This is a genomic window from Bacillus sp. FSL L8-0193, assembly GCF_037976065.1.
GTDB lineage: Bacteria > Bacillota > Bacilli > Bacillales > Bacillaceae > Bacillus > Bacillus paralicheniformis.
On sequence record NZ_CP150261.1, the window covers coordinates 1618875 to 1734217 of the forward strand.

General features: G+C 47.0%; 116 protein-coding genes and 1 other annotated feature (1 of these 117 only partly in view). Of the genes, 95 read left to right on the forward strand and 21 right to left on the reverse strand.

Going from position 1 to position 115343, the window contains the following annotated elements; translation table 11 throughout:
* The first annotated feature begins 28 nt into the window (after positions 1–28).
* Together MHH76_RS08175 and MHH76_RS08180 are read left to right on the forward strand one after the other, a co-directional pair.
* Entirely contained in the window at positions 29–1648 is a 1620-nt protein-coding gene (locus tag MHH76_RS08175) for an ATP-binding cassette domain-containing protein (RefSeq protein WP_020451231.1), read from the forward strand.
* A gap of 56 nt (positions 1649–1704) precedes the next feature.
* Positions 1705–2079 carry a nuclear transport factor 2 family protein gene (locus tag MHH76_RS08180; RefSeq protein WP_020451232.1) on the forward strand — a complete coding sequence of 125 codons (375 nt, stop codon included), beginning with the start codon at positions 1705–1707 and terminating at the stop codon, positions 2077–2079.
* A gap of 124 nt (positions 2080–2203) precedes the next feature.
* Here the strand turns inward: MHH76_RS08180 and MHH76_RS08185 are convergent, their stop codons facing one another.
* The 3 genes from MHH76_RS08185 to mreBH all read right to left on the reverse strand — a co-directional run bounded on the left by MHH76_RS08185 (position 2204) and on the right by mreBH (position 4738).
* On the reverse strand, positions 2204–3436 hold the full coding sequence (locus tag MHH76_RS08185) for an aminopeptidase (RefSeq protein WP_020451233.1): 1233 nt from the start codon (positions 3434–3436) through the stop codon (positions 2204–2206).
* An 89-nt stretch (positions 3437–3525) separates the two neighbouring features.
* Complete coding sequence (locus MHH76_RS08190; RefSeq protein WP_003181378.1) at positions 3526–3657, reverse strand: protein YkpC; 132 nt, start codon at positions 3655–3657, stop codon at positions 3526–3528.
* A gap of 73 nt (positions 3658–3730) precedes the next feature.
* Complete coding sequence (gene mreBH, locus MHH76_RS08195) at positions 3731–4738, reverse strand: rod-share determining protein MreBH (RefSeq protein ID WP_020451234.1); 1008 nt, start codon at positions 4736–4738, stop codon at positions 3731–3733.
* 305 nt (positions 4739–5043) lie between these two features.
* Between mreBH and MHH76_RS08200 the strand changes: the two genes are divergently transcribed.
* The 4 genes from MHH76_RS08200 to ade all read left to right on the forward strand — a co-directional run bounded on the left by MHH76_RS08200 (position 5044) and on the right by ade (position 9411).
* Positions 5044–5331 (forward strand): AbrB/MazE/SpoVT family DNA-binding domain-containing protein, encoded by a 288-nt coding sequence (locus MHH76_RS08200; RefSeq protein WP_020451235.1) that lies wholly within the window; start codon positions 5044–5046, stop codon positions 5329–5331.
* 167 nt (positions 5332–5498) lie between these two features.
* A complete protein-coding gene (locus tag MHH76_RS08205) occupies positions 5499–6836 on the forward strand; it encodes an ATP-binding protein (protein ID WP_020451236.1) in 1338 nt (445 codons plus the stop codon).
* 63 nt (positions 6837–6899) lie between these two features.
* Positions 6900–7562: a TrkA family potassium uptake protein gene (locus tag MHH76_RS08210; RefSeq protein ID WP_020451237.1), complete on the forward strand. Its 663-nt coding sequence runs from the start codon at positions 6900–6902 to the stop codon at positions 7560–7562.
* Positions 7563–7689: 127 nt separating this feature from the next.
* Positions 7690–9411: an adenine deaminase gene (ade, locus tag MHH76_RS08215; RefSeq protein ID WP_020451238.1), complete on the forward strand. Its 1722-nt coding sequence runs from the start codon at positions 7690–7692 to the stop codon at positions 9409–9411.
* 46 nt (positions 9412–9457) lie between these two features.
* On the opposite strand, the gene rnjA is transcribed toward ade, so the two are convergent.
* Both rnjA and MHH76_RS08225 read right to left on the reverse strand, forming a co-directional pair.
* Entirely contained in the window at positions 9458–11125 is a 1668-nt protein-coding gene (rnjA, locus tag MHH76_RS08220) for a ribonuclease J1 (protein WP_020451239.1), read from the reverse strand.
* 4 nt (positions 11126–11129) lie between these two features.
* Positions 11130–11339, reverse strand: a complete 210-nt coding sequence (locus tag MHH76_RS08225; protein WP_020451240.1) for a DNA-dependent RNA polymerase subunit epsilon — start codon at positions 11337–11339, stop codon at positions 11130–11132.
* 397 nt (positions 11340–11736) lie between these two features.
* On the opposite strand from MHH76_RS08225, the gene MHH76_RS08230 reads away from it, so the two are divergent.
* Positions 11737–12513, forward strand: a complete 777-nt coding sequence (locus MHH76_RS08230; RefSeq protein ID WP_020451241.1) for a Cof-type HAD-IIB family hydrolase — start codon at positions 11737–11739, stop codon at positions 12511–12513.
* 37 nt (positions 12514–12550) lie between these two features.
* On the opposite strand, the gene def is transcribed toward MHH76_RS08230, so the two are convergent.
* Both def and MHH76_RS08240 read right to left on the reverse strand, forming a co-directional pair.
* Positions 12551–13105 carry a peptide deformylase gene (gene def / locus MHH76_RS08235; protein WP_025811364.1) on the reverse strand — a complete coding sequence of 185 codons (555 nt, stop codon included), beginning with the start codon at positions 13103–13105 and terminating at the stop codon, positions 12551–12553.
* Positions 13106–13225: 120 nt separating this feature from the next.
* Entirely contained in the window at positions 13226–13357 is a 132-nt protein-coding gene (locus MHH76_RS08240; protein WP_003181399.1) for a YjcZ family sporulation protein, read from the reverse strand.
* Between the two features lie 257 nt (positions 13358–13614).
* On the opposite strand from MHH76_RS08240, the gene MHH76_RS08245 reads away from it, so the two are divergent.
* The 5 genes from MHH76_RS08245 (at position 13615) to lpdA (ending at position 19646) form a co-directional block, all read left to right on the forward strand.
* Positions 13615–14283 carry a YkyA family protein gene (locus MHH76_RS08245; protein WP_020451243.1) on the forward strand — a complete coding sequence of 223 codons (669 nt, stop codon included), beginning with the start codon at positions 13615–13617 and terminating at the stop codon, positions 14281–14283.
* A 397-nt stretch (positions 14284–14680) separates the two neighbouring features.
* Positions 14681–15796, forward strand: coding sequence for a pyruvate dehydrogenase (acetyl-transferring) E1 component subunit alpha (gene pdhA, locus MHH76_RS08250; RefSeq protein WP_020451244.1), 1116 nt, complete (start codon positions 14681–14683; stop codon positions 15794–15796).
* A 3-nt stretch (positions 15797–15799) separates the two neighbouring features.
* A complete protein-coding gene (gene pdhB / locus MHH76_RS08255) occupies positions 15800–16777 on the forward strand; it encodes a pyruvate dehydrogenase complex E1 component subunit beta (RefSeq protein ID WP_020451245.1) in 978 nt (325 codons plus the stop codon).
* 159 nt (positions 16778–16936) lie between these two features.
* The gene (locus MHH76_RS08260) at positions 16937–18229 is read left to right on the forward strand and encodes a dihydrolipoamide acetyltransferase family protein (RefSeq protein ID WP_020451246.1); all 1293 of its coding nucleotides are present in this window, start codon (positions 16937–16939) and stop codon (positions 18227–18229) included.
* A 4-nt stretch (positions 18230–18233) separates the two neighbouring features.
* The gene (lpdA, locus tag MHH76_RS08265) at positions 18234–19646 is read left to right on the forward strand and encodes a dihydrolipoyl dehydrogenase (protein WP_020451247.1); all 1413 of its coding nucleotides are present in this window, start codon (positions 18234–18236) and stop codon (positions 19644–19646) included.
* A 90-nt stretch (positions 19647–19736) separates the two neighbouring features.
* On the opposite strand, the gene MHH76_RS08270 is transcribed toward lpdA, so the two are convergent.
* On the reverse strand, positions 19737–20117 hold the full coding sequence (locus tag MHH76_RS08270) for a hypothetical protein (RefSeq protein WP_020451248.1): 381 nt from the start codon (positions 20115–20117) through the stop codon (positions 19737–19739).
* Between the two features lie 377 nt (positions 20118–20494).
* Here MHH76_RS08270 and MHH76_RS08275 point away from each other — a divergent pair, with 377 nt between their 5' ends.
* Complete coding sequence (locus tag MHH76_RS08275) at positions 20495–20614, forward strand: GapA-binding peptide SR1P (protein WP_020451249.1); 120 nt, start codon at positions 20495–20497, stop codon at positions 20612–20614.
* Positions 20615–20660: 46 nt separating this feature from the next.
* Here the strand turns inward: MHH76_RS08275 and MHH76_RS08280 are convergent, their stop codons facing one another.
* A complete protein-coding gene (locus tag MHH76_RS08280; RefSeq protein ID WP_026579773.1) occupies positions 20661–22133 on the reverse strand; it encodes an aminotransferase class I/II-fold pyridoxal phosphate-dependent enzyme in 1473 nt (490 codons plus the stop codon).
* On the opposite strand from MHH76_RS08280, the gene MHH76_RS08285 reads away from it, so the two are divergent.
* Complete coding sequence (locus tag MHH76_RS08285; protein WP_023857271.1) at positions 22122–22376, forward strand: hypothetical protein; 255 nt, start codon at positions 22122–22124, stop codon at positions 22374–22376. The two genes, MHH76_RS08280 and MHH76_RS08285, sit on opposite strands and share 12 nt — an antisense overlap.
* A 5-nt stretch (positions 22377–22381) precedes the next feature.
* Entirely contained in the window at positions 22382–22657 is a 276-nt protein-coding gene (locus MHH76_RS08290) for a UPF0223 family protein (protein WP_020451251.1), read from the forward strand.
* A gap of 52 nt (positions 22658–22709) precedes the next feature.
* Here the strand turns inward: MHH76_RS08290 and MHH76_RS08295 are convergent, their stop codons facing one another.
* Positions 22710–23345: a DUF1054 domain-containing protein gene (locus tag MHH76_RS08295; protein ID WP_020451252.1), complete on the reverse strand. Its 636-nt coding sequence runs from the start codon at positions 23343–23345 to the stop codon at positions 22710–22712.
* Between the two features lie 243 nt (positions 23346–23588).
* Between MHH76_RS08295 and MHH76_RS08300 the strand changes: the two genes are divergently transcribed.
* From MHH76_RS08300 to MHH76_RS08330, 7 genes are all read left to right on the forward strand, one after another.
* Positions 23589–23777, forward strand: coding sequence for a hypothetical protein (locus MHH76_RS08300; RefSeq protein WP_020451253.1), 189 nt, complete (start codon positions 23589–23591; stop codon positions 23775–23777).
* Between the two features lie 141 nt (positions 23778–23918).
* Positions 23919–24713 (forward strand): inositol monophosphatase family protein, encoded by a 795-nt coding sequence (locus MHH76_RS08305; RefSeq protein WP_020451254.1) that lies wholly within the window; start codon positions 23919–23921, stop codon positions 24711–24713.
* Positions 24706–25161 (forward strand): GNAT family N-acetyltransferase, encoded by a 456-nt coding sequence (locus MHH76_RS08310; protein WP_020451255.1) that lies wholly within the window; start codon positions 24706–24708, stop codon positions 25159–25161. The genes MHH76_RS08305 and MHH76_RS08310 overlap by 8 nt, the downstream gene beginning before the upstream one ends.
* Positions 25162–25283: 122 nt before the next feature.
* Positions 25284–27206: a hypothetical protein gene (locus MHH76_RS08315; protein WP_020451256.1), complete on the forward strand. Its 1923-nt coding sequence runs from the start codon at positions 25284–25286 to the stop codon at positions 27204–27206.
* Positions 27196–27468 (forward strand): hypothetical protein, encoded by a 273-nt coding sequence (locus MHH76_RS08320; RefSeq protein ID WP_020451257.1) that lies wholly within the window; start codon positions 27196–27198, stop codon positions 27466–27468. The genes MHH76_RS08315 and MHH76_RS08320 overlap by 11 nt, the downstream gene beginning before the upstream one ends.
* Complete coding sequence (locus MHH76_RS08325; RefSeq protein ID WP_020451258.1) at positions 27469–27984, forward strand: sigma-70 family RNA polymerase sigma factor; 516 nt, start codon at positions 27469–27471, stop codon at positions 27982–27984.
* 4 nt (positions 27985–27988) lie between these two features.
* The gene (locus MHH76_RS08330) at positions 27989–28285 is read left to right on the forward strand and encodes a zf-HC2 domain-containing protein (protein ID WP_020451259.1); all 297 of its coding nucleotides are present in this window, start codon (positions 27989–27991) and stop codon (positions 28283–28285) included.
* A gap of 77 nt (positions 28286–28362) precedes the next feature.
* Here the strand turns inward: MHH76_RS08330 and MHH76_RS08335 are convergent, their stop codons facing one another.
* On the reverse strand, positions 28363–28551 hold the full coding sequence (locus tag MHH76_RS08335) for a YlaF family protein (RefSeq protein ID WP_020451261.1): 189 nt from the start codon (positions 28549–28551) through the stop codon (positions 28363–28365).
* Between the two features lie 160 nt (positions 28552–28711).
* On the opposite strand from MHH76_RS08335, the gene typA reads away from it, so the two are divergent.
* Together typA and MHH76_RS08345 are read left to right on the forward strand one after the other, a co-directional pair.
* On the forward strand, positions 28712–30550 hold the full coding sequence (gene typA, locus MHH76_RS08340; RefSeq protein ID WP_020451262.1) for a translational GTPase TypA: 1839 nt from the start codon (positions 28712–28714) through the stop codon (positions 30548–30550).
* A 57-nt stretch (positions 30551–30607) separates the two neighbouring features.
* Positions 30608–30928, forward strand: a complete 321-nt coding sequence (locus MHH76_RS08345; RefSeq protein WP_003181448.1) for a YlaH-like family protein — start codon at positions 30608–30610, stop codon at positions 30926–30928.
* A 21-nt stretch (positions 30929–30949) separates the two neighbouring features.
* On the opposite strand, the gene MHH76_RS08350 is transcribed toward MHH76_RS08345, so the two are convergent.
* The 4 genes from MHH76_RS08350 to MHH76_RS08365 all read right to left on the reverse strand — a co-directional run bounded on the left by MHH76_RS08350 (position 30950) and on the right by MHH76_RS08365 (position 34104).
* Positions 30950–31456 (reverse strand): MarR family transcriptional regulator, encoded by a 507-nt coding sequence (locus MHH76_RS08350; RefSeq protein WP_020451263.1) that lies wholly within the window; start codon positions 31454–31456, stop codon positions 30950–30952.
* A 72-nt stretch (positions 31457–31528) separates the two neighbouring features.
* Positions 31529–33025 (reverse strand): monooxygenase, encoded by a 1497-nt coding sequence (locus tag MHH76_RS08355; protein WP_020451264.1) that lies wholly within the window; start codon positions 33023–33025, stop codon positions 31529–31531.
* Positions 33026–33163: 138 nt separating this feature from the next.
* On the reverse strand, positions 33164–33370 hold the full coding sequence (locus MHH76_RS08360) for a YlaI family protein (RefSeq protein WP_003181456.1): 207 nt from the start codon (positions 33368–33370) through the stop codon (positions 33164–33166).
* Positions 33371–33489: 119 nt separating this feature from the next.
* The gene (locus MHH76_RS08365) at positions 33490–34104 is read right to left on the reverse strand and encodes a YhcN/YlaJ family sporulation lipoprotein (protein ID WP_020451265.1); all 615 of its coding nucleotides are present in this window, start codon (positions 34102–34104) and stop codon (positions 33490–33492) included.
* A 155-nt stretch (positions 34105–34259) separates the two neighbouring features.
* Between MHH76_RS08365 and MHH76_RS08370 the strand changes: the two genes are divergently transcribed.
* On the forward strand, positions 34260–35588 hold the full coding sequence (locus MHH76_RS08370; protein ID WP_020451266.1) for a PhoH family protein: 1329 nt from the start codon (positions 34260–34262) through the stop codon (positions 35586–35588).
* Positions 35589–35730: 142 nt separating this feature from the next.
* Here MHH76_RS08370 and MHH76_RS08375 read toward each other — a convergent pair whose 3' ends face one another.
* A complete protein-coding gene (locus MHH76_RS08375) occupies positions 35731–36213 on the reverse strand; it encodes a hypothetical protein (protein ID WP_020451267.1) in 483 nt (160 codons plus the stop codon).
* Between the two features lie 117 nt (positions 36214–36330).
* Here MHH76_RS08375 and glsA point away from each other — a divergent pair, with 117 nt between their 5' ends.
* The 4 genes from glsA to pyc all read left to right on the forward strand — a co-directional run bounded on the left by glsA (position 36331) and on the right by pyc (position 42741).
* Positions 36331–37260: a glutaminase A gene (gene glsA, locus MHH76_RS08380; protein WP_020451268.1), complete on the forward strand. Its 930-nt coding sequence runs from the start codon at positions 36331–36333 to the stop codon at positions 37258–37260.
* A gap of 132 nt (positions 37261–37392) precedes the next feature.
* Positions 37393–37674, forward strand: a complete 282-nt coding sequence (locus MHH76_RS08385; protein WP_003181465.1) for a YlaN family protein — start codon at positions 37393–37395, stop codon at positions 37672–37674.
* Between the two features lie 333 nt (positions 37675–38007).
* Positions 38008–39219, forward strand: coding sequence for an FtsW/RodA/SpoVE family cell cycle protein (locus MHH76_RS08390; RefSeq protein WP_020451269.1), 1212 nt, complete (start codon positions 38008–38010; stop codon positions 39217–39219).
* Positions 39220–39297: 78 nt separating this feature from the next.
* Complete coding sequence (gene pyc / locus MHH76_RS08395; RefSeq protein ID WP_020451270.1) at positions 39298–42741, forward strand: pyruvate carboxylase; 3444 nt, start codon at positions 39298–39300, stop codon at positions 42739–42741.
* A gap of 81 nt (positions 42742–42822) precedes the next feature.
* On the opposite strand, the gene MHH76_RS08400 is transcribed toward pyc, so the two are convergent.
* Positions 42823–43731, reverse strand: coding sequence for a heme A synthase (locus tag MHH76_RS08400; protein WP_020451271.1), 909 nt, complete (start codon positions 43729–43731; stop codon positions 42823–42825).
* Positions 43732–44133: 402 nt separating this feature from the next.
* On the opposite strand from MHH76_RS08400, the gene cyoE reads away from it, so the two are divergent.
* The 6 genes from cyoE to ctaG all read left to right on the forward strand — a co-directional run bounded on the left by cyoE (position 44134) and on the right by ctaG (position 50196).
* A complete protein-coding gene (gene cyoE, locus MHH76_RS08405; RefSeq protein ID WP_020451272.1) occupies positions 44134–45060 on the forward strand; it encodes a heme o synthase in 927 nt (308 codons plus the stop codon).
* A gap of 278 nt (positions 45061–45338) precedes the next feature.
* Positions 45339–46406 carry a cytochrome c oxidase subunit II gene (coxB, locus tag MHH76_RS08410; protein WP_020451273.1) on the forward strand — a complete coding sequence of 356 codons (1068 nt, stop codon included), beginning with the start codon at positions 45339–45341 and terminating at the stop codon, positions 46404–46406.
* A gap of 29 nt (positions 46407–46435) precedes the next feature.
* Positions 46436–48307 (forward strand): cytochrome c oxidase subunit I, encoded by a 1872-nt coding sequence (gene ctaD / locus MHH76_RS08415; RefSeq protein ID WP_025811367.1) that lies wholly within the window; start codon positions 46436–46438, stop codon positions 48305–48307.
* Positions 48307–48930 (forward strand): cytochrome c oxidase subunit III, encoded by a 624-nt coding sequence (gene ctaE / locus MHH76_RS08420; protein WP_020451275.1) that lies wholly within the window; start codon positions 48307–48309, stop codon positions 48928–48930. The genes ctaD and ctaE overlap by 1 nt, the downstream gene beginning before the upstream one ends.
* A gap of 2 nt (positions 48931–48932) precedes the next feature.
* Positions 48933–49262: a cytochrome c oxidase subunit IVB gene (gene ctaF, locus MHH76_RS08425; protein WP_020451276.1), complete on the forward strand. Its 330-nt coding sequence runs from the start codon at positions 48933–48935 to the stop codon at positions 49260–49262.
* A gap of 34 nt (positions 49263–49296) precedes the next feature.
* Positions 49297–50196 (forward strand): cytochrome c oxidase assembly factor CtaG, encoded by a 900-nt coding sequence (gene ctaG, locus MHH76_RS08430; RefSeq protein WP_025811368.1) that lies wholly within the window; start codon positions 49297–49299, stop codon positions 50194–50196.
* 56 nt (positions 50197–50252) lie between these two features.
* Here the strand turns inward: ctaG and MHH76_RS08435 are convergent, their stop codons facing one another.
* Positions 50253–50612, reverse strand: coding sequence for a YugN family protein (locus MHH76_RS08435; RefSeq protein ID WP_020451278.1), 360 nt, complete (start codon positions 50610–50612; stop codon positions 50253–50255).
* A 168-nt stretch (positions 50613–50780) separates the two neighbouring features.
* Here MHH76_RS08435 and MHH76_RS08440 point away from each other — a divergent pair, with 168 nt between their 5' ends.
* The 10 genes from MHH76_RS08440 (at position 50781) to coaD (ending at position 55660) form a co-directional block, all read left to right on the forward strand.
* The gene (locus tag MHH76_RS08440; protein ID WP_023857262.1) at positions 50781–51227 is read left to right on the forward strand and encodes a CBS domain-containing protein; all 447 of its coding nucleotides are present in this window, start codon (positions 50781–50783) and stop codon (positions 51225–51227) included.
* 141 nt (positions 51228–51368) lie between these two features.
* Positions 51369–52412 (forward strand): CAP domain-containing protein, encoded by a 1044-nt coding sequence (locus MHH76_RS08445; RefSeq protein ID WP_020451280.1) that lies wholly within the window; start codon positions 51369–51371, stop codon positions 52410–52412.
* A gap of 178 nt (positions 52413–52590) precedes the next feature.
* Entirely contained in the window at positions 52591–52989 is a 399-nt protein-coding gene (locus tag MHH76_RS08450; RefSeq protein WP_020451281.1) for a YlbD family protein, read from the forward strand.
* A gap of 14 nt (positions 52990–53003) precedes the next feature.
* A complete protein-coding gene (locus MHH76_RS08455; RefSeq protein WP_020451282.1) occupies positions 53004–53243 on the forward strand; it encodes a YlbE-like family protein in 240 nt (79 codons plus the stop codon).
* A gap of 78 nt (positions 53244–53321) precedes the next feature.
* Positions 53322–53450, forward strand: a complete 129-nt coding sequence (locus MHH76_RS08460; RefSeq protein ID WP_256163750.1) for a hypothetical protein — start codon at positions 53322–53324, stop codon at positions 53448–53450.
* Between the two features lie 72 nt (positions 53451–53522).
* Positions 53523–53972, forward strand: a complete 450-nt coding sequence (locus MHH76_RS08465; RefSeq protein WP_020451283.1) for a YlbF family regulator — start codon at positions 53523–53525, stop codon at positions 53970–53972.
* A 70-nt stretch (positions 53973–54042) separates the two neighbouring features.
* Positions 54043–54315, forward strand: coding sequence for a YlbG family protein (locus MHH76_RS08470; RefSeq protein ID WP_009328559.1), 273 nt, complete (start codon positions 54043–54045; stop codon positions 54313–54315).
* Positions 54316–54423: 108 nt separating this feature from the next.
* A complete protein-coding gene (locus tag MHH76_RS08475; RefSeq protein ID WP_256163752.1) occupies positions 54424–54558 on the forward strand; it encodes a hypothetical protein in 135 nt (44 codons plus the stop codon).
* 48 nt (positions 54559–54606) lie between these two features.
* A complete protein-coding gene (rsmD, locus tag MHH76_RS08480; protein ID WP_020451284.1) occupies positions 54607–55173 on the forward strand; it encodes a 16S rRNA (guanine(966)-N(2))-methyltransferase RsmD in 567 nt (188 codons plus the stop codon).
* On the forward strand, positions 55166–55660 hold the full coding sequence (gene coaD / locus MHH76_RS08485) for a pantetheine-phosphate adenylyltransferase (RefSeq protein WP_020451285.1): 495 nt from the start codon (positions 55166–55168) through the stop codon (positions 55658–55660). Before rsmD ends, coaD begins: the two co-directional genes overlap by 8 nt.
* Before the next feature lie 8 nt (positions 55661–55668).
* Here coaD and ylbJ read toward each other — a convergent pair whose 3' ends face one another.
* Positions 55669–56889: a sporulation integral membrane protein YlbJ gene (gene ylbJ / locus MHH76_RS08490; protein ID WP_020451286.1), complete on the reverse strand. Its 1221-nt coding sequence runs from the start codon at positions 56887–56889 to the stop codon at positions 55669–55671.
* A gap of 322 nt (positions 56890–57211) precedes the next feature.
* Here ylbJ and MHH76_RS08495 point away from each other — a divergent pair, with 322 nt between their 5' ends.
* A complete protein-coding gene (locus tag MHH76_RS08495) occupies positions 57212–58234 on the forward strand; it encodes a SepM family pheromone-processing serine protease (RefSeq protein ID WP_020451287.1) in 1023 nt (340 codons plus the stop codon).
* 19 nt (positions 58235–58253) lie between these two features.
* On the opposite strand, the gene MHH76_RS08500 is transcribed toward MHH76_RS08495, so the two are convergent.
* Positions 58254–59504: a nucleotidyltransferase gene (locus tag MHH76_RS08500; RefSeq protein WP_020451288.1), complete on the reverse strand. Its 1251-nt coding sequence runs from the start codon at positions 59502–59504 to the stop codon at positions 58254–58256.
* 217 nt (positions 59505–59721) lie between these two features.
* On the opposite strand from MHH76_RS08500, the gene MHH76_RS08505 reads away from it, so the two are divergent.
* The 3 genes from MHH76_RS08505 (at position 59722) to gerR (ending at position 61188) form a co-directional block, all read left to right on the forward strand.
* A complete protein-coding gene (locus tag MHH76_RS08505; RefSeq protein WP_020451289.1) occupies positions 59722–60237 on the forward strand; it encodes a DUF177 domain-containing protein in 516 nt (171 codons plus the stop codon).
* A gap of 23 nt (positions 60238–60260) precedes the next feature.
* Positions 60261–60434 carry a 50S ribosomal protein L32 gene (gene rpmF, locus MHH76_RS08510; protein ID WP_003181522.1) on the forward strand — a complete coding sequence of 58 codons (174 nt, stop codon included), beginning with the start codon at positions 60261–60263 and terminating at the stop codon, positions 60432–60434.
* Positions 60435–60582: 148 nt separating this feature from the next.
* On the forward strand, positions 60583–61188 hold the full coding sequence (gerR, locus tag MHH76_RS08515) for a sporulation-specific transcriptional regulator GerR (RefSeq protein ID WP_020451290.1): 606 nt from the start codon (positions 60583–60585) through the stop codon (positions 61186–61188).
* A 36-nt stretch (positions 61189–61224) separates the two neighbouring features.
* Here gerR and MHH76_RS08520 read toward each other — a convergent pair whose 3' ends face one another.
* Positions 61225–61704 (reverse strand): N-acetyltransferase, encoded by a 480-nt coding sequence (locus tag MHH76_RS08520; protein ID WP_020451291.1) that lies wholly within the window; start codon positions 61702–61704, stop codon positions 61225–61227.
* A gap of 182 nt (positions 61705–61886) precedes the next feature.
* Here MHH76_RS08520 and MHH76_RS08525 point away from each other — a divergent pair, with 182 nt between their 5' ends.
* The 46 genes from MHH76_RS08525 to pyrF form a co-directional block, all read left to right on the forward strand.
* Positions 61887–62774 (forward strand): 2-dehydropantoate 2-reductase, encoded by an 888-nt coding sequence (locus MHH76_RS08525; RefSeq protein ID WP_026579764.1) that lies wholly within the window; start codon positions 61887–61889, stop codon positions 62772–62774.
* A 78-nt stretch (positions 62775–62852) separates the two neighbouring features.
* Entirely contained in the window at positions 62853–64469 is a 1617-nt protein-coding gene (bshC, locus tag MHH76_RS08530) for a bacillithiol biosynthesis cysteine-adding enzyme BshC (protein ID WP_020451293.1), read from the forward strand.
* 125 nt (positions 64470–64594) lie between these two features.
* A complete protein-coding gene (gene mraZ, locus MHH76_RS08535; protein WP_009328555.1) occupies positions 64595–65026 on the forward strand; it encodes a division/cell wall cluster transcriptional repressor MraZ in 432 nt (143 codons plus the stop codon).
* A 66-nt stretch (positions 65027–65092) separates the two neighbouring features.
* Positions 65093–66031 (forward strand): 16S rRNA (cytosine(1402)-N(4))-methyltransferase RsmH, encoded by a 939-nt coding sequence (gene rsmH / locus MHH76_RS08540; protein ID WP_020451294.1) that lies wholly within the window; start codon positions 65093–65095, stop codon positions 66029–66031.
* Positions 66032–66062: 31 nt separating this feature from the next.
* Complete coding sequence (gene ftsL / locus MHH76_RS08545; RefSeq protein WP_020451295.1) at positions 66063–66416, forward strand: cell division protein FtsL; 354 nt, start codon at positions 66063–66065, stop codon at positions 66414–66416.
* Between the two features lie 6 nt (positions 66417–66422).
* Positions 66423–68558: a penicillin-binding protein gene (locus MHH76_RS08550; RefSeq protein ID WP_020451296.1), complete on the forward strand. Its 2136-nt coding sequence runs from the start codon at positions 66423–66425 to the stop codon at positions 68556–68558.
* Between the two features lie 145 nt (positions 68559–68703).
* Positions 68704–70638: a stage V sporulation protein D gene (locus MHH76_RS08555; protein ID WP_020451297.1), complete on the forward strand. Its 1935-nt coding sequence runs from the start codon at positions 68704–68706 to the stop codon at positions 70636–70638.
* A 207-nt stretch (positions 70639–70845) separates the two neighbouring features.
* On the forward strand, positions 70846–72312 hold the full coding sequence (locus MHH76_RS08560; protein WP_020451298.1) for a UDP-N-acetylmuramoyl-L-alanyl-D-glutamate--2,6-diaminopimelate ligase: 1467 nt from the start codon (positions 70846–70848) through the stop codon (positions 72310–72312).
* 127 nt (positions 72313–72439) lie between these two features.
* Positions 72440–73414: a phospho-N-acetylmuramoyl-pentapeptide-transferase gene (mraY, locus tag MHH76_RS08565; RefSeq protein ID WP_020451299.1), complete on the forward strand. Its 975-nt coding sequence runs from the start codon at positions 72440–72442 to the stop codon at positions 73412–73414.
* The gene (gene murD, locus MHH76_RS08570; RefSeq protein WP_020451300.1) at positions 73415–74770 is read left to right on the forward strand and encodes a UDP-N-acetylmuramoyl-L-alanine--D-glutamate ligase; all 1356 of its coding nucleotides are present in this window, start codon (positions 73415–73417) and stop codon (positions 74768–74770) included.
* A 52-nt stretch (positions 74771–74822) separates the two neighbouring features.
* Positions 74823–75923, forward strand: a complete 1101-nt coding sequence (spoVE, locus tag MHH76_RS08575; RefSeq protein WP_020451301.1) for a stage V sporulation protein E — start codon at positions 74823–74825, stop codon at positions 75921–75923.
* Between the two features lie 71 nt (positions 75924–75994).
* Complete coding sequence (gene murG / locus MHH76_RS08580; RefSeq protein ID WP_020451302.1) at positions 75995–77095, forward strand: undecaprenyldiphospho-muramoylpentapeptide beta-N-acetylglucosaminyltransferase; 1101 nt, start codon at positions 75995–75997, stop codon at positions 77093–77095.
* A 28-nt stretch (positions 77096–77123) separates the two neighbouring features.
* Positions 77124–78035, forward strand: a complete 912-nt coding sequence (gene murB, locus MHH76_RS08585) for a UDP-N-acetylmuramate dehydrogenase (protein WP_020451303.1) — start codon at positions 77124–77126, stop codon at positions 78033–78035.
* Between the two features lie 205 nt (positions 78036–78240).
* Positions 78241–79029, forward strand: coding sequence for a cell division protein FtsQ/DivIB (locus tag MHH76_RS08590; protein ID WP_020451304.1), 789 nt, complete (start codon positions 78241–78243; stop codon positions 79027–79029).
* Complete coding sequence (locus tag MHH76_RS08595) at positions 79026–79718, forward strand: DUF881 domain-containing protein (RefSeq protein ID WP_020451305.1); 693 nt, start codon at positions 79026–79028, stop codon at positions 79716–79718. The genes MHH76_RS08590 and MHH76_RS08595 overlap by 4 nt, the downstream gene beginning before the upstream one ends.
* Before the next feature lie 64 nt (positions 79719–79782).
* Positions 79783–80469, forward strand: coding sequence for a DUF881 domain-containing protein (locus tag MHH76_RS08600; protein ID WP_223254806.1), 687 nt, complete (start codon positions 79783–79785; stop codon positions 80467–80469).
* A complete protein-coding gene (locus MHH76_RS08605; RefSeq protein WP_003181559.1) occupies positions 80469–80822 on the forward strand; it encodes a small basic family protein in 354 nt (117 codons plus the stop codon). Before MHH76_RS08600 ends, MHH76_RS08605 begins: the two co-directional genes overlap by 1 nt.
* Positions 80823–81005: 183 nt before the next feature.
* A complete protein-coding gene (gene ftsA, locus MHH76_RS08610) occupies positions 81006–82304 on the forward strand; it encodes a cell division protein FtsA (RefSeq protein WP_020451307.1) in 1299 nt (432 codons plus the stop codon).
* 34 nt (positions 82305–82338) lie between these two features.
* The gene (gene ftsZ / locus MHH76_RS08615; protein ID WP_020451308.1) at positions 82339–83472 is read left to right on the forward strand and encodes a cell division protein FtsZ; all 1134 of its coding nucleotides are present in this window, start codon (positions 82339–82341) and stop codon (positions 83470–83472) included.
* A 370-nt stretch (positions 83473–83842) separates the two neighbouring features.
* The gene (locus MHH76_RS08620; protein WP_050820750.1) at positions 83843–85351 is read left to right on the forward strand and encodes a S8 family serine peptidase; all 1509 of its coding nucleotides are present in this window, start codon (positions 83843–83845) and stop codon (positions 85349–85351) included.
* Positions 85352–85542: 191 nt separating this feature from the next.
* On the forward strand, positions 85543–89841 hold the full coding sequence (locus MHH76_RS08625) for a S8 family peptidase (RefSeq protein ID WP_025811369.1): 4299 nt from the start codon (positions 85543–85545) through the stop codon (positions 89839–89841).
* A gap of 184 nt (positions 89842–90025) precedes the next feature.
* Positions 90026–90955: a sigma-E processing peptidase SpoIIGA gene (spoIIGA, locus tag MHH76_RS08630; protein WP_020451312.1), complete on the forward strand. Its 930-nt coding sequence runs from the start codon at positions 90026–90028 to the stop codon at positions 90953–90955.
* Between the two features lie 59 nt (positions 90956–91014).
* On the forward strand, positions 91015–91734 hold the full coding sequence (gene sigE, locus MHH76_RS08635; protein ID WP_003181573.1) for an RNA polymerase sporulation sigma factor SigE: 720 nt from the start codon (positions 91015–91017) through the stop codon (positions 91732–91734).
* Positions 91735–91873: 139 nt separating this feature from the next.
* A complete protein-coding gene (gene sigG / locus MHH76_RS08640; protein ID WP_003181576.1) occupies positions 91874–92653 on the forward strand; it encodes an RNA polymerase sporulation sigma factor SigG in 780 nt (259 codons plus the stop codon).
* Between the two features lie 133 nt (positions 92654–92786).
* Positions 92787–93584, forward strand: a complete 798-nt coding sequence (locus MHH76_RS08645) for an ABC transporter ATP-binding protein (RefSeq protein ID WP_020451313.1) — start codon at positions 92787–92789, stop codon at positions 93582–93584.
* Between the two features lie 264 nt (positions 93585–93848).
* Positions 93849–94736 carry a putative RNA methyltransferase gene (locus tag MHH76_RS08650; RefSeq protein WP_079289138.1) on the forward strand — a complete coding sequence of 296 codons (888 nt, stop codon included), beginning with the start codon at positions 93849–93851 and terminating at the stop codon, positions 94734–94736.
* 83 nt (positions 94737–94819) lie between these two features.
* Positions 94820–95053, forward strand: coding sequence for a YlmC/YmxH family sporulation protein (locus tag MHH76_RS08655; protein WP_011197962.1), 234 nt, complete (start codon positions 94820–94822; stop codon positions 95051–95053).
* Positions 95054–95275: 222 nt separating this feature from the next.
* Positions 95276–96115 carry a peptidoglycan editing factor PgeF gene (gene pgeF / locus MHH76_RS08660; protein WP_023857246.1) on the forward strand — a complete coding sequence of 280 codons (840 nt, stop codon included), beginning with the start codon at positions 95276–95278 and terminating at the stop codon, positions 96113–96115.
* A gap of 7 nt (positions 96116–96122) precedes the next feature.
* Entirely contained in the window at positions 96123–96818 is a 696-nt protein-coding gene (locus MHH76_RS08665) for a YggS family pyridoxal phosphate-dependent enzyme (protein ID WP_020451316.1), read from the forward strand.
* Positions 96815–97267, forward strand: coding sequence for a cell division protein SepF (gene sepF / locus MHH76_RS08670; protein ID WP_003181594.1), 453 nt, complete (start codon positions 96815–96817; stop codon positions 97265–97267). The genes MHH76_RS08665 and sepF overlap by 4 nt, the downstream gene beginning before the upstream one ends.
* A gap of 10 nt (positions 97268–97277) precedes the next feature.
* On the forward strand, positions 97278–97544 hold the full coding sequence (locus MHH76_RS08675) for a YggT family protein (RefSeq protein WP_025811370.1): 267 nt from the start codon (positions 97278–97280) through the stop codon (positions 97542–97544).
* A gap of 134 nt (positions 97545–97678) precedes the next feature.
* Positions 97679–98455: an RNA-binding protein gene (locus MHH76_RS08680; RefSeq protein WP_023857245.1), complete on the forward strand. Its 777-nt coding sequence runs from the start codon at positions 97679–97681 to the stop codon at positions 98453–98455.
* 96 nt (positions 98456–98551) lie between these two features.
* Positions 98552–99046, forward strand: coding sequence for a DivIVA domain-containing protein (locus tag MHH76_RS08685; RefSeq protein WP_020451319.1), 495 nt, complete (start codon positions 98552–98554; stop codon positions 99044–99046).
* Between the two features lie 62 nt (positions 99047–99108).
* Positions 99109–99338: a binding site (T-box leader), on the forward strand.
* Positions 99339–99389: 51 nt separating this feature from the next.
* Positions 99390–102158: an isoleucine--tRNA ligase gene (ileS, locus tag MHH76_RS08690; protein ID WP_020451320.1), complete on the forward strand. Its 2769-nt coding sequence runs from the start codon at positions 99390–99392 to the stop codon at positions 102156–102158.
* 223 nt (positions 102159–102381) lie between these two features.
* The gene (locus tag MHH76_RS08695) at positions 102382–102747 is read left to right on the forward strand and encodes a hypothetical protein (RefSeq protein WP_023857244.1); all 366 of its coding nucleotides are present in this window, start codon (positions 102382–102384) and stop codon (positions 102745–102747) included.
* A 44-nt stretch (positions 102748–102791) separates the two neighbouring features.
* On the forward strand, positions 102792–103331 hold the full coding sequence (lspA, locus tag MHH76_RS08700) for a signal peptidase II (protein ID WP_223254792.1): 540 nt from the start codon (positions 102792–102794) through the stop codon (positions 103329–103331).
* Between the two features lies 1 nt (position 103332).
* Positions 103333–104247 (forward strand): RluA family pseudouridine synthase, encoded by a 915-nt coding sequence (locus tag MHH76_RS08705; protein ID WP_025811371.1) that lies wholly within the window; start codon positions 103333–103335, stop codon positions 104245–104247.
* Between the two features lie 176 nt (positions 104248–104423).
* Positions 104424–104972: a bifunctional pyr operon transcriptional regulator/uracil phosphoribosyltransferase PyrR gene (pyrR, locus tag MHH76_RS08710; RefSeq protein ID WP_020451324.1), complete on the forward strand. Its 549-nt coding sequence runs from the start codon at positions 104424–104426 to the stop codon at positions 104970–104972.
* A 193-nt stretch (positions 104973–105165) separates the two neighbouring features.
* Complete coding sequence (pyrP, locus tag MHH76_RS08715) at positions 105166–106470, forward strand: uracil permease PyrP (RefSeq protein ID WP_023857240.1); 1305 nt, start codon at positions 105166–105168, stop codon at positions 106468–106470.
* Between the two features lie 144 nt (positions 106471–106614).
* A complete protein-coding gene (locus MHH76_RS08720; protein WP_020451326.1) occupies positions 106615–107535 on the forward strand; it encodes an aspartate carbamoyltransferase catalytic subunit in 921 nt (306 codons plus the stop codon).
* Entirely contained in the window at positions 107519–108805 is a 1287-nt protein-coding gene (locus MHH76_RS08725; protein ID WP_020451327.1) for a dihydroorotase, read from the forward strand. Before MHH76_RS08720 ends, MHH76_RS08725 begins: the two co-directional genes overlap by 17 nt.
* A complete protein-coding gene (locus MHH76_RS08730; protein WP_043054306.1) occupies positions 108802–109896 on the forward strand; it encodes a carbamoyl phosphate synthase small subunit in 1095 nt (364 codons plus the stop codon). The genes MHH76_RS08725 and MHH76_RS08730 overlap by 4 nt, the downstream gene beginning before the upstream one ends.
* A complete protein-coding gene (carB, locus tag MHH76_RS08735) occupies positions 109881–113093 on the forward strand; it encodes a carbamoyl-phosphate synthase large subunit (RefSeq protein WP_020451329.1) in 3213 nt (1070 codons plus the stop codon). The genes MHH76_RS08730 and carB overlap by 16 nt, the downstream gene beginning before the upstream one ends.
* Positions 113090–113860, forward strand: a complete 771-nt coding sequence (locus MHH76_RS08740; RefSeq protein WP_023857236.1) for a dihydroorotate dehydrogenase electron transfer subunit — start codon at positions 113090–113092, stop codon at positions 113858–113860. Before carB ends, MHH76_RS08740 begins: the two co-directional genes overlap by 4 nt.
* The gene (locus MHH76_RS08745; protein WP_023857235.1) at positions 113860–114795 is read left to right on the forward strand and encodes a dihydroorotate dehydrogenase; all 936 of its coding nucleotides are present in this window, start codon (positions 113860–113862) and stop codon (positions 114793–114795) included. Before MHH76_RS08740 ends, MHH76_RS08745 begins: the two co-directional genes overlap by 1 nt.
* A protein-coding gene (pyrF, locus tag MHH76_RS08750; protein WP_023857234.1) for an orotidine-5'-phosphate decarboxylase crosses the window boundary here: on the forward strand, positions 114764–115343 show its 5' portion. It continues 140 nt past the right edge of the window; only the first 580 of its 720 coding nucleotides appear in the window; its start codon is at positions 114764–114766; its stop codon lies beyond the right edge, outside the window. Before MHH76_RS08745 ends, pyrF begins: the two co-directional genes overlap by 32 nt.

Sequence of the window (115343 nt, forward strand, 5' to 3'; positions counted from 1 at the left end):
TTAATGAAGTATAGATGGAGGATTTTAAATGATAGCTGTTCAAAATGTCAGCTTGCGGTTTGCGGACCGGAAGCTGTTTGAAGATGTAAATATTAAGTTTACGCCGGGTAACTGCTACGGATTGATCGGAGCAAACGGCGCCGGAAAGTCCACTTTTTTGAAAATATTATCAGGTGAAATCGAGCCTCAGACGGGCGAGGTTCATATGAGCCCGGGCGAACGCCTTGCCGTCCTGAAGCAGAACCACTTTGAGTATGAAGAGCATGAAGTGCTGAAAGTCGTGATCATGGGGCATAAACGCCTTTATGAAGTCATGCAGGAAAAAGACGCGATTTACATGAAACCCGATTTTTCAGATGAAGACGGAATCCGCGCCGCAGAGCTTGAGGGCGAATTCGCCGAGCTGAACGGCTGGGAAGCCGAAGGGGAAGCTGCGATTTTGTTAAAAGGCCTCGGCATTGCTGAAGAACTGCATACGAAGAAAATGGCGGATTTGGGCGGTTCCGAAAAGGTGAAGGTCCTCCTTGCACAGGCCCTGTTCGGAAAGCCTGACGTCCTTCTTCTCGATGAGCCGACCAACCACTTGGATATTCAGGCGATCCAGTGGCTTGAAGAGTTTTTAATCAATTTTGAGAATACGGTTATCGTCGTATCGCATGACCGCCACTTTTTGAATAAAGTATGTACGCATATCGCCGACCTGGATTTTAACAAAATTCAAATTTATGTCGGAAACTATGATTTCTGGTATGAATCAAGCCAGCTTGCGCTTAAAATGAATCAGGAAGCCAATAAGAAAAAAGAAGAGCAGATCAAACAGCTCCAGGAGTTCGTTGCCAGATTCAGCGCCAACGCCTCAAAATCGAAGCAGGCGACATCAAGAAAAAAACTGCTTGAAAAAATTACGCTTGACGATATTAAGCCGTCATCGCGCAAGTATCCGTACGTACATTTCACACCTGAACGCGAAATTGGAAACGATGTGCTTGTTGTCACAGACCTGTCGAAAACGATTGACGGTGTCAAGGTGCTTGACTCGGTCAGCTTTATGATGAATAAAGAAGATAAAATCGCCTTTACAGGCCGGAATGAGCTTGCCGCTACTGTGCTCTTTAAAATCCTTGCCGGGGAAATGGAGCCTGACAGCGGATCGTTTAAATGGGGCGTCACAACATCCCAGGCGTTTTTCCCGAAAGACAACAGCGAGTATTTTGAAAACAGCGATTTAAACCTTGTCGACTGGCTCCGCCAATTTTCGCCGCATGACCAAAGCGAAAGCTTCCTGCGCGGATTTTTGGGCCGGATGCTGTTCTCCGGGGAAGAAGTGCTGAAAAAAGCAAGCGTTTTGTCAGGGGGAGAGAAAGTCCGCTGCATGCTGTCCAAAATGATGCTGTCCGGCGCCAATGTGCTGATGCTTGATGAGCCGACCAACCATTTGGATCTCGAATCCATTACAGCGCTGAATAACGGTTTAATCAGCTTTAAAGGCGCTATGCTGTTTACATCTCATGACCATCAGTTTGTCCAAACAATTGCCAACCGGATCATCGAAATCACGCCAAACGGAATCGTCGATAAACAGATGAGCTATGATGAATTTTTGGAAGACAAAGCGGTTCAGGACAAGCTTGCTGAACTTTACGCGTAATGATAGAAAACCCGCCTTAAAAAGCGGGTTTTTTTATAAAAAGGGAGATGGTTGCCGTGTCATGCCGCAAGGCTCTTGAGCAATATATTCAAGCAACAAACACACATGAGTTTGAGAATGTCAAAAAGCTCCTTCATCCCGACGCTGTGTACTGGTTCTCGGATGAAACGTGCTCGGGCGTTAAGGAAATTCAGCGTTATTTTGAAAACGCCTGGAAGCAAATCGAAAACGAAGTATACAGCGCCAGTCATATCAGTTGGATCACGGAAACGGACGAACAGGCCGTCTGTCTTTATACATACGAATGGAAAGGGTTTTTTAGGGGTGAACCGGTTCAAGGGGCAGGCCGTGCGACAAACGTATTTGTAAAGGACGAGTCAGGAAGCTGGAAGCTGAAGCATGAACATTTAAGCAGTTTGCCCAAATCATGAGGAGGCAGGGCATTGGACGGCTTTATAGCTCCATCTATGTACGGAAGTTAGAAAGGCTGGCAGCATGCGGAAATGATATAAAAGGACCTCAGAAAACTTCTGAGGTCCTTTTGTGCGGAAGGCTTTAGATCGCCCAGTTGCCGTTTCTGAAAATCGGCTCTCTTTTTCCGTCTGCTGTGATTCCGTCTATATTCATTTCTCCTGAACCGATCATGAAGTCAACATGTGTAATGCTTTCGTTTAATCCTTCTTTCGCCAGCTCTTCGCGCGACATCTGCTTTCCGCCTTCGATGTTGAATGCGTACGCACTGCCGATTGCGAGGTGGTTTGAGGCGTTTTCGTCAAACAGCGTGTTGTAAAACAGAATATTGGACTTGGAAATCGGCGAATCGTGGGCAACGAGCGCAATTTCGCCTAAGTAGTGTGAACCCTCATCCGTTTCGATCAGCTCTTTTAAAATCTCTTCACCTTGTTCAGCTTTGACATCGGTGATCCGTCCGTTTTCAAATGTCAGCTGAAAGCCGTCGATCAGATTGCCGCCGTAGCTTAACGGCTTTGTGCTTGAAACAGTGCCGTTCACTCCGTCTTTTTTCGGAGCGGTGAATACTTCTTCTGTCGGCATATTGGCCATGAACTCGATGCCGTTTTCGTTAGTGCTTCCGGCGCCGACCCACAGGTGCTTCTCAGGAAGCTCGATCGTCAAATCTGTTCCTTTTGCTTGGTAATGAAGGGCTTGGTAATGCTTGTCGTTTAAGACGCTTACTTTATCGCGCAAAGTTTGATCGTGGTCTTTCCACGCCTGGACAGGATCTTCACGGTCGACGCGGGTCGTTTTGAAGATCTCATTCCACAGCTTTTGCATCGCTGTCTTTTCATCTGCGTCAGGGAATACTTTTTTGGCCCAGGCCGGTGAAGGTGCTGCGACGACAGTCCAGCTGACTTTATCCGATTGAATCATTTGCCTGTATGTATGCATCGCCTTTCCGGCGGCTTTTTGCTGGGCCGCGATTTTTTTGGAATCGATGCCTTTCAAAAGATCAGGGCTTGAAGAGACAATGGAAATAAAAGCGGCGCCTTCCTTAGCGAGCGTCTCCAGACCTTTCGCTTCCCACTCAGGGAATTCTTCAAAGGCTTCCGCTGGGGCCAGCTCATATTTCAGCCTTGTCACCTCATCATCCTGCCAGCGGACCGTTACGTTTTTTGCCCCTCTTTGATAGGCGCTTTTGACGAGGAGCCGTGCAAAATCGCGTACTTCTGTTGACGCGTTGATAACGACTTTCTGTCCTTTTTGAACGTTTACACCGACTTCGGCTACAAGCTTCGCATATTTGCTCAGTTTATCAGTAAACGAATTCATTGGCAAAACCTCCTTTATTGTCCATAACATCATATCAAATATTTGATTGAAAAGAAAAAAAGACGCAGCCCGGTAAGGCTGCATCTTTTTTAACGGTTGATTTTGGCCGTTTGGCCGGGGGGCGAGCTTGGCATGTTTGCAAGGGAGATGCTCATCCCCCCGAGAATAATACCGCTTAAAATAACGGTGATGGCCAGGCGTCTTCCCATATCTCTAAGCATGTTCTTCCTCCTTATCGTTTCTCCATTCCTCACGATATGAAAGAAGCAGGGAAAAAAGACGCGAAAACAAAAATTATTTAGCCGCTTTTTGCAATTTATCGATCACTTCAAGAGAGCGGCCCGTTCCGATGGCGACAGACTCGAGCGGATTTGCAGCAACATGCACGGGCACAACGATTTCCTGTGATAGCCATTCTTTGATGCCGTTCAATAGCGCGCCTCCTCCGGTTAAAATCACGCCCCGGTCGACAATGTCTCCGCTCAGCTCGGGAGGACAGTCTTCAAGCGTCGCTCTGATGGCTTCGATAATATGAAGGAGCGATTCGCGCATCGCCTTCTGAATCTCTATTGATTCCAGGGTAATCGTTTTCGGCAGGCCTGTGACAAGGTCGCGCCCTCTGACTTCCATCGTTTTCGTCTCATGGTCAATCAATGCGTAGCCGATCTCAATCTTGACTTCTTCGGCCGTCCGTTCACCGATCAGCAGGTTGTATTTTTTTCTGACGAATGACACGATGTCTTCATCAAGCTGGTCGCCGCCGATCCGGATCGAGTGGCATGAGACTACGCCTCCGAATGAAATGATCGCCACTTCTGTCGTGCCGCCGCCGATATCGACGACAACGTTTGCGACAGGTTCATCGACAGGCAGGTCTGCGCCGATGGCGGCAGCGACAGGCTCCTCAATCAAATGGACTTGCTTGGCTCCGCAGTTTTTGACAGCATCGCTGATCGCACGCCGTTCAACCGCGGTTGAACCGGATGGCGTGCAGACGACGACGCTCGGCTTTCTGAAAGTAAAGCCGATGTTCTTTCCGGCTTTTTTCATAATCTGCTTCAAGAGGTCTGTCGTCATGTCATAATCGGCGATGACTCCGTCTTTCATCGGTCTGACCGCGACGATTTTTCCCGGTGTCTTTCCGATCATGTTTTTGGCTTCTGTTCCGACCGCCAATACGCTCTTTGTTTCCGTATCCACGGCGACAACGGAAGGCTCATTTAAAATGATTCCTTTGTTTTTGCTGTAAACCAATATGTTAGCTGTGCCTAGATCAATTCCGATCTCGGTTGTTTGAAACATGTTTTCACCCAATCTCTATTTAAAATTTTTCCGAAAAACGAAATTTTCTTCGTGCTGAAAAAATGAATTTCATTTAAATTTTCTCAAATGATCGGCGATTTTTGGGGGTTTGTGACGAGTTTGAAACCAATCTGTAAAATGCTGTCCTCATATTGACATGATGAGAAAAATATTCATTTTTATGACCGAATTTTTGTCAAAGAAACGTTCAATAAGGGAAACCTTTTTCAGTCTTCGTTCGTCTATCGTTATGCTAAGACAATATCTTAGAAAAATAGAAACAAAAGAGGAAGTAGGCGAAAGTTTTGAAAGCAATTGGAGTTGTGAGAAAAGTAGACGAACTCGGCCGGATCGTGATGCCGATTGAATTGAGAAGAGCTTTGGATATTTCGATCAAGGACAGCATCGAATTCTTTGTCGACCAAGATAAAATTGTCCTGAAAAAATATAAACCGCACGGTGTGTGCCTAATGACCGGTGAAATCACTTCTGAAAACCGCGAGTACGGAAACGGGAAAATTACGCTGAGTCCTGAGGGGGCCGAATTGCTTTTGGAAGAAATAAAAGCTGCCTTAAACGAAGTGAAAGCATAAGATTTGAAGCCCTTCATCAGAAGGGCTTTTTCTTGCGTCGGCAGAAGATAAAACCGCCGTCACTGAAAAATTCAGCCATAGAGACGATAAATACTTCGAACAATCCTCTCAAATGTGGTGTAAAGAATGTTACAATTGACTGAGAAATACAAGTGGCAGGTGGGGGTATGAAAAGATATCAAGGACGAATCATTGCAACCGTGCTGGCAATGACTTTTATCATGTTTTGGAATTTTTTATTCTATGGGGTGTTGGGAAATAAAATCAATTGGACGGTTGATCTGCTGTTTACACTGGTGACATTAATCAGCGTTTGGTGGCTCACGCTTTATATCGATGAGTCCAATCAGCTTGTCTATAAACTGAAGGAAAGCGAAAAGAAATATAAAGAGCTTTCTTCAGAAACCAACCGCATCATGGATAACCTTCAGGAAATCGTCTTTCAGACGGACCGGATAGGATACATTACATTTTTGAATCAGGCGTGGACAACGTTGACCGGATACAGTGTTGAAGAGAGTCTTGGAACGATGTACAACGATTACTTTGACCATGAAGAACGGATCTCGAATCACCTGATCGCCCAGCTGAAGAACAAGGAGCCTGAAGGCAGGATCGAGGTGCTCTACCATCGCAAAGACGGAAGCAAGTTCTGGGGCGAAGTTCACTATAAACTTTATTATAAAAACGGTCAATTTACGAGCAGCTTGGGGACGCTGACTGATGTGACGGAACGGAAAAAAGCGGAGATGGAATTGTTCAAGTCGAATCAGCGGCTGGCTATGCAGTCTCAGAAGCTGGCGATGGCCGGGCAGCTCGCCGCGGGAATCGCTCACGAAGTCAGGAACCCGCTGACATCGGTAAACGGATTTTTGCAGCTGATGAAAGCGGAATATCCCGACCGGAAAGATTACTTTGACATTATTTTCTCAGAGATTAAACGAATCGATTCCGTGCTCGGCGAACTGCTTGTACTGGCCAAACCGCACCAGGTTCAATTTAAAAAGATCAACATCAATTCGGTTCTTCAGCAGGTGGCAACGCTTCTTGAGACCAACGCCGTGCTTTCCCACATTAAGATCGAAAAAGCGTTTCAGCACGGGGAGGAGTGGGAAATAAACGGCGATGAAAATCAAATCAAACAGGTATTCATCAATTTAATAAAAAACGGGATAGAAGCGATGCCTGACGGTGGAAAAATCACGATCTCCTCGGAGGTTGAAGGTGACTATGTGAAAATCAGCATCAAAGACGAAGGGGGCGGCATTTCCCAAGCCGATTTGGCAAAGCTCGGGGAGCCTTTCTTCTCAACGAAAGAAGAAGGGACGGGTCTTGGGCTGACGATTTGCCTGAATATTATCGGCGCTCACAACGGAGAAATGAAAATCGACAGCGAATTGGGCGAGGGAAGCACATTCCACATCCTGCTTCCGATCGACAAAGGGGCGGCATCTGAAGAAAACGATATTCAGCAAGGATGCTGCAGCCGCGCAACGATAAAATAAAAGAGGAAAAATTCCACTTCATATGATAGAATTTGTTCAGATTGACCCATGGAGGAATTACCGATGAAAAAAGAATTTGCAGTAATTGGACTCGGCCGGTTCGGCGGCAGCATTTGTAAAGCATTGAGTGAAGAAGGGCTTGAGGTAATGGCGATCGACAGAGATGAAGATCGCGTAAACGAATACGCCAAAATTGCCTCACATGCTGTGATAGGAGACACTACAGACGAATCAGTGCTGAAAAACCTTGGACTGCGCAATTTTGACCACGTCATTGTAGCGATCGGGGAGAACATTCAAGCGAGCATTTTGACAACGCTGATTTTGAAAGAGCTTGGTGTGAAAATGATTACCGTCAAAGCTCAAAACGATTATCACGAAAAAGTATTATCCAAAATCGGAGCGGACCGGATCGTTCATCCGGAGCGTGAAATGGGAAAAAGAATCGCCCACAACATCGTCTCCAACAATGTGCTTGATTATCTTGAACTTTCTGATGAACACAGCCTTGTCGAAATCGCAGCGAACGGCAAACTGGCCGGAAATACGCTGCTTGATCTTGATATCCGGGCCAGATACGGAATTAATATTGTCGCGATCAAGCGGGGGAAAGAAGTCATCGTATCTCCGCTTGCCACCGAAGAGATTCAAAAAGACGATATTTTAATCGTCATCGGCTCAAATCCTGACATTGAGAGATTTGAAAAAAAAGTTTTTCAACATTAAAATGCCATCGATCAGCCGCGGGAACCCCACTGCCCGCGGTTTTTTTGATCTTTTCATTGACTGTTTCAAACGATTCGGCTACGATATTGAACCATATCCATATAAAAATGAGAGGGGACATATATCTTTGGACAATGAGATGTTCATTCACCGGCTTGGCGCCGCCAGTCATCGCAAAAAAGCGGATACTGTAATTAAAAACGGAAAGATCATGGATGTTTTTAATCAGGAATGGTTGAAGACAGACATAGCTATCACAGACGGGGCCATCGTCGGTTTGGGCGATTATGAGGGGGAGAATACCATTGACGCAGAAGGACAAATGATCGTTCCAGGCTTTATCGACGGTCATGTCCACATTGAGTCTTCAATGGTGACGCCGCCCGAATTTGCCAAAGCGGTGATTCCCCACGGTGTAACAACCGTTGTCACCGATCCCCATGAAATCGCGAATGTCTCAGGAGTGAGGGGTCTTGAGTTCATGTTGGAGCAGGCTAAGATGACAAGGCTGAACATTCGTTTTATGCTCCCTTCTTGTGTGCCTGCGGCACCATTTGAAAAATCGGGTGCGGTTTTGAACGCTGCGGATTTACATCCTTTTTACAGCCGCGAAGAGGTGCTCGGGCTTGCGGAAGTGATGGACTATGTGGCCGTTGAAGCGGGAGAGCCGGATATGGTGCAAAAACTCATGGATGCCCATAAAGCGGACAAGCGGATCGACGGACATCTGGCCGGCTTGTCAGCTGGGTTCGTCAATGTCTACAGAGCGGCGGGCGTGCTGACAGACCATGAGGTCACGACACCTGAAGAGGCGCTTGAACGGGTCAGAAGAGGAATGTACGTCATGCTGAGAGAAGGCTCTGCGGCAAAGAATACACGTCATGTTTTGCCTGCGGTTAATGAGAAAAATGCGAGACGCTTCTTTTTCTGTACGGATGATAAGCATTTGGATGAACTGGTCGATGAAGGAAGCATTAACCATCAGGTCAAGCTTGCCATTCAAGAGGGACTTGACCCGTTTCTCGCATATCAAATGGGCAGCCTCAATGCAGCGGAATGCTTCGGGTTAAAGACGAAGGGAGCGGTTGCCCCGGGTTATGACGCAGACCTCCTTTTCATCAGCGATTTTGAGAACGTCAGCATTTCAAAGACGATGATCAACGGCGTGATCTGGAGCGGGGCAGAACAAAGCGAATGGACGGACGGCAAAGCGGCACCTGCTCTGCTCAAATCTGTCCATCTCCCTGATTTACATGAGGATGATCTGGAAATTCCGATCGTTCAAGGGAGTGAAATCAGGGTCATTGACATTATCCCCAATCAGCTTGAAACAAAGCTGTCCCTGACCAAGCCGAAAAGCGGCGCTTTTTTTCAGCCGGATCTGGAAAGCGATCTGTTGAAAATTGCAGTGATTGAGCGCCATCGCGGCGTTAAAGGAATCGGACTCGGCGTTGTCAGGGGCTTCGGTTTAAAAGAAGGCGCCATCGCGACAACGATTTCTCATGATTCCCACAATTTAATCGCTGTCGGTACAAATGATCAAGACATCTTAAAAGCGGTTGAACGTCTCGGAGAAATCGGGGGAGGCCTCACCATTGCAAAAGGAGGGAAGGAGCTTCAATCCGTCGCTCTGCCGATTGCCGGCCTCTTGTCGGACAAACCGCTTGAGACGGTAAACGAAAGCTTAAAATCTCTTCATGTAGCATTAACGGAGACAGGATTTTCAGGAGCGTTTAATCCTTTTCTGACGCTTTCTTTTTTAGCGCTTCCTGTTATCCCCGACATTAAAATGACGACAGAAGGCTTGTTTGATGTTAAAGCGTTTAGGCATATCCCGATTCAACCATAAAAAAACGGATGCACACCGGTGCATCCGTTTTTTGTTCAAGCCGCGATTAGACTTCCATAATAATCGGAAGGATCATCGGGCGGCGTTTTGTTTTTTCGTAGAGGAACGGAGCGAGCGTGTCTGTGATCTCGTTCTTAATTTCAGACCACTGCGTCGTTTTGCGTTCCATCACTTTTTTAAGGTGTCCTGCAATCAGGTCCTGGGCATCGTTGATTAAATCACCGGATTCTCTCATGTAGACAAATCCTCTGGAAATTAAGTCAGGTCCTGCGGACACTTTGAACTCTTTCATGTTGATGCTGACAACGACAATGACAAGCCCTTCTTCAGAAAGAATCCGGCGGTCGCGAAGCACGATGTTCCCGATGTCGCCGATGCCGCTTCCGTCAATATAGACATTGCCTGACGGGATTTTACCTGCGACTGAGGCTTCTTCGCTTGTCAAAGCAAGCACTTCGCCGTTGTCCATAATAAAGCAGTTTTCCTCAGGAATTCCGCAGTCTGTCGCAAGTTTGACGTGCATTTTCTGCATTCTGTATTCACCGTGAATCGGCATGAAAAACTTTGGCTTGATGAGGCGGAGCATCAGCTTTTGCTCTTCCTGTCCGCCATGTCCTGATGTATGAATGTTAGTCACAGCTCCGTGGATGACATCGGCGCCCGCCCGGTAAAGCTGGTTAATTGTGCGACTAACGCTGATTGTATTGCCCGGGATCGGAGATGATGAAAATACGACCGTATCCCCGGGAATGATGGAAATTTGCCGGTGTGTGCCGTTAGCAATTCGGGATAGCGCAGCCATCGGTTCACCTTGGCTTCCGGTACAAAGAATCGTCACTTTGCCGGCAGGAAGCCTGTTGATTTCATTCGCTTCAACAAACGTATTTTTCGGACACTTAATATACCCGAGCGTTTGGCCGATTTCAATCGCCGACTCCATGCTTCGTCCAAATACGGCAACCTTCCGTCCGTTTGCAACAGCTGCTTCGATCACCTGCTGCAGGCGGTGGATGTTTGACGCGAAGGTTGCGAAGATGATCCGCCCTTCAACTTTTCGGAAAATATCATCAATGCTTTCTCCGACTTTGCGCTCTGACATCGTGAAATCAGGGATTTCACTGTTGGTGCTGTCAGAAAGCAGGCAAAGCACGCCTTCTTTTCCGATTTCGGCCATCTTGGTCAAGTTGGCAGGTTCGCCTACCGGTGTAAAATCGAATTTAAAGTCACCGGTATGTACGATGTTTCCTTGCGGTGTTTTTACGACAATCCCGTATGAGTCCGGAATGCTGTGGGTCGTCCTGAAAAAAGAAACCGACGTTTTTCTGAATTTGACGATATCGTCTTCTTCAATGATATGAAGCTTTGTTTGACGCAGCAGACCGTGCTCTTCAAGCTTCTTTCTGAGAAGGCCGATGGCGAGCTGTCCGCCGTAAACGGGAATGTTCACCTGTTTGAGCAGGTACGGAATTCCGCCGATATGGTCTTCGTGGCCGTGCGTAATAAAAAGACCTTTGATTTTTTCTTCGTTTTTGACTAAATAAGTGTAGTCGGGGATGACATAGTCGATTCCGAGGAGCTCGTCTTCCGGAAACTTAATCCCCGCATCGATGAGCACGATCTCGTCCTGAAACTGGACCCCGTACGTGTTTTTGCCGATTTCCCCAAGTCCTCCAAGGGCAAATACAGCCGTTTGATCATTTTTTACAAATTTCATTCATTCATAACTCCAATACTTTAAAATTTTCGCTTTGCTTTTCATATTCTAAAAAAGCGTCTTCAACTTGCTGTATAAACTCAATATTGTAGTTGTATTGTTTTAATTTAGATCTGACTTCACGTTCAGATTGAGCTTCCACAAAAATTGAATCTGTTTTTTCACGAACAGGTACTTCGTCATTGCTTGCTTGATAAAATACCTTATAGATCATCCAAATCTCTCCTTAACTGCCGATTGTTAGACTCATCTTTCTATTATATTCGAAATTGCCTCATAAGAAAAGCGCTTGAGAAAAAAAGGACTCTTCCACATGAGTGAAGGTCCTTTTAGGCAATCGACTTTCTGCGCATCATGCCATTCAGCTGTTTTTTTAATTTTTTCCGCAGTCGGCGTAGCATACGGATTCCTCCTTTCTCTGACTTGTCCGGTCACTACCGTATCTCTTTAGTTCTATTATATGATGAATCCGTCTATTGTTACATGGATATTATTGGCATGTTGATTTTGTTTTGATTTTGGAGTGAAAAGGTTTTCTCGCGTACGCAGTTTTTGTATGATGTACAGGAGAACCATCAATCATACTAGCTAAGGGAGAAGGATTCACTGCCATGGATAAAAAGCTGATTTTCTTTGATATCGACGGAACGATTTATGATCATGATAAACGGATTCCCGACACCGCGAAACAGGCTGTCTCCGATTTAAAAGCGCAAGGCCATCATGTTTTCATCGCATCAGGCCGGGCGCCGTTTATGGTCAGGCCTGTGCTTGAAGAATTGGGCATCGATTCTTTTGTCTCTTATAACGGACAATATGTCGTTTTTGAAGGAGAGGTCATTTATAAAAACCCCATTGCCGAACAGTCACTGGAAGCGCTGCTTGCGCATTCGGACAGCTGCGGCCATCCCCTCGTCTTCATGGGAGAAGAGGGGATGCGCACTACATCTGCCGGCCATCCGTTCGTCCACGAAGGAATCGGCAGCTTAAAAGTCAATCCGCCGGAAGAGGACCGCGCCTATTTTAAAGGTAGGGACATTTTTCAGGTCCTCTTGTTCTGTACGCAAGACGAGGAAGAGCGGTACAGCCGGTTTCAGGAGTTTGATCTCGTCCGCTGGCACGAGCGCTCCACAGATGTGCTGCCTTCTGGCGGTTCGAAAGCGGAAGGAATCAAAAAAGTCATTGAAAAGCTTCCGTTCGACAGAGAGGATACTTACGCGTTTGGAGACGGTCTGAACGACCTGCAGATGATCGAGTTTGCGGGAACCGGAGTGGCGATGGGCAACGCTGTGCCCGAGCTGAAAAAAATAGCCGACTTTGTCACAAAGCCCGTCGATGAAGACGGCATTCAATACGCGGTAGAAGCCCTCGGGCTTTTGAAACCATAAAAAAACGGATCATGTCTGATCCGTTTTTTTATGTGCATTATCTGCCGACAGGCGTTGCGTTTTCGGGTTGTTTCAGAGGGTTTTCTTTGTCGATATGGTCGTAAAACATAATGCCGTTTAAATGATCGATTTCATGCTGGAATACGATTGCCGGAAATCCTTTTAAGCGGATGTCGACGTTTTCGCCATCAAGTGTCGTTCCTTTGACCCGGATCCGTTCATAGCGCGGAACATATCCGGGAATCGGTTCGTCGACAGACAGGCAGCCCTCGCCGCTTGTCAAATAGCATTTTTGAACAGAGTGGCTGACGATCTTCGGATTGAAAAGCGCATAGCTGTAAAGTGTCCCGTCTTCATTTTCGGCATGAACTGCGATCATTCGTTTATTGATATTAATTTGCGGAGCGGCTAGGCCGACACCAGGACGAAGGTTGTACTTTTGAGCGATTTCAGGGTCCTGGCTGTTTTTGACAAACTCGATCATGTTGCTCAGCTGTTTGATTTCTTCTTCGCTAGCTGGCAATTGAACTTCTTCGGCGACGGTTCTTAAAGCGGGGTGCCCGTCGCGGACAATGTTTTCCATTGTGATCAACATCTTCACTCCCAACGATTCATTATGTAAAGTATAGCGGATCTTGCTCTTTTCGCGCAATCTCTGTGCATGATAAAATGACCAGCCGAAGGAGGCTGGTCATGACGGATTCATCAGGGGCTAGCAGCCTAAATAAGCGGCCCCTACAATAATCAGCAAAATAAAGAGAACGACGATCAAAGCGAATGTGCGGCCGTAGCCGTATCCATAACCGCCGCCGTACCCGTATCCAGGGCAGCAATAACCGTACATATGAAGACCTCCTCCGTTATTTTACGCCAGCCTTTTCTTTTTGGTAGGCATGGCGTCTAATATAAATTATGTAAAAGTCCAACGGTTGTATAGTCGAATGCCCAACTTCAAGGAATTTTCCCTAAATGTTTTGGTCTAAAAGCGAAGGCGGCGGCATACCGATCTGATATCGGCTTGTCCATACGCTTTAGACTTCTGTTGTCAAACAAACGAATTCATTTTATAGTGGAATTTGTCGAGATTGGGGGAAGTTCGAAGTGAAATTTTCAAACATGCGGGTGCCAGCAGGCATCGTTGTTCTTTTCACGGCAGCATTTGTACTATCAGGCTGTCTCTGGAAAGATCCTGTCGAGTCTTTTCACGGCTCGCTGGAGAAGATCGTGGAATTGGAAGAGCCTTTTAAACAAGAGCAGGGTTCCCTTAAAAGTCTGGAAAAGGCCGAATCTAAGCTTTACGAGGAAATGATCAGGCTCAATATGGATGATTTTGACCGAATCGCTGCGCTCTCCGACAAAGCGCTCAAGAAAGCCGGAAACCGCGAGAAGCACTTGAATTCTGAGAAAGAAAGCATAGACGAAGCAAAGCAGGAGTTTGAAGCGAATAAAGCGTCGGCGGAAAAAATCGAAGATCAGAAGGTCAGGAAAAAAGCTGAGAACGCTGCTTCTTTTATGGAAAAGCGCTACAAAGCCTACGACTCGCTTTATGACGCCTATCAGAACGCAATCGGCCTTGACAAAGAGCTGTACAAGCTGCTCAAAAACAAAGGTCTTAAACTGGATGACCTTGAGGCACAGCTGAAAAAAATCAATCAATCGTATGACAAAGTGCTGAAAGAAAGCAAACATTTCAATGAGTATACAAAGGATTACAACAAAGCCAGAAAGGATTTTTACAAGGCTGCGGGATTTGAGATGAAAGAGGGCTGAATATTCAGCCCTCTTTTTTCGACAAAATCTGTATTGCTATTGTAATACAGAATGCTGTCTATACTAGAACAGTTTGAAACAGTCTGAACAGCGCTGAAACAGAAATTCAGTAAAGCGAATACATTTATTGAATTTCAGGAATGAAATCGATTGACGAGCATGATCGACTGGTGTAAACTTAGCCTTGGTGGAACTTGTTGTATTAGTTTGTCATAAACTATAAATGATACAGTTTTAGAACGCGTTGTGCTGTCCTTACATAAAAGTTTCGACAACCATCAAAGCGGCTAATAAGAAATAAATATGAGTTGCGCCCGTCAATTTAGGACACCCTAATTCTGTATGTATAAGGGATACACGTCTATGACTGTCAAAAGAAAGGAAGAGGTGACTTTATATGGCTGCAAAAACGAAAAAAGCAATCGTTGATAGCAAAAAGCAATTCGATGCCATTAAAAAGCAGTTCGAAACGTTTCAAATTTTGAATGAAGAAGGCGAAGTCGTTAATGAAGCGGCAATGCCTGATCTATCTGATGATCAATTAAAAGAATTAATGCGCCGCATGGTGTATACACGCATTTTGGATCAGCGTTCTATTTCTTTGAACAGACAAGGCCGCCTTGGCTTCTACGCGCCGACTGCCGGTCAGGAAGCGTCTCAAATTGCTACGCATTTCGCGCTTGAAAAAGAAGACTTTGTTCTTCCGGGCTACCGTGATGTTCCGCAGCTGATCTGGCACGGACTTCCGCTTTATCAAGCATTCTTGTTCTCTCGTGGACATTTCCGCGGCAACCAAATGCCGGATGATGTCAATGCGCTGTCGCCGCAAATTATTATCGGTGCGCAATACATCCAGACGGCTGGTGTTGCACTCGGCTTGAAAAAACGCGGCAAACAGGCTGTGGCGATCACTTATACTGGAGACGGCGGTGCTTCCCAAGGTGACTTCTACGAAGGCATCAACTTTGCCGGTGCGTATAAAGCTCCAGCTATTTTCGTTGTTCAAAACAACCGCTATGCGATTTCTACACCTGTTGAGAAGCAATCAGCAGCTCAAACAATCGCACAAAAAGCTGCGGCTGCAGGTATCGTCGGCGTTCAAGTAGACGGCATGGATGCCCTTGCTGTATACGCTGCGACACGCGAAGCACGCGAGCGCGCTGTAAACGGCGAAGGCCCTACCCTGATCGAAACGCTTTGCTTCCGTTACGGTCCTCATACTATGGCCGGTGACGACCCGACGAAATACCGTACGAAAGAAATCGAGAATGAGTGGGAGCAGAAAGATCCGCTTGTCCGTTTCCGCAAATTCTTGGAAAACAAAGGCCTTTGGTCTGAAGAAGAAGAAAGCAAGGTAATTGAAGAAGCGAAAGAAGAAATCAAGCAGGCGATCAAAAAAGCTGACGAAGAGCCGAAGCAAAAAGTGACCGACCTGATCGACATCATGTATGAAGAGCTTCCTTACAACCTTGCAGAACAAAAGGAAATTTATAAAGAGAAGGAGTCGAAGTAAGCCATGGCGCAAATGACAATGATTCAAGCAATCACTGATGCGTTACGCACAGAACTGAAAAATGACGAAAATGTCTTAGTTTTCGGAGAAGACGTCGGTGTTAACGGCGGCGTGTTCCGTGCGACTGAAGGATTGCAAAAAGAGTTTGGTGAGGATCGCGTATTTGACACTCCTCTTGCTGAATCTGGTATCGGCGGCCTTGCACTCGGCTTAGGCTTACAAGGCTTCCGTCCTGTAATGGAAATTCAATTTTTCGGCTTTGTGTACGAAGTGATGGACTCAGTTTCCGGACAAATGGCACGGATGCGCTACCGTTCCGGCGGCCGCTGGACTTCACCAGTGACAATCCGCTCTCCGTTCGGCGGCGGTGTTCATACGCCTGAACTTCACGCGGACAGCTTGGAAGGACTCGTTGCACAGCAGCCTGGACTTAAAGTCGTCATTCCTTCAACTCCGTACGATGCTAAAGGACTTTTAATCTCCGCGATCCGCGATAACGATCCGGTTGTCTTCCTTGAGCATATGAAACTTTATCGTTCATTCCGTCAGGAAGTTCCTGAAGAGGAATACACAATTGAAATCGGCAAAGCCGATGTGAAACGCGAAGGAACAGACCTTTCCATCATCACATACGGAGCGATGGTTCACGAGTCATTAAAAGCTGCGGAAGAGCTTGAAAAAGAAGGCGTATCTGCTGAGGTTGTCGACCTTCGCACAGTCAGCCCGCTTGACATCGACACGATCATCGCATCTGTGGAAAAAACAGGCCGCGCGATCGTCGTTCAAGAGGCGCAAAAACAGGCTGGAGTGGCTGCAAACGTTGTTGCCGAAATCAACGACCGCGCGATTTTGAGCCTCGAAGCTCCGGTGCTTCGCGTCACTGCTCCTGATACGGTATTCGCATTCTCTCAAGCTGAAAGCGTATGGCTTCCAAACCATAAAGACGTGCTTGAAACTGCGAAAAAAGTATTGGAATTCTAATAAGATCTGAACAATAAGGGAAAAGCTGATACCAGCCTTTTTCCCTTCATGCATTTCCACAGTCAGTCGGAGAAACTGTAGCCGTCTACTGACAGTCAGCCTAAATAAGCAGGCTGACCATTATATCAACTACGTAATAATCTTAGGAGGTCGAAAACTGTGGCATTTGAATTTAAACTTCCGGATATCGGGGAAGGAATCCACGAAGGCGAAATCGTAAAATGGTTCGTCAAGCCAAACGACGAGGTAAACGAAGATGACGTTTTGGCAGAGGTCCAAAACGATAAAGCAGTTGTAGAAATTCCTTCACCTGTTAAAGGAAAAGTATTAGAATTAAAAGTTGAAGAGGGAACAGTCGCAACCGTTGGGCAGACAATCATCACATTTGATGCACCAGGTTACGAAGATCTTCAATTCAAAGGCGACGAATCAGGCGAAGCGAAAGCGGAAGAAGCTGACAAACAAGAAACTGATGCACCAGCAGAAGCAGCGGAAGCAAACGAGCAAGCGGATGCAGATCCGAATAAGCGCGTCATTGCAATGCCATCTGTACGCAAGTATGCCCGTGAAAAAGGCGTTGATATCGTGAATGTTTCAGGTTCGGGCAAAAATGGCCGCGTTCTGAAAGAAGATATCGACAGCTTCTTAAACGCAGGAACTGCCGGAAACGCTCAGGCTGCTCAAGCTGAAGAAAAAGCAGAGCCTGCTGCACAAAAACCTGCAGCGGCGGTTCAAGTGCCTGAAGGCGAATTCCCTGAAACACGCGAGAAAATGAGCGGAATCCGCAAAGCCATCGCAAAAGCTATGGTCAACTCAAAACATACCGCTCCACACGTTACACTAATGGACGAAGTCGATGTGACAAATCTTGTCGCTCACCGCAAGCAGTTTAAACAAGTTGCGGCTGATCAAGGAATTAAGCTGACTTACCTGCCTTACGTGGTAAAAGCTTTAACATCAGCTCTGAAAAAATATCCAGTCCTGAATACATCAATTGACGACAATACAGATGAAGTGATTCAGAAGCACTACTACAACATCGGTATTGCGGCAGACACTGACAAAGGCCTGCTTGTGCCGGTCGTTAAAAATGCGGACCGCAAAGCTGTTTTTGAGATTTCAAATGAAATCAACGAACTTGCGACAAAAGCACGCGACGGCAAACTTGCTCCTGCTGAAATGAAAGGCGCTTCTTGCACAATTACGAATATCGGCTCTGCCGGCGGGCAATGGTTCACACCGGTTATCAACCATCCGGAAGTTGCGATCCTTGGAATCGGCCGCATTGCTGAGAAAGCTGTCGTTCGTGACGGCGAAATCGTCGCTGCACCTGTTCTGGCTCTTTCTCTAAGCTTCGACCACCGTATGATCGACGGCGCAACTGCACAAAACGCATTAAATCACATCAAGCGTTTGCTGAACGATCCACAATTAATTTTAATGGAGGCGTAATGTAATGGTAGTAGGAGATTTCCCTATTGAAACAGATACTCTTGTCATTGGTGCGGGACCTGGCGGCTATGTAGCTGCCATCCGCGCTGCTCAGCTTGGACAAAAAGTAACAATCGTTGAAAAAGGCAATCTTGGAGGCGTATGTCTGAATGTCGGATGTATCCCTTCAAAAGCGCTGATCAATGCAGGCCACCGCTATGAGAATGCAAAGCATTCTGAAGAGATGGGGATCACTGCTGAAAACGTAAAAGTTGACTTTACAAAAGTTCAAGAATGGAAAGCCTCTGTCGTTAATAAGCTTACTGGCGGTGTTGAAGGCCTTCTGAAAGGCAACAAAGTCGACATCGTAAAAGGCGAAGCGTACTTTGTAGACAGCAATTCTGTACGCGTGATGGATGAGAATTCAGCTCAGACATACACGTTCAAAAATGCGATCATTGCAACGGGTTCTCGCCCTATCGAATTGCCAAACTTCAAATATAGCGACCGCGTACTGAATTCAACAGGCGCGCTTGCACTGAAAGAAATTCCTAAGAAGCTCGTTGTCATCGGCGGCGGCTACATCGGAACTGAGCTCGGTACTGCATATGCAAACTTCGGCACTGAAGTTGTCATTCTTGAAGGCGGAGAAGAAATCCTTCCAGGCTTTGAGAAGCAAATGAGCTCTCTTGTTAAACGCAACCTGAAGAAAAAAGGCAACGTTGAAATCCATACAAAAGCTATGGCTAAAGGCGTAGAAGAAAAAGCTGACGGCGTAACCGTTACGTTCGAAGTGAAAGGCGAAGAGCAAACAATCGATGCGGACTACGTACTTGTCACTGTCGGCCGCGTTGCAAACACGGACGAGCTTGGACTTGAACAAGTAGGCGTTGAAATGACGGACCGCGGCATCATCAAAACGGACAAACAATGCCGTACAAACATTCCGAACATCTATGCGATCGGTGACATCATCGAAGGTCCTCCGCTTGCACATAAAGCTTCTTATGAAGGTAAAATCGCTGCTGAAGCGATTGCCGGAGAAGCAGCGGAAATCGACTATCTCGGAATTCCTGCGGTCGTCTTCTCTGAGCCTGAACTTGCATCTGTGGGTTACACTGAAGCACAGGCTAAAGAAGAAGGTCTTGCAGTGACTGCAGCCAAATTCCCGTTTGCTGCAAACGGACGTGCGCTGTCATTAAACGAAACTGACGGTTTCCTTAAACTTGTAACACGCAAAGAAGACGGTTTAGTCATCGGTGCACAAATTGCCGGAGCAAGTGCTTCTGACATGATTTCTGAGCTGAGCTTGGCAATCGAAGCAGGCATGACTGCTGAAGATATCGCCATGACAATCCATGCTCACCCTACATTGGGAGAAATTACAATGGAAGCTGCAGAAGTTGCCATTGGCATGCCGATTCACGTTGTAAAATAATTAAATGAAAAACCCCCAGCAGGGGGTTTTTTTATGTATTTTAGCAATTGCTCAAGATAGAAAATCCCCTTGCACATACACAGGGGATTTTTAATGCTTCAATTCTTTTTGAAGAAGCTTTACAATTTTATCTTTATCTTTTATTTTTCCTTCAATTTTAACCAGTACTTTTTTATCATGAACAAGCAGCAAGCTTGGAAAGATTTTAACCTCTTTTTTCCACTGGCCTTTTTCATGTGAAATTTCCATATTTGAAACCTGTTCGGGAAATTCTTTTTTTAAATCCAAAAGCGCATCATAGTAAGCCACTTCCTGCCCCATATGCTCGTCATCGGAAAAAAAGATGAGCTTGAGGTGGCGTTGGTTGGCGCTTTGCTGCTGCTCATGGTCAGGCATGATGTGAGATAAAGAACATCCACTCGTCAAAAAAAGGAAACAAATTGCGGCGGTGAATATCGCTCGAAACCACATGACGTCTCCTCACCTCTCTATATAATGCAAGCCGATTTTCCTGTTCGATTAGTAAACAATTCCTATTTTATCATGATAACTGAAATAATCTTTCGTTGTTACCCATTTGTTACACAATTGATAACTGCTGTTTTATTTATGAGACGTTGCAGATTGAACGGATTTGATGGGTACATAGTCGGAATCAGCAGGGAAGCGTTCTGCATAAGCTTTAAGCAGGAATACATATATAACATGAATGGCCTTTTTTTCGAAAAAAGAGCAAAAATGATTTAAATGTGTTATACAATTAACCGTTGACAATATTAATGTGACATAATATTATAAAGGTAACAAATTTAAACGCTTCCATTTTGAAAAGAAAAGGGGAATGAAAGATGGGCACGATCGTTTGTCAAGACTGCAATGAAACCATTCAGCATTTTGAAGATGAGAAAGTGACGATTCTTTACGGAACGTGCGGACAGTGCAACTGCCATCTTAGAGAGGAAGAATAGAAAAAAGCATGCGGCCATTTACAGTGCCGCATGCTTTTCTGTTTTTTTACAGGATTGCTTGCTGTTCTTTAATGACGCGGATCATATGGAGGGTGTCATCTTCCGGTCCCTGAACAGGCAGCCCTGCTTCGAGGTTCTTTTCGATGTAGTTGATATTATCCTCGGTAATGATCTCGCCTGGAATGAAGATCGGTATCCCTGGCGGATAAACCATCACAAATTCGGCAATGATTCTGCCGGCGGCTTTTTTAAACGGAATGATTTCCGTATTTGCATAAAAAGCGTCACGCGGTGTCATTGCAAGCGCTGGAATGTTTGGCAGAAGCACTTCAGGCTTGCGTCTGTTTTCCGCAGCAGAGGCGGCCTGCTGAGCGATGTCGGCTAAGCCTTTGATCAGCGCATCCGCATCCTCTTTCCGGTCTCCCGGTGTAAAAATGCACAGGATGTTGTATAAGTCAGAAAGCTCCACTTCGATTTGACATGACTCGCGCAGCCATTTTTCCACATCATGCCCGGTCAGCCCGAGGTCTTTCACAGATATGATCAATTTGGTCGGATCATAGTTAAAAGCCGCTTTGGAGCCGAGGATTTCCCTCCCGACGCATGAAATACCGTTGATTTCATTGATGCGATCCCTTGTTTCATCAGCGAGCTTAATCGTTTGTTCGATCAGTTCGTGTCCCTCTGTGGCTAAGCGTTTTCTTGCGACATCAAGTGAAGCGAGCAATAAATAGGAGGTCGATGTCGTCGTCAGCATGCTTAAAATCGATTGAACTCTTTCTTTTGAAACAAGACCTTCTTTCATATTGAGAATCGAGCTCTGTGTAAGGGATCCTCCGAGCTTATGAACGCTCGTCGCCGCCATATCCGCTCCGGCCTGCATGGCAGAAAGAGGCAGATTTTCGTGGAAATGGATGTGAACGCCGTGTGCTTCGTCAACAAGCACAGGGATATGAAATGAATGAGCCAGCTCCACAATGCTTCTTAAGTCTGCAGCTATGCCGAAATAAGTCGGGTTGATGACTAGAAGCCCCTTTGCGTCAGGATGCTCAAGCAGCGCTTTTTTCGCTGATTCAGGGGTGATTCCGTGTGAAATTCCCAACTCATCGTCAATTTCCGGATGGATGAAGATCGGTACTGCGCCTGAGAAGACGATCGCTGACATGACCGATTTATGAACATTTCTTGGCACGATGATTTTGTCTCCGGGTCCGCATACGGCCATGACCATCGTCATGATAGCGCCGCTCGTTCCCTGAACGGAAAAAAACGTGTAGTCGGCTCCGAATGCTTCAGCCGCCAGATCCTGCGCCTGTTTGATGATTCCTTTCGGTGCGTGCAGATCGTCGAGAGGCTCGATATTGATTAAATCTATGCTTAATGCGTTTTCTCCGATAAACGCCCTGAATTCAGGGTCCATCCCGGAGCCTTTTTTGTGCCCGGGTATATGGAACTGGATCGGGTTTTTGCCGGCGTGTTTTTTTAATCCGGTATATAGGGGTGTTTCGTGCTGCAACAATTGTTTTCCCACCTTCATGATAAACCTGCTATTTCCTTAAAGACTATTCTTTATCAAAAATCGTTGAGTTATTTTGCGTTTTTGCTTGATGGCATAAAACAAATGAATTATATTATGTTCTTGAAAGAATGTAAAGAACATTTTATCATCTTTAAGGCTTCTCTGTCCCTTTGGATAGTCGCAAAAAAGAAAACCAATACTAAAGCCAAACAAGCCGTCAGGCCAAACTGCACAAGGAGATGAACCAAATGGAAGAAGGATACCAATATCCGATGAATGAAGACTGGAGCACAGAGGAAGCGATAGACGTCATATCGTTTTTTCAGACGGTTGAGCTCGCTTATGAAAAAGGCGTAGAGCGCGATGTACTAATGAGTGCTTACCGCCGCTTTAAAGAAATCGTTCCGGGAAAAGCGGAGGAAAAAAAGCTCTGCAGTCAGTTTGAAGAAGCGAGCGATTACTCTCCGTATCAGGCAGTTAAAAAAGCAAAGGAACAAACGGAAAATACGAAAATTAAAATGTAATGAGAAAATCCAAAACAAAAAGGGATGGGCACAACAGGCCATCCCTTTTTGTTTAAACCGATACTTTCTGCGTCAGGCGGTAAAGGAAGGCGAGCTTTTCAAAAGCCGCTTCGATTTCAGATAGAAACGCCTCTTCGCTCATTTGCAGGACTTCGTCTTTTGCAAGCTGAATACCGCAAAGCGCTTCTGCTTTCTTCACGTTGACGAGCCGTTCAAACAGGTTCTCCAGCTCTTTATCGTCCATCTCAGACTGTCTTATGACGTCCGGTTTCGTATGATCGGCCGACCAGACAAAACGGCTTGGAATGTTGCTTTCAATGTCCGGCAGATGCTTTTTAAACAGCTGGCCGTATTCCTGCTTGAGAGGAGACTCATAGATCAATGCAAACCATACGAACACGTGGGTTTCCCATAAACCAATTTGGAAATGAGGCAGCTTTTTATAGCCGCGCTTATTGTTTGCAAAAGCAACCCAGCTGTCGTCCGGCGGATTGACCGAGCGGCGCGCGTGCTTTGCGACGTGGACAAACATTTCATCTCCTGTCAATCCGGACAGTACAGGCGCAAAATGACCGCCGAGCCCTTCAAGTTTCGGGCGCACGGTTTCTTTCAGAACGCTCATCCGCGCATCTAAACCTTCTATTGTAAATGTACGAAAATCCTCTTCAGTAAAACGCAGACTGCTCATTGTGTTCCTCCTTGTCCAATCAGTAAAGATATTGTATCACAGTCGGCTTTTCAAACAAAAAATTACGTTTCGATTCGCGGATTTTGGGGAATCGTTAGGTAAACACACAATTTTTAGAATAACGTTGCGAATGTTTGAGCACTTCATACGATATGAATAAGAAATTAATATAAATCACGCTTAGGACTAAAACCAGAAGGATTCTCTTTGACATCAATTTTCTCTGGAGGGGGCGTAGGGCACATGAAACCAATTGTGAAACAAGGATTGAAAGAGGAAAAAGACAATCGGGCCGCTGTTTGGAGGCTTGAGGTCGATTATGAACTTGCAACGCTTTTTGAAGCCATGGAAAAAAAGGATGAAACCCAAATCGAGTTGAGCAAGCGCAAACTGGAACGACTCAGAAAAGAATGGATTAGATTATATGGTTGAAACCATAATAAAAACGAACCGTTTGAGAGGTTCGTTTTTATCTGGGCCGCCTGATCATTTGTCATTTTTCTTGATTTTTCCCGGCTAATATCAGTATGCTATGAATAAATCAACAGGTATACATAGAAAAGAGGTAGTGTGATGACAAACTGGAAGGAAATCGACCGCCTGGCGAAAAGCTGGGTCAAAGAAGCTGGTCAGAGAATTCAGCAGTCAATGAAAGAAAAGATGACAATCGAAACGAAATCGAATCCAAATGACCTTGTCACAAACATTGACAAGGAAACAGAGCGTTTTTTCATTGAAAAAATCCAATCGGTTTTTCCGGATCATCATATTCTTGGCGAAGAAGGCCAGGGGGACAAGCTTACATCTTTGGATGGCATCGTTTGGATCATCGATCCGATCGATGGCACGATGAACTTTATTCATCAAAAACGCAATTTTGCGATTTCAATCGGCATTTTTGAAAACGGAAAAGGCAAAATCGGTTTGATTTATGATGTGACTCACGACGAGCTTTATCATGCTTTTCAAGGCGAAGGTGCTTACATGAATGATACAAAGCTCGGCAAGATGAAGGAAGTGCCGCTTGAAGAATCGATTCTGGCCATCAATGCGACATGGATCACCGAGAACAGACGGATCGATCCAAGCGTATTATCTCCGCTTGTCAAGCGCGTCAGAGGGACCCGGTCATACGGTTCAGCGGCTTTGGAACTTGCTTATGTTGCAGCCGGCAGAATGGATGTGTATGTGACGATGAGACTTGCCCCTTGGGATTACGCCGCCGGCTGCATCCTGCTTGATGAAGTCGGCGGAACATATACGACAATTGACGGGAAGCCGCTCAATTTTCTTGAAAACCACAGCATCGTAGCCGGCAATCCGGCAGCTCACCGGGCGATTTTCAACGAATATTTGCCGCATGAATAGCAGGTCTTTCTCTTCTTCCGATTTCGCCTTTTTTGAGGAGCTGGCCGAAGCAAGCCCCGGGTGGGCGAAGGAAGAGCTTGACGGAAACAGCCTGGAACGCTATATGAGTGCTTATGCGATGTATAACGGTGAATGGCTCGTGTGGGAAGACAGGGGCCTGCCGGCGGCTCTGAGCTTTCATCTCGAATGGGCGCCTTCTAACGGCAAGCCTTGGCTCGGAACGCTTCTTGTCCATCCCGATTTCCGCCAAAAAGGCCGGGCAAAAGAAGTGATTGAAACGATCGGCAAACGTTTGAAAGAAAAGGGACATAAAGCGTTGTTTGCGGCGGTGCCATATGAAAAGGACGCGTGGCTGAACATGCTCGCCCGTTCGGGATTTGAACAGCTGAAAACGGAAAAAGATAAAGAGGGAAAACGATATTTGATTATGGTGTTGCCCCTTGCTTGATGCTTCAATGAGACTTGTTTGACAACAGGTCTCATTTTTTTATGATTTTTTGAAACATAATGCTACTTCGTTTGTCTATGATGATGAGGCCTTAATTTGATGTAAAGGAATTGTGGTGGAAATTGATTGAACTATTTAGTGATTATGTGCTCCATTTTGAACGTTATTTTATTTTAAGCAGGCAGAGCATGCTTGTCATTCAGTGGTGTTTGACAGGCCTTGCCCTTCTGTATGTCGTGTCATTTCATCCGAAAGTGAGCAGGCGACGCCTCTTTTTTTACGCAGGCATCGCGCTCAGGCTGATTTTGGTAGGCGCCCTTTCGTTTGAATTGGCTCACCAAATGAAAGCCGCTGAGTTTTCAAACCTGTACATAGAAGAACAAGATGCGCTCCTGCCTTTTATGCAGTTTTTGCTGTTCGGCTATATTTTGCTTGTCTCATTTCATTATATGATGACACTCGCAGAAAAAGGGGGCAAGGGGCTGTTTTTTGCATTTGACATTGCGGTGATGACGATGCCGTTTTTCCAATCGCTGTTCGGCTCTGCTGTCTATTTAAAGGAAAACGGGGCTGATCTCGAACAATTGCTGCTTGTATTGGTGCTGCTCATCGGGGTTCCGGGGCTGATGATCTGCTTGTTTTTTCAACTTTATTGGAAAAGAAACCGTTACGTTCTCCTTTCGATTTTTTACATTGTGACGATCGGCGGTTTCTTCATCAAAAAGCTCGGCTACGAATTTTTTCCGCTGAACGTATTTCTGACCATGCTCGGTTTTCTTATGACATATCACTTGCTGAATGGCTCGAGAAAGCCTTTTTTGATGGTGAAGCGTGTTTTAGCCGCGGGCACCGCCGTATTTTTCACACTACTTCTTAACCCTTTTTACAATTTGGCAGATGCCGCTTTTACAATCTCACACCCTGAGGTTTCAGACGTGGTTGATGCCAATTTTCAACCTGTTTCGGTTAAAGAAGCGAAGCAGACTGTCAGCTCGTTTTTTCCGACGGACAGCTTGATCTATTTGTCAGCTACCAACCAGGATTTTCACAACGTTTATCATTTTAAAACGAAGGATTACGAGGCGTACGTTGACGGCTGGACGGGGGTGATCACCAATTATTACAATCAAAAAGAGCCTAGCGGGAATATCCTGTCCGATCAGGCGTATATCAAGCGGTCGAAGCAATTTCTGCGGGAACACGGCCGCGAACTTGACAAACAAATCAAGGCAAAAGTAAGCCGTGATGACGACGAAGTTTCTGTCGAATTTTACCGAGAGGGACAGGACCCTGAGTTAGGAACAATGAGATTTACATGGCGGAAGGAGACTCTGATGACATTCCATGAGAACGTGTCTGTTTACAACTTAGAAAAAGTGAAACAAGCCCGCTTTTCTGGTCAGGATATCGAGAGGGATGTTGAAACGGTCTACCGAAAATTGGATATGCCAGTTCAACCTTATCAGCTAGCAGACTTCAATTTATCATTATTATTCAACCTCAACTCGGCATCCATCAACGTGAAGACAAGCGACGGAACGGAGATGGCGTTCCATCCTGTAACAGGTGCATTAACGGCTATTACGTTCAAATCTGAAAGCGCCTTGCCTTATCGCGGACAAGAGCTCGAAAAACGCTTGCTTTCATTATTTGATCAAGACCTTTCTCAGCTGAAAAGGGTGGAGTTAGAAAAGGATCTGATAGAATTTCAGAAAAAAGAAAGCGATGCTGTATTAAATACGAGCTGGACCATGACGAAACATGAAGAGGGAGCTTATCTGACGGTGAGAAAGGAAATTCGCAAAGCGGATGAAAAGCCCCCCTACACATATGCAGACGGGGAAAAGGCTTTTCGGAAAGTGTCTGAACACTATCAAAAAGGGTTGGTTTATTATAAACGGACGAAGCTTGTGATTGTTTCAGACGGGGATCAAAAGAGCCGGTATGCGTGGCTTGTCATCATCCAGCCGTTCGGCTCAAACGAACATGATGCATACTTGGTTGATGCCGTAACAAATGAGGTGAAACAATTTGATGACAAGTGAAGAAAAAAAAGCGGTGTTTCTTGATTTGTATGAGCTCTATCAAGAAGGTGAACTTGAAGAGGAAACCGTGATCTGGATGAAAGAGCATGAGCAGCTTTTTCAAGGCCAGGCTGAAGAGGCAGCAGTCGAGAATAGAACGCTTCCCGGCATACAAAAGGCAGATGATCGTCAGCAGCTCCGTCATATCATGGTTTTTGTTTACTCGTTGTATGGTGCTTTCCTGCTCCTTTCGATTTGGATGACGGTGTGGTTTTTTTTCTAAATGGCTTCCAATAAAAAACAGACGATTGAAGAACTGTACAGGGAATATTATCATGACATTATGTACTATTTGTACAGGCGAACCCATCAGCTTGAGACGGCGAAAGACCTGGCACAGGATACGTTTCTGAAAGCTTTTGCGGGCCTGGAGTCTTTCAGAGGCCATTCCTCGATCAAAACATGGCTGTATACGATCGCGCATCATACGTTTATCAACTGGTACAGAAAAGATAAAAAAATCCGGTTTTCCGATGTGACGGCCTGCGGCGACATGGAACAGCACACGTTTGAAATGCCTGAGCGCCATTTGGCAAACGCCATAAGGCAGGAGGAGCTGAAACATCACATTGACCGGCTGAAAGAACATTACCAGACCGTACTTATTTTAAGAGAGTTTCAGGAGCTTTCCTATGAGGAAATAGCGGAAGTGCTCGATTGGAAACTGTCAAAGGTAAAAACCAATCTTCACCGGGCCCGCCTTGAGCTGAAAAAAAGCTTGGAAGGCAGGGAGGTTTAACAATATGAAATGTCATCTTGTGAGAGATTTACTGCCTCTATACATAGAAGGCGATTGCAGCCGCAAAACGGAACATTTGGTTATGGCGCACATCAAAACGTGTGCAGATTGCCGGGAAATGTATGACATGATGAGGGAACCTGTCAATTTTCATGATGACGACAGATTGCCAACGGAAGCAGGAGAAGCGGAAGAACAAAAATTCAGGAAAGCATACTATCAAAGGCTGATTCTCAAAGGGGCAGCGCTTTTTGGCGGAGGCTACTTGCTGATGCTTTTGATTTATTTATTCTTTTTATAAGAACTGGCGGGCAACCTGCCGCCAGTTTTTTTGGAATTTAATAATCAAAAGCCCCTTCAGCCGGAAGGGGCTCTTTTTTATTCAAGCAGGCCTTTTTCGCGCATTCTTTTTTTGAGAGTAAAACCGCTCCCCATAATGACGATCAGAATTGCGACGGCAATTGCGACGCCGGCAGCGCTTTTTTCGGCGACTGCAACGCCGATCATCATGATGCTGATCACTGCAGCAAGTGCGAATAATAAGAATATCCATTTGATTTGTTTCACTGTTTTCCCATCCCCTTAGTATGAAGTCTACTCTTAGTTTACAGAAAATCGCGCTGAATAGAAAGAGTCAACCGAAGCTGGATATTTGAAAGAAATTGAAATAACTTCGTTCGTCAGTTATAATATGAAAGATTATCTAAATTTTTTAGGAGATGAAAATGTGAAACTTCGAGAAGATCTTCGCAATATCGCTATTATCGCCCACGTTGACCATGGAAAAACGACGCTTGTGGATCAGCTCCTCCATCAGGCTGGCACATTCCGTGCAAATGAAAACGTGGCGGAGCGCGCCATGGATTCCAATGACTTGGAAAGAGAGCGCGGCATTACGATTTTAGCGAAAAATACAGCGATTAACTATAAAGATACACGCATTAATATTTTGGATACTCCGGGACACGCAGATTTCGGCGGGGAAGTTGAGCGGATCATGAAAATGGTCGACGGCGTTCTGCTTGTTGTTGACGCTTATGAAGGCTGCATGCCGCAAACCCGCTTTGTGTTGAAAAAAGCACTTGAGCAAAACTTGACGCCAATCGTTGTTGTCAATAAGATCGACCGCGATTTTGCCCGGCCTGAAGAGGTCGTTGACGAAGTGCTCGATTTGTTTATCGAGCTTGATGCCAATGAAGAACAGCTTGAATTCCCGGTTGTTTACGCTTCTGCGATCAACGGCACCGCTTCAGCTGATCCGAAGCAGCAGGATGAAAATATGGAAGCTTTATTCGAAGCGATTGTCAACCATATTCCTTGTCCTGTCGATAACCATGAGGAGCCTTTGCAGTTCCAGGTCGCTCTGCTTGACTACAATGATTATGTCGGCCGTATCGGAATCGGACGCGTGTTCAGAGGAACGATGAAGGTCGGACAGCAAGTTGCTTTAATGAAGCTTGACGGTTCTATCAAGCCGTTCCGCGTAACGAAAATCTTCGGTTTCCAGGGCTTGAAAAGAGTCGAAATTGAAGAAGCGAAAGCCGGCGACCTTGTCGCGGTATCAGGAATGGAAGACATCAATGTCGGAGAGACCGTCTGCCCGATTGAGCATCAAGAGGCGCTTCCGGTTCTGCGCATTGACGAGCCGACGCTTCAAATGACGTTCGCGGTTAACAACAGTCCTTTTGCCGGTCGCGAAGGAAAATATGTCACGGCCAGGAAGATTGAAGAGCGCCTTGAACAGCAGCTTCAGACAGATGTCAGCCTTCGAGTCGATCCGACGCCATCTCCTGACGCCTGGGTCGTATCCGGTCGCGGTGAGCTGCATTTGTCGATTTTAATCGAAAACATGCGCCGTGAAGGCTTTGAACTGCAAGTATCGAAGCCGGAAGTCATCATTAAAGAAATCGACGGCGTTCGCTGTGAGCCTGTTGAACGCGTGCAAATCGATGTGCCTGAAGAGCATACCGGATCTGTAATGGAATCAATGGGCGCGCGCAAAGGTGAAATGATCGACATGATCAATAACGGAAACGGGCAGGTTCGCCTGATTTTCAACGTTCCTTCACGCGGATTAATCGGCTACTCAACCGAATTCCTTTCCCTTACACGCGGTTTCGGGATTTTAAACCATACGTTTGACAGCTATCAGCCTGTTGAGCCTGGGCAAGTCGGCGGACGCCGCCAAGGTGTGCTTGTTTCAATGGATACCGGGAAAGCTTCAGCTTACGGCATTCAAGGCGTTGAAGAACGCGGCGTGATTTTTGTCGAGCCGGGCACAGAAGTATATGAAGGCATGATCGTCGGCGAGCACAACCGTGAAAACGACCTTGTCGTCAACATCAATAAAATGAAGCAGCAGACAAACGTGCGCTCAGCGACGAAAGATCAGACGGTCAGCATGAAAAAACCGCGTATTATGTCGCTTGAAGAATCGCTTGAATACTTGAACGAGGATGAGTACTGCGAAGTCACGCCTGAATCCATCAGATTGAGAAAGAAAATTCTCGACAAAAACGAACGCGAAAAAGCAGCGAAAAAGAAAAAGCTGGCAGGATTGTCGTAACATTTGCAGAACCTAAAAAAAGAGCAACCCAACTAAGCAAAGGGGAGGGGAATCTTTTTGACTGATGTAAGTGAACGGCTGTCGTTTTTTGCCGCTCTTTATAAAGTGGACCAGAATCCTGAGGCGGGAATGTGGTGGCTTTATGCCACCATCTTCGTCCTGTCTGCGGTCGTCTTTAAACTGGGGTTCGCCAAACGGCTGCCGCTGTTGAAAACGGCGATCATTTACTTTTTTCTGGCGCTAGGCTGTACGTTTTTAACTTTTTTCGGCGTTTTTCTGCCGGTTGGAGAAGGGCTGATCGTAGCCGTTTTAATCCTTTCGATTTACAAAATCCGTCTGCACCGTTCGAAAAAAGAGCAGACGGGGGCGAATACGTAGAAAAGACATAGCCAAAGAAGGCTATGTCTTTTCTGTATCCGCCAGAAAATCCGCTGTTAATAAGTCCCGAAACAAAGCCCTGGCAAAAAGAATCTCATCTGCTGAATACCGGCTTAAAAATCGTTTAAACCTTTGTTCGATTTTTTCGTGCTCACGCTGGTGAAGGTGATGAATACTTCTCCCTTTATGGCTTAAGCGGAAGTAGATTTCTTTTTTATTGTCGCTGAGCTGTGTCTTGCTGACGAGGCCTTTTTCGGTCAGCTTTGCGGTGATCCTTGAGACCGTCGCTTTTGAAAATCCCATTTTCTCGGAAATCGAGGTGACGTTGATCGGTTCGTGGTCGCCAATGCAGCTGATCGTATGGATGTCAGACATGTTGAGTTTCAGTTCAGCTCCGAATTCGCGTTCCATCTTTTTCATTTCAGCGGAGATGCGCTCTTTCATGACGGTTTCTTGCTGCTCTTGCTGATGAATGAGCCTGATGTACAAATCGAATATTTCTTGTTTTGCGTGTGTTAAATGCTCCATGCAGAAAATCGGCTCCTTTAATCGATGTTTCTGCTTTGATTATATCATTTTGTTGCGCATGAAACAAAATGATTAAACAGACTGAATGTGAGAGTTCCCGCACCAGCGGTGGATACCATCGGCAATCAATTGCTCCGCGTTTTCCATGGATTCGTCGACAGCCCAGGCCACGTGGCCGTCGGGACGGATCAGCGCTGCTTTTACCCCATTCCATTCAGGCCTGCCGTCAATTGCTTTCACTTGTATACGGCGGACGTGAGGAATGGTGGAAAATTCCTTCGTTTCTATCCCGAATGCTGCTAATAAAAAGCGTCCATCACGGAGAAAAGTGTAGAGCCGTTTGACAGTACCATCTGAAAGGGTCAGATCGATATCTGGGAGACGTTTTCCGTTCAGCTCATGTTCAGGCATCTTTTCATCTGCTTTGTATTTCACGCTGAGCGCCGCAATTTGTTCTGCCAGATAGCGATTGACGTCTGAAAATCCGAGAATGCCGGATAATAATTCGCGGAGGTACAGGCCTTCACGTGTAAAATCAAACAGCTTTGTTTGGATTTGTGTATTGACGAGCAGCGCTTCCCCGACAGTATGTCTTTCATTATGGTAACTGTCAAGCAGCCAGTCGGGGCACCGTCCGTTGATCTTTGCTGCGAGCTTCCAGCCAAGGTTCATTGCGTCCTGAAGTCCGACATTTAAACCTTGCCCTCCTGCAGGAAAATGAATATGCGCGGCATCTCCAGCCAAGAAAATTCTGCCGGAGCGGTAATGCTCTGCCAACTTGCTGGCATTTCCGAAGCGGGACATCCAAACCGGGCTGTCAATTCCAAAGTCCGTGCCGCAGATGCGGTTGAGTTCTTTTTTTAATTCTTCCAGTGTGACGGGCTCGTGAAGCAAAGCTTGAGGCATGTGCGGCGCCGTTATGAGGACGCGGAAAATGCCGTCGTCTAAAGGCACGATCACAACGCCGCCTTCACGGTTCACGCAAGTATAAAAATGCGATTCCGGCGGATTTTCAAGCGACACATCCGCAAGCATTGCGGTGATATTCGCATCAGTTCCTGAAAAAGCGATACGCGCCTGCTTGCGGATGGTACTTCCGGCTCCGTCAGCACCGACGATATAGGAAGCGGTTAGAAAGGACAGGCCGTCGGGTCCCTGGACGACGAGCTCGGCCGTTTCCTCATACTCGCGGAAAGCGAGAACTTCATGATCGCGAAGGATGCAGACACCGAGATTTCGCGCATGTTCCTCAAGCACCTTCTCGGTTTCGTACTGAGGGATGATCAATGTAAAATTGGCTTGCGTATCAAGCGCAGAAAAGTCCAATCCAGTCTTTAGACCGGCAAAATGCCCCGAAGGGCTCGGCTTGCCAATTTCCTTAAACCGTTCTCCAAGCCCCCTCATTTCAAGTATTTCGATTGAGCGCGGATGCAGCGTGAGCGCTTTTGAGAATGGCGAAGGCTCTTTCAGCCGTTCGACAATACAGGTCCGGACACCGGCCAAAGCCAGCTCGGAAGCCGTCATCAGACCGACGGGGCCGCCGCCTGCAATCAGTACATCAAAATCCATGATGAATCACTCCTTTTTTGTTACGCATGAAACAATTTTAACATACTACAAATGAAAATGTTTATCAACTATAATCTTTAATTTTGTTACTCGTGTAACAAAAAAGCCGATAAAAAAGCATGGAGCTTGTCCATGCTTTCATGACTTGATCTGCTCTTTATCTTTTCTGTGCGGATATAGCTTAAAACGGCCGGTTTTCATCCGGTTTTCTGTTTTGATTTTAATTCGTTCGCTGCATTCATGGCACATATAAGTATGTATCGGCCGGTTTCGGAGACGTTTGGCAATGAGTGTGTCATCATCGATTTTTTCGATTTTGTCACACAATGAACACTTTACCCTCACTTGATTCACCTCACTTACGATTCATTATACCTTAATCAATCGGACAAATAAATTTTCTCCTATAGAAAAAAGGAAAAAGCCTGTGCCGTCAAGAAAACAGTGGCACAGGCTTTTAAAAGTTATGGCTGCCGATTTTTCATATGCTTGTTTGATTGCTTATTCTGCTCCTTTTCAAGCTGTTTCTGGTTTCTGTCATTCAACTGGTCGTTGTTGGATTTTGTAGGATTTGTTTGCTGATTGTCTGTTGCGTCGTTCGGCACTTCAGGAAGGACGCGCCCGACGATGGCTGCCAGCTCGTCGAGAATCCCTTTGACAGGGCGTCCCGCTTGAATTTCCCTGCCCATTGCCCGCAGGCGGTTGACGGTGTCGGGATCTGCGACAACGGCGGCGTTTGCTCCGTAAGGGTCATTCTGCAGCGCTTCAGCCACGGAATACTTAATAGATTCGACTTTGCTGCGCTCCAAATTGTCTTTCACATCAATTCCGACGACGGCTAGCCTGCCGAGCACGACGGCGGTTGCATCATTGACACCCGGAACGCTTTCGGTGATCTTCACAAGGCGCCGCGAGATGGCTTGCCCGTCTTTACGGTTCACCGGCTCTTGAGAGCTGTTTTTTACTTGAATCGGTTTGTTGCCGGGAAGCTCGTTCGCTTCATTTCGGGCATTATTTTGAATGCCGCAGGCTGAAAGCAGCATAACGGTTTGAATTAGGATCAAAAAAAAGATTCGCACTTGAGGTTGCCTCCTTAAAAATGCTTTCATTAATTTTTATTGTTGAATTAACCTTCTATCTTTATTCACAAAAACATATATTTTAGCGGGCGCTCCATCAGCTTTTAACCCAATTGAAAAGAAAAGGCTAAAAATCCTGATCAGGAGGCGGAAGATTGAGTAAAATTTATGTGCTGGATACGAATGTGTTATTGCAGGATCCGAATTCAATCTTTTCTTTTGAAGATAACGAGGTTGTCATCCCGGCTGTCGTATTGGAGGAAGTCGACTCAAAGAAACGCTACATGGATGAAATTGGGAGGAATGCAAGGCGCGTATCTAAATTGATAGATGATTTGCGTTTAAAAGGAAGGCTGTATGAAAATGTTCCCCTACCAAACGGAGGAAGCTTGAGAATCGAGCTGAACCATCGCTCTTTTCAGCAGCTTCAAGAAATTTTTATCGAAAAAACAAGCGACAACCGTATTTTAGCCGTAGCGAAAAACCTCAGCCTGGAAGAGGAAACGAAAGAAGACGGCAGGCCGGTTATCCTTGTCAGCAAAGATATGCTGATCCGTGTCAAAGCCGATGCCATCGGCTTGATGTCAGAGGATTTTTTGCACGACAGGGTTGTCGACAATGATGATATATACAGCGGTTATACAGACGTGTACATTCGCCCGGATCAGATGAATTCCTTTTTTGAACATCACGATTTGCCGCTTCACGAAATCAGCAGTGAGATGCTGCGTCCGAACCAGTTTGTCGTCATGAAGGACGCGCTCGGCGGATCATCCTCTGCCGTAGGGATCGTAGATCAAAGCGGAAAAGCCGTTAAAAAGCTTGTTTTCGATCAGGAACAGGTTTGGGGCATACGTTCGCGAAATGTACAGCAGACGATGGCTTTGGAACTTCTTTTAAGACAAGATATTCCGCTTGTCACCCTGATTGGAAAAGCCGGCACAGGAAAAACCCTGCTTGCGTTGGCAGCAGGGCTGCTGCAGACAGAAGACCTGGGGAATTTTAAAAAACTTGTTGTCACAAGGCCGATCGTTCCTGTCGGAAAAGATCTCGGCTATCTTCCGGGTGAAAAAGAAGAAAAACTTCGTCCGTGGGTCCAGCCTATTTTTGATAACCTGGAATACTTGTTCAATGCAAAAAAGCCGGGGGAGCTTGATGATATTTTAGCGGGGATGGGCTCCATTCAAGTCGAAGCCCTCACATATATAAGGGGCAGAAGCATTCCTGACCAATTCATCATCATTGATGAGGCTCAAAATCTGACCAAGCATGAAGTCAAAACGCTTCTGACCCGCGTCGGGGAAGGCAGTAAAATCGTATTGATGGGAGACACCGAACAGATCGACCATCCTTATTTAGATGCGATGAACAACGGCCTGGCCTATGTTGTCGAGCGCTTTAAGGATCAAAAAATTTCCGGAAACGTGAAGCTTTTAAAAGGAGAGCGCTCCCGGCTCGCCAGGCTTGCAGCCGATCTGCTGTAAATAAAAAAACCCGGGCGTTTAACCCGGGTTGCAACTTGCATGGCCCGCGGGCCGGGTTGCCGGCAAGTGCCGATAGCCCGGCCGGGAAAGAGGAGGCGGAGTTTTTCATCGCCTCCGGCGCACCCGTTGCAGTGTTGTAGCTTTAAACAATGTGAATTTCTTTTACTCGTTTCACAGGAGTCATCCTGTTTGAACCGTCGGGAAAATAAACGTGTACAGGCCCGTCTTCGCCAAGCGGCTTGCCATTGTTGCTGAAGCAGAGAATCATGCCGCCCGCTTCTTCGATCGGAACGGAAACGTCTTCACCTTCCGTTTTGAAGAGGCATTTGACGGCGGAGCCTGTCACCTCCGCATTTTTTAAAAAAGGTTCAAGCTTGATCCCGAAAGTGCCGTCAAGCAATTTCTCCTTTTCATATTTTTTCTCTGATTTCAGTGTCGGCGGCGATACAGTACCTTCCCTGATTTGCCGTTCCCGGTCAATCACAAGGTCGTCTTCTTCATCTTTTACCTCTCTGAAATCTGAAAAGAACTGATCGAGATCAAATTTTCGGTCATCAAAAATCCAAACGCTCGGATCGAGCGTAATCGAATACTTTACATTTCCTGTGATCGTTACAATGCTCATGTCTCTACCACTCCCTCACAAAAATTATAAGCGCTTTCTTTCAAATTGTCACTTCTCATAACAAAAGCCCTCTCCGGGAAAGATAACAGCAACGACGCTCGGATGGAGGGAAAAAACTTGAATTGCCGGGATAATGAGGAGCTTGAATATTTTGTCACGGAAGCGAAAAAAGTGACGGACAAAGGAAAGGTTGCATCTTACATACCGGCTTTGGCTGAATTATCGGAGGACGATTTATCGGCGGCGGTCTACTTTACGGACGGGACGTGTATATCAGCGGGAGACGTGGAAAAAGCCTTCACTCTGCAAAGCATCTCAAAAGTATTGTCGCTTGCTCTCGTCCTGATCGATCACGGTCCGGAAACAGTGTTTCATTATGTAGGACAAGAGCCGACTGGTGATCCGTTTAACTCCATCATCAAACTTGAAACCGTCAACCCGGGGAAGCCGCTGAATCCGATGATAAATGCCGGAGCATTGGTGGTGACAAGCATGATTAAAGGAGAGACGAATGCCGATAAGATCGGCAGGCTTCTTGATTTTATTAAAAAACTGGCAAATAACCGGAATATTACCTTTTGTGAGAAGGTCGCCGAATCTGAATTTGAAACCTCGATGGTCAACAGGGCGATGTGCTACTACATGAAAGAGCACGGTATTTTTCAGGCTGAGGTTGAGGATGTCATGGATGTGTATACAAAGCAGTGCGCCATTGAAATGAACAGCTTAGACTTGGCGAAAATCGGTTCTGTTTTTGCTTTGAACGGCAAGCATCCCGAAACGGGAGAACAAATCATACCGAAGGATATCGCGAGAATTTGCAAAACATTTATGGTGACATGCGGAATGTATAATGCCAGCGGCGAATTCGCAATCAAAATCGGCATACCCGCCAAAAGCGGGGTTTCAGGGGGAATCATGGGTCTATCCCCATACCGTTTCGGCATCGGCATCTTCGGGCCCTCGCTTGATGAAAAGGGAAACAGCATCGCTGGAATCCGGCTTTTAGAGCTGTTATCGGCGAACTACAGTTTAAGCATTTTTTAAAACGTGAGCGGAAGCTTAAAATGCGAGTCTTTGAAATACGGCGAAAGGACAGAAATAGCTTGCTTTTTTTCGGCTGAGGCTTTATCATAAATAGAAGAATTAGGTACTCGCCTGGGGAACGGAGGGATACTTTTGGCGTCTGAGATTGTAGTCGACCATCGTGAAAAAGCACTTGCCCTGTTAAAACGTGATGCTGATAAAATCTTAAAGCTGATTCAAGTGCAAATGGACAACTTAACGATGCCTCAATGTCCTCTTTATGAAGAGGTTTTAGATACACAAATGTTCGGACTCTCTAGGGAAATTGATTTTGCTGTCCGCCTTGGATTAGTGGATGAAGAAGAGGGTAAAGAACTGCTTTACAGGCTGGAACGTGAATTGTCTGCATTACATGATGCATTTACAAAAAAATAAATGAACACCTCAGAAGAATCTTTCTGTCTGAGTCAGCTTGTCGACGACGTTTCGATAGAAACAAACTGCCGGCAGGCTTTTTTTGTTATGGAATGAGAAAGAAAACGTCCGCTGATGAAGGAATGAATGCTGTTCGTGCCGAATAAACGAAGACGCATGGTATGCCGATAAAAAAATAGAACGGCAGTCTTGGAACAGACGGACTTTTCTTTCAGACGAGATTCGAAGTCTTATGAAAAGGGTATCTTTCGTGCTTTTTAAGAAAGTGTAGTAAAATAACGAAGGAGTTACCACAAACACATTTTGAAGGCAAGTAAGGAAGAGGATAATAATATGATAAAAAGAATGCTCAAATCCTATGATTATTCATTAATCTTCGCTGTATTCCTGCTGTGCGGGTTCGGGCTCGTCATGGTGTACAGCTCAAGCATGATCACAGCCGTGACAAGGTACGGACAAGACAGCAGCTACTTTTTTGACAGGCAGCTGATGTTTTTGGTGCTCGGAACCGTCATATTTTTATGCGCGGCGCTTTTTCCGTATAAGGCTTTTGCCAATCAAAAATTCCAAAAGTTTTTGCTGCTCATTTCCGTTGTCGCTTTGTTCGGGCTGTTCGTTGTCGGACACGTGGCCGGGAATGCCCAAAGCTGGTTCAGGGTTTCGAATTACGGCATCCAGCCGGGGGAGTTTGTCAAGCTGACCGTCATCTTGTATCTTTCTTCCGTCTATGCCAAAAAGCAAAGCTATATTGACAACTTGGGAGCCGGAATCGCCCCTCCCGCGATCATCACGCTTTTCATTTGCGCACTGGTCGCTGCTCAGCCGGATGTGGGAACGGCCTTTATCATCGCTTTAATCGCTTTGTGCATTATTTTGTGCTCGGGATTCAGCGGCAAAACGCTGTTAAAGCTCGTACTTTTGGCCGGGGCTGTCCTTGTGCTCGTCAGCCCGCTCATTTATTTCAACTGGGACAGCATTTTAACAGAAGGACGGATGAATCGGTTTGAAAGCTACCAAAACCCGTTTAAAGACGCACAGAAATCTGGTTTTCAAGTCGTCAACTCCTACTTGGCGATCGGTTCGGGAGGGCTGTTCGGCCTGGGTCTCGGCGAAAGCGTGCAGAAGTATGGATATCTGCCTGAAACGCACACCGATTTCATTATGGCGGTCATCGCCGAGGAGCTCGGCATTTTCGGCGTCCTTTTTGTCGTGCTGCTGCTCGCTTTCATCGTTTTAAAAGGGTTTTATATTGCGAGAAAATGCGACGACCCGTTTGGAAGCCTGCTTGCGATCGGGATATCAAGCATGATCGCCATCCAGTCTTTCGTGAACCTGGGCGGCATATCCGGCTTGATTCCTTTGACAGGGGTGACGCTTCCGTTTATCAGCTATGGAGGGTCATCGCTCATTCTGCTGATGGCAAGCGCGGGGATATTGGTGAACATCAGCATGTTTAATGAATACTTTGACCGGTTCAAACGAAAACAGCCTGTCGATACTACAAAAACCAAAGAAAATCAATATAAAAAAAGTATAAATTTTTAAAAAACTAAGCGTGTACAATGTCCATCCGATTCATTTAGAATAGATACATACTTAAAACAGCGGATGAGGGGGAACGACATGTCACAACAGTCTATTCAAAAAGTTCTTGTTGCAAACAGAGGGGAAATCGCTATCCGCGTATTTCGCGCCTGCACAGAACTGAATATCCGTACGGTAGCGATCTATTCTAAAGAAGACAGCGGATCATACCACAGATACAAAGCCGATGAAGCATACTTGGTCGGCGAAGGGAAAAAGCCGATTGATGCTTATCTTGATATTGAAGGGATCATCGAGATTGCGAAACGCAACCATGTGGATGCCATCCATCCGGGCTACGGCTTCCTGTCTGAAAACATTCAGTTTGCCAAGCGGTGTGAAGAGGAAGGCATCATCTTTATCGGACCGACCTCCAAGCACCTCGATATGTTTGGAGACAAAGTAAAAGCCCGTGAACAAGCTGAAAAAGCAGGAATTCCCGTCATACCGGGGAGCGACGGCCCAGTGGCTGATATCGCGGAGGTCAAACAATTTGCGGAGGAGTTCGGATATCCGTTTATCATCAAAGCGTCGCTTGGCGGCGGCGGCCGCGGCATGCGGATCGTCAGAGACGAATCGGAGCTGGAGGAATCCTATAACAGGGCAAAATCAGAGGCGAAAGCCGCTTTTGGTAATGATGAAGTGTATGTCGAAAAGCTGATCGAAAAGCCGAAGCACATTGAAGTTCAAGTCATCGGAGACAAAGAAGGTAACGTGGTTCACCTTTACGACCGTGACTGCTCTGTGCAAAGGCGTCATCAAAAGGTTATCGAAATAGCGCCGAGCGTTTCGCTTTCTGAGTCCCTCCGGGAAAAGATTTGCGATGCTGCCGTTAAGCTTGCGAAGAATGTTGATTATGTCAATGCCGGTACGGTCGAATTTTTAGTTGCGAACGATGAGTTTTTCTTTATTGAAGTCAACCCGCGTGTTCAGGTGGAGCACACCATTACGGAAATGGTGACGGGTGTCGATATCGTTCAGACACAAATCCTGATTGCTGCCGGACTCAGTCTGGGCAGCAGCGAAATCAGCATTCCGAACCAGGATGCCATCACGCTGCACGGATATGCGATCCAGTCAAGGGTTACGACTGAAGACCCGTCAAACAATTTCATGCCTGACACAGGCAAAATCATGGCATATCGCTCAGGCGGCGGTTTCGGGGTGAGGCTTGATACCGGAAACAGTTTTCAGGGCGCTGTCATTACGCCTTATTATGACTCGCTGCTTGTTAAGCTTTCAACCTGGGCGCTGACGTTTGAACAGGCGGCGGCCAAAATGGTCCGCAACCTACAGGAATTCAGGATAAGGGGAATCAAAACGAATATTCCTTTCCTTGAAAACGTGGCGAAACACGAAAAATTTCTCACAGGGCAATACGACACGTCATTTATTGATACAACACCGGAACTCTTTGTCTTTCCTAAGCAGAGAGACCGTGGAACAAAAATGCTGACGTATATCGGGAACGTAACGGTCAACGGCTTCCCGGGCATTGATAAAAAGAAGAAGCCGGAGTTCGACAAGCCCCAGATCGTCAAAACGGATGTCGATCAGCCGATCGCGAGCGGAACAAAACAGATTCTTGATGAACGCGGAGCTGAAGGGCTCGTCAAATGGGTGAAAGATCAAGAGGAAGTGCTCCTCACTGATACGACGTTCCGCGATGCCCATCAGTCACTGCTTGCGACAAGATTCAGAACGCATGATTTGGAGAAAATCGCCAATCCGACAGCTGCGCTCTGGCCTGAGCTTTTCAGCCTTGAAATGTGGGGCGGCGCCACTTTTGATGTCGCTTACCGTTTCTTGAAAGAAGACCCGTGGAAAAGGCTTGAGAAGCTGCGGAAGGAAATTCCAAATACGATGTTTCAAATGCTGTTGAGATCTTCGAATGCCGTCGGGTATACAAACTACCCTGACAACCTGATTAAAAAGTTTGTCAGCGAATCCGCTGCGGCCGGAATCGATGTATTCCGCATTTTTGACAGCTTGAACTGGGTTAAAGGGATGACGCTCGCCATTGATGCAGTGCGCGAGTCGGGCAAACTTGCCGAAGCCGCGATCTGCTATACCGGAGACATTCTCGATCCGAACAGAACAAAATATAACCTTGAATATTATACGTCAATGGCAAAAGAGCTTGAATCAGCGGGGGCGCATATTCTCGGCATTAAAGATATGGCCGGCCTGCTGAGACCTCAAGCAGCATACGAACTGGTGTCAGCTTTGAAAGAGACGATCGATATTCCGATCCACTTGCATACACACGACACGAGCGGCAACGGTATTTTTATGTACGCGAAGGCGATAGAAGCAGGCGTCGACATCGTTGACGTAGCGGTCAGCTCTATGGCGGGCCTGACATCACAGCCAAGCGCAAGCTCGCTTTATCATGCGCTTGAAGGCGATAAACGCCGTCCGCAGCTGAATGTCGATGCGGTAGAGTCGCTGTCTCAATATTGGGAGTCTGTCAGAAAATACTACAGCGAGTTTGAGAGCGGCATGAACGCGCCTCATACCGAAATTTACAAGCATGAAATGCCTGGCGGCCAATACAGCAACCTTCAGCAGCAGGCTAAGGGAGTCGGCCTCGGTGATCGCTGGAATGAAGTGAAAGAAATGTACAGCCGGGTCAACCACCTGTTCGGGGACATCGTAAAGGTTACGCCGTCATCTAAAGTCGTCGGGGATATGGCACTTTACATGGTGCAAAATAACCTGACGGAAGATGATATTTACGAAAGAGGAGAATCACTCGATTTTCCTGACTCAGTAGTCGAGCTTTTTAAAGGGTATATCGGCCAGCCTCACGGCGGATTCCCTGAGAAATTGCAAAAGCTGATTTTGAAAGGGCAGGAGCCGATTACAGTGCGCCCTGGAGAACTTCTCGAACCCGTTTCGTTTGACGATATAAAAGCGGAGTTTAAGGAAACGCATGATCTGGAGCTTTCCGATCAGGATGCTGTTGCATATGCGCTTTATCCGAAAGTGTTTACCGAGTATGTTAAGACAGCGGAACTGTACGGGGACATCTCAGTGCTTGATACACCGACCTTCTTCTACGGCATGACGCTCGGCGAAGAAATCGAAGTCGAGATCGAAAGAGGGAAAACGCTGATCGTCAAACTTGTCTCTATCGGCGAACCGCGTCCTGATGCAACGAGAGTCGTCTACTTTGAACTGAACGGCCAGCCTCGCGAAGTGGTCATTAAAGACGAAAGCATTAAATCGTCCGTTCATCAAAAGGTGAAAGCCGACCGTTCAAACCCGAATCATATCGCGGCGTCCATGCCGGGAACGGTGATTAAGCTTCTTGTAAGCAAAGGGGACCAAGTGAAGAAGGGCGATCATTTAATGATCAATGAAGCAATGAAAATGGAAACGACCGTTCAGGCTCCGTTTTCAGGAACTGTTGAAAACATTCATGTGACAAACGGAGAAGCCATTCAAACCGGCGACCTCCTCATTGAGCTGAAAAAATAAAAGTGCGGCCGCTGACTTTTGTCGGCGGCCTTTTTTTATGAAAAAATCCCCCGCAACAGGCGGGGGATCAACCGTTTATTGTTATTTTTGCGCCTGTCTGCGATAGCGCGCAACAAGCAGCAGGAAGTAGCAAAGGATTCCGAACAGGCAGGAAATGAAGAAAGCGTGGGCGAGTGCAAATCCCAAATCCAGCCTGCTGTAGACAACCGCAATTCCTGAGGCAGCCTGAAGGATAATCAGGATCAGGGAAATCATCCAGCCCCAATAAATGCGTTTTTGATTTTTATACTGTTTGGCCGCATGTATCGCTGCCGCAATGATCCAAGCGAACAGAAGAAGCGCCGCAGCCCTGTGTCCCATCTGCACCCATTCGTGAAACTTCCCTGGGAGCCAGCCGTTTTGTGTGCTGCACATCGGAAAGTCAAGGCACGCAAGGCTTGACTTCGTATGCCGGACATATGCGCCTGTATAAACGACGACATATGTGTATATAATGATTCCTATCATATGAAACTGCATGGTTTTTCCTATATAAAACGATTCGGCTTTCTGCTTGCTGTCAGCTTCAAACACGAGGAGCGTCAACAGCAGAACAGATGCAAAGGAAATAAGCGAGATTCCGAAGTGCAAAGCCATGATCAGGGCCGAAGACCCGAAGACGACCGCCGCAGCGCCCAGGAGCGCCTGAAGAATGAGGAAGACGACCGACATCACCGCAAGAAATTTCGTTTCTCTAATATGGCCGATTTTTTTCCATGTCCAAATGGCGAGAGCCAGCACAAGGACGCCGGATGTGCCGCTGACAAACCTGTGGCTCCATTCGATAATCGATTCAAGGGTTAGAGCCGGGAATATGCTTCCGTTGCAAAGCGGCCAAGATCTGCCGCAGCCCATTCCCGAACCCGTCTTTGTGACGAGGGCGCCGCCGATCAGCACGAAAAGCATGGCGATAGTTGTGATAATTCCCAAGCCTTTTAATGCTTTATTCATAAATTCAATTCTCCTTTTTTAATGCAAACTGACTAATAAAAAGATATTTGCCACCTTCAAGTGTAAGCGAATTGATGTTCTGCTGCAATTCATAATGATTATTGTTCACAAAAATGCAATAGAAGGCGTTCACATTTTTATTGGTTTTGAAGACTTGATAATTGTGGCTTCGTTTGATAGAACTATATTAGAATGACAGTGGTTTTCCGCTCTTGTTCACAATTTTTCCTTCATCTGTAAAGAAAGTCATAAAAAGTTCACAAATATAAACCGGTTTGTCGATTAATATTTAATAGGCTGTTTTTTTCCAACCGGTAATCTTGTATGATAGAGTTGTAGGTTTTTTATGAATATACCGCTTCTCTTGACGTGATGAAGGTTTGAGTAAGGGGGGTTAGTATTATGGCTGAAACAAGAATTACAGCTGATACAGCAATGAATGGACAAATAGAAGAGACGACAGCATGGAAAGATTTCCTCGCCCTTATCAAAGTCGGGATTGTTTACTCGAACCTGATAACAACTTTTACGGGCTTGTGGCTCGCTTTTTACTTTTCAAATCTGAGCTTTCTAGGAAACCTTGATATCGTGCTGTTCACTTTAGCGGGATCCTCGCTTATTATCGCAGGATCATGCGTCATCAACAACTATTATGACCGTGATATTGACCAGCTTATGCAGCGGACGAGAACAAGGCCGACGGTGACTGGTAAAATCCAGCCTTCACAGGCATTGTGGTTCGGCATTCTGCTGACTGCGCTCGGTTTTATCATGCTGCTGATGACCAATCTGACAACTGCCGCAGTAGGCTTTGTCGGCGTCTTTACGTACGTGTTTCTATACACGATGTGGTCAAAGCGCCGCTATACCGTTAATACGATTATCGGAAGTGTGTCAGGGGCTGTTCCTCCTTTGATCGGATGGACCGCTGTCCAAGGCTCCATCGGAGTTGAGGCATGGGTGCTGTTTTTAATCATGTTTATTTGGCAGATTCCCCACTTTCTGGCGCTTGCGATTAAGAAAACGGAGGAATACAGAGCTGCAAATATACCGATGCTGCCTGTTGTACACGGTTTTGAAGTGACGAAAAGGCAAATCATCATTTGGATTGCCTGCTTAATGCCGCTGCCGTTTTTCCTGGGCGGACTCGGACTGCCGATCGTCATTTTGGGAACGGTACTCAATATCGGCTGGCTCGTTTGCGGTCTGGTCGGTTACAGAAGCAAAAATATCATGAAGTGGGCAACGCTCATGTTTGTATATTCATTAAATTACTTGACCATATTCTTCGTTGCCATGGTCGTATTCACACTTTTTAAAATTGGATAGAACTCTATAATTCATCACATTGAAGGCTGTCACTTAACACTTCAAACAGACAACAATCATGTAAAAGCCGCCTTATCGATTTTTTTCGATTATGTTTAACAAGGCGGCTTTACGTTCATACATAGATGGTATTTTGAGTAAAAAACCTCATTATTTAAGAAATGAGGAAATGTAAGTGCTTTAATTTAAGTGGGGAGTCAGATGAATGAATAGGTGTCCTATAAACGTTTGAACAGTGAAAGTTTCAAAAGGATTGATTGAAAAGGGGTTGGGAAGAAATGTTAAAGAAATGGCGTCTGATGTCGCTGTTCACTATTTTGGCGCTCGTTTTAGCAGGGTGCGGAGAACCGTTCATATCAACGCTGCAGCCGGCGGGCGAGGTGGCTGATCAGCAGTATTTCCTAATGATTCTCAGCACGCTGATCATGGTTGTTGTTGTAGTGGTGGTAAGTTTCATTTTCGTATTTGTCATCGTCAGGTACAGAAGATCTAAGCTCGGTGATGACCACATCCCGAAACAGGTTGAAGGAAACCGCAATTTAGAAATTTTATGGACTGTTATTCCAATTCTTCTCCTTCTTATCCTGGTTGTTCCTGTTGTCGCACAGACCTTTGATCTTGCTGATACAAAACCGATGGATAAGAAAAACAGGGATCCGGAGAAGGCGCTGGTCGTCAATGTCCGGGCGAACCTTTACTGGTGGGAATTCGAATATCCTGACTACGGCGTGGTGACGAGCCAGGAGCTGGTCGTGCCGACCGATGAACGCGTTTACTTTAAGCTGAAAGCTTCCGATGTCAAACATTCATTCTGGGTTCCTTCAGTCGGGGGTAAGATTGATACGAACACAGACAATGAAAACAAATTCTTCTTAACGTTCGATTCAAAACGCGCTGAAAAAGCCGGAGACTATTTCTACGGGAAATGCGCCGAGCTCTGCGGACCTTCCCATGCTTTAATGGACTTTAAAGTTAAAGCGGTTTCGAAGGATGAGTTCAAGGAATGGATGAGCGATATGGAAAACTATAAAGCGGGGGCGAAAACCGATCTCGCTGTTGAAGGAGAAAAAGTGTTCAAAGAGAAAAACTGCCTGAGCTGTCATGCGACCGATTCAAAAGACCAAAGGGCGGAAGCGGCCAGAACGGCTCCGAACCTCGCGACTTTTGGAGACCGGTCGACGATCGCCGGTGTGAAGGAATTCAGCGATGAAAACTTGAGAGCGTGGCTCAAGGATCCTGAAAGCATAAAACCGGGCAACAAAATGACCGGCACATACCCTGATTTGAGCGACAAGGAACTTGATGCACTGACTGAATATTTAAAGGGGTTAAAAACGGAAGACTAACGCTTCAAAGGGAGAATGAGGGAGGTTACATTGTGAGTACGCTTAAGAAAAAGCAAGGTTTTGGGGCTGTATTATGGGACTATTTAACGACTGTCGATCATAAAAAGATTGCCATCCTTTATTTGCTGGGCGGCGGGTTCTTCTTTGTGCTCGGCGGAATCGAAGCGATGCTGATCAGGGTTCAGCTGATGATACCGAACAATGACATCATGAGCGGCGGAGTCTACAATGAGATCATGACGATGCACGGTACAACGATGATTTTCCTGGCAGCGATGCCGCTTTTGTTCGCACTGATGAATGCCGTCGTTCCGCTGCAGATAGGCGCGAGGGATGTTGCGTTTCCATTTTTGAACTCGCTCGGCTTCTGGCTGTTCCTTTTCGGCGGCATCTTTCTGAATTTAAGCTGGTTTTTGGGAGGGGCACCCGATGCCGGCTGGACGTCTTACGCGTCGCTTTCCCTTCATTCCGAAGGGCACGGGATCGATTTCTATGTTCTCGGTCTGCAAATTGCCGGGATCGGTACGCTGATTGCCGGAATTAACTTTCTCGCGACGATTATCAATATGAGGGCGCCGGGCATGACATACATGAGGCTGCCGCTTTTCACATGGACGACATTCGTCGCTTCGGCTTTGATTTTATTCGCGTTCCCGCCGCTGACCGTAGGCATCGCGCTCTTGATGCTGGACCGGTTGTTCGGAACGAGCTTTTTCAATCCGGAATTAGGCGGTAATACGATCATTTGGGAGCATCTGTTCTGGATCTTCGGACACCCTGAAGTTTATATTCTCGTACTCCCGGCGTTCGGAATCTTTTCGGAAATCATTCCGGTTTTTGCGAGAAAAAGGCTGTTCGGTTATTCTTCAATGGTATTTGCGACCGTATTGATCGGCTTTTTAGGCTTCATGGTTTGGGCCCACCATATGTTTACAACGGGACTCGGGCCTGTGGCGAACGCCATTTTTGCGGTGGCGACGATGGCCATTGCCGTCCCGACCGGAATTAAAATCTTCAACTGGCTGCTCACGGCTTGGGGCGGGAGCATTAAGTTTACAACGCCGATGCTTTATGCGATTTCTTTTATCCCGTCGTTTGTCATGGGCGGGGTGACAGGTGTCATGCTTGCTGCTGCACCGGCTGACTATCAGTTCCACGACACGTACTTTGTCGTGGCTCACTTCCATTACGTCATCATCGGCGGAGTGGTGTTTGCCATCCTCGCCGGCGCTCATTACTGGTGGCCGAAAATGTTCGGGAAAATGCTGAGCGAAGCGTTGGGCAAAATAACATTTGTGCTCTTTTTCATCGGGTTCCATCTGACTTTCTTCATCCAGCATTGGCTCGGGTTGTGGGGAATGCCGAGACGCGTGTTCACATACTTGCCGAATCAGGGATTTGACATGGCGAACTTAATCAGTTCAATCGGAGCTGTGTTTATGGCGGCTGCTGTCATCATACTCGTGATCAATATTATCGTGACGACTGCCAAAGGGGAAAAAGTCGGCAGCGATCCTTGGCATGACGGAAGAACGCTTGAGTGGGCCGTTTCTTCACCGCCTCCTGAATACAACTTTAAACAGCTGCCTCTGGTCAGAGGCCTTGATGCTTTATGGATCGAAAAAAGAGCCGGCAAGCAGTCAATGACCGCCGCGGAGCCGCTTCAGGACGTCCATATGCCAAACGGATCGATTCTCCCGTTCATCATGTCACTCGGGCTGTTTATATCCGCTTTCGGCTTCATGTACCGGACGGAATTTGCCTGGGGGCTGCCTGTCATTCTGATTGGATTAGGAATCACATTATTTATGATGCTTCTCCGGTCTGTAATTGATGACCACGGGTATCATATTCATAAAGAAGAACTGATGGATGATGACGACAAAGGGGTGAAGGCATAATGCATACAGAAGAGAAATTAACGGCTGAAACCTTCCCGGCTTCTCCTGAAAAAGCTACATTAGAAGGAAAAAATAAGTTTATCGGCTTTTGGCTATTTCTCGGAGGAGAGACGGTTCTTTTCGCGTCTCTCTTCGCAACATACCTTGCGCTGAAGAATTCAAATGCAGGAGGGCCGAAAACGACTGAGATGTTTGACATGGGGCTGGTCTTTCTGGCGACAATGCTCCTTTTAACGAGCAGTTTAACGAGCGTATATGCCATGTATCATATGAAGAACTTTGCTTTTAAAAAGATGCAGGTTTGGCTCGGAATCACTGTTCTGCTCGGTGCAGGCTTCCTGGCGCTTGAAATATATGAATTCACCCATTATATTCACGAATATGGGTTCACCATTCAAAGCTCGGCTCTCGGCTCCGCTTTTTATACGCTAGTCGGCACGCACGGTGCGCACGTTACGTTCGGGCTGCTCTGGATTCTTTCTTTGATGATCAGAAATGCGCGCCGCGGATTAAGCCTTTACAACGCGCCGAAGTTTTTTGTCGCAAGCCTCTATTGGCATTTTATCGACGTTGTCTGGGTGTTTATCTTTACCGTTGTATACTTGATGGGGATGGTGGGATAAAAATGGTGAATAACGAAAACAGAGGGAATCCCAAAACAGATCTTGCCTACCGCAAAAAGAAAAACGCGGAGGACATGAGATATCAGGTTATTTCATTCGGTTTGATGATCGGCTTGACCCTTGTCGCTTTTTTAACGGTCGCCTCAGATGCAGGCGTATGGTTTACGGTGCCGTTCATTCTGCTGCTGGCCGTTATTCAGGTTGCATTTCAGCTGTACTACTTCATGCATATGAGTCAGCGGGGGCATGAAGCGCCGACTTTGTTCCTTTATTCGGGCGTTTTGGTCGCTTTTGTTACCGTTTTGGCTTTTGTAACGCTTATCTGGTGGTAATCGAACCGACATACAGAAAGGAGGATGCCTCATGTTGGGCAGCCTTGAAATATTCGGTTTTCGCGCCCTGTGGAGCCCCTATTTCCTAGGGGCTGTCGTTTTCATAACCGTCCTTTACTTTTTTCTGATGAAACGATTTGGATCAGAAGAAGAGCGGGCATCCAGGAAAGAAATCGGTTTATTCGTGACAGCGATGTTTCTTTTATACGCGTCTAAAGGCAGTCCGATTGATTTGCTGGGACATATTATGTTCAGCGCGCATATGGCGCAAATGGCGGTTTTGTATTTGATCGTACCGCCTTTGATCATCCTTGGCATACCGCCTTGGTTTTGGAAAAAGGTCATTTTTCTGCCGGTCGTCAAGCCGCTGTTCCGGTTTTTTTCAAAACCATTGATCGCGATTATCGTGTTTAACGGTTTATTTTCGATGTATCACATTCCTTTGGTGTTTGATTTTATTAAGACAGATGCCGTTTATCATGCCGTCATTACGGTGCTGATCTTCATTGCGGCGTTTTTCATGTGGTGGCCGCTCGTTCACAAGGTCGAGGAGCTTCCGCAAATGAACGGACTTTTGAAACTCGGCTACATTATGGCTGACGGCATTTTGCTGACACCGGCGTGCGCGCTGATCATGTTCAGCGATACGACCCTGTATTCGACATATTCAGATCCTTCCGCATGGGCGGAGGCAATGAAACTGTGCGTTCCTCTCGATACGCTGAGCGGAATGACGCTTACAGGTCCGGAAATGTTCAGCAGCATGCCTGTTCTGGAAGATCAGCAGCTTGGCGCGATCGTCATGAAAATCTTACAGGAAATCGTGTACGGGACATTTTTGGCGATTATCTTTTTCGGATGGGCGAGGAAGGAAAGAGCCAAAGACGAAAAAGAACTGGAAGAAGAACGATACTCGCCGTCTACGGTTCATTAAGATGAAAAAAGGGTACAGCCTCATCAGAGGGGCTGTACCCTTTTTATGTACGTCTGCTACACTTCAAGCGCTGAAACTTTTTCTTTGATTGAATTCAGCACCGTCTTGCTTGTTTTGAGGAGCTGCGGCGGGAAATGTTCGTTTTCACCGTATTCCACTCCATGCGGATAATAATATTTGCCCAGAAGCGGTGTCATCAGTTTGATGACCGCGCGCCGGGCGCCCACATCGCCTTCGACGGCATATCCGAACACGCGGAGGTAGTACCTGCCTTCCACCATATCGAATTTGCGGTCATATGTGACGCGTTCATAATCCCATTGGCCAGCTCTTACGAACCCTTCGTTTTCCATGATGTCGTCTAACCGGTTAAGGTCAGCAGTCAAGCCTTCGATACCGGATTCTTCAAATTTCATCCCGTAAAACCCCCTTTAAAAAATTACCTTTACTGACAATCATAGTATGAAAGCGTTAAACTTTCAATCCTGGCTTTAGCCGATATATAAATATTTTTGTGAACAGTATGAATCGCGGGCGGCTTGACGACAATATGAACAAACGAAAGACAAGAGGAGGTCTTCTGATTGACACGTGTGAAAGATATTATGACAAAGGAAATATTATATTGTACAGTTCTTGATAATGTGTACGAGGCTGCCGTGAAAATGAAAGACGGAAATGTCGGAGCGATTCCGGTTGTGCTTGATGACGGTTTGGAACTGGTTGGGATCGTTACTGACCGGGATTTGGTGCTGCGGGGGATCGCCGTTAAAAAACCAAATTCGCAAAAAATTACAAATGTCATGACGACGGATCTCATTACGGTAAGTGAAGACGATTCAATTGAAAAAGCGGTTGATCTCATGGGAGATTATCAGATCAGGAGGGTCCCGGTTACACGGGGAAAGACGCTTGCGGGCATCATTACGCTAGGCGATGTTTCAACCCACAAAAAATCAAACCGGCAGGCTGGCGACGCGCTGACATTTATATCGGAAAACGAAGAGAGGCCTGGAGATTTTCTTCATTAAAACATATTTTGTCGCACATCTTAATAGGCTGTATTATCATTGAAAATTCATGTCAGTTCTGTTTAAATGACACTAAAGGCAAGTTTTTGATGCGGTGCGCCGTTTTATGGATAGATTGATCCGTCAGTCGGAGGTGAAAGTTTGAAAAATATATTAAGAGCGATTGTGATCCTTCTCATCGTTGCGGCTTCATACACCCTGTTTATTCAATACGGTTCAACACCTGAGAAAATTGTGAAGGAAGACAAGCCGCAAGTCTCAAACGAGGATGCGAAAAAAGAGAAATCCTTGAACATTCCCGATTCCGGCTTGCTTTCTTTTATCGGAGAGTCGGCTGAGACGATCGAAAAGAAACTGGGGAAACCGGACAGGGTCGATCCTTCAGCATATGATTATGAATGGTGGGTCTATAGCCAAGGGGCAAAACAGTACGTTCAAATCGGCTTGCTTGGCGGCAAGGCCGTGACATTGTTTGCGACAGGCGACGGGTTGAACACCGCTCCGTTTAAAATTGGACGGCCGTCAAGGGAAGTTTTCAAAACCGCCCAGATCGCCCCGTATGTCAATGTTCAATATAAAGGCAGTTCATACCGTTTTGAGTTTTCTGAGGAAGACATGAATACAAGGCCGACGGTGAAAGTCGGAGACATTTATGTTCAGCTGTATATGGATAAATTCGAGGGGACGCTGTCAAGCATCAGGGCATTTGATGCGCCGACTTTCATCAAGCAAAGGCCGTATGAAGTTGTCTACAGAGGCACCCTGATCGAACCTCAAGCATTGACAGAATCGGATTGGAAAAAAATCGAGAAAGCAAATGAGAAGCAGATCTTTGATTTGACGAATGTCATCCGCGCAAGACACGGTCTTTCCCAGCTCTCTTGGGATGAAGGCGTATCAAAAGTGGCATACGGCCACAGCAGCGACATGAAAGAGCACCATTATTTCTCCCATGTGTCAGAAACAGAAGGCACGCTCAAAGACAGGCTGGAAAAAGGGAAAGTGAACTTTGAGCAGGCGGGGGAAAATATCGCGCTCAACTATGTCGACGGGCCTGCGGCGGTTGAAGGCTGGTTAAACAGCGAAGGACACAGAAAAGCGCTGTTAAATGCCGACTATACTCATCTCGGAGTCGGGGTGGACGAGAAATATTATACGCAGAACTTTATTAAAGAATGGCACTAGAGCCCGGGATCATACCCGGGTTTTTAGTTTTTAGAGAAAACCATGAAACTTTTAATGTTTGGTCTGCTGCTCACTCTTCCGCACGGACTCCTATAAAAAGAGGAATTTTTAGGCGAACACATTTTGCCGGGGCGGATTACACTATAGCAGGCATATGTTTTCGGAGGGGGTGTAGACGTTGGCAAATCAAAACGCGCAATCATCCATTGATGAATTTAAGCAATTTATTAAACGGCATCCTAAGTTGATTTCCGAAGTCCGGAAACAAGAAAAAAGCTGGCAGGAAGTATATGAAAACTGGGTTTTGCTCGGGGAAGACGATTCGATTTGGGATCCGTACAGGGAAAAAGAAGCTTCGGCAGAAAAGGAGCCTTCTGCTGGCGGCAAAAACGATTTCATTTCAAAAATGGTGACGGCCGTCCGAAAGATGGATGCCAATCAAATGAATGAGCAGATCAATAAAATGAGCCAGTCTATTTCTTCGCTGCAAAGCTTGCTCAGCCAGTTTTCGGGCGGAAGCCAAAAACAGCAGAATCAAAGCGGCGGCGAGCATCCGTTTTCTTTCCGAAAAGATTAGGGAAGGAGTCAGACATGCGTAAAGAAGTGCAAGAGTATGTGTTCGCTGATGAAGAGCGCCGCCGGTTCATCCGTGAGCAGCCGGTCTGGTACCGCAAGCTTTCGCGGAATCCGAATGACTTGTCAGCCTTTCATCTCGATATGATGAACTTTTATGAAAAAACGATTCCTCACAGGGTCAACCAGCTATCGGGCGGCATTCAGATGGCCCAGATGATGCTTCAAATGTTTCATGCGATGCGCACTCAGGATTAATTTAAAGCCTGAGTCTTTTTTTTATGATGATAAATCGCGTCATTCTGGCAAAGCTAGGTGTAAAGGAGTTGATCTGTGATGAAAAAGTGCTGGCTTGTAATCATGTTGTGCCTCTTGCTGGCCGGCTGCGCCACCCATAAACCAAAACCCAAGGGCGTTTCAGAATGGCGCGATGCAGCTTGTGCAAGCGAAGTTTTTGGAAAATAATAGTTTGGAGGCGGCACAGACATTTTTGAAAACGGCTGTTTTGTGATACACTATAGCTGGAGGTGCATGTCTATGTTTGCCACAATGGAATCGTTGCGGCTTCAAAATGAAGCATATGATTTGGCCAACATGATTCTTCAATCAGAGGCGGCTGAACATTACAGAAAATGCTACAAGCGTCTCCGCGAAGATGAAGAGGCCGGACGTATTATCGCTTCGTTTACGAAAATAAAAGAACAGTATGAGGATGTGCAGCGCTTTGGCAAGTATCATCCTGATTATAAAGAGATATCCAAGAAAATGAGGGAAATCAAACGGGAGCTTGACCTTCACGATACAGTAGCCGAATTTAAAAAGGCGGAAACCGAGCTGCAATCTATCCTAGATGAAGTCAGCGTGGAAATCGGTCAGGCTGTATCAAAACATATCAAAGTACCGACTGGAAACCCTTATTTTGATAATCTTTCATCTTGCGGCGGCGGCTGCGGGTCAGGCGGAAGCTGCGGCTGTAAAGTTTCCTGATGAGGCTCGGTCGCCCCGAGTCTCGTTTTTTTTAGAACTTCATGCACAGAGCGACAGGCAGGTGAACAATTTGGAAATCAGGCGTCAAGGCTTAATCGTTTGGCTGCACTCCTTGAAGCAGGCGAAAATGCTCAGGAAATTCGGAAATGTTCATTACGTTTCAAAGCGGCTGAAATATGTAGTGGTTTATTGCAATATGGAAGATGCCGAAAGAATCATCGCTAAAATACGTTCGTACTCTTTTGTCAAACAGGTGGATCTTTCATACAAACCGTTCTTGAAAATGGAGTTTGAATCCAAGCAGGATAAAGCGAAAGAATACGACTATAAAGCCGGGCTCTAACTTGCTTTATTTTAAAAAAATCCCCGCAGAAATACCTCTGCGGGGTCCTTCTATTCCTTAAAAATCAAGGAGAAGGCAAAGGGAGAGGAGAAACCGGAGGAAGAACTTATGGGGAAACGTAAGTCTTCTCCGCGGTTGGCAACAACATCAATCGATGCTGTTGCTATTATTATCACCACTGAGCCTTTTTGCTATACATATGAATTTGTACTTTGGGTGTTTGTGCCAGAAAACACTTTATGATAAGATAGGAATGATTTTTTTCGAGTTTTAAGAAAAAGTGGTGGAAGTATGAGAGTGATTTCTGGGACGTATAAGGGACGTGCCTTAAAAGCGGTTCCCGGCACGTCGACAAGGCCGACGACTGATAAAGTAAAGGAATCCATCTTTAATATGATCGGCCCGTATTTTGAAGGCGGCACGGGTCTTGATCTGTACGCGGGAAGCGGCGGATTGGGGATTGAAGCGCTGTCGCGGGGGTTTGACCGCTTCATTTTTGTCGACCGTGATTTTAAAGCGATTCAAACCGTAAAAGGCAATTTGAAAACACTGGGCTTGGAAAAACGGGCCGAGGTATACAGGAATGACGCTGAACGGGCTCTCCATGCGCTGGTGAAAAGGGGCGCAAGCTTTGACGCCGTCTTTTTGGACCCGCCATATCGAGAACAAAAGCTGGAAGCGCTTTTATCGAAGATTGATGAAGCGGATATGCTGACTGACAGAGGTTTTATTGTAGCTGAGCATGGGAAGGAAGTTATCCTTCCGACCGAGGCGGGCGGACTTCAGCTTGCCCGTCAGGAAATATACGGCTTAACAGGCGTGACCATATACAGAAAGAGAGGGAATGGGGATGGCTAGCATTGCCGTTTGTCCCGGAAGTTTTGATCCGGTGACTTTTGGACATTTGGATATCATCAGGCGCGGGGCGAAAGTGTTTGACAAAGTGTATGTATGCGTCTTGAACAATTCTTCGAAAAAGCCGCTGTTTACGGTGGAAGAACGCTGTGGGCTGCTTCGCGAAGTGACGAAGGATATCCCGAATGTGCAAGTGGAATCTTTCCAGGGGCTATTGATTGATTATGCAAAGAGCAAGCAGGCGAACGTCATCCTGCGAGGGCTTAGAGCGGTATCTGACTTTGAATACGAGATGCAGGGAACCTCGATGAACAAAGTGCTTGATGAAAATATTGAAACGTTTTTTATGATGACGAATAACCAATACTCATTCCTTAGTTCAAGCATTGTCAAAGAAGTGGCAAAATATAAAGGTTCAGTCGCAGAACTCGTGCCGGAAGCGGTCGAGGCTGCACTTGAAAAAAAGTTTGCAAAAAATGAGCGGCCGTAACCGGCTGCTCATTTTTTAGCAGGGGCGTAAGATTTGGCATAAAGAATGCTGTAAATGAGAAGGGTGCCGATCGTAAGGAGCGGACCAATCTCTGCCAACGCGTTCCACATCTGCAGAAAGAAAGATTCCGTTTTCCCGGCCGTCAGAAAGGAGAAGGCCGGCTCCGTCGGAGAATAGAACGATGTATAAAGAGGCTTCCAAAGAATAAGAACAAAGATCGCTGCATAAATGCCCTGGAGGATGCGGGCGATAAAAAACGGCTTAAAGCGAATATCGGTTTCAGCAAGAATGCCTGCAACCTGCGCCTGAACGCAGAAGCCGCTGAAACCCAAAATAAAGCTGACAATCACCGCTTGCTGGAGAAGCGCCGCATCCGTAGCACTGACCAGTTTGCTGCCGAGCGTAATTTCAAACAATCCCGATAATAACGGTTTATCAAAATCACCGGGGAATTGAAGAGCAGTCAAAATCATTCGTGTGGCGTGCGAAAGAATGTCGGTGATGTGCATCACAGAAAGAATGTTATTAAAAACCGAAAAAAGAATGATGAAGCCGCCCACCATTAACAGCGTTTGGACAGAAGAGATGACAGCATCGCTCAAAAGTTTGCCGAGCGGCCGCTTTTCTTCAAGTCTTGCCTGATGGAGCGCTTTTAAGGCTTCTTTAATAGAAGGCAAAGGAAGCTTCTTTCGCACAGCGGTGCGGTTCTCTTCTTTTCTTCCGTAAGTACGCATCGTCAACCCGACTGCGAAATTGCCCAAATAATGGGCTGCCGCAAGCACGACGCCGAGAGAAGGATTATGGAAAAAGCCGACCGCAACGGCTCCGAAAATAAACAGCGGGTTAGATGAGTTGGTGAACGAAGCGAGCCGCTCTGCTTCGACCCGTGAAATCTGCCGCTCTTGTCTCAGCCTTGAAGTCAGTTTTGCACCGGCCGGATTTCCTGATGCCATTCCCATCGCAAGCACGAACCCTCCGACGCCGGGAACGCGGAACACCGGTCTCATGAAAGGCTCTAGCAGCAGCCCGACAAACCTGACGACACCAAATCCGATCAAGAGCTCTGATAAAATAAAAAAAGGCAAAAGGGAAGGGAATACGACCTCCCACCACATGGCAAGTCCACTTTTAGAAGCGTCAAATGATTCTTGCGGATGGGTGATGACGGCGGCTGTAAACGAAAGCAGCAAAACGGCAATCATAAGTGTCTTTACCTTTGACATGTCCATTTCTAACCCCCTTTGCGGCTGTGAATACACATTGGAAACAGGATCATGATAAAATAAACGAAAAGCTTGCCCGATTTGTGCGGAAGCCTTCTCCGTGAAACTTCTTTATCATTATACGAAGGCTGGTCCTCATTTTAGACCACCAGATTGCAGATCGGCGATACAAATGAACCGGAAGCTGCTTGAGACTTGCTGAAGCCCTTCTCCTTAATAAGCATCAATAGAAGGTATGGCATACATCTGTGAATTCATGCAGGCTGAAAATTTGGAACCGGACCGAAGATGTGAGCCGGTGAAAATAAAGATGGAGGGTTACATATACATGCTGAAAAAAAGAATTATACGCATCGCATTACTGATCGTTATCATCACGGCCGCGCTGTCATTTGTGAAGCTGCCTTATTACATCACAGAACCCGGCGAAGCGACTGAGCTGAAACCTTTAATTAAAGTTGATAACGGCTATCCTGAAAAAGGGAGCTTTTCTTTAATGACAGTGAAAGTCGGCCCTGCAAATCCGCTTACATACATGTGGGCAAAAGTGCGCCCTTATCACGAAATTCTTCCGGAAGAAAATTTCAAACAAGAAGGCGAATCTGATCAGGAATATATGAAGCGCCAGCTGCAAATGATGAGAGATTCCCAGGAAAATGCGATGATCGCCGCTTATAAGCGGGCCGGAAAAGAAGTCAGCTACACGTTTAACGGCGTATATGCCATGACGGTCGTCAGCGGCATGCCTGCAGAAGGAAAAATACAAGTCGGAGACAAAATTAAAAAAGCTGACGGAAAAACGTTCCGTTCAGCGGAGAGCTTCGTCCGCTACATCGAATCAAAAAAAGCCGGAGACCCCGTGAAAATCGTAGTTGAACGGGATAAAGAAGAAAAAACATATGAGATGAAGCTGAAAACATTTAAAGAAGATCCGAAGAGAGCCGGGCTTGGCGTATCCCTCATCACAGACCGCAATGTCAAGGTGAAGCCGGAGGTCGATATGGACATTGAAAACATCGGCGGTCCTTCGGCGGGGCTGATGATGTCAATGGAGATCTATAATCAGCTGACAAAAGAAGACGAGACGAAAGGACACCATATTGCGGGAACCGGAACGATCGATGACGAAGGCAAAGTCGGTCCGATCGGCGGCATCAGCCAGAAAGTCGTTGCCGCAGATAAGGCGGGAGCCGACATCTTTTTTGCTCCGAACGAAGGCGGAAAAAAAGGATCTAACTACGAAGAAGCGGTCAAAACGGCAAAAGATATTAAAACCGATATGAAAATCGTCCCTGTCGACACGATGGATGATGCGATTCATTATTTGGAAGATAAAGTGAAAACCGCCTGATGAGCAACATCAGGCGGTTTTATTTGCGCAAAAATATCCGGCTGTCTTCGTCATATCTGATCGGCGAAAGGGAATATTCCTGCTCTGTCAGCATCGTCCGCCCCGGCTCTTTGAGCGGGGCGCTGTATACTTGACCCGCTTTTATGTCGAGCTGAAGGGAAGGGTGGGAAAAAGATCCCGTCTTTGTAATAAGGGGTACGCTCAAGCTTTTTTTCTTTTCCGCTAAATAGGCCTGTCCTTTTTTTGTCATGCCGAGAAGTCTGATGTATGCCGGATACGGTTCGCTTAACATGCGCTTGACGTCGGCTTTCTTCGTTTTTGTGAGGATATGGGTGTTCATGCGCTGCAGCCTTGTCCATGTATAGCGCTTCGTTTTCAAAAGCTCCATGTATTCCTTAAATGAGCCTGCTTTTCGGATCGCTTTTTTGGCGCGGTGCTCAAGTCCTTCTTCCACTTCATAAATCCCTTTCAGCTCTTCTGTATCCATTGTATGGAGGCTGTATTTCAAAAAGGGGAAATAATCTTCGGGCGAGTGCCACATGCCGAAAGTCCGGGCGTATTCATCAAGCTCGTCGATCGATGGCTTTGGAAGGTAGAAGCGGCTGTTCGCGAGGCTTCCCATTTCAAAGATCGATTTGCGTATGCTTGTGGCGCTTGCGATTCGGTCCGCTTCCGGGAAGGCCGAATCGTGATAGCCCGAGGATCGGCGCTTGACGGTTTCAGGCTTCATGCTCAATTGCTTTTGCACGATGGCTTTCACATAATGGAATCCGAGTATGTTGTTCGGCTTTGAAAGGTCAACAATGTTTCTGCCGTCTCCGGTTACAGCCCGGAACGCCTTTGCCATCGCTTGCGGGTAGCTCAGCCCAAACGCTATTTGTTTTTTTGCTTCTTCGTTGAGCCCGTCTTCGTGCTCTATCGTATGTGCGGCTGTATTGAGAAACGCCTCAATATCGCCGTGCTCGCTTCCGAACAACAAAGAAGCACACCCTAACTCATTTAAAATCGCGACGGCGCCTTCAGCAAACGTTTCCGCTTTTTGAACGGCGAATATGTAAGGGAGTTCAACGACGACATCGGCATAAGATGCGAGCGCCATTTTCGTTCGCGCCCACTTTGAGACGATGGCGGGTTCGCCGCGCTGCAAAAAGGAGCCGCTCATAACGGCAACTGCCACTTCGCTCCGCGTTTCTGATTTTGCTTCCTTTATATGATATAAATGTCCGTTATGAAAAGGGTTGTATTCCACAACAAGGCCGACCGCTTTCATTTTTTCACCTCTCTTGCATCTCTTGAAATAGTTATGATACATTTACACATGGAATGTCCAGACGCCTCGCGAAAACAGCGTTTTTTCTAAGTGTATGAATTGTTGTTCACGATGTCAACGAATGAAAAGCGCAGGCGCATATCTGTAAAGAAAAAATATTGACAAAAAACATGATGAAAGCTATAATCATGTTTGTTGCTCACTCAGAGGTGATACAATGAAATGGACGATACATCAGCTGAATCAAATGCCGAAGAAAGACTTTGAATTTGATGAAACAGTTGATTTAAGCGAACTCTCTCAAAGCTCGGAAATACGCAGCATTTCACCGGTGCGGGTGAAGGGGCGCGCGGAATTCCGCTCAAAGCAGGCTGCATTTGATTTTACCATTTCAGGCGAGATGATCTTGCCTTGCTCAAGAACGCTTGTTGATGTTCGTTATCCATTCAGTATTTCTACAAAAGAACTGTTTATATTTCATAAGACCGAGGAATTGGAAGATGAAGACGTCCATATTGTTGAGGATGACCTCATCGACTTGACTCCGGTCGTGAAAGAAGAAATCCTTCTTGAGATCCCTATGCAAATCTTTTGTGAGTCTGTTCAAAAAGAAGAAGGTGCTCCGCAGGAGGGCAAGGATTGGCAGGTCATTACAGAAGATGACCGGAAAAACCGGATCGATCCGAGACTTGCCGGACTCGAGAAGCTCTTAAAACAAGATGATGAATCTTAACGCTCTTTAAGGAGGTGGGAATAATGGCTGTACCTTTTAGAAGAACTTCTAAAACGAAAAAAAGACTTCGTCGTACACACTTTAAATTGCAAGTGCCTGGTATGGTAGAATGCCCAAACTGTGGTGAGATGAAACTTTCACACCGCGTCTGCAAAGCATGTGGATCATACAAAGGAAAAGACGTAAAAAGCAACTAATCGTCAACAATGAAAAACACAAGACTTCAGGTCTTGTGTTTTTTTTATTCCCTTCATCCTTTTATTTCCTGTAAAGAAAATAGTCTATCTACTCTATCAGCCGCATATGTATGAGGTAAATTCATAAAGTCATGGAGGGGGATAACATTTGACGATTACAAGGCAGGATGCATGGACACAGGATGAAGATATATTGCTGGCTGAGGTTGTTTTAAGGCACATTCGGGAAGGCGGCACACAGCTTTCAGCCTTTGAAGAAGTGGGCAAGGCTTTAAGCAGAACGGCCGCTGCCTGCGGATTCCGCTGGAATTCCTTTGTCAGAAAGCAATACCAATCAGGTATTGAACTGGCAAAAAAGCAGCGTAAAGAGCTGCGCAAAAAAATAGGCGTCCATTCTGCGAATCTTCCTGGATCTGTCAAAACGGTTTCCGGGAGCAATGCGGAAAATCTGACGCTCGATGATGTTATTCAATACCTTGAAAAGCTGAAAGAAGCCCCTGTTCAAAAAGACTTTATAGATGAGAAGAAAAAGCTCGCTGAAGAAATCAATGAGCTGAAACAAGAAGTTGAAAAGCTGCGAAGCGAAAATCAATCGCTGAAAAAACGGCTTGAATTGACGGAAGAGGACTATAAAGCCTTGATTGAAATCATGGAGAGAGCCCGAAAAATGGTCGTTCTTCAGGAAGGCGAACGAAACAAAAAGGTGAAGCTCCAGCCGGAGCCGAATGAAAATCTCGAGCCACTTGAAAAATAGAAAACCGGCCATCCGCTTTCGGCCGGCTTTTTTCATTTAGGCTGATTCAGAACTTTGATTTGGTTCGCTCGCAGGATGCCAAACGAGCGGATTTTCCCCTTTATCCCGGGCCATATCGTATTTAACCGGTGTAAAGCCCATCTTGCTCCAAAAATCGGATGATTTGACACGCGGGCTTGTGCGAATCGGGAGTCCGAATGATTTGGCGAACTCCACCAGCATCGTACCGTAGCCGTTGCGCTGATACCCCGGCAAAACTTCAAGCTTCCAGAGCTCGAGGTAATCCTGGCCTTCTTCAAAGTATTGGTTGGTTTTTCCATCCGCTTTATACAGGCTCATTCTTGCGACGAGCCGATCCCCGTAATAGATGCCGTAAAAAGGTGAATTGCTGTCGTTTTCAATCATGTTGCTTTCAAGGTCCTCCAGCATGGAAAGCTCTTGAATCCCGTACTCCCTGAACTTTTTAAATTCTTCAAGCGTTTTGTAATTGATCAGCAAACGTTCGACTTTGACCATTATGTTACCCCCTTGTTTGTGGTCTACTTCTATTGTAAACGCTTTTTTCAAAAAATCCAAATGATAAAAATTTTCTAATATAATGAAGCGAAATGGTTCTGAATATTTGAAACAACTTACAAGTCAACGGCGAACATTTCTGCTATGATATACAGTATATGAAAAAATCAGGGTGTGAGCATGTGAAAATCGGAGTCATCGGAGGAGGCTCGGTCGGCCTCCTTTTTGCATACTATTTTTCATTCGGCCATGAAGTGACGGTGATCGCTCGGAGAAAGGAACAGGCTGAAGCGATTGAAGAAAAGGGAATCCGCCTTCTTGAAGACGAACAAGAGATGATCAGGAACGTCAGAGGCAGGACTGAACTTGATCCTGACTGCGATCTTCTTTTTGTTGCCGTAAAGGAGCATCAGCTCGGAGGCGTTCTGCCGGAACTGGAACAGGCCGCGCCTCGTGATATCATGTTCCTGCAAAATGGAATGGCCCATATTCCCGTGCTTGATAAATGGCAGACGGGCCACCGCATTTATACGGGATCTGTGGAACACGGCGCAGTCAGGGTGGATGACCGCACATTCCGGCACACGGGAAAAGGGGCCGTAAAATGGAGCGCGTTCCGAAGCCCATCCGCCTCCCGGCTGAAAAAAGAGCTCGCTTCAGTTCATGAAGCGTTCCCTTTTATTTGGTGCGAAGACTGGTATAAGACCCTCGCTGGAAAATTGATTGTCAATGCGTGCATCAATCCGCTGACGGCTCTTTTGCGGGTGGAAAACGGCGCACTGCTTGAAGAGCCGATGTATGAGGCCTATATGAAGCTCGTCTTTGAAGAAGCGAGCCGGATTTTGAAACTTGAAGACCGCCAAGCAGCATGGGACCATGTTCTTTCCGTTTGCCGCCGGACAAAAAGCAACACGTCTTCGATGCTTGCCGATGTGCTGGCCGGAAGAAAAACGGAAGCCGATGCGATCATGGGCTATTTGCTGAAGCGGGCAAAAGAGTCAGAGGAGTCTGCTCCGCACCTTACCTTTTTATATCGCAGTATCAAGGCGCTTGAAAACGAATGGAGCTAAATCTTTTGACCGAATCGCGGAACGTGCTATACTCGTTTCGGAAAGCTAACTATTTACTGGAGAAAGGAAGTTCTAAAGATGCAGCTTACTGAACTTTCCATACAAAGTCAAAACCCTTTTGTTCGAGACTATATAAATGGAAAAAAGGAGATAGAGCCGTTTTTCGATTACGGCCTGAGCAATGAAAGTTGGAGTGTCCGTTTGGATGACCTTTCCTCCCGGACGTATGACCGCGATGCTTTAGCTGACTATTTGCTCGACTATCACAGCAAATTTCAATCGGCAAGCATGAATGAAACAATCGAACGGCTTCGCGATCCGAAAAGCGTCGTCGTTGTCGGAGGGCAGCAGGCCGGCCTTTTAACAGGTCCTCTTTACACTATACATAAAATCGTATCGATCCTTGTATTTGCAAAGCAAAAAGAACAAGAGCTGAACGTTCCGGTCATTCCGGTATTCTGGGTTGCGGGGGAAGACCACGATCTGGAAGAAATCAATCACGTCTACATTTCTGACGGGGGCAAGGTGAAAAAGCACAAGCTCCCGCAGTCTCACTGGAAAAAAAGCCAGGCGTCAAAAACGGCGCTCGATGCCGAAAAAGCTGAAAAGTGGCTGGACGGGATTTTTGCCTCATTTGAAGAAACGGAGTATACGAATGATCTTCTCAGCCATTTGCGCCGATGTTTAAGGCAGTCTCTTTCCTTCACCGATTTTTTCGAATATCTTGTTGCCGGCATGTTTGAACAAGACGGACTGATCCTTCTGAATTCCGGCGACCCGGGCATCAGAGCCCTTGAAGCGCGTTTTTTCCGGCAGCTGCTGAACAGAAACGACGAGCTGACCGATTCTGTCAAACGGCAGCAGGAATTCATGCAACAACTGGGCTACACACCGATTATCGAAGGAGCCGCACAGCATGCGAACCTTTTTTATGAGCACGACGGCGAGCGCTTTTTAATCGAAAAAGAAAACGGGGCGTTTTTTATAAAAGAGCTTCACCTTCAGTGGTCTGAAGCAGAGCTTTGCGATTTGATCTGCCAAAAGCCGGAAGCGTTCAGCAATAATGTCGTAACAAGGCCGCTCATGCAGGAATACCTTCTTCCGACATTGGCGTTCATCGCCGGTCCCGGAGAGATCAATTATTGGGGCGAGCTGAAAGGCGCTTTTCAGGTTATGGGCTATAAAATGCCGCCTGTCATACCGAGGCTTCAGGTTACATTCCTTGAGCGGCACATCGAAAAAAAGCTGGGCGAGCGGGGAATCGAACTCCGTGAATCGATTGAAAAGGGAGCCCGCGCCAAAAAAGAGCAGTATTTTGAAGATAAGGTTCCGAGCGGTTTTACCGATTCGGTCAAACAGGCGAAAGAAAAAATCGAAAACATCCATTCCGCTGTGCGCGCTGAAGCCCTCGAAATCGATGGGAGCCTCGGCCCCCTTTTAGAAAAAAACTCAGGCTTCATTCAAGACCAGCTCGAATTTTTGGAGAAAACGGTTATTAAAAGGATTGAAGAAAGAGAAAACTACATTTTGCGTGATTTTGACAAAATTCAAACGAGCATCAAGCCTTTAGACGCTCCGCAGGAGAGAATTTGGAACATCGTGTATTATTTGAACAAATACGGTCCGAATTTCTTGGAAAAATACAAGGATTTGCCATATTCATTTCAAAACATGCATCAAGTTGTCAAACTTTGAAATAATTTTTTAAAAAACCCTGAGTAGTTCAGGGTTTTTTTTTGTTCTAAAACAGTGTAAAATAAATTTGTGGAGAGAAGTGGTGGATAGTGGTGAGTTGAGGAACGAAAGTGGGGGCCGAGATCATGTTTATGGGTGAATACCAGCATACGATTGATTCAAAAGGCCGCATGATCGTTCCGGCGAAATTCAGAGAAGGCCTCGGCGAGCAGTTCGTTCTGACGCGCGGGCTTGATCAGTGCCTGTTTGGCTACCCGATGTCCGAATGGAAACTCATCGAAGAAAAACTGAAGGCTCTTCCTCTTACGAAGAAAGATGCACGCGCTTTTACCCGCTTTTTTTTCTCCGGAGCCACCGAATGCGAATTGGACAAGCAGGGCCGGATCAACATTGCATCACCGCTTTTAAATTATGCAAAGCTTGAGAAGGAATGCGTGGTCATCGGAGTTTCAAATCGAATTGAATTGTGGAGCAAAGAGATTTGGGAACAATACGTAGAAGAGCAGGAAGATTCATTTGCCGAAATAGCTGAAAACATGATCGGATTTGATATATAATGAATCTTTGCGCATGCGGCGCTTCTGCAATCAGTTCATTTGAATAAAGGTGGGACTAGTAAAGAAATGTTTGAGCATACAACAGTATTATTAAAAGAAACAGTTGACGGTTTAAATGTAAAAGAAGACGGTACATATGTAGACTGTACATTAGGCGGTGCCGGTCACAGCGAATATTTGCTTTCACAGCTGTCTGAAAAAGGAAAGCTGGTCGCTTTTGACCAGGATGAAACCGCACTCCGCCACGCGAAGGAAAAACTGGCGGATCATGAAGGACAAGTCGTTTTCATAAAAAGCAATTTTCGGTATTTAAAAGACCGTCTAAACGAAATCGGCATCACGAAAGTGGACGGTGTTTTATTTGATTTAGGCGTCTCATCTCCTCAGCTGGATACACCTGAAAGGGGCTTCAGCTATCATCATGATGCACCTCTTGATATGCGAATGGACCTGTCGGCGGGCCTTTCGGCAAAGGAAGTCATCAATGAATGGCCTTATGAGGATCTCGTGAAAATCTTCTTTAAATACGGAGAAGAGAAGTTCAGCAAGCAAATCGCCAGGAAAATCGAAAAAGCAAGAGAACAATCGGCTATTGAAACAACAGGCCAGCTTGTCGATATCATCAAAGAGGCGATTCCCGCACCGGCAAGAAGAAGCGGCGGGCATCCGGCTAAACGGATCTTCCAGGCGATTCGAATTGCGGTAAACGATGAATTGAGAGTGTTTGAAGAAGCGCTTTTACAGGCGATTGAGGTACTGAAGCCGGGCGGAAGGGTATCGGTCATCACGTTCCACTCGCTGGAAGACCGGATCTGCAAATCGACATTTAAAGAGATGTCATCGCCTCCTGAACTGCCTCACGGACTGCCCGTGATCCCCAAGGAGTTTGAACCGAAATTAAAGTTAGTCAACAGAAAGCCGATCACAGCTTCTGAAGAGGAGCTTGAACACAATAACCGTGCGCGCTCAGCGAAGCTGCGCATCGCGGAAAAAGCACGAGAGTGAGCTGTACGAATTAAAAGGAGGTCATCAGTCTATGAGCAATTTGGCTTATAAAGTAGAAAAACAGCAACGACAGACAAACAGTGCAGAACAATCCGTTATCATCCGGAGAAGAGCATCGATAACGCTTGGGGAAAAGGTACTGATTGTGCTTTTTGCCCTGGCTGTACTCAGCGCTTCACTTTTTATGATTTCAAAGGCTTTTGCCGCGTATCAGACCAATATTGAAATTCAAAAGCTCGAAAAGAAGGTTGAAACGGAAAGCAGCAGAGTTGGTGACCTCGAAAAAGAAGCCGATATGCTGAAAGAGCCGGACCGTATCATGGACATCGCCCGGAAAAAAGGCCTTAAATTAGGTGATAAAAAAGTGAAAGACATACAGGAATGATGCACAATGCCGAAAAAAAATAAATTCATGAACAGAGGAGCGGCAATACTCAGTATTTGTTTTGCCCTCTTTTTCTTTGTTATCGTAGGACGATTTGCGTTTATTCAAGCGACGGGAAAAGTGAACGGCGAAGTTCTTGCACAGAAGGCGAACGAACAGTATGAGAAAAAGCGGACGATCGAAGCCCACCGGGGATCGATCCTTGACCGGAACGGAAAAGTGCTTGCCGAAGACACTTCGACATACAAGCTCGTCGCGATTATGAGCAAAAAGATGGAACCTCAATACGTGAAAAACAAGCAGCTGACGGCTGAGAAGCTTGCGCCGATTCTCGGTATGGATGAGGGGAAAGTGCTCGATATTCTCAATAAAAAAGGAGCGTTTCAGGTTGAATTCGGATCGGCGGGGCGGGATTTGACATATGCCCAAAAAGAAAAAATCGAAAAGCTGAAGCTGCCTGGCATCGTGTTCACCCGCGATACGAAGCGCTACTATCCAAACGGAATCTTCGCTTCCAATCTCATCGGCTATTCGCAGATCAACGCAAAAACAGGTGAAATGCAAGGCATGATGGGCCTTGAAAAAACGCTCAACGATTATTTGAAAGAAACGGACGGATACATGACGTACGACACCGACAGAACGGGCTGGCGCCTGCCGAACAGCAACGAAAATATTAAAGCGCCAAACAACGGAGACAACGTGTATTTGACGATCGATCAAAAAATCCAGGCGTTTTTGGAAGACAGCATGACGACCGTCCAAAAAGAATACAAGCCGAAGAAGATTATGGCGGCGGTCGTTGATCCGAAAACGGGCAAAGTGCTCGCGATGGGGCAAAGGCCGAGCTTCAACCCGAACGTGCGCGATGTCACGAACTATTACAACGACCTTGTCTCCTACAGCTTTGAGCCAGGCTCGACGATGAAGATTTTCACATTGGCGGCAGCCATCCAAGAAGGCGTATATAATGGAGGAGAACAATACAAGTCTGGATCATATTCGGTGTCTAAAAAAGATAAGCCGATTAAAGACCATAATGGCGGCAACGGCTGGGGCCCGATCACATTTAATGAAGGTGTTGAACGCTCCTCAAACGTCGCGTTTGCGATCCTTGCCAATGATAAACTCGGCACAGACCGCTTCAATCAATATTTGCGGAAGTTCCATTTTTACGACAAAACGGGCATCGACCTGCCTGGAGAAGCGAACAGCAAAATCAATTTTGAATATTTGCGTGATAAAGTATCAACTGCCTTTGGTCAAAGTTCAGCGGTCACGCCGATCCAGCAGCTTCAGGCCGCGACAGCGATCGCGAATAACGGAAAAATGATGAAGCCTTATGTCATCGATCATGTCGTTGATTCTGACAAAAACAAAACGATTTATCAAAATAAACCGGAAAAAGTCGGACAGCCGATCTCTGCCAAAACGGCAAAAGAAGTGCGCGACCTGTTGGGAAAAGTCGTCACATCTGATAAAGGGACGGGGAAGCCGTACAAGATCGAAGGATTTGATGTCGCCGGAAAAACCGGTACGGCGCAAATTGCCGGAGAAGACGGCAGATATTTGACCGGCCGCGAAAACTACGTGTTCTCCTTCATGGGCATGGCGCCGAAGGACGATCCGCAGCTTCTCGTTTATGTAGCCGTACAGCAGCCGCAATTAAAGGCTACGGAAACAGGTTCTGCTCCGGTATCAAAAATTTTCAATCCGGTGATGAAAAACAGTCTTCACTATTTAAATATCACACCGACAGAGACCAAAAAAGAAGAAAAGCAGGAAGAAAAACAGCTGGAAATGCCTGATTTCACCGGCAAACGAGCCAAATCCGCCGAAAAAGAGGCGCAAAACAGCAGCCTTGTTCCGGTTACGATCGGCGATGGCTTGGCTGTGAAAGAACAGTACCCGAAAGCGGGAGAAGCCGTCCTGCCGAATCAGAGGGTCTTCCTGAAGGCCGACGGGAAAATCACACTGCCTGATATGACGGGCTGGTCAAAGCGTGACGCTCTCCGCTTCGGCGCCATGGCAGGCATTCATATCGAAACGAGCGGCCAGGGTTATGTGAAAAGCCAAAATGTAAAAGCAGGCAAAGAATTAAAAGCCAACTCGGTCGTAAAAGTCAGATTGAAAAACGAATAGATCCCGTCTAAAAGGCTATCGGCTCAGAGTCGATAGCCTTCCGTTTGGGCGCGGCGCCTCCTGAGCATATAAAAATAAGGGCCGTTCTATCAAAACGCTCCAAGGCATAAAATGAAACAAGCCTAAATAAGGAGTGAACGGTCTCTTGCGCGTTTCCAATGTAACGGTCAGAAAACGTTTAATATTCGTTCTGCTTTTTGGTGTGATCATCTTTTTGATTATTGATACAAGGCTCGGATACGTTCAGTTCGTTCTGGGGGATAAACTGACGACATTAGCTAAAGATTCGTGGAGCCGGAACCTTCCTTTTGAGCCGGAAAGGGGCGAAATATTGGACAGGAACGGCGTCAAGCTGGCGACAAACCAAAGCGCGCCATCGGTTTTGGTTGTACCGAGGCAGGTTGAAAATCCGATCAAAACGAGCAAACTGCTGGCCAGCGTGTTGAATATGTCGGAAGAAAAAGCGTACAAACATGTCACGAAAAAAACGTCAATTGAAAGGATTAATCCCGAGGGCCGGAAAATTTCCCATGAGAAAGCAAAAGAAGTCAGAGATCTCAACTTGAAAGGCGTATACATTGCAGAAGATTCGATCCGCCATTACCCGTTCGGCAGCTATCTGTCCCATGTGCTCGGATTCGCGGGCATTGACAACCAGGGTCTGCTTGGCCTCGAAGCTTTTTATGACAAAGAGTTGAAAGGTGAAAAGGGCTATGTGAAATTTTATTCTGATGCAAAAGGCAAGAGGATGCCGGGGGAGGCGGATGACTATACACCGCCGAAAGACGGGCTTGATATGAAGCTGACGATTGATTCAAAGGTGCAGACGATTATGGAGCGGGAGTTTGATATCGCAGAAGCGAAGTATAACCCGGACGGAATGGTCGGTGTTGCGATGAACCCGAAAAACGGGGAGATATTGGCGATGGTCAGCCGGCCGGACTTTGACCCCGCAAACTACAAATCAATCGATCCTAAAGTCTATAATCGGAACTTGCCTGTATGGAGCACATATGAGCCCGGTTCGACTTTTAAAATCATCACGCTTGCCGCAGCTTTGGAAGAGAACAAAGTCAACCTCCAAAAAGATCACTTCTATGATAAGGGTTCCGTTGAAGTGGACGGCGCAAGGCTGAAATGCTGGAAGCGCGGCGGACACGGCGCACAATCGTTTCTTGAAGTCGTCCAAAATTCGTGCAACCCGGGATTTGTTGAGCTTGGTCAGCGGCTCGGCAAAGAAAAACTGTTCAGCTACATTAAAAATTTCGGCTTCGGACAAAAAACCGGGATCGATCTACAAGGCGAAGGAACGGGCATCTTATTCCCGCTTGACCGCGTCGGTCCTGTAGAGCAGGCGACAACCGCTTTCGGCCAGGGGGTATCGGTGACACCGATCCAGCAGGTCGCAGCTGTTTCTGCAGCTGTCAACGGCGGAACGCTGTATACGCCGTATATTGCCAAAGAGTGGATTGATCCCGTAACAAAACAAACAGTGAAAAAACAGACGCCGATCGCCAAAAGAAAAGTGATTTCTGAAGAGGCATCGAAACAGATCCGGTACGCGCTGGAGAGCGTTGTCGCCCAGGGGACGGGGCGGAACGCTTTTGTCGACGGCTACCGGGTGGGCGGCAAAACCGGTACGGCGCAAAAAGTCAAGGACGGGAAATATTTAAAAAACAATCACATCGTCTCGTTTATCGGAACGGCTCCTTCAGATGATCCGAGCATCGTCGTTTACGTCGCCGTCGACAATCCGAAAGGCACGATTCAATTCGGGGGTACAGTTGCAGCGCCGATCGTCGGAAACATCATGAGAGACAGCCTTCCACAGCTCGGCGTTAAGAAGCGGAAAGATCAGATTGAACGCAAATATCAATGGCTGGACAAAAAGCTGATCGAGGTCCCGAACCTTATAGGGCTTTCCGTGACAGAGCTTGAACCATTGCTGATCAACCTCAGGCTGAAAGCTTCCGGAAAAGGCGATGTCGTCGTTCAGCAGTCCCCTAAGCCGGGCGAAAAAGTAAAAGAAGGATCGACCATTCGCATTTACCTTGACAATAAAGACGGAGCCTCTGATTAATTCGGATCATGATAAGGAGCGGCAACCGGCTGATGTCCGGGGGCCGTTCCTCCTAAAAAATATATAGATTTTAAAGGATTAGCTGGATGTATCCTCTTTTTTACGCTAAAATATGAACTGTATGTCTGCATGCAGCTCGTGCGGTTAATCAACGCAGGAACATATGACAACGAATGAAGAATGATTAGACTTGAGAGGTTTGATACGATGAAATTAACAAAGCTTCTTACATATTTAAAAAATGCACCTTCCTATGCCGGCCAAGAAGACCCTGATATAACTTCAATTGAGATGGACTCCAGGGAAGTCAAGACAGGGAGTCTTTTTGTTTGTATAAAAGGCTATACAGTCGACGGGCATGACTACGCCCGGCAAGCCGCTGAAAAAGGGGCTGCCGCTATCGTGGCGGAAAGGGAAGTTGACGCCGATGTGCCGGTGATCATCGTCCGCCATACGAAGAGAGCGCTTGCCGTGCTGTCGGACGCCTTTTACGGACAGCCGACGAAGCAGCTGAAGCTGATCGGCATTACAGGCACAAACGGCAAGACATCGACTTCTCACATGGTGGAGGAGATCTTTAGAAAAGCCGGGAGCCGCACAGGACTGATCGGCACGATGTACACGAAAATCCATGACGAAACGTTCGATGCAAAAAATACGACGCCGGAAAGCGTCACACTTCAAAAAACGTTTAGAAAAATGGTTGATCAGGATGTGGATACAGCCGTCATGGAAGTGTCTTCACACGCTCTCCACATGGGCCGGGTCCACGGGTGTGATTACGATATCGCCGCATTTACGAACCTGACTCAGGACCACCTTGACTACCACCGGACAATGGAAGAATATAAACATGCGAAAAGTCTGCTTTTCTCTCAGCTCGGCGGATCTTTTAACCACGATACACCGAAGTGGGCCGTGCTGAATGCGGATGACCCTGCTTCAGCGTATTTCGCCCAAGTGACGTCAGCACACCTTTTGACATACGGAATTCAAAACGATGCCGATGTCATGGCTGAAAATATCAAAATGGCTCCGAAAGGGACAACCTTTGATCTGGTGACGCCCAAAGGTACTGCACAAGTAACGATTCCGCTTGTCGGCCTCTTTAACGTCTACAATGTTTTAACGGCCGCGGGGATCGCACTAGCAGCGGATATCCCGTTTGCCACGATCACAGAAGGAATTGAAGGGCTGAAAGGCGTCAGAGGAAGATTTGAGCTTGTGGACGCCGGCCAGGACTTTCCGGTAATCGTCGACTATGCCCATACTCCTGACAGCCTCGAAAATGTCTTGAACACGTGCAGAGGCTTAACGGAAGGAAAGCTGTTTGTCGTCGTCGGCTGCGGAGGGGACCGCGATAAGACGAAGCGTCCGAAAATGGCGAAAATTGCCGTTGACCTTGCCGATGAACCGGTCTTTACAGCCGATAATCCGAGAAGCGAAGACCCGCTCGCCATTTTAAACGATATGGAGGAAGGCGTAAAAGGGGCTTACTATCACAGCATCGTCAACCGTGAGCAGGCGATCTTTTTTGCCATTGCAAACGCCAAAAAAGGCGATGTCGTCCTGATCGCAGGCAAAGGCCATGAAACCTATCAGCAGATCGGCGGTCAAACCTTTGATTTTGATGATGCTGAGGTGGCCAAAAGAGCCATTCTTGAGCTGAAATAACCGAAAAAGAACTACAGGAAAGAGTTGTTGAAATGATGGATGAAATAAATCAACATATGAAAAAAAACAGTGAATATGATAAATGCGTATGCTGCTACTTATATCACGCGGAAAGGAGAGAAGAACGATGCTCGAACAAGTAATTTTATTTACCATTATCATGGGCTTTTTAATCAGCGTTCTTTTATCTCCGATTTTCATTCCGTTTTTAAGAAGGCTGAAATTCGGGCAGAGCATCCGTGAGGAAGGTCCGAAATCCCATCAGAAAAAATCGGGAACGCCGACGATGGGCGGCGTCATGATCATATTGTCGATTATCGCGACGACCATTGTCATGACAATGAAATTTTCCGAAGTCAGCATGAACATGATCCTTCTCTTGTTTGTTACGGTTGGATACGGCTTGCTCGGCTTTTTGGATGATTATATTAAAGTCGTGATGAAGCGCAACCTTGGACTCACATCCAAACAAAAACTGATCGGCCAAATCGTGATTGCTCTGGTATTCTATGCCGTCTACCACTTCCAAGGGCTGCCGACTGACATCCGCATTCCGGGAACAGAGCTGTCATTTGATTTCGGCTGGATTTATCCGGTGCTCGTCATCTTTATGCTTGTCGGCGGTTCAAATGCTGTCAACCTGACTGACGGGCTTGACGGGCTGTTGTCTGGTACTGCTGCCATCGCGTTCGGTGCGTTTGCAATTTTGGCATGGAACCAGTCGCAATACGATGTCGCCATTTTCGCGGTTGCTGTTGTCGGAGCGGTGTTGGGATTTCTTGTGTTTAACGCGCACCCCGCGAAAGTCTTTATGGGAGATACAGGATCGCTTGCCCTCGGAGGGGCGATTGTGACGATCGCGATTTTAACGAAACTGGAAATCCTGCTTGTCATCATCGGCGGCGTATTCGTCATTGAAACGCTGTCCGTCATTTTGCAGGTCATTTCATTTAAAACGACCGGCAAACGAATTTTCAAAATGAGCCCTCTTCACCATCATTACGAACTTGTCGGATGGTCTGAGTGGAGAGTTGTCGTCACTTTTTGGACAGCGGGACTTCTGCTTGCCGTCTTAGGAATTTACATCGAGGTGTGGTTATAAGTGGATACTCAAGATTTATTGCAAAATCAAAATGTGCTCGTACTGGGGCTGGCGAAAAGCGGATATGCTGCCGCTTCGATCCTTCATGAAAAAGGCGTAAAGGTTGTCGTGAATGACCAGCTGCCTTTTGAGGAGAATGAACCTGCGCGGATTCTCGCGGAAAAAGGGGTGGAAGTCGTCTGCGGCTCTCATCCGACGGAACTGTTTGATCTTCATTCGATCGACATTCTGATTAAAAATCCGGGCATCCGCTATGAAAACGTGATGGTCGAAGAAGCGCTGAAGCGGGGCATACCGGTCTGGACGGAGGTTGAACTTGCCTATCATCTGACAGATGCTCCGTTCATCGGCATTACCGGTTCAAACGGAAAGACGACAACGACAACGCTTGTTTATGAAATGCTGAAAGCCGATTCGAAAAAAGCGCTCGTTGCTGGTAATATCGGCACGGCGGCAAGCGAAGTGGCCAATCAGGCCGGCGGAGACGAATGGATCGTGACAGAGCTGTCGAGTTTTCAGCTCATGGGGACTTATCAATTCAGACCGAAAATCGGATTGTTATTAAACGTATTTGATGCCCATCTCGATTATCACCATTCCCGCCAAAATTATGAGCTTGCCAAACAGCAGGTCTATCGAAATCAATCGGAAACAGACGTTGCCGTTGTCAATTTGGACGATGAGACAGTCGTACGGCTTGCCGAGTGTTCAAAAGCGGAGAAGGTGTATTTTTCGGTCCGCCGGACACTTGAGCGCGGAGCGTGCGTGAAAGACGGCGTGATCATGTTTAACGGTGAACCGGTCATGCCGCTTGAAGACGTCGTTTTGCCGGGAGAGCACAATTTGGAGAACATTTTGGCCGCCCTTTGCATTGTTAAAACCGCAGGCGTCTCCGATGAGGCCGTCCGCAAGGTGCTGACGAGCTTTACCGGTGTAAAGCACAGGATGCAATACGTCGCGACGATCAAAAACAGACTGTTTTACAATGACAGCAAAGCGACAAACATTCTTGCGACCAAAAAAGCGCTGTCCGCCTTTCAAAAGCCGGTCATTTTGCTGGCAGGGGGGCTTGACCGCGGAAATGAATTCGATGAACTAAAGCCGCATATGTCTTTTGTCAAAGCGGTGATCACATTCGGCGAGACCGCACCGAAGTTTGAGAAGCTGGCCGAAGAAATGGGAATACAACAGGTTAAACGTGTCGATAATGTTGAACAAGCAGCAACTGCGGCGTTCAGCCTGTCAGACGAAGGAGATGTCATTCTTCTGTCCCCGGCCTGTGCAAGCTGGGATCAGTACAAAACATTTGAAGAACGTGGTGACATGTTTGTAAACGCCGTGCATATGCTTAAATAAGGGCTTGTCTCGTAAAGATAGCCCTAAGAATTAGAGCTTGGGGTGTTCGGCTTTGCAAACAAAAAAAACGTCACCGGATTTTTTGCTGGTTATCATTACGCTATTGCTTTTAACAATTGGACTGATTATGGTATACAGCGCCAGTGCAGTATGGGCGACTTACAAATACGACGACTCCTTTTTCTTTGCGAAACGGCAGCTTTTATTTGCCGGCATCGGGGTCATCGCCATGTTTTTCATCATGAATGTCGACTACTGGACGTGGAGAACTTATGCGAAAATACTGATCATAGTATGTTTCTTTCTGCTCATCATCGTCCTTGTTCCCGGGATCGGCATGGAACGGAACGGGTCGAGGAGCTGGATCGGAGTCGGCGCTTTCAGCATTCAGCCGTCCGAGTTTATGAAGCTCGCGATGATCGCATTTTTGGCCAAGTTTTTATCTGAAAAGCAAAAGAATATTACATCGTTTAGAAAAGGCTTTGTGCCGGCGCTGGGTATTGTCTTTTCAGCTTTTTTGATCATCATGATGCAGCCTGACCTTGGAACAGGAACCGTAATGGTCGGCACATGCATCATTATGATCTTCGTCGCGGGTGCGAGAATTTCACACTTCGTTTTTCTCGGTCTTCTGGGTCTGAGCGGCTTTGTCGGCCTTGTGCTGTCGGCGCCGTACCGGATCAAAAGGATCACTTCATACTTGAACCCTTGGGAGGACCCTTTGGGGAGCGGCTTTCAAATCATTCAGTCTCTTTATGCGGTGGGGCCCGGCGGGCTGTTCGGCCTCGGCCTCGGCCAGAGCAGGCAAAAGTTTTTTTATCTGCCTGAGCCGCAGACAGATTTTATTTTCGCGATTTTATCAGAGGAGCTCGGCTTTATCGGCGGATCGCTGATTCTTTTGCTCTTCAGCGTTCTATTATGGAGAGGCATCAGAATCGCGCTCGGTGCGCCCGATTTATACGGCAGTTTTGTCGCCGTCGGCGTCATTTCGATGATAGCGATTCAGGTTATGATCAATATTGGCGTCGTGACCGGCCTGATTCCTGTTACAGGCATCACGCTTCCGTTTTTAAGTTATGGCGGTTCATCACTGACCTTGATGCTTATGGCGGTCGGCGTGCTGCTGAATGTCAGCAGGTATTCTAGATACTAGATTTTGGCGATAACCCTGTTGCGAGATAGCAGGGTTATCGGCGTGTACATAAGGAATAAGGGGGAGAACAGATGCGGATTGTTGTTAGCGGAGGCGGAACGGGCGGCCATATTTATCCCGCCCTTGCGTTTATTAAAGAAGTGAAACGGCATCATGAAGATGTTGAGTTTTTATATATCGGAACCGAAAAAGGCCTGGAGAAAAATATCGTCGAGCGGGAAGGGATCCCTTTCAAGGCGATTGAAATTACGGGTTTTAAAAGAAAGCTGTCATTTGAAAACGTCAAAACCGTCATGCGTTTTTTAAAGGGTGTAAAAGAATGCAAAAAAGAATTAAAACGGTTTAAGCCCGACGCGGTGATCGGCACGGGCGGCTACGTGTGCGGACCCGTGGTATACGCCGCTTCAAAACTGGGGATTCCGACGATTATCCACGAACAAAACAGCCTTCCCGGACTCACCAATAAGTTTTTATCCAAATATGTTGATAAGGTAGCCATTTGTTTTGATGAAGCGAAACCGCATTTTCCTGCAGAAAAAGTTGTTTTTACAGGAAACCCGAGGGCGTCTGAAGTCGTCTCTATAAAAGGGGGCCGTTCCATGACCACTTTGGGCCTTTCAGAAGGCAAAAAAACGGTCCTTATTTTCGGAGGCAGCCGCGGTGCCACTCCGATCAATGAAGCGGTTATCGCGATGCAAAACGAATTAAAAAAGCGGGATTACCAGGTTCTTTATGTCACAGGGGAAGTTCACTATGATAAAGTAACAGCTGCGCTTAAAAAAGAAGGCCCCGCTCCGAATATGGTCGTTCAGCCATTTCTCCATCAAATGCCCGAGTACTTAAAAGAGTTCGAAGTCGTCGTGGCACGTGCGGGAGCAACGACAATAGCGGAAATCACCGCGCTCGGTATTCCAAGCGTATTGATTCCGAGTCCGTACGTTACGGCCAACCACCAGGAAGTGAACGCACGCTCACTAGGAGAGCAGAACGCCGCTGTCGTTTTAAAAGAATCAGAGCTTAATGGAGACCGCTTAATTCAGGCGATCGATCATATTTTACAAGACGAAAAGACGCTGCAAGAGATGAAGAGCCGCGCGAAGTCGCTTGGCGTGCCGGACGCGGCCGAACGCTTGTACAATGTGCTGAAAGAACTGAAACATCATGCAAAATGATAAGACAGAAGGATTTTGGAGGTTTTCGATGGATAAGGTGATACAAGAATTAAAAGAACTTGAAGTCGGCAAAGTTCTGGAAAACGAGCCGCTCAGCAACCATACTACGATTAAAATCGGAGGACCGGCTGACGTGCTGGTGGTTCCGAAAAACATTCAAGCTGTCAAAGATACGATGAAGGTGATCAAGAAGCACGGCGTCAAGTGGACGGCCATCGGCAGAGGCTCGAATCTTCTTGTCCTTGATGAAGGGATAAGAGGCGTTGTCATCAAGCTCGGACAGGGGCTTGACCATATGGAAATCGACGGCGAGCAAGTAACGGTCGGCGGCGGCTACTCTGTCGTAAGGCTTGCGACAGGCATCAGCAAAAAAGGGCTTTCCGGCCTCGAGTTTGCCGCGGGCATTCCGGGTTCGGTCGGCGGAGCGGTTTACATGAATGCCGGAGCCCACGGTTCTGATATCAGCAGGGTATTGGTGAAAGCATTGATCCTGTTTGAAGACGGAACGATCGATTGGCTGACGAATGAAGAGATGGCGTTCAGCTACCGCACGTCCATCCTGCAAAACGAGCGGCCGGGCATATGTCTTGAAGCCGTTCTCCAGCTGGAGCAAAAAGAACGCGATGAGATCGTTGCGCAAATGCAGAAAAACAAAGACTACCGAAAAGAAACGCAGCCTGTGTCCAACCCTTGCGCAGGGAGCATCTTCAGAAACCCGCTGCCTGAACATGCGGGCCGGCTAGTAGATGAGGCTGGTTTGAAAGGCCATCAGATCGGCGGGGCAAAGGTTTCAGAGATGCACGGCAATTTTATCGTCAACGCAGGCGGCGCAACAGCACAAGACGTCCTGGATTTGATTGCATTCATTCAAAAAACGATTAAAGAAAAATACGATATCGACATGCACACTGAGGTCGAAATTATCGGAGAAAAACGGTAAACGGCCTCTCTACTTCAGATCGCCTTATGATATAATGTATGAAACAAACAAGCAAACGGCATCCTAGTATGTCGTTTGTTTCGCTAAATGGAAGCTTTTTAGCTTGCCCCGTGCTTTCATATGTCGAAAAGCGCGTCATTTTTCCGAACAAAAATAAGCAAATAAAAGTCTTTTTGTCTGCTTTATTAACCTGAGGTGAGCCTACGTGAAACCCGGTATTGATAAAGAAAAAGTAGTGAATATAGAAGAACGGATTCCCAAAATCAAAGAACAGCGAAAGCAAAAGGCAAACCGCCGGCTGATCACCTTTATTCTGCTCTTTTTCACGATGATGCTGATCATCATTTACCTGCAGACGCCGATCAGCAAAGTTTCGACGGTAGAGATCAAAGGAAACAAAAACGTTTCAAAAGACCAGATCATTTCCCTGTCTTCGATCCATAAAGGACAGACGGAATTCTGGAGTCTGAGCAAGCAAAAGGCCGCAGAAAAGATCGAGCAGAATAAATTGATCAAAAAAGCCGAAATCTCTAAACAGCTGCCCAACAAAATCGCCATCTCCATCGAAGAGTATAAAAGCATTGCGTTTTTGCAAAAACACAATGTGTACTACTCCGTGCTTGAAAACGGCACGGTGCTTCCTGAAGAGGTGACGCCGACTGACATCGGACCGACCCTTAATAACTGGGAGGAAGACGAAAAGCTCGTTCAAATGGCAAAACAGCTGAACAAGCTTTCCGATTCCGTGAAAAAATCGATTTCCGAGATTAACTATACGCCTCAAAAATCAAATCCTTGGCTGATCAGACTGTATATGAACGACGGCTATATCGTGACGGCTTCGCTGAAAACGTTCGGACAGAAAATGAACAGCTATCCGGCGATCGTAAAAGAGCTGCCGAAAGGGGAAAAAGGCATTATCCATATGGAAGTCGCGACTTATTTTGAACCTCTGAAAAAAACGGATGAAAGCAAAAAGGGAGACGGAAATTGAAGAGGCACACAGTCAATCTTTCACTCGCCATGCTTGTCCTCGGATTCCTGCTGTCTTTCTCCTATCAATTCGCCAGGGAAAACAAAGACCATGAAGAAACAGCTGAAAATTGGAAAGAGGAGTATTCCTTGCGCGACCGGCTGATTTCCCAGGAAAAGCAAAATAAGAAGCTGGAACAGGAGCTTTACAAAAAACAGCAGGAAGTACAGAAAACAGAGACGGCTTTGAAAAAGGAAAAAAAAGAGTATTACAATATTGTTGAAGATGTTGAAAGGTACAGAATGTTCGTCGGGGAAATCGGCGTTCAGGGCGAAGGAATCAAGGTGACGCTGAAAGACGCTTCTTACATACCGGAAGGTGAGAATGTCAACAACTATATCGTACATGAAAGCCACATATTCCGCCTGCTCAATGAGCTGTGGATTTCCGGGGCGGCCGCGGTGTCGATCAACGGACAGCGTGTGACACATCATTCTTACATATCGTGCAACGGTCCTGTCATCACGGTTGACGGCAACCAGTATCCCGCGCCGTTTGTCATTTCGGCCATCGGGGATCCGGATGTGCTGATGCCGGCGCTGAACATTGCAGGAGGGCTTGTGGACCAGCTGAGCCGCGATCATATTTCAGTCAGCATCGAAAAACAAGACCAAATCGAGATGGAGCCCCTTTTAAAGCAGGGGGAATGAACGTTGAAAAGTTGGTGGGCGGACGTTGAAGAAAAATAATCGTTTCATCAGTTTGAGCATCCTGATGCTCATTTTCGGAATTATGCTGTCCGTGCAGTTCAATTCGCTGAAAGCGCCGAAAGTCCGCGATACGCGGGACATTTGGGACCTCAGGGAGGATCTGAAGAAAGAACAGAAAAAACAGCTTGAGCTGATCAGCGAAATTGACAAATATGAAAAAATGCTGAACACATACAGTCATCAAGAAGAAACCTCGCGGACAAAAGCGTTGAATGAAACGCTTCAAAACTTAAAAAAACAGGCCGGCTTCACAGATGTTACAGGGAACGGAATCATCATCACCATTTCTCAGCTTTTCTCGGAAGAACTCACGGGAGAATCCATTCAAAATCCGCCGCCAGACCTTCTGAAAAAGCTGATTAATGAACTGAATATGTATGAAGCGGAAGAAATATCGATCAATGACAGAAGGGTTGTCAACACGACGGTGATCAGGGATATCAACGGAACAACCAAAATCGACGGATATCCTTTGGACAACTATCCGATAACGGTAAAAGTCATCGGCAAAAACGCCGATAAACTATATAGCCGAATGAATGCTTCATCCCTGCAGGATCTGTTCGCGGGAGAAAATCTGGATTTGCAAATCAAAAGGCCTGAAAAACAAATCAAAATCAAAGCTTACGAAGGTTCAATGCAAGTTGCGCCATTGAAACCGCTCGAGAAATCAAAAGGAGAGAATTCCTAATGTGGCTTCCGGTTTTAGGGCTTTTGCTCGGAATTACAATCGGGTTCAGCACGAACTTCACCATTCCGGATGAATACTCAAATTATTTGTCCCTGGCGATTCTTGCATCCCTTGATACTTTGATCGGGGGAATAAGGGCCCATTTGGAAAGTGTATACGATGAACTAGTTTTTGTGACGGGCTTTTTCTTCAATATTATTCTCGCCATAAGTTTGGCTTTTCTGGGCGTTCATCTTGGTGTAGACTTGTATTTAGTCGGTATGTTTGCATTTGGCGTGAGGCTTTTTCAAAACATCGCGGTCATCAGAAGAATACTGCTCGCCAAATGGACGGCCTCGAGGAGAAAAAATTAAAAAAAATCGGATTTAAAAGAGGATATACATAGGATATCACGAATATTCACAGTAATCCTAAAACTAAAAACGAAGCGTATTGGTTTGTATTGATTGTTACACACTTGTAAAACCAGATTCATTGTATTGTTGTTCGGCAAATAATAGAATAGAATTGACTGAAATGTGAGGAGGTGCCATAGAATGAACAACAATGAACTTTACGTCAGTCTAGACATCGGTACGTCCAATATTAAAGTGATCGTCGGTGAAATGTCAGACGATTCTCTTAACATTATCGGAGTCGGAAATGTTCCCTCAGAGGGGCTGAAAAAAGGATCAATCGTTGATATAGATGAAACGGTTCATTCTATAAAAAAAGCGTTTGAACAAGCAGAAAGAATGATAGGTTTTCCGCTGACCCACGCGATCGTCGGGGTTAATGGGAACTACATCCATATTCAAGATACGAACGGTGTTGTGGCTGTCTCAAGCGAGAATAAAGAGATCCACGTTGAAGACGTGCGCCGGGTGATGGAGGCCGCTCAAGTCGTTTCCATCCCGCCTGAACAGCTGATCGTCGATGTGATTCCGAGACAGTTTATCGTTGACGGCAGAGGCGATATTACAGATCCGAAAAAGATGCTCGGCGTCCGCCTTGAAGTGGAAGGATCGCTGATCACGGGCTCTAAAACGATCTTACATAACCTGCTGCGCTGTGTGGAAAGAGCGGGAATTGAAATAACGGATATTTGTCTTCAGCCGCTGGCTGCCGGATCTGTCGCTTTATCAAAGGACGAAAAAAACCTCGGAGTGGCTTTAATCGACATCGGGGGAGGATCGACAACGGTTGCCGTATTTGAGGACGGACATCTTCTTGCGACCCGCGTCATACCCCTGGGAGGAGAAAACATCACCAAGGATATTTCAATCGGATTGCGCACTTCCACAGACGAAGCTGAGCGGGTGAAGAAGCAGTTTGGACATGCTTTCTATGAAGAAGCGTCGGAAGAGGAAACATTTGAAGTCGCCGTGATCGGGACAGACCAAAAGCAGACCTTTTCTCAGCGGGAAGTGGCAGACATTATAGAAGCCAGGCTCGAAGAAATCTTTTTATTCGTGGCAGAGGAACTGCGGAACATGGGAATAAAAGAATTGCCGGGAGGGTTTGTGCTTACAGGGGGACAGGCTGGAATGCCGGGTGTCCTCAGCCTCGCACAGGATGTTCTTCAAAATAACGTCAGAGTGGCTAGCCCGAATTATATCGGTGTAAGAGAACCTCAATACATGACAGGAGTCGGCCTCATCCAATTCGCTTACCGCAACGCAAAAATCCAAGGCAGAAAAGTAGGTTTTAAGATGCCGGAACAAGCGGTTCAGGAAGTCGCGGCAACACATCAAAAAGAAGTGCAGCAGCGACCGAAGCCAAAATCCAAGCAGCACGCTCAAGCTGAGAAAAAGCCGAGCAAAATGAAGAAAATATTTAACTTCTTTTGGGAATAGAGATTAGTCATTCGACGGATTAGGAGGATTTAGCATGTTAGAGTTTGAAACAAATATAGACGGCTTAGCATCGATTAAAGTAATAGGAGTAGGTGGCGGCGGTAACAATGCCGTCAATCGGATGATCGAAAATGACGTTCAGGGAGTCGAGTTTATCGCAGTCAATACGGATGCCCAGGCTCTCAACCTGTCAAAAGCGGAAACGAAAATGCAGATTGGTGCGAAGCTGACGCGCGGGCTCGGCGCAGGAGCCAATCCGGAAGTCGGCAAAAAAGCCGCAGAGGAAAGCAAAGAACAAATTGAAGAAGCGCTGAAAGGTGCAGACATGGTGTTCGTCACAGCCGGAATGGGCGGCGGAACAGGAACGGGCGCGGCACCTGTCATCGCACAAATCGCAAAAGATCTGGGCGCATTGACTGTCGGCGTTGTCACAAGGCCGTTTACCTTTGAAGGAAGAAAAAGACAGCTTCAGGCGGCAGGCGGTATTTCAGCAATGAAGGAAGCCGTCGACACCCTGATCGTCATTCCGAATGACCGTCTTCTTGAAATCGTCGATAAAAACACACCGATGCTTGAAGCGTTCCGCGAAGCGGACAACGTTCTCCGCCAAGGTGTTCAGGGCATTTCAGACTTGATCGCAACACCTGGACTGATCAACCTTGACTTTGCCGACGTCAAAACAATCATGTCCAACAAAGGTTCTGCACTGATGGGTATCGGTGTAGCGACAGGTGAGAACCGCGCTGCAGAAGCCGCTAAAAAAGCTGTTTCCAGCCCGTTGCTTGAAACGGCGATTGACGGTGCCCAAGGCGTGCTGATGAACATTACAGGCGGAGCCAACTTAAGCCTTTACGAAGTTCAGGAAGCAGCGGACATTGTGGCGGCTGCATCTGACCAGGACGTCAACATGATCTTCGGATCTGTCATCAATGAAAACTTGAAAGACGAAATCGTCGTTACGGTCATCGCGACCGGCTTTATCGAACAGGATCAAGATGCATCTAAGCCGCAGAGACCTTTAAACCAAGGCTTAAAACAGCATCATCAGCCTGCTCCGAAACGGGAGCCGAAGCGCGAGGAGCCAAGCATGCCGCATCGCAGCCAATCACAGCCTGCCGAAGATACGCTTGACATCCCGACTTTCTTAAGAAACCGCAATAAACGCTAAAACGTATATAATACATTGGAAAGCTGCCGACAAGAAGTCGGCGGCTTTTTTTATGCGCTGGAACGGATTCTCCCCTCCAAAAGCATCAATTGTCATTCTGATCGAAGCGCCTCCCTCAAAAGCCTTGCATCTAACCTCTCTCTTTTCTCCCGGATGCACGGATTTTCCTTTCAGCTTGTCATCTGGCCGAACTATGAACAGTGAACAAGTCATATGTAAAAAGAACGAATTTACAAACCGACAAAGGAAAAATGACAAAATACGACAATGTCTATAAGTCTTTTCTTTTACCATTATTAATAGTTTCTGTTTCTAGACAAAGAAACGCAAGAAACGACTATATTTGCTATTGCTTAAAGGAGGATGTCATGTGAAGAAAAAGCCATTATTCAGCACATTCATGTGCGCTGCACTCATCGGTTCACTTCTCGCTCCGGCCGCTGTGCAGGCTGAAACAGGCACGACAGCGAAGGCCAAGGAACAAAACAAAATATCAAGCGCTCTTTACAAACGTTTTGAGAAAGAAGATAAAGTGACTTTTTTAATCAAAATGAAAAACCAGGCGAATCTTCAGCAAGCGGCGACAGCGGCTGAAAACCGGGCGAAAGCAAGCGTGATGACCGTGAAAAAAGTAAAAGAAATCAAACGTTCAGCCGTGCTGACGTCCCTGCGTACAAAAGCTGAGAGAACGCAAAAAGACTTAAAATCGTTTTTAGAAAAAGAAGAGAAAAAAGGAACAGCAAAGCAAGTGGAATCTTTTTATATTGTAAATGGCATTGCCGTGACAGCGACAAAGGATGTTATGGAAAAAGCGGCTTCATTTCCGGAGGTTGAAAAAGTGCTGCCAAATCAAAAAATTAAGCTCGGCAACACTGAAAAACCCACGGTAGAATCGAAAACGTCTGCGGATCGTTCCCCCGCTTCCAACATTCAGCAGGTTCATGCGCCTAATGTCTGGAAAAAGCGCTATAAAGGCAAAGGAGCCGTTGTCGCTTCGATTGACACCGGCGTTGAGTGGGATCATCCGGCGTTGAAGACAAAGTACAGGGGCTACAACCCTTCTAAACCGAACAGTCCAGACAATGAGTTCAACTGGTTTGATGCGACAAGCAATAAGAAAACGCCATATGACGACTTGGGCCACGGCACACATGTGACAGGCACGATGGTCGGCTCAGAAGCCGGCGGCAAAAACCAGATCGGTGTCGCACCGACTGCGAAATGGATCGCTGTCAAAGCCTTTTCAGAGGACGGTGGAGACGAAAAATCCCTTTTGGCTGCAGGAGAATGGATTTTGGCTCCGAAAGATGCGAAAGGAAAAGGGCACCCCGAAAAGGCTCCCGATGTCGTCAACAATTCTTGGGCGGGTGAACGCGGACTCAATGAATGGTATTTGGATATTGTCAAAGCTTGGCGGTCAGCTGATATCTTTCCTGCATTCGCAGCAGGTAATGTCAGCGAATTGGAACCGGGCGGACCGGGTTCAGTTGAGAATCCGTCCAACTATCCGCAATCTTTCGCGATAGGCGCAGTTGACAGCGCAAACGCGTTAGCCGATTTTTCATTGCAAGGACCTTCGCCATATGACGAAATCAAGCCCGATATTTCGGCACCGGGCGTCAGCATCCGCTCTGCTTATCCGGGACACAAGTATGCTGCGATGAGCGGAACATCGATGGCGACCCCGCATGTATCAGGGATCGTCGCTTTAATGAGGGAAGCCAATCCGGACCTCACAGTCGATGAAATCGAGCGCATCCTGCTGAATACGGCGACGCCTCTGACTGACAAAACGTTTAAAAAATCGCCGAACAACGGCTACGGATACGGCTTGGTCAACGCTGTAAAAGCTTTTGACGCGGCTAAAAAAACAAAATGATAAAAAAGGACAAAACCGCTTTAACGGTTTTGTCCTTTTTTATCTAATTTTAAACATGACCTTGACAAATACTGACAAAAAAATTAACCAGTTTTTACTATATTTAAGTTACATCAAGGTCAGACAAGGCATCCACAAGGAGAGGAGGACGGACAAGTCCAGCCAATTTCATCAAAAAGGGGGATGTTCATTTGAAAAGAAAGCTGAGAAAAAAGGCGTTTTCCACCATTTTAAGCGGTTTGTTAATCGGCTCGCTGTTCATGCCCGCTGTTTCAGATGCCGCGGCAAAGCCTGCGCTCACTTCGATGAAAGAACAAGCAGCTGCAGGGAAGGGAAAAATTTCAAAATCTCTTGTCAAACAGTTCAAAAAAGAAGATCAAGTCACATTCTTGATCAAACTGAAAGATCAAGTCGATACTCCAAAGGTGGCCAAGCAGGCGGAAAAGAATGCGAAGAAAAAGTCGCTGAGCGCGGCTAAAACAGAATATCAAAAGCGCTCGGCTGTCGTCTCCGCTTTAAGAGTCAAAGCGGATGAGACGCAAAGCGATTTGAAACGTTATTTGAAAAAGCAGGAAAAACAAGGGAAAGTAAAAAAAATCCGCTCCTATTATATTGTCAACGGGATGGCCGTCCATGCGACGAAAGAGGTCATGGAACAAGTAGCGGCTTTTCCGGAAGTAGAGAAAGTGCTCCCGAACGAAACAAGGCAGCTGATCAAGCCGGCTAAACAGTCTGTGAAAAAATCGGCAGCTAAGGATGAAAAAGAAATCGAATGGAATATCAATCGAGTCGACGCGCCAAAAGCCTGGAAATTGGGATATGACGGAACGGGCACGGTTGTCGCGTCAATTGATACGGGCGTGCAATGGGATCATCCGGCATTGAAAGAAAAATACCGCGGATATGACCCGCAGCATCCCGATCAGCCTGATCACGAATTCAGCTGGTACGATGCGGTTTCTGGCGCTTCTGAACCTTTTGACGACCTGGAGCACGGCACGCATGTAACCGGGACGATGGTCGGATCAGAGCCTGACGGCCAAAACCAAATCGGTGTGGCGCCGGGTGCAAAGTGGATTGCCGTGAAAGCTTTTTCGGATGACGGCGGAACGGACGAAGACCTCCTTGCAGCGGGGGAATGGATTTTGGCGCCGAAAGATAAAGATGGCAACCCGCACCCTGAAATGGCTCCGGATGTTGTCAATAACTCGTGGTCAGGGGGAGCCGGGATTGATGAGTTTTACAGGGATATCGTAAAAGCGTGGCGAGCTGCCGGCATCTTCCCTGAGTTCTCTGCGGGGAACGCTGATTTCACCAATCCGGGAGGACCTGCTTCGATTGCCAATCCGGCAAACTACCCCGAAGCGTTCGCGACCGGTGCGACAGACATCGATAATCGCTTAGCCGATTTTTCACTTCAAGGTCCTTCCCCGTATGATGAGACCAAGCCTGAAGTAACAGCACCTGGGGTCAACATTCGCTCTTCTGTCCCTGGAAGCGGCTATCAAGACGGCTGGGACGGCACTTCAATGGCAGGACCGCATGTCGCAGCCGCGGCCGCACTTATCAAGCAGGCCGATTCGTCGATCACCGTTGATGGGATCGAAAAGATTTTGATGGAAACCGCAACACCGCTCACAGACAGCAAATTTACCGAATCGCCGAACAACGGATACGGCCACGGGCTCGTGAACGTGTTTGACGCGGTGTCCGCCGTCACAGAAGGGTTGGGCAAAGCGGAAGGACAAGTCGGAAAAGAAGGCGAAGACAAAAATCCGCCGGTCTTAAACCATCAAGAGATCAAGGAAATTTACTCAGGCTCAGAAACGCCTCTTTCAGTTGATGTGGAAGACGATGTCAGCATCATATCGGTCAAATTAAGCTATAAAACCGATGATTCCGATTGGGTGACGATCGCTGCCAAACAAACTTCCGGCGACTATAAAAAAGGAACGTACGAGGCGGCCGTATCCGTTTCTGAAGGGAAAACGCTTTCCTACAAATGGATTGTCACCGATTTCGGAGGAAACAAAACGGAATCCAAAGTGTACGAAATCCCGATTTCTCCGGCTGTGACCACAGGGTATAAACAAGATTTCGAGAATGCTGCCAACGGCTGGATCACATCAGGTGTGAAGAATTCATGGGAGCGCGGTATTCCTCAGTCAGGCCCGAATGCCGCAGCATCGGGAAAAAACGTATTCGCAACAAATCTGACAGGGCCGTATCAAAGTTCGGCCAATATGAATCTTCTTATGCCTCCTGTCAGCGTTCCAAAAAATCAAAAACTTTATCTCACATACAAATATTGGCACGATATTGAAGAGGACTTCGATTACGGTTTCGTTTACGTACAGCCTGAAGGGAAAGATGAATGGATCCCGGCTGCTGAGTACAGCGGCAGAACGTCAGAATGGAAAGACGGACAGATCGATTTGTCGGAATACGGGGGACAGACGATTAAGATCATGTTCAACCTACAATCTGACGACAGCATTGAAGGTGACGGGCTTTATATCGATGATGTAGCGCTTGTGAAGGAAGTGAAGAGCGCAGGCACGAAAAAACGACTGGGCGTTGAAAAACAGCCGGCTAAAATGAAGGATAAGAAAACGAAGAAACAAACGATTGATCCGAAAAAAGCAAAACCGGCAGAAACCGTTCAAGAACATTCTGAGACGAAAAAAGCAGCTCCTGCAGTTCTTCCGGTGCGGGCTCAGGTCAGCGTGCTGGAGACGGGCAAATCGACATATTCCAACCAAGCAACAGGCGCATACAGTTTGGCTCATGCACCTGGAACGTATACGCTGAAAGCGGAAGCGTACGGATATGAATCAAATGCGCAAACCGTAAAAATCGAGGCCGACAAGACGACGACGGCAGACTTTGTCTTAAAGGAACTGAAGAAAGGGACGCTCACCGGAACGATAAAAAACAAAAAAACGGGCGAACCCGTCCGACATGCAAAGCTGTATATCGTTGAAGATGCATCCGTAAAACCGGTTCAGACGGACGGCGACGGAAGTTATTCATTAACGGCCTATGAAGGCTCGTATACGGTAAAGGTCTCTGCAAACGGATATTACAGCAGCGAGTTTTCCGTTGATTTAAAAGGAGATGTCTCGAAAGATATCGAGCTCGATCCTTTCATCGGCTATCCTGGGGAAATCGGCTATGATGACGGAACCGGGGAAAACGCCTGGGCTTTCTATGAATCCGGCAACGGGCTGGCCGTCAAAATGACGCTCGAAAACGGGCAGGAAAAAGCTATGCTGAAAGGCGGCTTGTTCAAATTCTGGGATACAGAATTCCCGGATCCGGGCGGCACTGATTTTGCAGTCGAGGTCTACGATGCGTCGGGTGAAAAAGGCTCTCCGGGCAAAAAACTCGCCGGCCCGTTCAAAGCTGAAGCGCTCCGCACAGGTGAATGGACGACCGTTGATTTGGGCGATGAAGGCATCCTCGTCGGAAAAGACTTTTACCTCGTGTACGTCCAGACAGAGGACCTGGCCAACTCACCTGGACTTGCTACAGATGAAGACGGGGAATATTCAGGCCGCAACTGGCAGTATACGGACGGCTCATGGTCGAAAGCGCCATCAGACCAAGGCAACTTCATGATCCGCGCTTTGGTCGACTATGAATTGGCGATGCCTGTGATTACGTCGCCTAAAGACGGATTCATTACCAACAAAAAGAATGCTGTCATCGAAGGGACATCGTCTCCGAACACGACCGTTCAGCTCTTTAACGGAGATGAAGAAGCCGGAACGGCGAAAACGGCGGGAGACGGCACTTTCTCAAAAGAGATTCCGCTGAATAAAGGTGAAAATGTGATCACCGCCAAATCGTCATCGGCTTCCGGAACGACGGATGCTTCAGACCCGGTCCGGATCGTCCTTGACCAGAAAAAGCCGAAGCTTACGATTGACACGCCGAAAAGCGGATCAAAACTCAATAAAGAGACTGTCACTGTGAAAGGAACAGTATCAGACGACCACTTAGAATCTGTTCATGTAAACGGCAAAAAAGCGGCTGTTGACAATGGCGAGTATTCTGCAAGGATTATGCTTGACAACGGCCAAAATGAAATCAAAGTAACGGCAGCGGATGCGGCAGGCAACAAAACGACCAAAAAAGTCACGGTGGATGTCAACTTTGAAGCGCCGCAAATCACCGGCTTGAAACCGGCTGAAGACCTCGAGCTCAAAACGGGAGAAACCGTGAAAATCGAGTTTGAAAGCGCCGCTGATTTGGATGCTGTCTTTGTGATCAGAATGCCTCTTACCAATTTCAAAACGGCTGCCCAAAACGTAACAGAGCTGCCGATCAGAGAAGTCTCAAAAGGCAAGTATGAAGGATATTGGACCGCGACTTCAACCGCAAAAGCAAAAGGAGCGGAAATCGAGGTCATCGTCCGGGATGATTACGGCAATGAAACGAGACAAACGGCAAAAGGCAAACTGTACATCAATGAAAAGCTGAAATAAAGGTGAAAAGACGCTGTCTTTAATGGCAGCGTTTTTTTTCGTTTTATGATCGACAAATTCAGTACGAAAACTTCAAAAAATGTACGATTTGCGCAACATTAATTGACAGACTTTACCTTTGGGCTTGATTTATACTTAGGAAAACAAACAATATGGTCACCGAGTCCAAAGAAAGGGGAAGGATGTGGAAATCTATTTAGATGCGATATGGCTGTTAAACTTTTGTTTTGACTTGCTGCTTTTAATGATGACCGCATTTATTTTAAAGCGAAGGGTTAAAAAGCGGAGGCTGATCTTAGGGGCGTTTGTCGCGTCAAGCATCGTTCTGTTTATGTTTACACCTTTTTCGCCGTACGTCCTTCATCCTGCAGGCAAACTGTCGTTTTCGGTTGTGATCGTTCTTTTGACATTTGGTTTTAAGCGGTTCCGGTTTTTTTTGCAAAATTTGTTTTCTTTTTATTTTGCTACTTTTTTAATGGGAGGAGGGATTATTGGAGCGCATTCTTTACTTGAAACGGATTCGATCATGGAAAACGGCGTCTTTATGACGAATTGGTCCGGTTTTGGAGACCCGGTCAGCTGGCTGTTTGTCGGTGCAGGTTTTCCGGCTGTATGGCTGTTTTCAAAAAAGCGTTTTGAAGATGCTGAAGCGAAGAAAATTCAATATGAAGAACGCGTCCGCCTAGAGACCGGCATTGATGAACATACGCTTCATTTCACCGGATTGATTGACTCCGGAAACCAACTCTACGACCCGATCACAAAAACGCCCGTCATGATCGTCAATATTGAAAAATTGAAAAGTGTATTGGGAGAAGAAGCGAGTGTGATCATCAAGGAAATGAGCCCGCTTGATGCCGTCGGCAAACTTGATGAAACACTCCCGTATATCGGGCGGATCCGCCTGATTCCCTACCGCGGGGTCGGCCATCAGCATCAGTTTCTGCTCTGCCTAAAGCCGGATCATGTGCTCATTTTTTCGGAAAGGGAGGTGATTGAAGCGCCGAAATGCCTGATTGGAATCAGCACCTCACCGCTTTCCGCGGACGGCGAATTTGACGCCATCGTCCATCCGAAAATGCTCGCCGGAAACCCGGTCAAACACGTTTCTTAAACTCGAAGTCTGTTACATTATCATACTCCTGAAGACGTTTATTTAGAAGGGGGAGGAAGATGAAAAAACTAAAATTAAGGTTAACCTATCTGTGGTACAAACTTTTAATGAAACTGGGGCTGAAAAGCGACGAAATTTATTATATCGGCGGAAGCGAAGCGCTGCCCCCGCCATTGTCAAAAGATGAAGAGCAGGTGCTTCTCCATAAGCTGCCTGACGGTGATCAGGCGGCACGGGCGATTTTGATTGAACGAAATCTCAGGCTGGTCGTCTACATCGCGAGAAAATTTGAAAATACCGGCATCAATATCGAGGATTTAATCTCCATCGGCACGATCGGCCTTATCAAAGCGGTGAATACCTTTAATCCCGAGAAAAAAATCAAACTGGCTACATATGCTTCCAGATGTATTGAAAATGAAATTTTGATGTATTTAAGAAGAAACAATAAAATTCGCTCAGAGGTATCATTCGATGAACCGTTGAACATCGATTGGGACGGAAATGAACTTCTTCTCTCAGATGTGCTCGGAACAGAAAACGATATTATTACAAAAGATATCGAAGCAAACGTTGATAAAAAGCTGCTGAAAAAAGCGCTTGAACAGCTCAATGACAGAGAAAAACAGATCATGGAGCTCCGCTTCGGGCTTGTCGGAGGAGAAGAAAAAACGCAAAAAGACGTTGCCGATATGCTCGGCATCTCCCAGTCATATATTTCCCGGCTTGAAAAAAGAATTATTAAAAGGCTGCGAAAAGAATTCAACAAAATGGTTTAATTTTTTTATGAAATTTGAAGTGTTGACAGCCAAGGGTTTTCGACTTGATCTTCTTATTTTTGGAAATTAACGATGCATATTTTTCCCACCCGAGGAGATACTGAACTTTGTACAGCAGCTCCTGTAGGGAGGGAAAAAAGTGTCGAGAAATAAAGTTGAAATCTGCGGGGTTGATACATCAAAACTGCCCGTACTGAAGAACGAAGAGATGAGAAAGTTGTTCAAGCAAATGCAGGATGAAGGAGACACGACAGCAAGAGAAAAGCTTGTTAACGGTAATTTGCGCCTTGTCTTAAGCGTCATTCAAAGGTTTAACAACAGAGGAGAGTATGTTGATGACTTATTCCAAGTCGGCTGCATCGGACTAATGAAATCAATTGATAATTTTGATCTGAGCCACAATGTTAAGTTTTCAACATATGCTGTACCAATGATCATCGGAGAAATCCGCAGATATTTGCGCGATAACAACCCGATCCGCGTCTCACGGTCACTCAGGGATATCGCGTACAAGGCGCTGCAAGTGAGAGAACGGCTGATCAGTGAGACAAGCAGGGAGCCGACGGCTCAGGAGATCGCGAAAGAGCTTGAAGTGTCCCATGAAGAAATCGTTTTTGCGCTTGACGCTATTCAAGATCCCGTATCTTTGTTTGAGCCGATTTACAATGACGGAGGAGATCCGATTTATGTCATGGATCAAATCAGCGATGAGCGCAACAAGGATTCGCAATGGATCGAAGAGCTCGCCTTAAAAGAAGGCATGAGACGGCTGAATGAACGGGAAAAAATGATCCTCAGAAAACGCTTCTTCCAAGGCAAGACGCAAATGGAAGTCGCTGATGAGATCGGAATCTCCCAAGCCCAGGTCTCAAGGCTGGAAAAAGCCGCCATTAAACAAATGAATAAGAACATTCACTAAAGCCGCAGTCAATCTGCGGCTTTTCACATGCTAAAAATGGAAAATCTCTCATTCACTTTGTTATATAAATAAGCTATAATAAAAGAATTATATTTTAATTTATCAGAATATTTACATAAAAGGAGGACTTCAAATGGTTTTGCAGCTTGAGAATGCTTCACTAAAACGAAACGGAGAGTGGATATTAAAGGATATTGATTGGACGGTGGAAAAGGGGGAGCACTGGGCGCTATACGGATTGAACGGGGCCGGCAAAACCGCTCTGTTGAACATGCTGTGCGCTTATTATTTTCCGACAACAGGAAAAGTCACCGTGTTAGGGCGCGAATTTGGAAAAACGGAGCTGAACGAAAAGCTTCGCCAAAAAATCGGCCTTGTGTCAGCGGCCCTGCAGCAGAAGCTGTATCCTGAAGACAGTGCATTTGAAATTGTCTTAAGCGGCGCTTTCGCTTCGATCGGCCTTTATGAATCGCCTTCACAGTCTGTCAGGGAGAAAGCGATCGCCCTCCTGGAGGAATTCGGCTCCATCCGTTATGCGGACAGGAGATATGAAACGCTCTCTCAGGGAGAAAAGCAAAAGGTGCTGATCTCAAGGGCCTTGATGGCCGATCCAGAGCTGCTCATTCTCGACGAGCCTGTAACCGGTCTTGATTTCATCGCGAGGGAGCAGGTGCTGGAGACGGTTGAACAAATTGCCAAAAAAGACAGTGCACCGTCCATGCTTTATGTTACTCACCATGCGGAAGAAATTCTCCCCGCTTTCAGCCAAACGCTGCTGCTGAAAAAAGGTGAAGTGTTTGCATTGGGGAAGACAAGAGAGATGATGTCCGGCGAGGTTTTGTCCGAATTTTTCGATATGCCCGTCCAGGCGGTATGGACGGACGGCAGACCGTATTTGTCCAAGAAAAAGCCTCTAAACCTCAGCATTTAAAACGGCTGGTTCTTTGGCAGCCTCCTTGTTTGGAGGCTCTTTTTCAGCTTTCATCCTCTTAAAAAAGCTGGTAAGATAATAGAGAACGTCATGTTAAAGAGGGGTTCATCATTATGATCATTCAATTCATTCGCTACAGATAATGAAAGGTATAGACAAACGCTTAAACCATCCACACCTTCGTCTTTAAAAAATGCCGAAGGTGCGGGTTTATTTGTCTATGCCTTTTTCATTGATCTAAATGTGAATGAATGAGGTGTAACAATGATGAATAAAAAATTAAAAAGAGCATCGCTCATGAAAAGGCATGAAACGATGTTTCAGTGCCCGATATGCGCAACGAATATGGCGGTCACCGATTTAAAAAGCCTGATCTGTAAAAACGGACATACGTTTGATATCGCAAGAGGGGGATATGTCAATGTCACAACGCATGCTCCTTCTGTTAAATATGATAAAGAATTATTTGAAGCGAGAAGAATGTTAGCCGCCCGCGGCTTTTTTGAACCGCTTAGCGGCGCTTTGACAGACCGTCTCGAACAAGCAGGCCTCCCGTTTTGCAACTTTGTCAGCATCCTCGATGCCGGCTGCGGGGAAGGTTCGCATTTGGCGCGGATCGTTGAAAAGCTTCAAATGCGTTCCGGATCGCCTGTCCTTGGCGTCGGGCTTGATTTGGCGAAAGCCGGGATTGTGTCTGCGACTAAGCAAGAAAGAGAGGCGATCTGGTGTGTCGCCGATCTGGCTGCCGCGCCGTTTCGGAATCGTTCATTCGACGCGATCCTCAATATATTGTCGCCTTCTAATTACGCGGAATTCGAGCGGCTGTTATCTGATGACGGCATCGTTTTGAAAGTGATTCCGAAAAGCGGCTATCTGAAAGAACTGCGGGGGTTTTTGTATGACGGCTTGGACAAACAAGCCTATACGAGCGAGGATGCGGCTGAGCGGTTCTCGTCTCATTTCGATCTGATCGACAGAACGGAGATCGCCTACAGCAAACGTTTAGACCAAAGCCTTCTCGCGCCGCTCATCAAGATGACGCCATTATCATGGCGCGCAGAAAAGGAGCGGATCAAAGCCTTTTTAAAGAAAGAATCCGCTGTTACGACCGTCCATCTCGACATTTTAGCCGGCAGGAAAAAAACGAAATAAACCACTGAAAAGGCAGTCTAAATAAAGGACTGCCTTTCATATAATCTAAAAGGACATTTGATCAGAGGAGGCGTGCGGTGGACATGATGAACATTTCTGATTTCCAGATAAAAGATGTCGTTAACGTATCAAACGGGAAAAAGCTCGGCAGCATCGGCGATATCGATATTAATGTAACGACAGGCAAAATACAGGCGATTGTCATCGGAGGAACGGGGAAAGTTTTCGGATTTTTCGGAAAAGAAGAGGAAATCGTCATTCCGTGGCGAAATATTGTTAAAATTGGAGAAGATGTGATTCTTGTGCGTTTAAGCTGATCAAGCATATGAGATGATGCCTGATCAATCGGCGGGCCCTTATCCGCCTGCTTTTTCAACATTATTGTATACGGTGAGACCGTCTGCAAAAACGGCGATAAATGTTGCAAACAATACATTTCGTTTAGTTTTTTGAAACGAAACTAAACGAATGCATCAAGATGTGTTAAAATAGGAGCGATATGATGAAAGACTACGATGTTTGTCGAAAGGCTGATCACCATGAATACATATAACCCCTTTCGTCTTGATGCTCCGTCAATGCTTTTGATTGAGGAATGGAATCAGACGGCGGAAACCGGCGGAGCCGTCACAGCCGGATTTACGACAAAAAACGGCGGAGAAAGCGAACCGCCTTTTCACTCACTGAATACAGGGCTGCACGTTCAGGATCATGAACAGCATGTCATCAATAACAGAAAACAGATTGCCGACAACTTAAAAACCGATCTGCACGACTGGGTATTTGCCGATCAGACGCATGAAGACCGGATTCAAAAAGTGACGGATAGCGATCGCGCCAGCGGCGCTTTCCGATACGATACGGCGCTGAAGGCTACGGACGGACTTTATACAGACAGGCCAAACCTGTTTTTGGCGCTTTGCTTTGCCGACTGCGTTCCTGTTTATTTTTACGATCCGGTCCGCTCGCTGGCCGGAATCGCTCACGCGGGCTGGAAAGGCACCGCGCTCGGGATCGCAGCCAGCATGGTTGACACGTGGGTCAGCCGGGAAGGATCAAATCCCGCAGACATCCACGCCGTGATCGGGCCTGCGATCGGCTCGTGCTGCTACACTGTCGACGATCATGTAATAGACAAAATCAGGAATCTTCCTCTTCAGCGAGAAGACAAAGCCTTTTTGACGATAAAAGAAGGGGAGTACCGTCTCGAATTAAAAGAAGTGAACAGGCAGCTGCTTGTACACGCCGGAATTCCAAACGGCCAGATCAAGGTGAGTTCCCTTTGTACGAGCTGCGAGCATTCACTGTTTTTCTCCCATCGGAGAGACCGGGGAAAAACCGGACGGATGATGTCCTTCATCGGATTAAAGGAGGTATAGCTTACAGGTGGATGTGAAAAGCAATTTACGACATATAAATGACAGGATCAACGAAGCGTGTATCAAAGCGGGAAGAACGCCCGACGAAATATCCGTCATCGCTGTCACGAAATATGTTTCCCCGGAACGGGCGCAGGCAGCGCTTGATGCAGGAATCAGACATTTGGGAGAAAACCGCGATACCGGACTGCTTCACAAGCTCGACGCTCTGAAAGACAGCGAACCGGTATGGCATTTTATCGGAACCCTGCAGACGAGAAAGGTAAAAGCAATCATCGATCATGTCTCATATATCCATTCTTTAGACAGGCTTTCATTGGCCGACGAGATTCAGAAGAGGGCAAAAAAACCGATTGACTGTTTTGTTCAGGTCAACACATCTCTTGAATCTTCAAAACACGGCATGGCAAAAGAAGAGGTTCTTTCTTTTGTAAAAAAACTGTCTGCATATGAAAACATCCGGATTGCGGGATTAATGACGATGGCTCCTTTTACGGATGACGAGACGGCAATCAGAAGCTGTTTTCGCTTGCTGAGAGAGCTGCGCGACGAGGTTCGCGGGCTCGGTCAATGGAACGCCCCGTGCAGCGAGCTTTCGATGGGGATGTCTAACGACTATACGATCGCAGTCGAGGAAGGCGCGACATTCGTCAGAATCGGATCTTCCTTAGTCGGAAATGAAACTGGAGGTGGACAATCATGAGTTTGAAAAACAAATTTAAAAACTTTTTTTCCTTGGATGATGAGGAATACGAATACGAGTACATTGAAACAGACAGGGAGGAAATCCCTGAAGAGCATGAATCGAAAGACAGAACCGCCTACCAGTCTAAAGCGGCTGGGAAGCAGAATGTCGTAAGTTTGCAAAGCGTTCAGAAATCTTCTAAAGTAGTGTTAAGTGAGCCTCGGGTGTACGCGGAAGCCCAGGAAATCGCAGACCATATCAAAAACCGGCGCGCCGTCGTCGTGAACCTGCAGCGCATTCAGCACGATCAGGCGAAAAGAATCGTTGATTTCTTGAGCGGAACTGTATATGCTCTCGGCGGCGATATTCAGCGGATCGGAGCGGACATCTTTTTATGCACGCCTGAAAACGTCGATGTCTCCGGCACGATTTCCGAGCTCATAGAAGAAGAACATCAGAGGTGGTAAATCGCAGATGATCCTACTTTATCAAATTTTAAGCACGCTTATAACCGTCTATTCGTTTGCGCTCATTATTTACATTTTTATGTCTTGGGTGCCTAATGCAAGGGAGTCTTCATTCGGCCGGGTGCTTGCTTCACTTTGCGAGCCTTATCTCGAACCGTTCAGAAGGATTATTCCTCCGCTCGGGATGATTGATATTTCTCCGCTCGTGGCGATTTTCATCCTGCGGTTCGCAGATGCAGGGCTTCTTGCGGTTTTCAGAATGCTCGGCGCTTTTTAAAGACATTATGCCGATCTCCCGTAAGACTTACCGCAGGCAGCGGCGCCGTGGTTCAGGAGCGTGCCTTCAATCTTTGCGGGCCGAGTATCGGGCTTGGCTGTAGGCCAGGCCTCTTTACATAGAAAGGAAAGACAATGAGCGATATTTACCAGCATTTCAGAAAAGACGAAGAGCCGTTTATCGACCAGGCTCTTGAGTGGAAAAGAATCGTGGCGGAACAGTACCGGATGAAGCTGACCGATTTTTTGGACCCGCGGGAACAGGTGATCCTGCAATCTGTCATCGGTCAGTCGGACGAAGTGAGGCTTGAATTTTTCGGGGGCTTCCCTGAGGCCGAACGAAAGAGGGCTTTACTATTCCCTGAATATGCCGAGCCGTCTGCCGAAGATTTTCAGCTTCAGGGCTGGGAAGTCATCTATCCGCAAAAATTCGCCTCCATCGAGCATCGCGAGCTTCTCGGCTCATTGATGGGCATCGGATTGAGGCGCCAAAAGTTCGGCGACCTGATCTTTTCGGACGGGACATGGCAGTTTATCTGTTCGGAAGAAGTCGCTGATTTTGTTTTCACCCAGCTGACACAAATCGGCAAGGTGAAAGTTTCCCTTGAAAAAATTCCGCTTTCTAAGCTTAAAGTACCGGAGCAGGATGTCGAAATAAGGGATGATACGGTTTCATCTTTGAGGCTTGATGCGATTTGCTCGGCAATGAGCAGGCAATCCCGGCAAAAAGCACAGGTTCTCGTGAAAAATGGCCTCGTGAAAGTGAACTGGAAAGTCATTGAAGACCCTTCATATGCACTGGCGGAAGGGGATATGGTTTCGATCCGGGGGTTTGGCCGGTTCAGGATGAAAAACATTGACGGCAAAACGAAGAAGGGCAAATGGAGATTGACGTTTGAAAAACAAAAATGACGCGTTTTAACAGTTTTTTCTCCGCCCGGTCGAATTTTGCTTTATAATGTTGACTAGGACAAGTGTACATAAAGAAAAATAATGGAGGTGGGCAGCATGCCTTTGACGCCAAATGACATTCATAATAAAACATTTACAAAAGCGTTCCGCGGCTATGACGAAGATGAAGTGAACGAGTTCCTGGCCCAGGTGAGAAAGGATTATGAGATCATTCTGCGCAAAAAAAATGAGCTTGAATCAAAGGTGAACGAGCTTGACGAGCGTCTCGGCCATTTTTCGACGATCGAAGAGACGTTGAATAAATCGATCCTTGTCGCACAGGAAGCAGCCGAAGACGTAAAGCGCAATTCCGAGAAAGAAGCGAAGCTCATCATTCGTGAAGCTGAGAAAAACGCTGACCGGATCATTAATGAGTCTCTTTCAAAATCGAGAAAGATCGCGATGGAAATCGAAGAGCTGAAAAAGCAGTCAAAAGTGTTCAGAACCCGTTTCCAAATGTTGATCGAAGCGCAGCTTGACCTGTTGAAAAACGACGACTGGGATCATTTGCTTGAATACGAAGTAGACGCCGTCATGGATGAAAAAGAATAGAATTTCATTTGCGTTCTTGACATATCGTCATCCGTTCGCATATAATACGTTCATAAATTGAGTGAAAAACGTTTGAGAGGGACAGACATTGATTTCTGAAAACAATGAAAGCGACCCGGGGGCGGTGTAAGCCCGGGATTGTTGGAATCGTTGTGAATCAGCCCTCAAGTTTCCTTTCTGAACCGTCCAGTAGGAAAGGACGTCCCATCACGTTACGATGTTTGAGCGGATAAGCCGAATCGGCTTGTCTAAAAGGGTGGTACCGCGAGATCAAAGCCTTCTCGTCCCTTATGGGATGAAAAGGCTTTTTTTGTTTTAGAAAAGATGTTTTGGAGGAATAGTAATGGATTATAAAGATACGCTCTTAATGCCGAAAACAGATTTTCCGATGAGAGGAAACCTGCCGAACCGTGAACCTGAAATCCAGGGAAAATGGGAAGATATGGACATTTACAGCCTCGTTCAGAAACGAACCGAAGGCCGGCCGATGTTCGTGCTTCATGACGGACCTCCGTATGCGAACGGCGATATTCATATGGGCCATGCGCTCAACAAAGTACTGAAGGACTTCATCGTCCGTTCGAGATCGATGAGCGGCTATCATGCACCGTATGTTCCGGGCTGGGATACACACGGCCTGCCGATTGAAACAGCGCTCACGAAAAACAAAAAAGTGAAGCGCAAAGAAATGACGGTAGCCGAATTCCGCAAGCTTTGCGAAGAATACGCATGGCAGCAAATCGAAGGACAAAAAACGCAATTTAAGCGCCTCGGTGTCAGAGGAGATTGGGAAAACCCATACGTGACCCTTAAGCCGGAGTTTGAAGCGCAGCAAATTAAAGTATTCGGCGAAATGGCGAAAAAAGGCTATATTTACAAAGGGAAGAAGCCGGTTTACTGGTCCCCTTCAAGCGAATCCGCTCTGGCTGAAGCTGAAATCGAATACCATGATAAACGCTCGCCGTCTATCTATGTTGCATTCGATGTGAAAGATGGAAAAGGTGTATTAACAAACGGCGAAAAAATCGTCATTTGGACGACAACGCCGTGGACGATCCCGGCCAACCTCGGCATCGCCGTACACCCTGAATTGGAGTACAGCGTCGTTGCTGCCGGAGGCGCGCGCTATGTGATGGCAAGCGCATTGATTGAAAGCGTGGCAAAAGCGATCGGCTTTGAAGATCATGAAGTCGTTCAAACTGTTAAAGGGAAAGACCTGGAACATATCGTCGCGGTTCATCCTTTATACGGCAGAGATTCGCTTGTCATGCTCGGTGAACACGTAACAACAGATGCCGGTACAGGCTGTGTTCATACTGCTCCGGGACACGGTGAAGACGACTTTATCATCGGTCAGAAATACGGACTTGACGTGCTTTGCCCGGTTGATGAAAAAGGACATATGACGAGCGAAGCCCCTGGTTTTGAAGGACTGTTTTACGATCAGGCCAACAAACCGATTACAGAACAGCTCGAAGAAAAAGGCGCTTTGCTGAAACTCGATTTCATCACCCACTCCTATCCGCACGACTGGAGAACGAAAAAACCGACTATTTTCCGCGCGACCTCCCAATGGTTCGCTTCTATCAAAGACTTTAGAGACGAGCTTCTTGACGCGGTGAAAGAAACAAAATGGGTGCCTGAATGGGGCGAAACGCGCCTCTACAATATGATACGCGACCGCGGCGACTGGTGTATCTCAAGACAGCGCGCATGGGGCGTGCCGATTCCGGTATTTTATGCCGAAAATGGGGAGCCGATCATCACGGATGAAACGATCGACCACGTTTCTGAACTATTCAGGGAGCACGGTTCGAACATTTGGTTTGAAAAAGAAGCGAATGAACTGCTTCCGGAAGGCTTTACGCATCCGGGAAGTCCGAACGGCAAGTTCACAAAGGAACAGGACATCATGGATGTCTGGTTTGATTCAGGTTCGTCACATCAGGCCGTACTGGAAGAGCGCGATGATCTTGTAAGACCTGCGGACTTGTATCTGGAAGGATCTGACCAATACCGCGGCTGGTTTAACTCATCGATTTCGACAGCCGTTGCCGTAACGGGTAAAGCACCATATAAAGGCGTGCTGTCACACGGTTTTGCCCTTGATGGAGAAGGCCGCAAGATGAGCAAATCACTCGGCAATGTCGTTGTTCCGGCAAAAATCATGAATCAGTTCGGGGCCGATATTTTAAGACTGTGGGTCGCATCTGTCGACTATCAAGCAGATGTCCGCGTATCTGACGCGATCTTAAAGCAAGTCGCAGAAGTGTACCGGAAGATCCGCAACACGTTCCGTTTTCTTCACGGAAACATTGCTGATTTTGACCCGGCGAAAGATGCAATCGCTGTGGAAGAACTTCGCGAAGTCGATCAGTACATTTTGATCAAGCTGAACAGCCTTATTGAAAAAGTCAAAAAAGCATATGAAGAATATGATTTTGCGGTCATTTACCATGCTGTCCACAACTTCTGCGCGATCGAGCTCAGCTCATTCTATATGGATTTTGCCAAAGACGTCGTTTATATTGAACACGCCGATCATAAAGACCGCCGCAGCATGCAGACCGTTTTTTACGAAACGTTGCTCGGGCTTGTCAAGCTGATCGCACCGATCCTGCCGCATACTGCTGACGAAATGTGGAGCCACTTCACATTCGTATCGGAAAAAAGCGTGCAGCTTACCGATATGCCGGAAACAAGAGACATTCCAAATGCAAAAGAGACGGAAGAGAAGTTCGACAGCTTCATGAAGCTTCGCGGCGATGTTCTTAAAGCGCTTGAAACAGCGCGTAATGAAAAGATCATCGGAAAATCTTCGGTTGCGAGCTTGACGCTGTATCCAAATGAAGAAGCAAAAGCGCTGCTTTCTTCGATCAAGGAAGACGTCAAACAGCTGTTCATCGTGTCAGAGCTTCTCATCGGCGGAACGGAAGCCGAAGCGCCTGAAGGTGCGCAGACGTTTGACACAGGAAAAATCGTCGTTGCTCAGGCAGAAGGCGAAACTTGTGAGCGGTGTCGCATGGTTTCCAAAGAAATCGGCCAGGATGCCGATCATCCGGAGCTTTGCCCTCGCTGTGCCGGAATTGTGAAGACGTATTATCAAAATTAACCACGAAGCGGTTCGGAGTTTTTCCGAACCGCTTTTAATATGCCGCCAAACCTTATCAGGCCTGCCCAGGCGTCCTGTCTGAACGCACATCCTGTGAAAGTCCGGAGAAAGGATGCCATTGCTGACATCGTTTTGTACGTCAGGAAAAATCTTTTGGGCTTGGATACCGGCTTTGTCGGTAACACTAAGGTCACAAACGATAAGAGCAGGAGTTGATGTAGGCGTGAACGATCAGCTGGCGGCAATTCATACCGAACTTCTTCAAATGAAGGAAGAACTGGAAGCAAGGCTTTTTGAATACTCCTTTTTTCAGCAGGATTCTCAAGGCATCAATTCGTATCAGCAGGTAACACTTATGTATCATGTCAAAGAAGAGCTGCAGGACGTGCTTTTGGCCCTTTCAAAAATCGAAAACGGAACATACGGCATTTGCGAAGAAACGAATCAGGCAATTCCGCTGGAAAAAATGGCTATTCTGCCGACGGCGCGCACCGCGAACGATTTTTTATATCATGCCCAGTTTGAAAAAAAGACGCTTCCTATTTGGGCTGAGACGGATGAGACGTTCAACCGGGCGCTCTACTCATAACATTCTGCAAGAGGGGAGGGCTTTTGCCCTCTTGCAGGATGTCAATGAATATTCCTTTACTCCTTTTCTTTTTCTTGTTAAAATGCTTAAATGAAGAGAAACAGAAACTGGAGGAACGGTTTGTGCCTTATTACATAATTGCAGTGCTCATTATCGGTATCGATCAATTTACAAAATGGCTGGTCGTCAGCAAAATGGAGTACGGTGAAAGCATTCCCGTCATCGACGGTTTCTTTCAAATTACGTCGCACAGAAATACAGGCGCAGCATGGGGCATTTTGGCCGGACAGATGTGGTTTTTTTACATCATTACCACGGCGGTTATCATCGGCATTGTTTACTACATTCAAAAACATGCCAAAGGACAAATCCTGCTCGGAACCGCTCTCGGATTGATGCTTGGCGGTGCTGTCGGCAATTTTATCGACCGCGTGTTCAGGCAAGAAGTTGTCGATTTTATACACGTGACGATCGTCAATTATCATTATCCGATTTTCAACATTGCCGATTCATCTTTATGCGTCGGTGTCCTGCTCTTATTTATACAAATGCTGTTAGACGGAAAGAAGAAGAAGGAGCTGTAACATGGAGCATTATGATATGACCGTTCATGAAGAACATAAAGGTGAACGGATTGACAAGTACTTGACCGCAGTTGAAGCGGATTGGTCGCGGACTCAGGTGCAGCAGTGGATTAAAGAAGACCGCGTGCTGGTTAACGGAAATGCGGTCAAAGCCAATTATAAAGTTCAGGATGGGGATGCGGTGTCAGTCCATGTTCCAGAACCGGAACCGCTTGATGTCACGGCTGAACCGATGGATCTTGATATTTATTATGAGGATCAGGACGTTCTTGTCGTCAACAAGCCGCGCGGAATGGTGGTTCATCCGGCTCCCGGCCATCTGACGGGGACGCTTGTCAACGGTTTGATGGCGCATTGTGACGATCTGTCAGGCATCAACGGCGTGATGAGGCCGGGCATCGTCCACCGGATTGATAAGGACACTTCAGGTCTGTTGATGGTTGCCAAAAACGACATGGCGCATGAATCGCTCGTGAATCAGCTTGTCAACAAAACGGTGACGAGAAAATACACCGCGCTTGTCCACGGCGTCATCCCGCATGACCACGGGACGATCGACGCGCCGATCGGCAGGGATAAAAAAGACAGGCAGAGTATGACGGTCACAAGGGAAAATGGAAAGCATGCCGTCACTCATTTTGAAGTGATCGAACGGTTCGACGATTTCACTGTTGTTAAATGCCAGCTTGAAACGGGGCGAACCCATCAAATTCGCGTGCATATGAAATATATCGGTTTTCCTCTGGCGGGAGATCCGAAATACGGCCCGAAAAAGACGGTCGATTTCAACGGCCAGGTGCTGCATGCGGGCGTATTGGGATTTGACCATCCGCGTACCGGAGAATATGTTGAATTTGAGGCGCCTCTGCCTGATGACATGAAAAATCTCCTCGACAAAATTCGAAATAAACGTTGACAGACGTTTTCTTTTTTGAAATAATAAATGCAGTTAAATCAGATTCTTTAACACAGTCCAGAGAGGCTGAGAAGGATACCGGACAAGCGAATCAATGAATTCGTTTCAAGACCCCTCTCTGCCTTTATGCAGAAGGGGTTTTTGTTTTATCCTTTAAAAGATGCGGGGTGCTGGCCATGCAGGAACAAGAAAAGGCTGTTGTGCTTGACGAACAGGCGATCAGAAGGGCGCTGACAAGAATCGCCCACGAAATGATTGAACGAAACAAAGGAATGAACAACTGTATCCTTGTCGGAATCAAAACGAGAGGCATCTATCTGGCCAAACGGCTTGCCGAACGGATTGAGCAAATCGAAGGAAACAAAGTCACCGTAGGAGAGCTCGACATCACCCTTTACAGGGATGATCTCTCCAAAAAAACGTCTAATGAAGAGCCGCTTGTCAAAGGAGCGGACATTCCGGCGGACATCACCGATCAAAAGGTGATCGTCGTCGATGATGTGCTTTACACGGGACGGACAGTCAGAGCGGCCATGGATGCGCTCGTCGATGTCGGGCGGCCTTCATCCATCCAGCTCGCGGTGCTTGTCGACCGCGGCCACAGAGAGCTGCCGATCAGAGCCGACTATATCGGGAAAAACATCCCGACATCGAAAACCGAAAAGGTCATGGTTCAATTGGAAGAAGTTGACGGACGCGACCTTGCGGCGATTTATAAAAAGTGAATGACAATCCTTTTTTAAATGCATTCCAGTGAGTTTGCAAAGAGGGATAGAACGAAAGATGCCGCCTCACCATGCGGCGGATCTTTGTCTGCCTCTTTGCGCAATTTAAGCAAAGAGGCTTTTTTAATGGGCACAATCTTTTCAGGATATAAAGACATCATAGACAGTGAGTCAACCATCAGGAGGAAAAAATATGAGTCAGAAAAAAGTGAACCTTGGTGTCAGAGAAGTACCAAAACCTTTGAATTGGCTAACTTTCAGCCTGCAGCATCTGTTTGCCATGTTCGGAGCGACGATCCTCGTGCCAAAGCTTGTAGGCTTAAGCCCAGGCGTGGCCCTTATAACGAGCGGGCTAGGAACGCTTGCATATCTCTTGATTACAAAAGGACAGATCCCGGCTTACTTAGGTTCATCCTTTGCATTTATTGCCCCGATTATCGCGGCAAAAGCCGCCGGAGGCCCTGGGGCGGCCATGATCGGCGCATTTATGGCAGGCATCGCCTACGGGCTGATCGCCCTGCTCATCCAGCAGCTGGGAACGGACTGGCTGATGAGGCTCCTGCCGCCTGTTGTCGTCGGTCCGGTCATTATCGTCATCGGACTCGGGCTGGCAAGCACGGCTGTCAATATGGCCATGTATGAAGATTCGGGAGCAAAAGTGCTCGTCTACAGCGCCAAACATTTTGGCGTCGCAGGATTCACACTCGCGCTCACCATAATCTGCGCGATTTTCTTAAGAGGATTTTTCAGCCTGATTCCTGTCTTGATCGGAATTATCGGCGGATACTTGTTCGCCCTGACCCAAGGCATCGTCGACTTCCAGATGGTCCTTGACGCCAAATGGTTTGCTGTTCCAGATTTCGTCATTCCGTTTGTCGACTATACGCCGAGCGCGGCGGCTGTCGGAATCGGAATCGCCATGGTGCCCGTTGCTTTCGTGACAATGTCAGAACATATCGGCCACCAAATGGTATTAAGCAAAGTCGTCGGTCAGGATTTCATTAAGAAGCCCGGGCTTCACCGCTCGATTTTCGGCGACAGTGTCGCAACGATGCTGGCATCATGCATCGGCGGACCGCCGACAACGACCTACGGAGAAAACATCGGCGTACTCGCCATCACAAGAGTATTCAGCGTATTTGTCATCGGCGGAGCGGCTGTTATTGCACTGTGCTTCGGGTTTATCGGCAAAATTTCGGCCCTGATCAGCTCTGTCCCTTCTGCAGTCATGGGAGGCGTTTCCTTCCTGCTGTTCGGTATCATCGCATCAAGCGGACTGCGCATGCTGATTGATAACAAAATTGACTTGGAAAATAAGCGAAACCTGATCATCTCATCCGTCATTCTCGTCATCGGAGTGGGCGGCGCATTTATCAAAATCTCAGGGTTCGAGCTGTCAAGCATGGCGCTTGCAGCGATCGTCGGAGTGGTTTTAAACCTTGTCCTGCCTGAATCAAAGGGAGATCAGGACGGGATTGAAATAGAAGAGCATATTTAAAAACCTTTTAAATGAAGTCCAGAGAGGCTTGAAAGGGTTACGGAGAGAGAAGTGCAAAAAAGCGCATTCTCTGGTTCACTGTACCCCAAGCCGTTGTGGCTTGGGGTTTTTTTACAGGAAATTAAAGCCTGAGGGGGAGAAAAAATGAAACACTTGACCGCAATGAATGAGCTTAGTCTTGAGGATATTCACGAGCTGATTGAAGAGGCGAGAGAGCTGAAAAAAAGGAAATTCGATTCCGTCCTCTCCGGAAAGTTTGCTGCCAATCTGTTTTTTGAACCGAGCACAAGAACGCGCTTCAGCTTCGAAGTGGCTGAAAAGAAACTCGGCATGAATGTGCTGAACCTGGACGGTGTTTCAACAAGCGTACAAAAAGGAGAATCGTTGTACGATACCGTCAAGACACTCGAATCCATCGGCGCTGATGTATGTGTGATCAGACACTCTCAGGATCATTATTACGATGAACTTATCGGACATGTCGGCATTCCGGTGATCAATGCCGGAGACGGCTGCGGTCAGCATCCCACTCAATCTTTGCTCGATTTGCTGACGATTTACGAGGAATGGGGCGGATTTGCCGGACTGACGGTATCCATACACGGAGATATCAAACACAGCAGAGTGGCAAGATCGAATGCCGAAGTGCTGACAAGGCTCGGAGCAAAGGTTCTTTTCTCAGGTCCGGAAGAATGGCGGGATGACAACAATCCTTACGGGACATATGTGTCGCCTGATGAAGCGGTCGCAAGTTCGGATGTCGTGATGCTTCTCCGAATTCAGCACGAACGTCATGAGAAAAAGGCGGCAGAACGCGATTATCTTGAAACTTTTGGACTGTCGCTGAAGCGGGCGGAGCTCCTGAAAAAAGACGCGGTCATCATGCATCCTGCGCCTGTTAACAGAGGCGTCGAGATTGACAGTGCGCTGGTCGAATCCACTCAGTCGAGAATTTTCAAACAAATGGAAAACGGTGTATATATCAGAATGGCGGTTTTAAAAAGAGCGCTTCTAAACGGCGAAAACAAAAAAAGGGGAGATCAGGCTTATGTCTTATTTAATTAAAAACGGCTTCATACTCGACGAAAAAGGTGAAAAAGTACAGTGCGACATCAGGGTTGAAGGCGATGCAATCAGCGAAATCGGAAGCCTTGAGGCCGCTTTGGGAGAAACGGTCATCAATGCGGATGGGCTTTTCGTCTCGCCGGGGCTTGTTGACCTTCACGTTCACTTCAGAGAGCCGGGCGGCGAGAAGAAAGAAACGATCGAAACAGGTGCAAAAGCCGCGGCAAGAGGCGGGTTTACAACTGTCGCCGCAATGCCGAATACGCGGCCTGTCCCCGATACGAAAGAGCAGATGGAGTGGCTCGTCAACCGCATTGACGAAACGGCATCTGTCAGAGTGCTGCCGTACGCTTCCATCACCATCAGACAAACAGGTCAGGAAATGACCGACTTCGAAGGGCTGAAAGACGCAGGTGCGTTTGCGTTTACTGATGACGGCGTCGGCGTTCAAACGGCGGGGATGATGTATGAAGCGATGAAAAAAGCGGCTTCGATCGATAAAGCAATTGTTGCCCACTGTGAAGACAATTCACTGATCTACGGCGGCAGTGTCCACGATGGGAAATTTGCCAAAGCCAACGGTTTAAACGGGATTCCTTCGATATGCGAAGCCGTTCACATCGCAAGGGACGTTCTTCTGGCCGAAGCGGCAGGCTGCCATTACCATGTCTGTCATATCAGCACGAAGGAATCGGTCAGGGTCGTCCGCGACGCCAAAAAAGCGGGAATCCGTGTGACAGCGGAAGTGACGCCTCACCATCTGCTCCTTTCAGACAGCGACATTCCCGGTCTTGATACAAATTATAAAATGAATCCGCCGCTCAGAAGTCCGGAAGACAGAGAAGCGCTCCTTGAGGGGCTTACAGACGGAACAATCGATTTTATCGCTACGGATCATGCCCCTCATACAGAAGATGAAAAACAACAGACAATGAGCCTGGCGCCATTTGGGATTGTCGGCTTGGAGACGGCTTTTCCGCTTCTTTATACGCACTTTGTCAAAACGGGAAACTGGACGCTGAAACAGCTCCTCGATTATATGACGGTCAAACCTTGCGAGGCGTTCGGACTTCCTTACGGTAAGCTTGAAGCCGGGCGGTCCGCGGATATTACGCTGATAGATCTTGAACGCGAAGAAAAAATTGATAAAAACACCTTTCTTTCTAAAGGGAAAAACACGCCGTTTGACGGCATCAGCTGCTTCGGCTGGCCGGTTATGACAATGGCAAAGGGAAAACTCGTTTACCAAGAGGGGAGACTTGTAAAATGAAAAGACGTCTTGTACTAGAAAACGGAACAATTTTTGAAGGGGAAGCTTTCGGCAGCCTGGAAAACACCATGGGAGAAGTCGTCTTCAACACGGGGATGACAGGCTATCAAGAAATCCTCTCAGACCCGTCATACTGCGGACAAATTGTCACACTGACCTACCCGCTGATCGGGAACTACGGAATCAACAGAGACGACTTTGAATCTATCACCCCTTATGTGAAAGGGTTTATCGTAAAAGAGTTATGTCAACTTCCGTCAAACTGGCGCTCTGCTTATACCCTTGATGAATATTTAAAAATGAAAAACATCCCGGGACTCTCGGGAATTGACACGAGAAAGCTGACAAGAATGATCAGAACGGCAGGTACGCTGAAAGGGGTTTTTGCCGGCCCGAAAGAAGATGCTGAGGCTTTGGTTCAAAAGCTGAAAGAAACGAACCTTCCGACCGATCAGGTCAGCCAAGTTTCAACAAAAACGGCATATCCGAGCCCTGGGAGGGGGAAGCGAATCGTGCTTGTCGATTTCGGAATGAAGCACGGCATCTTAAGAGAGCTGAACAAGCGCAAATGCGATGTGATCGTCGTTCCTCACAATGTAACGGCAGAAGAAGTGATGCAGCTGAAGCCTGACGGCGTAATGCTGTCAAACGGACCCGGAGATCCAACGGACGTACCCGAAGCAATTGCCATGATTCAAAACATTCTCGGCAAGGTTCCATTGTTCGGCATCTGTCTCGGCCATCAGCTGTTTGCCCTCGCCTGCGGAGCAAAGACGGCGAAAATGAAATTCGGACACCGCGGTTCCAACCATCCGGTTAAAGAGCTTGCAACCGGAAGAGTATCAATTACGGCTCAAAACCACGGCTATACCGTATCGACCGTTGAAAACACGCCGCTTGAAGTGACGCATGTGGCGATTAATGACGACACAATCGAAGGGCTTAAACATAAACACGAACCGGCTTTCACGGTTCAATACCATCCGGAAGCTTCACCGGGACCGGAAGACGCCAACCATTTATTTGATCAATTTTTACACATGATTGAAACCACAGAGAAAGAAGGGGAAGCGGTATGCCTAAACGCGTAGATATCAAAAAGATTTTGGTGATCGGATCAGGGCCGATTATTATCGGGCAGGCGGCGGAATTTGATTATGCGGGTACACAGGCCTGCCTCGCTTTAAAAGAAGAAGGCTATGAAGTCATTCTCGTCAACTCGAATCCGGCGACGATCATGACGGATACGGAAATGGCCGACCGCGTATATATCGAACCGCTGACGCTTGAATTCTTAACACGTATCATCCGCAAAGAGCGGCCGGACGCCATTTTGCCGACATTGGGCGGGCAGACGGGCCTCAACTTGGCGGTCGAACTGTCCGAGCACGGCATCCTGGCTGAGTGCGGTGTTGAAGTGCTCGGCACGAAATTGGCTGCGATCCAACAAGCGGAGGACCGCGACTTGTTCAGAAGCCTGATGAATGAGTTGAATGAACCGGTTCCGGAAAGCGAGATTATCCACTCGCTCGAGGAAGCGCGCGAGTTCGTCGAGCGCATCGGCTTCCCCGTCATCGTCCGGCCGGCATACACGCTCGGCGGAACAGGCGGAGGCATCTGCTCAAACGAAGACGAGCTGAAGGAAATTGTTGAAAACGGCTTAAAAATGAGCCCGGTTCACCAATGTCTGCTTGAAAAGAGCATCGCCGGCTACAAAGAAATCGAGTATGAAGTCATGAGAGACTCGAGCGATCACGCGATCGTCGTCTGCAATATGGAAAACATCGATCCGGTCGGGATTCATACCGGGGACAGCATCGTTGTAGCGCCGAGCCAGACGCTGAGCGACCGCGAATACCAAATGCTTCGCAATGTATCGCTGAAAATCATCCGCGCGCTTGAAATCGAAGGCGGCTGTAATGTTCAGCTGGCGCTTGACCCGGACAGCTTTCAGTACTACATCATCGAGGTAAACCCGCGGGTCAGCCGTTCATCAGCGCTTGCCTCAAAAGCGACTGGCTATCCGATCGCAAAGCTTGCCGCTAAAATTGCCGTCGGTTTGTCTCTTGACGAAATGATGAATCCTGTGACAGGAAAAACGTACGCGTCTTTCGAACCTGCACTCGACTATGTCGTTTCAAAAATACCGCGCTGGCCGTTTGATAAATTCGAATCGGCAAACCGCAAGCTCGGCACGCAGATGAAAGCGACAGGCGAAGTGATGGCGATCGGAAGAACGTGGGAGGAATCTCTCCTGAAAGCGGTCCGTTCTCTTGAAGCGGATGTCTATCACCTGGAGCTGAAAGATGCCGGTGAGATCTCGAATGAAGTGCTTGAAAAACGGATTAAAAAAGCGGGAGACGAACGTCTCTTTTACTTGGCCGAAGCGTTTAGAAGAGGATACACGGTCAGCGATCTCCACGAATTTTCGGCAATTGACCTGTTCTTCCTGCACAAGCTTGAGGGAATCATTCGCTTTGAAGAAAAGCTGAAAGCCGGGCGCGGTGACCTGGGTCTTTTGAAAGAAGCGAAAGAGCTCGGTTTTTCAGACCGCTTCATCAGCCTTCTCTGGGAGATGCCTGAAAGAAAGCTTTATGATCTTAGAAAAGAAACAGGCATCACGCCTGTTTATAAAATGGTTGATACATGTGCGGCCGAATTTGAATCGGAGACACCTTATTTCTACAGCACATATGAAGAGGAAAACGAATCGGTCAGAACAGACAAAAACAGCGTTATCGTTCTTGGCTCCGGCCCGATCCGGATCGGCCAGGGGGTCGAATTCGATTATGCGACTGTGCATTCGGTTTGGGCGATCAAAGAAGCCGGCTATGAAGCAATCATTATTAACAACAATCCTGAGACGGTTTCAACAGACTTCAGCATCTCCGACAAGCTCTACTTTGAGCCGCTTACTGTTGAAGATGTCATGCATATCATCGATTTGGAGCAGCCGAAAGGCGTCGTCGTTCAGTTTGGCGGACAGACTGCGATCAACCTTGCCGACGAGCTCGCGGAGCGGGGCGTCGCCATTCTTGGAACATCCCTTGAGGATTTGGACCGCGCCGAGGACCGCGACAAGTTCGAACAGACGCTTGAAACGCTGCATGTGCCTCAGCCGCTCGGAAAAACGGCGACATCTGTGGAAGGCGCTGTTGAAATCGCAGCCAACATCGGCTATCCGGTGCTTGTCCGCCCATCGTATGTACTTGGGGGGCGTGCGATGGAGATCGTCTACCATGAAACAGAGCTTCTCCATTATATGAAGAATGCAGTGAAAATCAATCCGCAGCACCCTGTCTTGATCGATAAATATTTGACCGGAAAGGAAATTGAAGTGGATGCGATTTCTGACGGTGAAACGGTCGTCATTCCGGGGATTATGGAGCACATTGAACGGGCCGGCGTCCACTCAGGGGATTCGATTGCCGTTTACCCGCCGCAATCCCTTTCAGAGGACATCAAGAAAAAGATTGAAGCATACACGATTAAGCTTGCAAAAGGCTTAAACATCGTCGGCCTGCTCAACATTCAGTTTGTCCTTTCAAAAGATGAGGTTTACGTCCTTGAAGTCAACCCGAGATCGAGCCGCACGGTGCCGTTTCTCAGCAAAATCACCGGCATTCCGATGGCCAATCTCGCAACAAAAGTGATTCTCGGCGGGAAGCTTGCCGATATGGGCTATACTGAAGGCCTTCAAAAAGAGCAGGAAGGCGTATATGTGAAAGTGCCGGTCTTCTCGTTTGCAAAGCTGAGGAGAGTGGATATCACGCTCGGACCGGAAATGAAATCGACCGGGGAAGTCATGGGCAAAGACAGTACTTTGGAAAAAGCGCTGTACAAAGGACTGATCGCTTCAGGCATCCAAATTCCGAATTACGGCTCTGTTCTCCTGACAGTTGCTGATAAAGATAAAGAGGAAGGTCTATTGATCGCCAAGCGGTTCCATGCGATCGGCTATAAAATATTGGCTACGGAAGGAACGGCCGGCTATTTAAGAGACGCATCCGTACCTGTTAAAACCGTCGGGAAAATCGGCGAAGAAGGCACAAATCTCCTTGATGTCATTCGAAACGGGGAAGCGCAGTTCGTCGTCAATACGCTGACAAAAGGGAAGCAGCCGGCAAGGGACGGCTTCAGAATCAGACGCGAATCCGTTGAAAACGGCGTTGCCTGCCTGACATCCCTTGATACGGCGGAAGCGATTTTGCGGGTGCTTGAAAGCATGAGCTTCCGCGCCGATCATATGCCGGCGATTAGAATTGAGCAAAAGGCGGCCGTCAGATGAGAAAAGGGTATATGACAGTCCGTTCAAACAAGTGTATCGCGGATCATATTTATCAAATGGTACTGGAAGGGGAGATTGCCGAAGTTTGCGGCGCTCCCGGCCAGTTTCTTCACATCAAGGTCTCAGATTCCCTCACGCCGCTTTTGAGGCGGCCGATCAGCATCGCCGACATCAACAGAGCTGCCCGGCAGGTGACCATCATCTTTCGCAAGGATGGGGAAGGCACGAGTCTCCTGTCTTTAAAACAGGAAGGAGATCAGATCGATGTCCTTGGTCCGCTCGGCAACGGTTTTCCGGCTGAATCGCTTGAACCGGGGAAAACGGCTCTTCTTGTCGGAGGGGGGATCGGTGTTCCGCCGCTTTACGAGCTGAGCAAACAGCTGACAAATAGAGGGGTGCACGCGATCCATGTGTTAGGATTTGCTTCTGCAAAAGACGTCTTTTACGAACAGGAATTCAGCCGTTTCGGGCGTGTGTATGTGGCAACCGCAGACGGCACCCGAGGTTCAAAGGGATTTGTTACAGATGTCATTGAAAACGAGGGGCTTCAGTTTGACTGCATAATGGCCTGCGGACCGACGCCGATGCTGAAAGCTTTAAAACAGCGCTATCCGGATAAAGAGGTTTATCTGTCAATGGAAGAGCGCATGGGATGCGGGATCGGCGCTTGCTTTGCCTGTGTCTGCCATACGGAAGAAAGCGAAACATCTTATGTGAAGGTATGCCTTGACGGTCCTGTTTTCAAAGCCCAGGAGGTGCTGTTATGATGCTAGAAGTCAATTTGCCGGGCCTTCAATTGAAAAATCCGATCATGCCGGCTTCAGGCTGCTTCGGATTCGGGAGAGAATTTGCGAACTTTTACGATCTTTCACGTCTCGGTGCGATCATGATTAAAGCGACGACGAGCGAACCGCGCTTCGGGAATCCGACGCCGCGCGTCGCCGAGACGCAAGCCGGCATGCTTAATGCCATCGGTCTGCAAAATCCGGGTTTAGAGGCTGTCATGGAACACGAATTGCCGTGGCTCGAACAGTTCGATACACCGATTATCGCCAATGTCGCCGGCTCGCAGATCGACGATTATGTTGAAGTGGCTGAAGAAATCAGCAAAGCGCCGAATGTTCATGCGCTCGAGCTGAATATTTCCTGTCCTAACGTGAAAACGGGAGGGATCGCCTTTGGTACGCAGCCGGAAATGGCCAGTGAGCTGACGAAAGCGGTGAAAGAGGTTGCGAGCGTTCCCGTCTATGTGAAGCTGTCGCCGAATGTCGCGAATATTACCGACATCGCTCTTGCCATAGAAGAAGCGGGAGCGGACGGTTTGACGATGATCAACACCCTGATCGGGATGCGGCTCGACTTAAAAACGGGAAAGCCGATCTTGGCGAACAAAACCGGCGGATTATCAGGCCCTGCTGTTAAACCGGTGGCCATCAGAATGGTGCATGAAGTCAGCCAAAAAGTCAGCATTCCGATCATCGGCATGGGCGGTGTCCAGTCAGCGGAAGATGTGCTTGAGTTTTTGCTGGCGGGTGCGAGCGCAGTCGCCGTCGGCACCGCAAACTTTGTTAATCCGTTTGTTTGTCCCGAAATCATTGCCGATTTGCCGCGCGTTTTAGAAAAATACGGATACCGTTCGTTGAACGAGTGTATCGGAAGGAGCTGGAAGGATGAAACATACGCCGCCCATCATCGCGCTTGATTTTGCATCAGCACAGGAAACATATGCGTTTTTGGACCGGTTTCATGGAGAAGAGCTTTTCGTGAAGGTGGGCATGGAGCTTTTTTATCAGGAAGGGCCGGCCATCCTTGAAAAGTTACAGGAGCGCGGCTGCCGCATTTTCCTTGATCTAAAATGCCACGACATTCCAACGACCGTATACAAGGCGATGAAAAGGCTGGCGGGGTTAGGCGTCAGCCTTGTCAATGTGCACGCAGCAGGTGGAAAGCAAATGATGGAGTCGGCGCTTGAAGGCCTTGAAGCGGGGACTCCGGCAGGCCGAAAACGCCCTTCATTAATTGCTGTGACCCAGCTGACAAGCACCTCTTCAGAAATGCTTCAGCAAGAGCTGCTGATTGAAACGCCGCTTCTCGATACAGTTGTTCACTACAGCAAGTTGGCTAAAGAAAGCGGACTTGACGGTGTCGTCTGCTCCGTCCATGAAGCCGAACACATTTACCGGGCCGCGTCTTTAGATTTTCTGACCGTGACACCCGGAATTCGCATGGCGGATGACAAAAACAACGACC

Bases quoted from the DNA above. Each gene is read 5' to 3' on its own strand.
- lpdA (WP_020451247.1), top strand. From the start codon at position 18,234: ATGGTAGTAGGAGATTTCCCTATTGAAACAGATACTCTTGTCATTGGT.
- pyrP (WP_023857240.1), top strand. From the start codon at position 105,166: ATGAGTCAGAAAAAAGTGAACCTTGGTGTCAGAGAAGTACCAAAACCT.
- MHH76_RS08730 (WP_043054306.1), top strand. From the start codon at position 108,802: ATGAAAAGACGTCTTGTACTAGAAAACGGAACAATTTTTGAAGGGGAA.
- MHH76_RS08225 (WP_020451240.1), bottom strand. From the start codon at position 11,339: ATGATCTATAAGGTATTTTATCAAGCAAGCAATGACGAAGTACCTGTT.
- ctaF (WP_020451276.1), top strand. From the start codon at position 48,933: ATGGTGAATAACGAAAACAGAGGGAATCCCAAAACAGATCTTGCCTAC.
- pgeF (WP_023857246.1), top strand. From the start codon at position 95,276: ATGAATACATATAACCCCTTTCGTCTTGATGCTCCGTCAATGCTTTTG.
- MHH76_RS08310 (WP_020451255.1), top strand. From the start codon at position 24,706: ATGAATAGCAGGTCTTTCTCTTCTTCCGATTTCGCCTTTTTTGAGGAG.
- MHH76_RS08355 (WP_020451264.1), bottom strand. From the start codon at position 33,025: ATGGATTTTGATGTACTGATTGCAGGCGGCGGCCCCGTCGGTCTGATG.
- coaD (WP_020451285.1), top strand. From the start codon at position 55,166: ATGGCTAGCATTGCCGTTTGTCCCGGAAGTTTTGATCCGGTGACTTTT.
- MHH76_RS08500 (WP_020451288.1), bottom strand. From the start codon at position 59,504: ATGAAAGCGGTCGGCCTTGTTGTGGAATACAACCCTTTTCATAACGGA.
- rnjA (WP_020451239.1), bottom strand. From the start codon at position 11,125: ATGAAATTTGTAAAAAATGATCAAACGGCTGTATTTGCCCTTGGAGGA.
- murB (WP_020451303.1), top strand. From the start codon at position 77,124: ATGGATAAGGTGATACAAGAATTAAAAGAACTTGAAGTCGGCAAAGTT.
- MHH76_RS08455 (WP_020451282.1), top strand. From the start codon at position 53,004: ATGCGTAAAGAAGTGCAAGAGTATGTGTTCGCTGATGAAGAGCGCCGC.
- ftsZ (WP_020451308.1), top strand. From the start codon at position 82,339: ATGTTAGAGTTTGAAACAAATATAGACGGCTTAGCATCGATTAAAGTA.
- MHH76_RS08680 (WP_023857245.1), top strand. From the start codon at position 97,679: ATGAGCGATATTTACCAGCATTTCAGAAAAGACGAAGAGCCGTTTATC.
- MHH76_RS08560 (WP_020451298.1), top strand. From the start codon at position 70,846: ATGAAATTAACAAAGCTTCTTACATATTTAAAAAATGCACCTTCCTAT.
- MHH76_RS08745 (WP_023857235.1), top strand. From the start codon at position 113,860: ATGCTAGAAGTCAATTTGCCGGGCCTTCAATTGAAAAATCCGATCATG.
- MHH76_RS08650 (WP_079289138.1), top strand. From the start codon at position 93,849: ATGATGAATAAAAAATTAAAAAGAGCATCGCTCATGAAAAGGCATGAA.
- MHH76_RS08720 (WP_020451326.1), top strand. From the start codon at position 106,615: ATGAAACACTTGACCGCAATGAATGAGCTTAGTCTTGAGGATATTCAC.
- bshC (WP_020451293.1), top strand. From the start codon at position 62,853: ATGCAGCTTACTGAACTTTCCATACAAAGTCAAAACCCTTTTGTTCGA.
- MHH76_RS08295 (WP_020451252.1), bottom strand. From the start codon at position 23,345: ATGAGCAGTCTGCGTTTTACTGAAGAGGATTTTCGTACATTTACAATA.
- MHH76_RS08520 (WP_020451291.1), bottom strand. From the start codon at position 61,704: ATGGTCAAAGTCGAACGTTTGCTGATCAATTACAAAACGCTTGAAGAA.
- MHH76_RS08655 (WP_011197962.1), top strand. From the start codon at position 94,820: ATGATGAACATTTCTGATTTCCAGATAAAAGATGTCGTTAACGTATCA.
- MHH76_RS08705 (WP_025811371.1), top strand. From the start codon at position 103,333: ATGGAGCATTATGATATGACCGTTCATGAAGAACATAAAGGTGAACGG.
- ylbJ (WP_020451286.1), bottom strand. From the start codon at position 56,889: ATGGACATGTCAAAGGTAAAGACACTTATGATTGCCGTTTTGCTGCTT.
- MHH76_RS08460 (WP_256163750.1), top strand. From the start codon at position 53,322: ATGAAAAAGTGCTGGCTTGTAATCATGTTGTGCCTCTTGCTGGCCGGC.
- MHH76_RS08685 (WP_020451319.1), top strand. From the start codon at position 98,552: ATGCCTTTGACGCCAAATGACATTCATAATAAAACATTTACAAAAGCG.
- MHH76_RS08390 (WP_020451269.1), top strand. From the start codon at position 38,008: ATGATAAAAAGAATGCTCAAATCCTATGATTATTCATTAATCTTCGCT.
- MHH76_RS08325 (WP_020451258.1), top strand. From the start codon at position 27,469: ATGGCTTCCAATAAAAAACAGACGATTGAAGAACTGTACAGGGAATAT.
- MHH76_RS08190 (WP_003181378.1), bottom strand. From the start codon at position 3,657: ATGCTTAGAGATATGGGAAGACGCCTGGCCATCACCGTTATTTTAAGC.
- lspA (WP_223254792.1), top strand. From the start codon at position 102,792: ATGAATATTCCTTTACTCCTTTTCTTTTTCTTGTTAAAATGCTTAAAT.
- MHH76_RS08465 (WP_020451283.1), top strand. From the start codon at position 53,523: ATGTTTGCCACAATGGAATCGTTGCGGCTTCAAAATGAAGCATATGAT.
- MHH76_RS08725 (WP_020451327.1), top strand. From the start codon at position 107,519: ATGTCTTATTTAATTAAAAACGGCTTCATACTCGACGAAAAAGGTGAA.
- MHH76_RS08210 (WP_020451237.1), top strand. From the start codon at position 6,900: ATGAAAAAAGAATTTGCAGTAATTGGACTCGGCCGGTTCGGCGGCAGC.
- carB (WP_020451329.1), top strand. From the start codon at position 109,881: ATGCCTAAACGCGTAGATATCAAAAAGATTTTGGTGATCGGATCAGGG.
- rpmF (WP_003181522.1), top strand. From the start codon at position 60,261: ATGGCTGTACCTTTTAGAAGAACTTCTAAAACGAAAAAAAGACTTCGT.
- coxB (WP_020451273.1), top strand. From the start codon at position 45,339: ATGTTAAAGAAATGGCGTCTGATGTCGCTGTTCACTATTTTGGCGCTC.
- MHH76_RS08270 (WP_020451248.1), bottom strand. From the start codon at position 20,117: ATGTGGTTTCGAGCGATATTCACCGCCGCAATTTGTTTCCTTTTTTTG.
- ctaE (WP_020451275.1), top strand. From the start codon at position 48,307: ATGCATACAGAAGAGAAATTAACGGCTGAAACCTTCCCGGCTTCTCCT.
- MHH76_RS08305 (WP_020451254.1), top strand. From the start codon at position 23,919: ATGACAAACTGGAAGGAAATCGACCGCCTGGCGAAAAGCTGGGTCAAA.
- MHH76_RS08600 (WP_223254806.1), top strand. From the start codon at position 79,783: ATGCTCATTTTCGGAATTATGCTGTCCGTGCAGTTCAATTCGCTGAAA.
- MHH76_RS08505 (WP_020451289.1), top strand. From the start codon at position 59,722: ATGAAATGGACGATACATCAGCTGAATCAAATGCCGAAGAAAGACTTT.
- MHH76_RS08740 (WP_023857236.1), top strand. From the start codon at position 113,090: ATGAGAAAAGGGTATATGACAGTCCGTTCAAACAAGTGTATCGCGGAT.
- MHH76_RS08550 (WP_020451296.1), top strand. From the start codon at position 66,423: ATGCCGAAAAAAAATAAATTCATGAACAGAGGAGCGGCAATACTCAGT.
- rsmH (WP_020451294.1), top strand. From the start codon at position 65,093: ATGTTTGAGCATACAACAGTATTATTAAAAGAAACAGTTGACGGTTTA.
- rsmD (WP_020451284.1), top strand. From the start codon at position 54,607: ATGAGAGTGATTTCTGGGACGTATAAGGGACGTGCCTTAAAAGCGGTT.
- MHH76_RS08375 (WP_020451267.1), bottom strand. From the start codon at position 36,213: ATGAGCATTGTAACGATCACAGGAAATGTAAAGTATTCGATTACGCTC.
- mraY (WP_020451299.1), top strand. From the start codon at position 72,440: ATGCTCGAACAAGTAATTTTATTTACCATTATCATGGGCTTTTTAATC.
- pyrR (WP_020451324.1), top strand. From the start codon at position 104,424: ATGCAGGAACAAGAAAAGGCTGTTGTGCTTGACGAACAGGCGATCAGA.
- ileS (WP_020451320.1), top strand. From the start codon at position 99,390: ATGGATTATAAAGATACGCTCTTAATGCCGAAAACAGATTTTCCGATG.
- MHH76_RS08290 (WP_020451251.1), top strand. From the start codon at position 22,382: ATGGAAGAAGGATACCAATATCCGATGAATGAAGACTGGAGCACAGAG.
- mraZ (WP_009328555.1), top strand. From the start codon at position 64,595: ATGTTTATGGGTGAATACCAGCATACGATTGATTCAAAAGGCCGCATG.
- MHH76_RS08645 (WP_020451313.1), top strand. From the start codon at position 92,787: ATGGTTTTGCAGCTTGAGAATGCTTCACTAAAACGAAACGGAGAGTGG.
- pdhB (WP_020451245.1), top strand. From the start codon at position 15,800: ATGGCGCAAATGACAATGATTCAAGCAATCACTGATGCGTTACGCACA.
- MHH76_RS08605 (WP_003181559.1), top strand. From the start codon at position 80,469: ATGTGGCTTCCGGTTTTAGGGCTTTTGCTCGGAATTACAATCGGGTTC.
- MHH76_RS08350 (WP_020451263.1), bottom strand. From the start codon at position 31,456: ATGGAGCATTTAACACACGCAAAACAAGAAATATTCGATTTGTACATC.
- ftsA (WP_020451307.1), top strand. From the start codon at position 81,006: ATGAACAACAATGAACTTTACGTCAGTCTAGACATCGGTACGTCCAAT.
- MHH76_RS08400 (WP_020451271.1), bottom strand. From the start codon at position 43,731: ATGAATAAAGCATTAAAAGGCTTGGGAATTATCACAACTATCGCCATG.
- MHH76_RS08300 (WP_020451253.1), top strand. From the start codon at position 23,589: ATGAAACCAATTGTGAAACAAGGATTGAAAGAGGAAAAAGACAATCGG.
- cyoE (WP_020451272.1), top strand. From the start codon at position 44,134: ATGGCTGAAACAAGAATTACAGCTGATACAGCAATGAATGGACAAATA.
- pyc (WP_020451270.1), top strand. From the start codon at position 39,298: ATGTCACAACAGTCTATTCAAAAAGTTCTTGTTGCAAACAGAGGGGAA.
- MHH76_RS08230 (WP_020451241.1), top strand. From the start codon at position 11,737: ATGGATAAAAAGCTGATTTTCTTTGATATCGACGGAACGATTTATGAT.
- mreBH (WP_020451234.1), bottom strand. From the start codon at position 4,738: ATGTTTCAAACAACCGAGATCGGAATTGATCTAGGCACAGCTAACATA.
- MHH76_RS08320 (WP_020451257.1), top strand. From the start codon at position 27,196: ATGACAAGTGAAGAAAAAAAAGCGGTGTTTCTTGATTTGTATGAGCTC.
- MHH76_RS08475 (WP_256163752.1), top strand. From the start codon at position 54,424: ATGGGGAAACGTAAGTCTTCTCCGCGGTTGGCAACAACATCAATCGAT.
- pdhA (WP_020451244.1), top strand. From the start codon at position 14,681: ATGGCTGCAAAAACGAAAAAAGCAATCGTTGATAGCAAAAAGCAATTC.
- MHH76_RS08330 (WP_020451259.1), top strand. From the start codon at position 27,989: ATGAAATGTCATCTTGTGAGAGATTTACTGCCTCTATACATAGAAGGC.
- MHH76_RS08185 (WP_020451233.1), bottom strand. From the start codon at position 3,436: ATGAATTCGTTTACTGATAAACTGAGCAAATATGCGAAGCTTGTAGCC.
- MHH76_RS08435 (WP_020451278.1), bottom strand. From the start codon at position 50,612: ATGAAATTTGAAGAATCCGGTATCGAAGGCTTGACTGCTGACCTTAAC.
- sigE (WP_003181573.1), top strand. From the start codon at position 91,015: ATGAAAAAACTAAAATTAAGGTTAACCTATCTGTGGTACAAACTTTTA.
- MHH76_RS08205 (WP_020451236.1), top strand. From the start codon at position 5,499: ATGAAAAGATATCAAGGACGAATCATTGCAACCGTGCTGGCAATGACT.
- MHH76_RS08495 (WP_020451287.1), top strand. From the start codon at position 57,212: ATGCTGAAAAAAAGAATTATACGCATCGCATTACTGATCGTTATCATC.
- MHH76_RS08175 (WP_020451231.1), top strand. From the start codon at position 29: ATGATAGCTGTTCAAAATGTCAGCTTGCGGTTTGCGGACCGGAAGCTG.
- MHH76_RS08240 (WP_003181399.1), bottom strand. From the start codon at position 13,357: ATGTACGGTTATTGCTGCCCTGGATACGGGTACGGCGGCGGTTATGGA.
- ftsL (WP_020451295.1), top strand. From the start codon at position 66,063: ATGAGCAATTTGGCTTATAAAGTAGAAAAACAGCAACGACAGACAAAC.
- murG (WP_020451302.1), top strand. From the start codon at position 75,995: ATGCGGATTGTTGTTAGCGGAGGCGGAACGGGCGGCCATATTTATCCC.
- MHH76_RS08275 (WP_020451249.1), top strand. From the start codon at position 20,495: ATGGGCACGATCGTTTGTCAAGACTGCAATGAAACCATTCAGCATTTT.
- sepF (WP_003181594.1), top strand. From the start codon at position 96,815: ATGAGTTTGAAAAACAAATTTAAAAACTTTTTTTCCTTGGATGATGAG.